The following is a 115343-nucleotide window of genomic DNA, read 5'->3' on the forward strand; positions in this document are numbered from 1 at the left end:
GCGAAAGACCGCCTGGAATAACAACATTATGGATTGGGCTACAAAAATTCGCTGAAATAAATATTGGATGGAGAATCAAAAATATCCCTGAAACTTAGCAAAAGATGTGTCCACACGGTAGAATGAAATATCGGGGATGACGCTACGATCAGGGCTATAAAATTAGGTTTGTGCAATGGGAAAACTGACCTATTAGCAGAAAAACAACCAATCTAAACCTGATCGAACGGATGCCATTTTTCATGGCAGGAGGCACAGCAGGACGAAATTAACCTATGGAATGCTGCAATTGCTTTCCTGAAAATAAGTAACTAATACAGCGTAATGTTGGTGAAGATGCTTAGATAAACATTCAAAGTTGTTTTTTTTGAAGCGCAGAGTCATTCGCATTTGTTAAGGCTGTTCCTGCTCTCCACTTTATCCCCAATGAAGGATCGGGTGGATGCCGCTCCGGTCAGGGCTAGAAACATGGGCAGGCTGCACGGAAAACCGACCTATAAGCAGAAAAATGACCAGGCTAAACCTGATCGAACGGATGCCATTTTTCATGGCAGGAGGTAGAGCAGGACGAAATTAACCTATGGAATATTGCAATTGCTTTCCTGAAAATAAGTAACTAATACAGCGTAATGTTGGTGAAGACGCTTAGATAAACATTCAAAGTTTTTTTTTTGAAGCGCAGAGTCATTCGCATTTGTTAAGGCTGTTCCTGCTCTCCGCTTTATCCCCAATGAAGGATCGGGGGGATGCCGCTCCGGTCAGGGCTAGAAACATGGGCAGGCTGCACGGAAAACCGACCTATAAGCAGAAAAATGACCAGGCTAAACCTGATCGAACGGATGCCATTTTTCATGGCAGGAGGCACAGCAGGACGAAATTAACCTATGGAATGCTGCAATTGCTTTTCTGAAAAATCATGAAAAGACATTTGTTATTATCTGATTCCCTGCAACATTCCGAATAATTCTCGGTCAGACAGTTTCTTTGGCTAAACTTTTGCAGCGAAAATGCAAATCACTATCTATTTTAAAAATTTTAATTGAAATGAGCGAGACCTTAGATCAACTATTAAATGCCCGGAAATTTGACGAAGCCAAAAGCTTAATGCAAAACGGCGAAAAACTCTCCAAAAACCTGCAGGACTATCAGAAATCATCCATTTTCGACAACCTCATCAAAGAGAAACAGTACGAAATCCTGAAGATGATGGTGAAAGATAAAACCATCGAAACCGACATTTATGAATTCGATAATTTTGATAAAAGCATCTTCCAGAGTATTGTTCGCAATCTCGGCAATGAAGAGGAAGATATCACTTTCTTCAGCGAATTTATTGGTCACTTTGATAACCTGAATGATGAAGTAGATGCAAAAACCTTATTGGGTTACCTTTTCGAAAATGGGGTTGATTCTGCTACAATCAAAGCTTGTATCGACGCCGGGTGCCGCACCAATTTTAAAAACAATGCAGAAGAAAACTATATCCATCAGATTGTAAAAAGCAATTTGCGCAGGTATAACCTGAATGAGGAACAAACCACCGATCTGCTTAAAGGATATATCGATATCCTGCTTAACGAGGGCATTGACATTAACGAAGGCAACATCATACAGGAAACGCCATTAATTATAGCAGTAAAGTTTAACAGGAAAAATCTGATTGAACATTTGCTCGAAAAGGGTGCAGATCCAAACCATACCGACCACGATGGTAATTCAGCTTTTTTCTATGCGGTAGCACATACCCAAAGTGAAAACATGTACGACACCCTGCGCAATTTTGATTCCCCTGCATTTGATCAGGTTAACAAAAAAGGGGAAACACTTTTGTTTGAATACGTTCGTATGATGTCTGACAGTGAAAGCAGCATCAATTTCCTTAAAAAACTGTTAAATGATGGTGCCGATTTGTATCAACCCAGTACCTGGTACAGTGCAGATAAAACCCCGTTAGATGTAATCGCTGAAAAACAGTCTGGTATTTTGGAAGCCGTTTTAGAAAGCGGACAGATAGATCTTAACAGAACCGACGACCAGGGAAATACCTTATTGCACAAAGTTTGCGCATATAATGTAAATTACGAAGCTGAACAAGCAAAACAGACTTACCGCAAAGTAAAACTCCTGATCGAAAATGGTGCTGATACTACGCTAACCAACGACAAGGATCAAACAGCTTTAATGCTGGCTTCGGATGATAACCTTAAAATAAAAACTGTTGAACTACTGATGAAACAATCTTAAATATGTCAATGTCATTTATTATTGCCTGCGAAAGCGGCAAACGGAAAATTGCCGAACTTTTATTGTCCAATAATGAAGTAGAAGTAGGTTATACAGATGAGAAAGGCCGTACTGCATTACATTATGCTGCACATCATGGGTATCTAGATCTGGTAAAAATTTTAATTGAACGCGGTGCGGATTTAGATTATGAGGACCATAACGGGGAGACACCTTTTTATTTTGCTTGCTTACAAAAGCAAAAACAGACAGCGCTTTATTTATTGGATAAAGGTGCAAGAATAGATATTAAAGACCTTAAAGGCAATAGCTTATTACATCTAACTGCACAAAACGGACAGATTGAAGTTTTGGAAAAGTTGCTTGATAAGGGTTTAGATGTTGACGTTGAAAACAACGAGGCAGAAACGCCCCTGCTGATCGCATCAGCATGGCGAAATAAAGAGATTGCCCAAAAATTACTGGATTTTGGCGCCAATATCAACACCACCAACAAAAACGGAGACTCACCGCTGATTTTCGCGGTAAAATCTAAAAACATGCCAATGGTATCACTTATTCTCGAAAAAGGAGGTCATATCAATCATATTAATCACGCGGGTGAATCGGCATTATTGCTGGCCTGTTACGACGCAAACCGGATGCTGACCAAAATGTTGGTAGAAAACGGAGCAGACGTTTTTGTATCTTCCAAGAATGGTTTATCTCCAATCTGGTATGCCTGTGCCAATAACCAAAAAGAAATAGTTGATTTATTTTTGGCCAATGGTGTAGACGTAAATTATGCCAAACCACTTTCTGGTAACGATGATTCCATGTATTCGTACCTGGAGTGGGTAGAAACCGCTAACAACATTTCCATTTCGGCCAGTTTTTCTTTTGATAATCATTACAACTACGGAGGCGAAAGCATGTTACATGTAGCCGCGAAGAGTGGCCATTTAAGTATGTTAAAGCTGCTCATAGAAAAAGGCGCGAATGTGAGTATTCAGGATGAAAGCGGAAACACCGCACTACATTATGCCGCAGCGAATGGTAAAAAAGATGTGGTTAAGTTTTTACTCGAAAAATCTGCCGATCCCTCTATTGTAAATGTGAAAGAACAAAAGGCAATAGATTATTCGAATATTAAAGGTTTTAATGAAATCACCGAACTCCTGTTGAAATATGGTCCTGCTACTAATTTAAAGGTTGAGGATACCAATGTAATAGCAGCAGAAACGAATATTGAAGTACCCAAAAGCGATATGGCAACTAAAAAGCAGGCCTTACTGGATTTAAAGGAGTTGCTGGATGCCGGAATTTTATCGCAGGGAGAATTTGATGCAGAGAAAGCTAAAATTTTAAAAGGTTAAGTTTGCTGAATAATCTGTTCTGAAAATGTTTTATGAATGTTTTATTTTCAGGTCGTCACCCTGATCCGATAGCAATCGGATTTATTTCAGGGTCTATTTTGCAGAAAAGATGCTGACCACACGGCAGCTATAAGGCACTTGAAAATACCAATCTTCTATTTGGAAATTAATTCGGCATGATGATCGTATACTTAATAATTACTCAAGAATAACTATTTATATTCCGAGAATAATCAAACTCAGGTTAAAAATCTAATATAGCTGATTGACTATAGTTGCCTTCATTTCAAGAAGCCTCTTTCATTAAATGGACTGCGCCTGGTAATAACGAAATTTTTGTATTGAAAATATTGTCGGATAAATTTTTAGTTCTAAATTTATTCGACAATATAATGCTCACACAAATGAAAAATGTCACTAAAATCAGATCACAATTATTTACCGTTGTTCTCCTTTCCATCTTTATCTATAGCTGTTCTCCCAAATTGTATATTGACGAAAATAAACGTTATCAGGCGGGTACATTATCTGAAACACAAATCGATTCGCTGCATACCTTTTTAAAACAAAACGAAAGACTTGCTTTAAAAGACACCATCATTATTAAATACGATTTCAACAAAGATGTTTGTTGGAACGACCTGAGTTACCAGAATGCAGAATTCCTGAATAATGTAAGATGGACCTTTCAAAAAAATATTCAGGAAAAAGCCGAGGCCAGGCCAAAAGTTGCTATTTACCAATACCGGGAAAAAGGAGAAAATTTCAGTCCTATTAAGTCAAAAGGTTTAGAAATAGAAACCGATTCTGGATTTCTACGAAAATTATTATTTAAAGAGATCACTTCCTGCGGAACCTCAGCAATTATCCTTCCTAACGGGAAATTTCTACTGGTAAAATCAGATCCGCAATTCTCTGCGCTGATTTTAAATGCTAAGGACATTGAGCAAAAATTACAGGAAAATCTGGTTAGGTAAGACACAGATATCTTTAAATAATTAAAAATATCCTTCAACAAACTGGTATTGCCAGAATCCACTTTGCGTTCGTCATCGGATAACTGTCAGATCTAGCGCATGTGGGGACAACAAAGTACTTAGCAAAGCGATCTTAAGACGTTCGCATCTGGATGATCCATGAGTGTCTTTTATATTCACTGGCGTTCAAGATCATTGAACATATGAGCAATTATCGCTATACTAAAACTTCTCTCCTTTTTCGATGTTATCTTTTTTCAGATAAGAACCCTTAATCAAAAACCGGTTAACATGAAAAAAAAGATTTTTTACGCATCAGTACTTTCTACTGCCTTCCTATTTGGCTGCCAATCCAATTCAAAATCGCAAAAGCAAGGGGAAGATACCACTATAACCACCAAAATCGGAGCAGTAGAGTTACCTGCTCCAGATACCAATGCAGCTAAAAATAAATTCAGCAAGGTAATTGGCTGGCCTGACGGGAAAACACCTGTTGCGCCTGAAGGCTTTGTGGTTACGAAATTTGCAGCCAACATTAAAAGTCCACGCAACACCTACATCACACCAAATGGCGATGTATTGGTAGCACTTTCCAACTCAGAGAGAAGTACTGTCGAAGCGGTGGCCAATAAGGTAACGGGCAAAGCAAAGTCAGAAGTACCGGGAAAAAGTGCAAATACCATTCTCCTTTACCGTGATAAAGATAATGATGGTAAACCAGAAACGGTGACTACCTATCTAACTGGCCTGAACCAACCTTTCGGCATGCTGATTATAGGCAATTCGTTCTATGTAGCCAATACAGATGGCATCTGGCAATACCCATATAAAACAGGAGATACCAAAATAACTGCAACAGGCAAAAAGATCCTGAGCCTTCCGGCAGGTGGTTATAACAACCACTGGACAAGAAACTTGATTGCCAATGCCGATAACAGCAAAATTTATGTAACTGTTGGATCGGGTAGTAACATAGGTGAAAATGGAATGGAAAATGAGGTCAGAAGAGCTAGCATACTAGAAATTAATCCCGATGGCAGCGGTGAAAAAATTTATGCCAGTGGTTTGCGGAATCCTGTTGGAATAGATTGGGCACCAACAACTAATATGTTGTGGACAGCCGTTAACGAGCGTGATGGTTTAGGTGACGATCTCGTTCCAGACTACATCACCAGCGTTAAAAAAGGTGCTTTTTACGGCTGGCCTTATTCCTATTATGGCCAAAATGAAGATCCCCGGTTAAAGGGACAAAACCCGGAAATGGTTAAAAAAGCCATAGCACCTGATGTTGCAGTTGGCGCACATACCGCATCCTTAGGATTAGCTTTTTATAAAGGCAAAAAATTTCCACAAAAATACCAGGGAGGTGCATTTATAGGCCAACATGGCTCATGGAACCGGTCAGCTATTTCCGGTTATAAGGTGGCTTTTGTACCTTTCAAAGATGGGAAACCTATTGGAAAACTGGAAGATTTTTTAACCGGTTTTATCGCTGACCAGGAAAAAGCAGAAGTTTATGGTCGTCCGGTTGGCATTACCCTAACACCTGACGGCGCCTTACTGGTGGCAGACGATGTTAGCGGTGTAATCTGGAAAGTAGCGGCGAGATAATTTAAATTAGCCACAGATTAGCGGAATATGCGTAAATTTATTCGCCGATCTGTGGCTTAATACCTAACTTTTCCCCATTTTGAAATCGAACTTTACCATACTGTTTACCCTACTTTTTTCTACTGGCTTAGCGCAAACCATCAAACCAGATTCGATCAAAAAACTCGAAGACGTTACCGTAAAAGGCTATTACAACCATCAAACTTTACTCAGATCAGTATCAGCTGTAAACCTGATCGATAGCAGCCTGATCAAAAATCAACCGAACAGTTCGATAGTGAGTATGCTAAATACGATACCCGGTGTACGTATGGAAGAACGTTCGCCAGGAAGTTATCGCTTATCACTGCGCGGCAGTTTACTCCGCTCTCCTTTTGGCATACGAAACATTAAAATTTATATTGATGATTTTCCATTAACAGATGCGGGTGGAAATACGTATTTGAATGCTCTAGATGCTTCTTCAATAGGCACAATGGAAATCTATAAGGGTCCGGAAGCCAATATCTTTGGCGCAAATACAGGTGGTGCTATTTTGATTAACACACCTATAATAAACCGCAAGGAAATTAATCTTTCAGTAACAGGCGGTTCTTATGGTCTCTTTCATCAAACAGCATCCATCAAACAGCAGTATAAAAAATACAGTTTCAGTTTTAGCGAAGGCTATCAGAGAAGTGATGGCTATCGACAAAACAGTGCAATGAACCGAAAATACTTTCAGACTGCACAACAATGGAATTACAGCAATCGCGGTATTTTAAAGGCTTTTGCTTTTTACAGCGACTTAAAATACCAAACACCGGGAGGATTAACAGCTGCTCAATTAGATCAGGATCCTAAACTGGCACGCCCGGCAACACCAACATTACCTGGAGCGATTTCTCAGCAAGCCGCTATTTACAATAAAACCATTTTCGGAGGAATATCCAATTCCTATCAGATTGGCCAGCGGTTGAAGCACGTTATTGCTTTATTTACAACTTATACCGACTTTAAAAATCCTTTTATTACCAACTACGAACAGCGTTATGAAAGTACACTTGGCTTAAGAACATTTTTAGAATATGGTCAGATCAAACAAGATTTAAAATTTAATGTTCAGGTGGGTTTAGAAAGTTCGGGGACCAAAAGCCAGATCAAAAACTTTAACAACAACAGCGGTGAAGCTACTACGATGCAGGATTCAGACCAATTAAAGGCGGGCCAGGATTTTGCCTATTTAAGGTTAAACTTCGATATCAATAATAAACTCCTGATTGAACTTGCTTCGAGTTTAAATTTTTACAGATACGATTACGAGAGTTATTTCCCCATTGTTGTGGCCTCAAAACAAAGAAAATTCGATGCCCGTTTTATGCCAAAGGCAGCAGCATCCTATCTCATCAGTTCTGATTTTTCGGCCAGGGCTTCGATCAGTAAAGGCTATTCTCCACCAACAATTGCAGAAGTCAGGGCGTCAGATAACAATATCAATAATAACCTGCAGGCAGAATTTGGCTGGAACTATGAATTGGGTTTACGTTATAAAACCAAAAACAACCGGTTTTATGCTACCGGTAACCTATTTAATTACCATTTGAAAGATGCGATTGTCAGAAGGCTAAACCAAAACGACACCGAATACTTCACCAATGCCGGAGGAACCAGTCAACAAGGAATTGAATTGGAAACTGCCATTTGGATCATTAAAAGCAATCCTTCCTTTTTAACAGCTTTACAATGGAGGGCTAATTATACCTATAGCCACTTCAGATTTGAAGATTTTACGAGTGGCACTAACATGTTTGACGGCAATAAACTTACAGGGGTTCCGGAAAACGTCTTGATTAATAGTTTAGAATTTAACTTTCCAAAAGCATTTTATCTTTTTATACAACATAATTATACTTCTTCCATTCCTTTGAATGATGCCAATACTATTTTCGCAAAAAGATATCATTTGGTTGAAGGCAAATTAGGTGTTAAAAATATAAGCATCAATAAAATTCATTTAGACCTGTTTGCAGGAGTAAACAATCTACTCAATGCACAATACAGTTTAGGCAACGATTTAAACGCAGCAAATGGAAGATACTTTAACCCGGCCACAAGCATTAATTTCTACACCGGCCTTTCTGTCAAATTGTAGTCAATAAATCGCATCATATAGATTGTCCACCTATATGATGCGATTCTTCTATCAGTTTAAAAGGCCGCTTTTTTTTCTCTTTCTTTAATCAAAATATCGCCAACCACTATTTCGATCGCATAGCGCTTTTTCCCGTCTGCACCATCATAAGTATTGGTTTGTAATCTGCCTTCAACTGTTAATGCAGTACCCTTTTTAACCTGCGCTTCGGCAAGCTCTGCTTTTGAATTCCAGAAAATTAAATTAAACCATTGAACTCTTTTTACTTCCTCTCCCGATGAATTTCTGTAGTTTTCGTTTATGGCCAGGTTAACCCTTGCTAATTTTTGACTGCCAAAATTTTTAACTTCTGCATCTGCTCCTGCAAACCCGCTCAATACTACTTTGTTAACTGCACTTTCCATAATTTCTAAATTTTAAGTTTCTAAATGTTTAACGAACAGTCATCACCTCGATAACCGACAGGACAAAATTGCAAACAGCATTAAAAATTAGTCGGGTGTTAAACATTTATAGCCGTTTATAAACGTTTATAAACGGATAATGTACCCTTAAGCACCATTATGGTATATTATTTTTTATTCATTTTTTTATTTCATATATTAGATCATCATCCCATAATAAAAAAAGCAATTATTATGGAACGTTTATGTTTAGACTGCGGAAGTCCGCTAAGAGGTAGGGCCGATAAAAAATACTGCGATGATTCTTGCCGCAGCAATTACAACAATCGCTTAAATAATGAGGATAGTCTCGTAATTAAAAGGGTAAATAACATACTCAAAAAGAACCGTGCTATTCTGGTTGCACTAAATCCAACTGGTAAAACCAAGGTTACCGGTAAAAAACTGGTTTCTGCAGGCTTTAATTTTGAATTTCATACTTCCAGGTACAAAACCCAAAACGGAAACACCTATATTTTTTGTTATGAATATGGTTATCTGATCTTAAATCAGGATGACTACCTCTTGGTAAAAAGAGAAGAAGGCTTGGGTTAATTTAGTTTTAAATGCTATAATTTCCGTTAAGGCTTAAAGCGAAAAAGGACAAATGTAAGGATTTTTTATTCGGGCGGAGATGTTTAGTTTTATCACTTATGATCAATTATAACAACAAGATTTTTAAACCTGTACAAAATACAGAAAATGGCGAAACATCAAATGACACCATTTTTAGATATAAACAAAATGGAAATATCCTGACTGCCGAATACGAAGGTGGAAAGATTATCTATGGTCAATTGATTGGCCTGGTGGATCATGAGGGAAAGATCGATATGCGCTATCACCAAGTAAACCAGAAAGGTGAATTAATGACCGGAATCTGTAACTCGATACCAGAGTTATTGCCCGATGGTAAAATCAGGCTTCATGAAACCTGGCAATGGACATCAGGAGATCAATCGAAAGGACAATCTGTTATTGAAGAGCAATAAGTTTCTTTTACATCGGAAAGTTAAATATGCCACCAGAAAATTCCCCAAACGGTATTTCATGTATACTACGAACTGCAACCGATTTAGTTTACAGTCAGATAGGTTTTCAAATAAGCAACCTGCAAATAGAAAATGAAAGTCAGGAATATGCCGCCTGTACTTTTGGATTGAATAAACTAAAAATCAAACACCGGCTTGCTAAAATCACGCCAACCAAAACGGGGCAATTTGTAACCATATGGAAACGGACTGAAGCAGGAATTACGGCTCCTTTTGCTGATCTGGATGAATTTGATCTGTTGATCATATCTGTTAATGATGCTGCCCGATCCGGACAGTTCATTTTCCCTAAAGCAACTTTAATACAGCATAAAATTATCACTGTAAATGGCACAGGAGGTAAAAGAGGAATCAGGGTTTATGCACCCTGGGATGTAGTCAGCAATAAGCAGGCAGCGAAAACCCAAGAGTGGCAAGCCGCTTGTTTTCTCCAGATAGACATTAATGGAAATACAGATCTTGCAAGAGCAGCGAAATTAATTGGCAATGCAATTAAATAATGGGATAATATAAGCGATTAAACTTAGCAAGTTTCGGGTGGTTTGCCTTTTCTATAAAAACTACTTTTGAAAGCCAATTAATCAACACCATGACAGCACAAGAAGAGATCAATTTCAACCGCATAGCTGAAGCCATAAGTTACATCAGGGAGAATTTCAAAAATCAGCCTGGTTTAGCAGAAATTGCAGAGGAAGTAAATTTAAGCCCTTTTCATTTCCAAAGATTATTTAGCGAATGGGCAGGCACAACCCCAAAACGTTTTCTGCAATATATCAGCATTGGCTACGCCAAAGAAATGCTGAAAGAAAACTTAAGCTTATTTGATACCGCCTTAGCAACCGGCTTGTCGGGAACCGGCAGACTGCACGATCTTTTTGTAAATATTGAAGGAATGACACCAGGCGAATATAAAAATGGTGGCGAAAAACTTAGTATCAATTATAGTTTTGCAGAAAGTCCGTTTGGGAACATTATTGTTGCCGGTACTTTAAAAGGAATTTGCCATATTGCTTTTTATGAAGATGAAAATATTGCTTTAACAAATCTGCAACGCCAATTCCCGGCAGCCCGATACCAACAGATATTGAATCAGGAACAGCAAAATGCTTTAGCTATTTTTGGTCAGGATTGGAGCAAATTACAACGGATCAAATTACATTTAAAAGGCTCAGCGTTCCAGTTAAAGGTTTGGGAAGCTTTACTAAAAATTCCAATGGGCAAATTAACAACTTATGGCAGGATTGCGAAACAATTGCAAAACCCAAACGCCTCAAGAGCGGTGGGCACGGCCATTGGCGATAACCCGGTAGCTTTTCTCATTCCATGCCATAGGGTAATACAATCAAGCGGTGCTTTGGGGGGTTACCACTGGGGCATAAACCGAAAAACAGCCATGATTGGTTGGGAAGCGGCCAATACCAATAACCAGCGATGATGATTAAACATAACGATATTTCGTCCGAAGAACTTAAAAAACATTTGAGAAATAAACACATTTGCTTCGGCGGAAATTCAAAGTTGAAAATATACGGTTTACTAAAATGTAGATCGGGAAAGCGAATGAAAAAAAAACAGTTTTTTTTTCAGTTCTAAAGAAGAAGCGTTGCAGCATGGCTATCGCCCATGTGGACATTGCTTAAAAACAGCATACAAACAATGGATTTATTCAACACTATAACAGATATCAACCAAAACCTGCTTCCTTATGATGGGACGGTAAATTATCATGGCAAAATATTCCAGCTATCATCAGCCGATCATTATGTTGAGGTGTTGATGAAAACAATTGATTGGAAAAACGACGAAGCCTTTATCATGGGCAAACACATCATCACCAAAAGAAAAGTAGCCTGGTACGGAGATGAAGCCTATTCTTATACCTACTCCAACAAATCAAAAACCGCCTTACCATGGACGAAGGAATTATTGGAATTGAAAAAAATATCGGAAGAACAAGCAGATACAACGTTTAATGCTTGTCTACTCAATTTATATCACAATGGTGATGAAGGCATGGCTTACCATAGTGACGACGAGAAGGCCCTGGCAAAAGATTCTGCCATTGCATCACTAAGTTTCGGTGCAGAGCGAAGATTTTTATTTAAACATAAACAAACCAAAGAAACCGTAACCCTATTTTTAGAAAATGGAAGTTTACTGGTGATGAAAGACGAAACACAAACCAATTGGTTGCACAGATTACCAACAAGTAAAAAGGTAAACCAGCCACGGATCAACCTTACATTCAGAACAATGGTGGTTTAGGAAAAAATCCGATTTCAATTCATGAACCAGGCTGTAGCTAAAAGCCAATCGAAGCAATGGCGCTATCTGCAAAAAAATCCAATAGCTATTTAAGATATTTATCATCGCAGAGGAAAAGTCTTTTACTCCAGTGATAAAAGCAATCAAAAGAAACAGGTAATATTTTAATAAAGTTACCGGCCAATATCATCTGGCCGGTAACGTCAAAAAACCTTAACGCTTAAACTCACTAATGTCTACAATACGGTCATCATCAGCATTTTTCTTTAAAAATGATGTTCCGTTTGCATTTGCCACCCAGGTATAATCTCTCTGGATATTGCCAACAAGGGTTTCAGGTTGGTTGATTAAAGCTGCCGGCAAAGGAAGATTAAAAGTTTCACCTGTTGCTGTATTTACCTGATATAAAGAATTAGCGGTTAAAAACACCAAAGTGGTTTTATCGCTCGAATACATAAAAAATTTCCCCTGGATACGTTCATCCTCTTTCTGACGTTTGATCGGGTAAACCCTTGAATTGATTGTCGTGATGAAAAAATCGTTATTAACCAACAAATTGCTCCTGGTTAATTCTTCTAACCCTTTTGTATACTTTTGATCTTCAGCGCCTTTAGACGGTTTGTTCAAGCTCACCACATCTGTTTTTCCGCCATTTACATAAATGATATAAAAAGGATCCATTTTGCCCTTACCATTGTCGCCCTGAACCAATACCGCTGTTTTCTGCGTGTTGATAAAAGAAGCAACCTTAAATTTCTTTGTTTCAGCATTTGGTGCGTCATCTATAACAATGGCTGTATCCTTAGATTTAATCTTAAAACGATCGTCGGTAGCCAGTTTGCCTGAATCTGTTTTTACAATGGTTAATATATCTTTTTTCGATTTTGGGAATACATTAAAATCATCACTTGCAGAAAATGCGCGTGCTTTAAAGGTTTTTTCCGAATTGCCTCCGCAGCCAAATAAAACAACGGAAAGTAAGAGTGCATAAAGCGTAATTTTCATGTTATAGCTATTTATATTTCGCGCTAATTTAAAACCTTTATTGCTTTTCTGTTATAAAATCGCCAGAAAATTAACAGTTAAAGTTAAAAGTTTGATTACAGGGTATTTTAATATATTTTACCCAATAAGCAAAAAATGTTTCTTTGATTAAAAAACATGGTCTTGAACAAGTTCAGATCAGCCCAGCGGATTTCGTAATTAGCGCAGATCTGTCCCTCAGCCTTACTCCCTGCTATAATCTGCGAAAATCTCTTAAATCTGCGGGATAAATCATAGCTATTTCCCGCGGATTTCGCAGATTTATCCCATCAACTCCATTATACTTTCCATCTTAGATAACTTTATGCTAATTTTGATCAAATAAGATCACTAAATGAAAGTTTTTGCCGAAACCGACCGTTTAATTTTACGCGAGCTCATACCTGAAGATGCCGAAGGTATGTTTGAAATGGATAGTGATCCGGAAGTGCAACGCTATCTGGGCAATAAGCCCGTAAAATCAATTACTCAAAGTTTGGCCAATATAGAATTCATCAGAAAACAATATATTGACAATGGTATCGGAAGATGGGCTGTTATCGAAAAAGCAACGGGTGATTTTGTAGGTTGGTCGGGCTTAAAACTTATTACTGAAACGACAAACAATCATATTAATTATTACGATCTGGGGTATCGGTTCAGCAAACGGTTTTGGGGAAAAGGTTATGCCACTGAAACGGCAAAGGCCGCGCGAGACTACGGTTTTAATGAGCTAAATCTGAATGAGATTATCGGTATTGCAGATATTAATAACCTGGGTTCTATCCACGTGCTGGAAAAGGTGGGATTAAAACGGATCTCCATTTTCGACCACGGTGGTGCAAAACACTACTGGATGAAGATTCGAAAATCAGTTTAACCCTTATCAAAAGCCAATTTTATCTTTATTGGTTTAGTTTTTGATATTAAAAAGTAAATGATTTAAACTTTTTATTATGAAAAACCTCATCTACTGCGGAATATTAATTTTATTTTTAAGTGCATGCAAAGAGAAATTAGATCCATCAAGCTTTACCAATAACAAATGGGAATTAACATCGCTGCCAGGATTAACGTTACCTTCAACGGCAAAAGCAACCTTGAATTTTGCGGATAGCCTTAAAATCAGTGGAAAATCGTTCTGCAATAGTTACGGCGGACAAGCGGCAATAACAGACAATAAAATAACCGTTAAGAATGTTTTTAGCACAAAAATGTTTTGTCAGGGAACCGATGCTGCCGAACGTGCCTACTTACATGCGCTAAACCAGGTTAATAGCGCTAAAATAACGGACAATAAGCTACATCTGTTAAATGGTGATAAAACGTTAATGGTTTTCACTAAAACAAATTAGAATCTTTAAAATCATAAAAGGCCGGACAAAGTATTTTTACTATTTTCGGCCTTTTGAGTTTAACGCAGGAATAATGCCATCGATAATACAAGATCTGAAGTTTTTTTTCTCTACCATAAGAAAAGCATTTAACTTATTTCAGCAGAATGATCCTTTACGTTTGGCGGGTGCTACTGCTTTTTTTACCAATTTCGCTTTACCTCCAATATTGATCATCCTGATCAGACTTTTCGGCATGTTTACCGATAGAAGGTTATTGGCCACACATCTTTTTGAACGTTTGTCAAATATTCTGGACAATGAGAGTATTCTACAGATCCGTACAACCTTAAGAAACATCCGGGGCATTGATCAAGCCTGGTATGTTACCTTATTTAGTTTTATATTTTTCCTCTTTGTAGCCACCACACTATTTAATGTCATTAAAAATTCATTAGAACAGATCTGGAATATTGGTCAGAAAGACAAAAAAGGAATTATTAATACTCTTAAATCAAGAGCCATATCTGTAACCATTATTTTATTTGCAGGAATATTATTTTTTATCGGCCTACTGGCCGATAGTGTGCAGGCCTATATCGGCGCATTTCTTAAAAACGGAGTGCCATCATTTGGATTAATATTAACCTCAATTATCAATCAGTTGGTTTTTGCAATCATCGTAACTACCTGGTTTACCATACTTTTCAGGTATCTAACTAATGGCCGTCCAACTTGGCGGGCAGCTATTTCTGGAGGCTTGTTAACCGGTTGCCTGTTTACGGCAGGAAAATATATTTTAAGGATTTTATTGCCGTTAAGCAATATCAGTAACATTTACGGATCAGCAGGATCAATTATCGTTATTATGCTGTTTGTATTCTACTCTTCACTGATATTCTATTTTGGCGCTTCATTTATAAAAGCATTAAGTGTTGGACGTGCCACTCCTATTGTTCCGAAAAACGGATCTTTTGCTTATGAGCTGACCGAAGTTGGATCAATAAAAGAACATTAATACCGCTATACTGCTAGATTTTGAATTACTTTATCAAGCAGGCTTTTTAATTGAACAATTTCTTCAAGGCTTATCCCCAGTTGCGCTCCAAGATGGGCCGGTAAAGCTGGTGCCTTTTCTTTCAAAGCCATTCCCTTTTCTGTAAGTGATATAATGATGCTCCTTTCGTCTTTTAATGATCTTGCACGTTCTACAAGTCCGGTTTCCTGCATCCGCTTTAATAAAGGGGTTAGCGTATTCGACTGCAGCATTAATTTTTCAGAAAGCAGGCTTAAGTTAACGGAATCATTTTCCCACAATACCATTAAAACAAGATACTGCGGATAGGTTATACCTAACTTATCTAACATTGGCTGATAACATCTGGTTACTAACCTCGAAGCAGCATAAAGAGGAAAACATAATTGATTTTCCAGTTTTAAAGACTTATCTATATCCATTACCTGTTTTCTTAAACAATAAAACACCTAGCTAAGTAAACCATTTTCCACGAGATTTACCATTCACTACAAAATCCCGTTACAATTATTTGAACCGGAAGAGGATAGAGAAATCTTTAACATTGCTTAAAGATTTCTCAACCAAAGGTTTTGGTACAGAACAATGCGTTCTGCTGGTTTCGTCATGATGTAATAATTAAATCACTTCCAGAAGGACATCAATGTTTCCACGTGTTGCATTTGAGTACGGACATATCGCATGTGCTTTTTCCGTTAGTTTTTGAGCATGTGCATTCTCAACTCCCGGAATATGTACTTGTAACGAAACGCCCAGTTTAAAGCCGCCATGCCCGTCGGGATGTAACGATACATTTGCTTTAACTGAAGATGGTTCTTCAGGTTTAACCTTATCCTGATGCATCACCAGGTTTAATGCACTATCAAAGCAAGCGGCATAACCTGCAGCAAAAAGCTGTTCAGGATTGGTATACCCATCACCAGTACCGCCCAGTTCTTTTGGCATTCTCACCTCAAGTTCTAAAACACCGTTTTCACTTGTTATTTTTCCATTACGTCCGCCAGTTACTGTGGCACTTGTTTCATATAACGTTTTCATTTCTTAATAATTTTTTAATCGCAAACGATTATGTCGTTTACGATACAAATATAGGCAACGATATCATAAAAGCAAATAAATCTTTAAAATCTGGAAGAGATCTCATTGAAAATGTGAAAACAAAACTCTTCGACATAAAAAAAGGCGTTCATTTTTTAATGAACACCTTTCTATTGAATTGATTTTTATTACAAAATTCTATAACCTAAACCAATTGTAAATAAATTCAGCTTAGTGCCCGGATAACCGGATTTATTAATTTTAGATAATCCAAGTTCGTAACGGGCATCAAAGCTCAGTTTTTTGAGATCTAACCCTGCTCCAAACTGCCAGGCCAAAGCCTGATTTTTAAAATCGGCACGAAAAACATTTCCTGCAGCCTGACTAAAACTTTGGTTTTCATCTAATATCAGTGAGAACATGGGTCCGGTGTTTAAACGAAGTCCTACACCCGCCGCACCAAACTTTGTGCCTACTAATAAAGGGACATCTAAACTGGTGAAGCGTACTTTGTTTACCTCTCCTGTCGACTCACTTACCAGCTCTGTTTTCTTCCCTGATAAATAAAGCTCAGGTTGGAAATAAACACCTGCTGCACCTACCCTGGCCCAAAGACCACCATAAAAACCAGTGCGGTTGTTACTGTTAAAAGTGTTCTCACTATCAAATTTCGAAAAATTTGCACCAGCTTTAACTCCCAGCTGGAATGACGGCAGTACCTGTGCGCTGGCAAATAAGCCAGCTAGCAAAAAGGCAATGGTTAAAGATAAAAATTTCATATCCGATTAAATTTAGCTGGTGGCATTGTTAATGGCTTCCTGTTCTTTTAAAGCATCAACATTGTTTTTATCACCAAAGTTTTGTGTTTTACCAGCAAAATAATCTAAAATTCCCGAAATAGTATCCAGGTTATCGGCTAAATTCTGATGAATTTCTGGTAAATCCTTTTCCAGACGGCCATCACCCAATTCGATATTATCAACTTCAATTTTAGCTATTTTCTGAATAAGTGCCTGCTTAGAATTTTGTAAATCTTCCAATTCACGCACAATCTTTTCCATTAATTCAAACTTCTTTAAAGTGTTCATAGGTTCTTATTTTAAGTTAAACTATTCTTTATAAACCCCTTTGTATAGTTTTTGTTTTATTTCTCCATTTTTTACCCGACAATTTGCAACTACGAAAAATAACTAATATTTTAGTTTAAAATTATACATTATGAAGCACCTGTCCACGCTATTAGGATTTATCATTTTGACTTTAACAATTTATGCACAAGATGCAAAAACTGTAGACAAAGAGAAACTCTTCGACCTCTATCAAACTCAACGTTATGCAGATGCTGCTCAATACCTGAGCGGTATTTATGGTGAAGATGTACAGGATGTTAAAATCCTTAGCCAAATGGGATATTGCTTTTTAATGGCAGGAAATAACGTTGAAGCAGAAAAATTTTATAGCAAGGCGTATGCCCTGCAACCAAAAAATCTTTCCATTTTGTTTAGCCTGGGCAGTATTAACACCAAAAGAGGTAATACTGAAAAAGCAAAGTTATATTATGGCGAAATTGTAAAGATCGACTCTAACAATTTTAGTGTGTACAAGTTATTGGCTAATCTTTACCGCATCCCTACCGATTCGCTTAAATTATTTTACCTGCTAAAAGCCAATAAAATTAATCCTGCTGAAGGAGATGTGGCTGTAGACCTTGCCGGCATTTATTCCACCAACCAAACTTATGAAAAAGCTTATCAGATCCTTGATATTGCCAGTAAAGCTGATAGCGACAATCTGATCCTGCAAAAGGAAAAGCTGCCTATCGCCAATCAGTTAAAAAGATATACTGAAGTGATTGCAGCTGGCGAAAAATTATTAAAGGACGGAGGTGATGCAGGTGTATTAAAGGATGTGGCCAAAGCCTACTATTACACCAAAAAATACCAGAAAGCAATTGACCTTTTTAAACTATTGGAGAAAGTTGCCATGCAGAACGAAGCCACATTATATTATACCGCACTAAGTTACCGGGCCTTAAAAAACTATCAGCAGGCTGCCAATTATACGAAGAAGACGATTGACGAAGCCATTTCGCCCAATACAGCGAGTTACTATTCTCTATTGGGCCTCGTTTACGAAGAAAACAATCAACTGAGCCTGGCGAATTCAGCTTACAAAAAAGGGCTGCAGTTTAATGCGACCCCTAATCTGTATTATAGACTGGCTGTATTTTATGATACCAAGCTAAAACAGTCTGCTAATGCCTTAAAATACTACAACCTCTACCTGAAAAGCAAACCCAGCGTTACAGATGATAAAGAAGAACTTAAATTTGTTAAAGATCGTGTCGCACAGCTAAACCTGGCCGATTAAACCAGATCTTCGAAAACCGGTTTTACATTGTCCCAAAATTCGTCCAGGGCAATTATTCTCGGTTTAAAAAACGAAATTAGAGTTGGCCAATGCGCCTGGTTAAAGATGCTCACGCCAGATATGCTGATGGAAATTTTAGATATCATTTTACCGAAATCATCAGATGAATCCTTAATCCAGTCCCATTCTTCACCTACTGTATTCTTAAATAAGAGCTTAAATTCTTCAAACTGTTCAAAAATAAGGTGCCTGATATCGGGATCAGAATGGGAAAGCTGAATACTGATGAAGGCTTTTTTTCCATCAACATCCATCTTAAAGAAGATGTTCTTCACGCCGGTTTTGTAGTTTATCCAGTTTACAGTCGAACCGCTTGCTGACGGAACAGGCTTCATATATTGCCCAAAACTGATCCAAAACTGTTGACGTAATCTCGCTGCTTCTTCTTTACTGTACATTTATTTTTTTAGCATCTGATAAAGGCCTTATCATCGTCAACCTAAATCGTCATTCCCGCGCAGGCGGGAATCTTAAAGCAAATGCATTAGGATTCCCAATCAAGTTGGGAATGACAACTTCCTGTAAAAAAATATTTACGATGTCTCCTTACAAAGCTGCAATATTAGCGATTAATATTTACTTTCAAAATGATAACTTCCGGAGCCAACAGTTTCTCTTTTTCCGGTAACAGGCATTACAACAGTGGCGGTGGTATTGCATGGAACCACTACATCCAGCTTAAAGGTCCCATCAGCTAGCGTCCAGGATGATTTTATAGTTCCATAAACAGTTTCAAGCTCTGCTGAGGCACTGGTCAATTTACCTCCGGGTCTCGGTTCAATCAAAATATCTTTATAGCCGGGATGTGTAGCGATTGGCTTAATACCCGCTATGTTTTTATACATCCAGTCACCAATGGCCCCGTAAGCATAATGATTAAAAGAATTCATATCTGCCGTTTGAAAAGAGCCATCCTGCTTAATACCATCCCAACGTTCCCAAATCGTAGTGGCTCCCATTTTTACAGGATATAGCCAGGAAGGATAGTTTTCCTGCAGCAGTAAATCATAAGCTACATTTTCATGCCCGAAACGGCTCAATACATGGCAAAGGTATGGAGTACCTAAAAAACCAGTGGTGAGGTGATTCCCGTAATCTTTTACGTTATCAACCAACCGCTGCGCAGCCTGTGCACGTAAGCCTTCAGGTAACATATCAAATTGCAAGGCTAAAACATAAGCTGTTTGCGTACTGGAAATCAATTTGCCGCCTGGCGTCATATTTTCTCTAATGTAAGCTGCTTTAATCTGATCTAACAGCGACTCGTACTTCTTCACATCTTCTGTTTTTCCCAATACCTTTGCTGCATTAATCAGCAACTGAGTTGAATGCGCATAAAATGTTTGGGCAATCATATATTTATCGGTTACCGCTGCACGGCCGTCGTTATCATCATTAGGACGATAGAACAACCAATCGCCAAAGTGGAAACCGGTATTCCAGAGGTTGTTTTTTGCGACTGATGAGATATAATCGACCCACTTCTTCATGCTATTGTACTGCGTTTCCAATATGCCCTGGTCTCCATACGACAGATACATATCCCAAGGAACAATGGTAACCACATCGGCCCATCCGGCAGACCCTGCATCATTCTGATTCAGCACATTTGGTATAACAAACGGAACACTACCGTTGGGAAGCTGATCTGCAGCAACATCCTTTAACCATTTGGTGAAAAACCCTGATACGTCCATGTTATAGGCTGCCGTTGAAGCAAATGCCTGGGCATCGCCGGTCCAGCCTAAACGTTCGTCTCTTTGTGGACAATCTGTTGGTACATCAACAAAGTTCCCCTTCTGCCCCCAGGCAATATTGTGTTGCAACTGATTTAGCAATGGATTCGAAGTGCTGAATTTCCCAGTGGTTTTCATGTCAGAATAAACCGCTACCGCAGTAAGGTCTTCTGGTTTCAGTTCGCCGGGATATCCATCTATTTTAGCATACCTAAAGCCCTGAAAGGAAAAATGTGGCTCGAATACCTGTTCAGTTTCACCCTTTAAAATGTAATTATTCTGTTGCCTGGCCGTTCTCAGGTTAGTGGTATAAAAATTTCCTTCTTTAGTCAATACTTCTGCATGGCTGATCGAAATTTTTGTACCGGCCGGCCCTTTAGCTTTCAGCATTACCCAACCTACCAAATTCTGACCAAAGTCTACAACCGTTTCTCCTTTTGGAGTTTTAAATATTTTTAGCGCTTTAAATTTTTCATGTTTAGTTACCTGGGGTCCGCTCATCCCAACCAGCTTTTCCGGACCAAAGGCCAATTCCTGTGCTGGTTTCCAGTTAGTGTCTTCTTTATAGCCAATATTATTCCATCCTTTGCGTTCCAACCGGGCATCATAGGTTTCCCCATCATAAATATTAGCGGCTAATATTGGTCCGTAACTTGTTTTCCAGGTACGATCAGTTACAACCGTTTCTTTGCTACCATCAGTATACGCTACCTCCAGCTGCATTAACAATGCCCTGGTATCGCCATAAAATTGTTTTTGATGATTAAACCCGATACGCCCTTTGTACCAGCCGTCGCCAAGCGAAACACCGATTACATTTTCACCTTTTTTTAACAACGGCGTTACATCATACACCTGATATTGAATGTGATCTTTATAACTGGTCCAGCCTGGTGCAAAATAAGCATTACCAACACGGCTACCATTAATATTTGCCTCATATAATCCCTTTGCTGTAAGGTAAGCCAGTGCAGATTTAACCTGTTTTTTCAGCCTGATTTCTTTTCTGAACAAAGGACTTGCCAATGAGGTATCTTTTCCGCTTACCGCTATCCATTTCGCCTGCCAATCTTCAGCCTGTAATCCTGTTTGGAAATATTGTACCGGCGACCATGGGGATGTGTTCCCATGATTATCTTTTACCCTAACCTGCCAGTAATATTTGGTTTTAGATGATAGCATTGGGCCATCATAGGCAATCAGCACAGACTGATCATTTGCTACCGCTGCTTTCCAAAAAACATTAGAAAGCGTTGCCGAAGTACCCATCCTGATCTCGTAACTACGCTGTCTGGTATTTTTGATATCAGAAATTATTTTCCAGCTAAATCTGGGTTTTGGATAATCGATGCTTAAAGGATTTACTAAATGCTCAATGGTTAAATCTTTTACCGAAAGTTTCTGGCTGAAGCTGTTTGTTGTAGATAAAAACAATAAAACAAGGGTAGTAAACGGGATAAATAAATTTCTGGTCATGTTGGTTAGTCGGTTATAATTTCAATAATGCGATAATCAGCAATATTCTTCAACTAACCATCCTGCACTGTTATGAAAAATAAACATTAGCAATATACCAATACCTGAAGAAAAGTGGATTTAAAAACACCTGAAACAATAGCGTCTACCGCTTCATTAACCGGGCAACATACTTCCCAATAATATCAAACTCTAAATTTACCATATCGCCAACATTAACTTCCTGTAAATTGGTATGTTCAAAAGTATAAGGGATGATAAATACCGAAAATTCGTCGTCAGCTGAATTTACAACAGTTAAGCTAATACCGTTTACACAGGCAGAACCTTTTTCTACAGTTACATTTCCGGCGCCGGCATCATATTTAAAACGGTATTCCCAGCTGCCATCCAGTTCTTCGCGTTTCACACAAACTGCGGTCTGGTCTACATGGCCTTGCACAATGTGACCATCTAAGCGGGCATTCATCTGCATGCAGCGTTCCAGATTAACCCTACTGCCCACCTTTAAACTGTGCAGATTGGTTTTGTTCAGCGTTTCATCTATAGCGGTAACGGTATGTGTTCCGTCATTTAAAGCCACTACCGTTAAACATATCCCGTTGTGGGCTACACTCTGATCAATTTTCAGCTCATGACTAATTGCCGAAGATATGGTAAAGTGAATATTGGTATGATCATTTTTAATGGCAGTAACTTCGCCAAGTGTTTCTATAATTCCTGTGAACATTTATTTCTATTTTGTTGGGACGTCATCTCGACTGAAGCATAGAACCGAACGTTCGGGAGAGAGATCTATCTCTTAATAGATTTCTCGGCTGCGTTATACTCCGCTCGAAATGACGAACTTGATTATTTATTACTGATAAAGATGCTGAAACAAATCCAATAGCTATCGGATCAGCATGATGGTCTCATCCGGACTTCTTTATGTTTTAATACCTTAATCTATTTTTTCTCCAGCCTGAAGCATTTTTTAAAGTTTCATTATTCAATACCAGCTCTTTCTCATCAAACAGTTTTGCGGCAATTATGGCAGCAATAAGCGCTTCACTTTCGTCCTGTTTCTTTAAATTTTCTATTTTAAAGTACTTAGCTACAAAATGGGTATCAAAATTACCTGTTTTAAAAGCCTCGTGCTGCATTACAAATTTACCAAAACCCAAAGTGGTTTCTATCCCCGTAATATCATATTCTTCAATCGCCCTTATCATTCGCGCTATGGCTTCTCCCCTGTCTTTTCCATAGGTAATCAATTTTGCAATCATCGGATCATAATAAATTGGTATTTCCATTCCCTGTTCAAAGCCATCATCAACCCTTACTCCATTGCCTTTTGGCGTGTGATAAGTTTGCAAAATGCCTATATCAGGCAAAAAATTATTGGCCGGATCTTCTGCATAAACCCTAAGTTCGATGGCATGGCCGCTTATTTTAAGGTCGTCCTGACTAAAACTCAATTTCTCTCCGGAAGCAATTTTGATCTGCTCTTTTACCAAATCTACCCCGGTGATCAGCTCGGTTACCGGATGTTCCACCTGCAGGCGGGTATTCATTTCAAGGAAAAAGAAATCGAGGTTTTCATCGAGAATAAATTCTACGGTACCTGCTCCGGTATAATTTACCGAACGGGCCACGTCTACCGCACATTTACCCATTTTTTGTCTGATTTCTTCAGTCAAAACAGATGAAGGGGCTTCTTCAACCACTTTCTGGTGACGGCGCTGCACAGAGCATTCGCGCTCAAAAAGATGAATAATATTGCCATGGCTATCGCCCAGAACCTGTATTTCGATGTGCCTTGGAGAGGTAACATAACGTTCGATAAAAACAGCGCCATCGCCAAATGCCGAGGTAGCCTCGCTTACGGCAAGCTGCATCTGTTCTTCAAAATCTTCTGCCCGCTCTACAATGCGCATACCCTTCCCCCCTCCTCCTGCAGCTGCCTTGATCAATATAGGGAAACCAACGTCGATAGCACGTTGCTTTGCCTCATCTACATCCTGAATGGCTTCTTCCGTTCCCGGAACCATCGGGATGTTATAGCGAAGTGCGGCGGCTTTAGCCGATAATTTGTTACCCATAGTTTCCATTGCCTGCGGCGAAGGGCCAACTAGAATGAGCCCCGCGTTGGCAACCATCTGTGCAAAACCGGCATTTTCTGATAAAAATCCATAACCCGGATGAATAGCTTCGGCACCGGTTAGTTTACAAGCATCAATAATTTTTTCACCTACCAGATAACTTTGGTTGGAGGGAGCCGGACCGATACACACCGCCTCATCGGCATAACGAACATGCAGTGCGTTCCGGTCTGCTTCAGAAAAAACAGCAACCGTTTTAATCCCCATTTCCTTTGCCGAACGCATAATACGCAAAGCAATTTCGCCACGATTAGCGATTAGCAGTTTGGAGATTGGGGTTTGGAGTTTGGAGTTATCGGGCATTTTGGTTTGTTGGATCATTTATTTAACATGCTACATTGTTTTCAGATGCTCCATCTAAATAATGGATAAACTTTAAAAAAGCTATTTTATCTACCTTTCTACCAAAACCGCCACCATTGACGTTTGGGTTTTAACTCTTCCCTCCCCGAATTAATACTTTCATCAACTTCCCCTATTTGAAACGTAATGGGTTTTGACGACGAATCAGTGTCTGTGCTAAAACTGAGTTCGTATCTTGTAATGCCACTATCGGCCACGATCTGCCTGGCAATTTCATTATCAGGAAGTATTTCCTTAAGTTGAAATACGCATGTTACTTTGTTATTTTGAGAAAAACCAGCAAAATTTTCCTTTATAAAATTAAGCACATAAAGTGTATGCTGATCAATTAAGGCCAGGTAACCTAAAAACGACAAAGCTGCTCCACTTTCTGTTTCATCACCGCTATAAACCTTACCAGCGGCATAATGTAGATTTTCGTTAGTAAATAATTTACCAATTGAGATACATAGTTGTGAAGCCATTGGAAGAGGGTCCTCGTTCGCCGATAAAAAGCGTTGACAGTAAATAAAAACATCTGAGACTTGATTCAGATCTTCATCTTTAAAACGATTACGCAAACTAGCTAGAACCTGTGTACGAACAGCATCATCCTCGGTCATTTTAACTACCTCAGCAGTATTAACAATATCTTCATACAAAGCCGTGTTAATATTTTCAGCTGACTTTCCGTGCTGTTCTTTTAAGATTCCTAAAAACCCATCTAAAGGTGATTGATTGTTTCCGCTCATTATATTATTTTTACACTTCGTTATTGGGAACAAAATATAAGTTTCTGCTTAAAGGTGCAAAATTATTTCAATTGCCTGATCAATCATTTCAGCAGTTAGATCAAGGTGGGTTACCAAACGGATCGTACTGGCACTGGTGGTATTGCAATGGAGTCCTTTTTCCTTTAAACGGTGTACAATCTTTTCTGCTGATCCCTTTTCTACTTCAAAAATAACAATATTGGTTTCTACCGGCATTACCGATTTTACATATTTTGCACTTGCCAATGCATTAGATAAAACCTGCGCATGTGCATGATCATCTTTTAAACGTGTTACATGATGATCGAGCGCATAGATACCTGCTGCGGCCAAAAAGCCTGCCTGGCGCATACCACCACCAAAAGCCTTTCTAATCTTTCGTGCTTTATGGATCATTTGTTTGCCCCCTAACAATACCGAACCGACCGGAGCACCGAGTCCTTTAGACAAACAAACTGAAATGCCATCAAAATATTTACCGTATTCAGCTGCCTGATCTCCTGTGGCCACTAATGCATTAAAAATACGCGCGCCATCTAAGTGCAGTTTTAATCCTTTTATGTTACAGAGGTGATGAATAGATGCAATCTGCGATAGCGTATAGCAGCTACCACCGCCTTTATTTACAGTATTTTCTAAAACAACCAAACTTGAATTAGGATAGTGGATATTATCTTCATTAATTTCTGGTTCTATCAGCTCTGGTGTTAAAATTCCACGTTCGCCATGCAATAGCCTTACCGACGCGGCGGAGTGGAAAGCAATGCCTCCAATTTCGTAGCGATAAACATGCGCCGTCTGATCACAGATCACCTCATCCATCGGCTGGGTAAAACATTTGATTGCAATCTGATTGGTCATCGTGCCGGAAGGGCAGAAAAGCCCGGCTTCCATATTAAAAATTGAAGCCAGCTTGTTCTCTAAAGCATGCACCGTTTCGTCTTCACCAAAAACATCATCGCCCACTTTTGCATTCATCATGGCGTCTAACATCCCGGCAGTTGGTTTGGTTACCGTATCACTCCTAAAATCTAAAAATCGCTTGTTCATTTCGCTATTTTGTTGTAAAATATTGTTGACGTTAAAAAAAAGACCATTGCCCTTTCTGGTATAATTTTAAGGTTTTTCGGTGATTACGCGCCGTATATAGTGTATTTTTTACACACTTCATTTTCAGCAACAATAAATTGTTAAAAAATTATTAAAAAAAAGGATACAAAATATAAGACTTTTTATACTTTTATCGTGCTAAAACCAAAAATAAATAAAATGATAGTAATTGCAGACGGCGGATCTACCAAAACAAATTGGTGTTTGATTAACGAGGCCGGCAGAAAAATTTACTTTAATACCGAAGGTTACAATCCATATTTTTCTAAAGGAGAGTACATTGTAAAGTCTTTGAATGAGACTCTTCCTGACCACTTGGAAAGAGAAAAATTGACAGCGGTTTATTACTACGGTGCCGGTTGTTCTACACCTGCAAATGTTAAGATTGTATCCGATGCCATGCAACAGGTTTTCACCAACGCAACCATCTTTGTAGGCCATGATTTACTCGCTTCATGTAGAGCACTCCTCGGAAACGAGCCTGGGTTTGCCGCTATTTTAGGCACAGGCACAAACTCATGCCTTTATGACGGGAATGAAATTACTATGAACATCGACTCTTTGGGTTATTTCTTAGGTGATGAAGGCAGCGGCTCTTACATCGGCAAACGCATTTTAAGCGATTACATGAAAGGCTATATGCCAAAAGGATTACGTGAGGCTTTTTATGACAATTATGCTTTAACCAACGAAGATATTTTTGATAATATTTACAATAAGCCGTTGCCAAACCGTTTCTGCGCAAGCTTTAGTAAATTCTTATACGATTTTAAAGATAATTATGAAGACTATACTTTCAGCACTATCGATTATGCATTTACGGCATTTTTTGAAGCTTTGGTGATCCACTATCCAAACTATAAAGACCACAAATTAAATTGTGTGGGTTCTGTAGGTTATAGTTTCCGCGATATTTTAAGTATTGTAGCCGACCGTTACGAAATGGGTGTAGGCAAAATTATCCGCTCGCCTATAGATGATCTGGTACACTACCACCTGGAGTTGGCGCCGAAGGCTTAGTTTGCAGTTGGGAGTTTTCAGTTTGGAGTTAACCGTTACTGAAAGCAGAGAAAACAATAAAAACCCCGGTTTGAAATTCAGACCGGGGTTTTTATTGATATAACAAATTTAATTATTTCTGCTTTTTTCAGCTCTCAGCTCCACGCCAAACGCTCTCCGCCCCTCGCCCTCCGCTAAAACGAAATCTCTTTACCAAAAAGCTTCGCGTATTTACGTTTATCAAAACGGTACAAAGTAGCTGCCCGATAAGAGACGCCTTTTTGTTTTTCATCAAGCTCTTTCAACACGCCAAAACTTATGATTTTCTTTCTAAAGTTCCTTTTATCGAGTTTTTTTCCCAGCACCAGCTCGTAAACATGTTGCAACTGTGTTAAGGTAAATTTCTCTGGCAGGAGTTCGAAGGCGATAGGCTGGTGTTTAATCCGCCGTTTTATTTTTTCTAAACCTTTATCATAAATTTTCTGGTGATCAAAAGCCAGTTTTGGCAGATCGGTAATCGGCAACCAATTGGCCCGCTTGGCGTAAGTGCTGATCGGGCGTAATTCCTTATCTCCACCTAAACGGATTAAAGCATAGTAGGCCAAAGTAATTACCCTACCTTGCGGGTGCCTGCCCGGATCGCCAAAAGCATAATACTGCTCCATATAAATACCCCGCAAACCGGTAAGCTCGTACAGAATCCGGGAAGCCGACTGATCTAAACTCTCATCAGGACCAACAATGTTACCGGGCAATGCCCACCAATCTTTAAATGGTTCTTCATTCCTTTCGATTAGCAGGATTTTTAATTCCTTACCATCAAATCCAAACAAAACGCAATCTATCGAGAATACAGAATCTAAATGAGGTAAAATTTGTTCCAAAGTAAAATTTAGTTATTTTAAACAGATAAAGGTATGACTTTCAATATTAAGTAAAAAAAATAAAATAAATTACTTAGTGTAAAAAATACACACTATATTCGTATTATAAAGATGAAGCCAAATATAAAAAATATAGCAGTATTAACATCTGGAGGCGATGCCCCTGGAATGAATGCAGCAATCAGAGCTGTTGTTCGTACCGGAATTTACCACGGCATTAACATGTTTGGGGTAATGCAAGGTTACCAAGGTTTAATAACCGACAACATAAAACCCATGGATGCCCGTTCTGTAAGTAATATTTTACACTTGGGTGGTACCATATTAAAAACTGCACGCTGTTTAGAATTCAAAACAGAAGAAGGTCAGCAGATTGCCTACAATAACTTAAAGAAAAATGACATTGATGGACTCGTGGTCATCGGAGGCGACGGAACGTTCACCGGTGCTAAACGTTTTTCAGAAACATTCGGCGTTAAGGTAATTGGTATACCGGGAACAATTGATAACGATTTAGTTGGATCCGACTTTACTTTAGGCTATGATACTGCTATTAATACCGTAATTGAAGCAATTGATAAAATCAGGGATACTGCCGATGCCCATGACCGTTTATTTTTTATAGAGGTAATGGGCCGCGATTCTGGATGTATCGCCTTAAGAAGTTCCATTGCCAGCGGTGCCGAAGCGGTATTGCTGCCAGAGAGAGAAACCAGTGTTAACGAATTGATTGATAAACTGGCTTTAGGTGCAGCAACTAAAAAATCTTCAAGCATTGTTATTGTGGCCGAAGGCCATAAACAAGGCGGTGCTTACGATATTGCTAAAAAAGTAAAAGAAACTTTTGACCATTATGACACCAAGGTAACCATTCTTGGTCATCTTCAGAGAGGTGGAAGTCCGAGCAGTTTCGACAGAATTTTGGGCAGTCGTTTAGGTTTTGCCGCGGTAAATGCGTTAATTGCAGGCGAAACGGAGCAAATGGTAGGTTTAAAAGGAAACGAGATAAAATTAACCAGCATCAGAGAGGCACTAACTGCTCATTCTTTTAAACTCGAACCCGATTTAATGGAAATGACAGAAGTACTTTCAATATAATATGGTAGCAGTTGTTTATAGCGGATCGAAAACGGCATTTTGGAAAATAACCCGAAATGGACAGGTAGTAGCACATTGTAATACTACCGGCCTAAATCCCTGCTTTGTTGATCCGAAAACAATTCTGCAGATTTTAAATAAAAAAGTTGTCCTGGTTAACCATGCAGAAAATATCAAGAAAATTTATTTTTTTGCAGCCGGAGCTTCATCATCAGATAGAAAACAGGTACTGGCCAAAACCCTGGCGTCATTTTTCAGATACAGCAAAATTGTAGTCGAAAATGATTTATTCGGTGCAGCCAAAGCCGCCTGTTACAATCAGCCAGGTATTGTTGGCATGCTGGGCAGCGGTGCGCATTGTGCCTATTTTGATGGAAAAAAACCACTGAACAACAATTTTGGATTAGGCTATATCCTGGGAGATGAAGGCTCATCAAATTATTTCGGAAAAATACTCCTCAAAGAATTTTTAAGCAAAAAAATGCCGCAGGATATAGAGACCAAATTTATATTGACGTATAATCTGGACCGCCCTCAGATATTGGAACGTATTTACAATAAGCCACAGGCTAATATATTTTTAACATCGTTTTTCGATTTCATTACCCATAACAGCAAACATGAGTATATCAGTAAGCTGATTGATGAGGGATTTGAAAAATACTTTGAAACCTATATTCTGCCTATATCGCTAAAACATAAAGATAGTGAACTGCATATTGTAGGAAAAGTGGCTGCCGAACTCGAAGACCAATTAAGGTTTGTTGCCGGTAAGTATGATCTAAAAATTAAAAGCATCATTAAAGAACCAATACAAAATTTATTAAAACATTACATTAATTAACAAACAATGAGCAAAATTGGAATAAACGGCTTTGGCCGTATTGGCAGACTGGTTTTCAGAGCCGCATTAAAAAGAGGATTGGATATCGTAGCGATCAATGATTTGATCGAGCCTGATTATATGGCATACATGTTAAAATATGATACTACGCATGGGAAATTTGATGGCACTATTGATGTTGTTGATGGCAACTTAGTGGTTAATGGCAAAACCATCCGCGTAACTGCAGAAAGAAATCCTGCTGATTTAAAATGGGATACTGTAGGTGTTGAAGTGGTAATCGAATCAACAGGTTTGTTCTTAACCCGTGTTGATGCCGAAAAACACATCGCTGCAGGTGCTAAAAAAGTAGTTTTCTCTGCGCCTGCCAAAGATAGCGATATCCCGACTTATGTGATGGGTGTTAACCACGATAAATTAACCGCAGATCAAACTATTGTTTCTAACGCATCTTGTACCACCAACTGTTTAGCACCAATTGCTAAAGTTTTAAACGATAACTTTGGTATTGTTGAAGGTTTAATGAGTACCATCCACGCGGTAACTGCAACTCAAAAAACTGTTGATGGTCCTTCTGCTAAAGACTGGAGAGGTGGCCGTGGCGGTTTTTCTAACATCATCCCTTCTTCTACCGGTGCGGCTAAAGCAGTAGGTATGGTGTTACCTGAATTAAAAGGTAAATTAACCGGTATGTCTTTCCGTGTTCCTGTTGCCGACGTTTCGGTAGTAGATTTAACTGCACGTTTAGAAAAACCGGCTACTTACGAGCAGATTAAAGCCGCCATGAAAGCAGCTTCTGAAGGCGAATTAAAAGGCGTTTTAGCCTATACTGAAGATGAAGTTGTTTCTTCTGACTTCATTGGTGATGATCATGCTTCTATTTTTGATGCTAAAGCTGGTATTTCATTAAATGATAACTTCGTTAAAGTGGTATCTTGGTACGATAACGAATGGGGATACTCTTCTGCATTAGCCAAATTTGTAGAATATTACGCAAGTTTGTAACTAAAAAATTGCTTCAAGCAATTTCAAACCATATTAAGGGCAACATTATTCAATTAATGTTGCCTTTTTATTTTGAAAACAATTTTCATCAGTAAAAATCTTCCCTAAAAACAAACAAAAGATTTATTTTATCAAAATCCGACTTCAAATATCTAGATAGCAATCATTTGAAGATGAAAAACGGGGTAAAAATTCAAAAAAAATTATTTCTAAGCTATAATCGAAACCGATTAAGACAAAAAGATAGCTAAATCTGATATATTTAACATTTTGTTAACACAGTTTTACCTTATCTTTGCAATACCATCATTTTAAATCCTAAAATCATCACTAAAAAAGAACAGGAAATAAAAATGACAAAAAAAATACTTAAAAATTTCTTAGTGTATTTTTTACACTATCATTTTTTTTACTATATTTGTATCATAATAAACGAGACGATGTTTATTATCAAGAAAAAAGATAAATCACTTTCTGATAAACCCTGTGGTTTAGAAAGAGAGTTAAAGACAAAGCCTGGCTCATAACAGGTTTATATTTGGTTAGAAAAAAGAGATACGTCTGGATGGAGTATCTCTTTTCTTTTATATAGCGTTTTTATTTAGAGGAGGATCAAACTACCTAAAATAACCTTTCGCAATCATGATTAATCAATTTGCAACATTCCTGATTTGACTAAGCTAAATTCCCGGATAAAATTTCTTTGTTTTATATTTGTTAAACCCCCAACCATCTAAATTTTTAACACAGCCTCCATTTCATGAGTAAGTTCAACAGGCCCTCAACTGCTAAAACCGAATACGAATCCCAGCGCCTGAACAAGCTTAGGCGTTATGACATTATCGATTCACCTCCTGAACTTCTTTTCGATCTGATTGCAGAGATAGCGAAAACCACCTTTAAAGCTACCGGATCATTTGTTTCGTTCATCGATGATAAGCAAGTTTATTTCAAAGCCAATACCAGTTTGATACCAGTTTCGGTAATGGAGAAAAAAGATAGCTTATGTACCCTGGCTTCGCAATCGGATGAAATTACCCTGATCGGAGATACTAAAACTTGTATTGCATTAAAAAACAATGCATACGTTAAAATGGATAATGGCATCCGATTTTATGCCGCCGCACCAATTACCACTATGGAAGGCTTTATAATTGGAACTGTCAGCGTAATCGACAATAAAGCCAGGCATGACATCGACAAAGACCAGCTAAGCGTATTAAAATGGTTAGCCAGGATTACCCTTGAAAAACTGGAATCGCGATTAATCCACCGCATTTCGGTACGGGCTTACGACGACCGCTTGCACCGGCTTGCGCACGACATGAAAAACCCGGCCACCTCACTGATTGCATATGGCCAGCTGTTGGAGAAAGGTTTGCTTTCGAAGGAAAAACTTGCGTCTGTAGGCAACAAAATTGAGCAAACCGGCCGCAATATCGAGCAAACGATGAATAACCTGCTGAATGAAGCCAAAAATGAGAATGCTGCCATAGATCTTAAATTCGAAACGGTTAAAGTAATGGACCTGATCAACGCTGCAGCTGCAACTTTTGACTTTACACTAAAGCAAAAACGACAAACGCTTAAAATAACCTGCCACACTGAAGGCCATATCCAGGTAGACCAAGAACGGATCAATGATGCTTTCAATAACCTGCTGAGCAATGCGATTAAATATTCGCATAAAGGTGCAAGTATAGAGATAATCTGCACCGCAGCCGCCAGTAACATTATATTTGAATTTAAAGACAACGGTTTGGGGCTGACCAAACAAGATATCTCCAGGTTGTTTACCAAGTTTGCCAAATTATCATCAGTGCCAACCGCAAAAGAACGCTCTCATGGCATTGGGCTATACATTGTTAAAACATTAGTGCAACTGCATGGCGGTAAAGTATGGGCAAGTAGTGCGGGCAAAAATTTAGGCAGCTCATTTTTTATTTCCTTGCCAAAATAAGAAGGTCTACCAATTAAGGATTAAAGCAAATCGTTTATCACTTATTTCAGAAGACTTTGAAATGAGTTACTTCATAAAGCATCAAGGATTTTATCAATACTGATGATTAACTGATGATCAGAGCAAAACTTCGATTCATAAAGGTAAAAGAATTTCAACGCTAAGTATTTTATGATTTAGGAGAAGGATTTTCGCTATAAAATAAGCAACTGAAAGTACCTGCCACATCACATCCAAAGCCAAAAGAAAAAAGGGATGTAACCTCCGGCTACATCCCTTATCTAAATTAACGCTCTCAACTTATGAAGTTGTATAAGGCTCTCACCCCTTATGCCTACAATATTACGACAGAAAAATTAAGATTTGATGAAGATTTTTAAATTAATTGTAAATAAATCGGTTTTTCTATCTTTTAATCGATTAAAAATAAACATTTACGCTTTAATAAGCCGGTGACACCATCTTCACTGAATTGAAATACTTCGTCGGGCTAAATCAACCGCCTAACCAGCTTACTCCGGATTCTGCTTAGCGTTTCGAGGCGCATCCCCAGGTAAGTAGCCAGATAACGTAAAGGGACCATAGATATATCAAAAGGATTCAGCTCTTTAAACTTTTCATAACGCCTTTCAGCAGATGGAATACGTGCCAGCATCGATCGCTCAGAAGCTGCATGGTACTGGATTTCGAGTATTTTTCGCCATATGATGTTTGTTTCCTGATAGTCAGCATAAAGCTCATTTATTAATAAGTACGGAATGGCAACCAATTCTGAATTCGCCAATGCCTGTAGATATTCTATAGAAGGTTTCGGGGAAGTACCTGGATACTGGATTGCACCAACAAATTCATTACCCGCACTAATCCAAGTGGTAATTTCTTTACGCTCATCTTTGATAAAACCCCTTACCAATCCTGATACCACAAAAAAAATGGAATTATTATTATCAATAGGAGACAAAATATGTTTATTCTTCATAATGAGAATAGGCTCCACATTTTCCTCTATTTTTTGGATAAATCCAGAAGTTATGGGATGCAACTGACTGAAATAGTTTAACACAGCGTTTACCAAAAACGCCTTCCGGGATTCGAGCATACACAATAGGGTTAGACTTTAGACCCTTAATTATAGCAATTTCGAATGAAATATAAAAATTTAATAGATTATTGGCACAATCGTTCAGCTACCGGTATTACAATGCAGACTTCCTGATGGTTTGAAGTGCCAGTTGATTTATCCAGGTAAAAATTCTAAGTTTAGTTTTATCAAATTGCGGAAAAGATCGCCAGGCTTCGCAAAATGTCTGCTCTAAAATTAATTTAGCTTTTTCTTCGTTATTCACATATCGTATAATATTTCCATAAATAGCTGCCGAATATTTCTGATAAAGCGCTTTGAATGCAACACCATCATAAGCCTGTAGCGTAGTAAAAAATAAATTATCATCCGATAATTCGGCTTTACTGCCAATGCTTAATTCTTGATAGATATCCCTTTGATATAATGGCTGCATGATTATTTTGATATTTACTAATAACACGAAGCGGTTATGTTTGTTTATTCAAGGCTGTAAAATCAAACAACCGAATGGAGTAAAAAGAATGATGTCCCGAAATACCAGGCCGTTTTGCAGCGATGTTAGTTAAGGTTTTAAAGTGGTGCCTGGGTTAGACGACAATTAAGCACTGAAAACACATTCTGTATTTTTTTATAGATCTGACTGGATATGGCATACCTAAATCTGATGCCCGAGATATTTCGGCCTATACCAAAGCATAAATTGCAAAACCAAAAAGACATGTAAATACTAGTCATCAATTCCTGGCAGCTTAGGAAGGTATTTGTCTTTGATCATTATTTTAAAATAATGCTTGCAAGAAACCATGCTTATTGTATCTTTGCAACCGCTCTGGAAGCTTCCACTCCAGGGTTTAAGAAAGCTTTCCAGCAATGGGAAGCTTTTCTTATTTAAATTAATGACCATTTTCTGGATAATCAATAAACAAAATACAATCATAATTTCTTAGCACATCAAACCTTGATAACGCTCGCCATTTGCAAAGCCTTAAGTTTCGACCATGATAAAGGAGCCTGCTGTTATGGTGATAATAAATCCCACCAAAGCCCTATGCTCATTTAAGGGTTTGGCGGGTTACATCATCACATTTTATTTGCTTTTAAAAATCGCGACAGCTAAAGGTGGTAAATCTATAATGATCGAATATTTCTGTCCATTATAGTCTTTTAAATCCGGGACAATATCCCCCCTATTGTTGATACCACCGCCATAGTAAACAATGTCATCCGTGTTAAAAATCTCTTTCCATTTGGTTTTAAACGGCACTCCAATTCTATAATTTTGGCGAACTACCGGGGTCAGGTTTATAGCAATAACTAAAGTATCTTTAGCCTTTGGTCCTTTGCGCATGTACACAAATACAGATTCGTTTGCATTGTCGGCATCAATCCATTGAAAACCTTCATAACTAAAATTGAAATGATACAAGGCAGGTTCTTTGCGATAAAGAAAATTTAAAGCTTTGACTATTTCCTGCATACCTTTATGTGGCGCATATTGTAATAAATGCCAATCTAGTGATTGTGTAAAGTTCCACTCGTTGGTTTGGGCAAACTCGTTGCCCATAAATAACAGTTTTGTCCCTGGGTGCGTAAACATGTACCCATAAAGCGCCCTTAAATTGGCAAATTTCTGCCAATCGTCGCCGGGCATTTTATAAAGCATCGGCGATTTACCATGTACTACCTCATCATGAGAGAAAGGTAACATGAAATTTTCGGTAAAAGCATAAGTCATGCTAAAACTTAGCTGATTATGGTGGTGTTTTCTACCCAAAGTATCTACTTTGAAATACTTTAAAGTATCGTTCATCCAACCCATCATCCATTTCATACCGAAACCTAATCCACCGGTATGCACCGGATGGGTAACACCAGGATAGGTACTGCTTTCTTCCGCAATGGTTTGTACGCCATCAAAACTTCCATATACAGCAACATTTAAATCCTGCAAAAACTGTATTGCTCCCAGATTTTCACTTCCGCCATACTCATTGGTTCCAGATTCTCCTTCCTCCCGCGAAAAAGTAAAATACAGCATCGAAGCAACAGCATCTACCCTTAATCCATCAGCATGATATTGATCGAGCCAGAATATAGCATTACTAATCAGAAAAGACCTTACTTCATTCCTATCGTAATTAAAAATATATGATTTCCAATCCGGATGAAATCCTTTACGCATATCAGCATGCTCATAAAGATGAGTCCCATCAAATTCATACAAACCGTGCCGATCGCCCGGAAAATGCGAGGGCACCCAATCCAATATTACCGCAATATTGGCTTTATGCAGTGCATCGATAAGATACATTAAATCCTGTGGCGAGCCATAGCGAGAACTTGCCGCAAAATACCCGGTGATCTGGTAGCCCCAGCTCGGAAAAAATGGAAATTCCATTACGGGCATTAGTTCTACGTGAGTAAAACCCATTTCCTTTACATACGGCACTAACCTGCCGGCCACTTCCCTGCAGGTTAAAACGCGTTCTGGATTGGCCGGATCACGCTCCCAGGAGCCTAAATGTACTTCATATACAGATATCGGTTGGTCTAAAGCATTTAGCTTTGCTCTTTTACTCAGCCAGGCTTTGTCTTTCCAGGTGTAATCAGTATCCCAAACAATCGAAGCGGTTTGAGGCGGATGCTCCCACCTCCGTGCATAAGGATCGCCTTTTAAATGTTCAGCATTATCAAAGCCCTTTACAAAATATTTATAAACTTCACCTTTGGCTATGCCTGGAATAAAGCCCTCCCAAATACCGGATTTATCCCATCGTTTATTCAAGCCATGCGAGGTGTTATTCCAATTGTTGAAGTTGCCCACCACACTTACAGCAATGGCGTTAGGTGCCCATACCGAAAAATAAACGCCCGGTGTACCATCAATTGTAACGAGGTGCGAACCCATTTTCTCGTAGAGCCTAAAATGCTTCCCAACCAGAAAAAGATCAATATCGTAATCGGTAAATAAACTGTGTACCCAAACCGCTTTTGTATGATTGGTTTTGGCTAAAGCTGCTTTTTTTGCAGTGACTTTTTTGGCTGATGGCATAGCTGTTTCTTGGCTAGATAAATTAGCCCCAAATGCTAAACAACATTTGGGGCTAAAAGATTTACAGACTTAAAATCTGTATTTCGGAGAAATTTTTATTGCTTTTGAAATGCAATATTTGCTGGTCGTCGGTATAAAAATCGTTGATTTCCTTATTATCAATAATAATTTTTTTCACCTGGAATTTCACACCAATAACATTACAAACATAAAACTCATAATTCGGCGTATACAATCCTTCAATACGTTGGTTTATCTTTAATGCCTGCATGTCGCCTTTAACGGTAAATTTCTTTTCGAGGTAAATATCCTGTTCGTAAGCAAAGGTATCACCGTGGTCTTCGTATAGGTATGAATTTACCTCGTAATCACTAGGATAGATATTTAAAACCACTTCTGTAATCGATTTTTCATCCACATACTGCATTACCGGATATTCTGGCAAAACAGAACCTGCACGCACAAACATAGGCATACTGTCTATCTTGGCGTCAACGGTATATTCATTGCCGCCTTCTAAAGTTTCATTCGACCAGAAATTATACCAGGTGCCTTTAGGCAGGTAGACTTTTCGAGAAATGGCTCCCTGCTCTAATACCGGACAAATCAAAAGTTTATCACCATAGCAAAATTCATCCTGACGGAAGCTGTTGCTGATGTTTTCCTGCTCAAGCATAACCAAGGGCCTTAAAATTGGAAAACCATAACGGTGATGTTCCCAGAATACCGAATATAAATAAGGCATTAAACGGTACCTCAACTCGATAAACTTGCGGTTAATGTTTTCAAAAAACTCACCAAAGCTCCAGGGTTCCCGCTCGGCCGTATCACCAGCAGAATGCGCACGCATAAATGGTGAAAAAGTACCCAACTGAATCCAGCGGGTAAACAACTCGCCATCAGGCTCACCGCTAAACCCACCAATGTCAGTTCCACAGAATGGCACACCAGAAACGGATAAACGCTGGCACTGAATATTTCCGATCTTCAAGTGCTCCCAGGTGGCTATATTATCGCCAGTCCACACACTTGCATAACGCTGCATCCCCGAATAACCAGCTCTTGTAATGGTAAAAGGACGTTTGTTGCGCATCAGTTTTTTAAGTCCTTCATAGGTGGAGCGCACCATCTGCATACCGTAAACGTTGTGTGCTTTGCGGTGGGAGCCGCGATAACCGTCATAATTGTGGCGTACATCGTTGGGGAAGGTACCTGAACCAAATACCGCAGGCTCGTTCATATCATTCCAGAAACCGGCAACGCCCATATCTACCAGTTCTTTGTACAAATTGCCCCACCAGGTACGTACCTTAGGGTTGGTAAAATCAGGGAACTGGCAGCGGCCGGGCCAAACATGCCCTTCCATATAATAATCGTCGCTGCGGCGACAGAAAAATCGTTTCTCTTTCCCCTCCTTAAATACCCAGTAATCGTCATCTACCTTAATACCGGGATCGATCATCACCACGGTTTTAAAACCATCATCAGAAAGCTCTTTGATCATTCGCTGCGGATCCGGAAAATACTTTTTATTCCAGGTGAAACAGCGATAACCATCCATATAGTCGATATCCAGGTAGATGGCATCGCAAGGAATTCTACGTTCCCTGAACTGTCTGGCTATTTCTTTAACCTTAGTTTCCGGATAATAGCTCCAGCGGCATTGCTGATAGCCTAATGTCCATTTTGGCGGCATTGGATGCGTACCCGTTAAAGTTGCATAGCGCTTAACCACATCCATAATATGCGGCCCATGGATATAGTAGTACTGTAATTCGCCACCATCGGCCCAAAAACTGGTTTTATTTACATCTTCTGAACCGAAATCGAAGTATGATTTAAAGGTGTTATCGAAAAAAATGCCGTAAGCGGCCTGGTTATGCAGCCCAATGTAGAATGGTATGGTACGGTACAGCGGATCCTGGTTCCAGCCGTAAGAATAGGCATCGGTATTCCAGTTTTCGAAGCGACGGCCCCGTAGGTTGAAATTACCAGATTTATCACCCAAACCAAAGAAATTTTCCTCCGGGTGACATTTTTTGGTTGCATAGATATAATAACCACCAAAATCTACATTTTCTTCCCAATGCATCGAGTTGACTTCATCAACCATCATCACATTGGTAATATTATCGTGGAAAGAAATATGGAAATTGGCCTTCTCTATTTTGCAGGTTACAGAATGGGTAGAAATCGTATAATGATCATCATGTTCCTGCATTTTGAATACCGAAACCTTTTGATCTACTTCTGGTACGGCATAAGAAAAATCATCTAAAAAAACACCATGTGGTGCCAGGCGCACCCTGATAATTTCATCACTCACCACACGCACTTCTACCCTTGCATCGCCGTCTGAGAAATAAAAACGATTACCTTCTTTCTTAACTTTTTTTACTTCACCAAGGTATTGTTTAACAATTGGCTTTACAGATATATCTACCGGATTGTTCAGGTGCTGTATTTCCTGCTCCTTATCAATCAAATTATTTGTTTCGTTGCTTTTATCGTTGTGAGCTTCCATCCTTATGTATCTATAATCAAAAACAATTCCTAAACCCTAATTTGTTTAAGAAAGTACTATAATACAAATATTTTATTAAAAGGGATCAAGCTTTTTTTCAAGGCCTGTTGATTAAAGTGTATAATTTACACTAAGTCATTACTTCTTCTCCGTCCATGAAGCGTAAACAATTAAATTTTAGACGAACCAGAATGTAGTTTAACCGTTATAAAGCCTTATCTGTCTCATCTTACTTTGAAATATTTTCAAATAATCCTGTTTATACTCTTGTGTTAAAAAACTCTTTTCAATCAAGTCCTTAACATGATCCACTTGCTTTGAGAATTCTTTATAGATGTTGTTTCTAACCTTATCCGCAATCCCTAAACTAACCGTAAACTGGTCAAAGTCAGCTCTTTTTATTTTCCGCTTTCTTCCTCCTAAGGTTAAGGCTAAATCCTCCTGATCTTTTGGGTAAATCAAATTAACGTTCAGTAAATCATAAGCTGGCGAAAACAGAATCCCCCTATGAGTATGCAGCAGGGAAAAGTTTTTAAGATGCATATCATTATTTCCTGTTAAAAATGAAAATAGCACCAATCGAAAAAATTTAATTACATCCAGTCCTGAGTTTGAAGCATAATGTTTAATGACCTTTCCTACACGCTCATAAGAACTTTTATATTTTTGTTCGGTTAATAATTCAGAAAGCTGGCACAAATCTTCTACATGAACTTTCGTACCCTTAACACGGTCAAACCTTTTGGTGATATAAGCAAGCTCATTTGTTGAAGTTTTAATTAACGCATGTTGAGCAGTTTCAATTTTAAAAAGCCTGGCCAGGTGCATTGTCAGGTCTTCTACTTCTGGCATAAATTTAAAATCTGTTGATTGTGGTTTCAATATAAAATCGCCCCACAACCCAACTAAAGTTAACCTTTTGTTAGCCTTCTCTCCTGTTAAACTCAATGATATTTTAGGCTGAACCCCTGTAACTGCCAATCTTTCATTTACAGTAAATTGCGCCAATTGTCTTAACTTTTCCTTATCCAATTCTAATTTTGGCACTTCTGCTGTTCCAAAAAACTTTTTTGAGCATGCCACATGATATTCCCCTGTTTCAAGTGCTTGATAGCAAAACAAACAATTAGCCATTTTCTTCTTCCTCCATTGGATACACGGAAACCGCTCCAATTGTATCTCTACATAAATTTATCAATAACTCGAAGCGATCATTCGGGTTAAGTTTCCAATATTTTTCACCAATATCCAACAACCAGCCTTCTGGTATCAGCCCATCAAAAAAAGGGAATAATACTTTATTACGGTATTGATGCTCAGCAAGAGGTAATGTCAGACTAATTGCAAAAGCATTTTCGCTTTTCAAATACTCCATATCGTATTGAAATGCGTATCCATCATCTGTTTCTGAAAGATGTCCGGCCAACTGACCTTGGTAATATATTTTTGCTTTTCTAATCATTTTCATCAGTACGGTTAACAATACCAACTTCCTTCCCAAACAAGGCTAAAACATCATTTACCTTATCTAATCGAAGGGTTTTCTTACCCTGCTCTAAATCTCGAACGAAATTTAATCCGACACCTGCATTTAAAGCTAAATCTTCCTGAGTTAAACCCAATTCTTTCCGTTTCGCTTTTATAAAAGTCCTTATTGTTTTCATATTATATGCTATCGGATATAAAAATAATAATTTTAGTTAAAAATATATGCGATCGGATATAAAAAGAAACAAATAAACTAAAACTATATGGGATCGTATATAAAAATCAGATAAAAGGCAAAATTATATCCTATTGCATATAATTTTAAATGTATGAGAGCGATCTGATAAATTCAAATTCATTTTAACAAAAAAGCCCGCTGAGTTGGTATACAGCGGGCTTAAAAAACAATAAGTTAATTATGGATTAAAAGTTAGTCCAACATAGTAAATTGCACCAGCCATAGGGTTACCATAAGAAGTGATATAATATTTATTTAATACGTTAGAACCGCCCAATTTCACCACTGATTGTACCGAAGGAATTCTTAAACTCACCTGTGCATCTAAAGAACTGTAAGCAGGCACCTGTCCTGAAGCAAAAGAAGAATTCCAGTAAAACTGATCTTGCCAGCGGTAAGAAACGTTAAAGCCAAAATTTTTAATAATCTCTTTATTACCCAAGCCCAGATTATAACGGATTTTAGGCGTATTAAAATCATTAATATAATTTACCGGTAAATCTCCAATCTGGTTATAGGAAACGTTACCACTCATGTTCCATTTGCCTACCAGATAATCAAGCCCCAAGGCAGCACCATAAGAAGTTACTTCACCTTCTGCATTCACCGGAACACCGAATTTTACAAAACTTCCGTTTACGTTTTGGTAAACATCAACAGCAGTGATAAAATCTTTATAAATACTATAATAACCATAAGCATCAATTAATAAGTTAGGCAATATCAAACCTTTATAACCTAACTCATAGGATTGAACACTTTCAGGACGTACCCCTTTAGCATCAAAGTTGTATTGTTGCAAAAGTGCCGGGTTTGGCGTTCCTGTAGACGCAGCCGATGCTAAAAATGCGCGATAACTTACATCGGTAAAAGGTTTATTGCTATCAAGATGGTATTTACCGAACATAATTTCTGGCAAACCACCAATTAAACGTTGCGAACCTCCGCCAACAGATAAATCGATATATTGATTCTGCGTAGTTGGGTTACGGTAGCCGGTTTGATATGAAACCCGAATGTTGTTATCTTTCGCAACCGTAAACACTCCGGTGATCCTTGGTGTAAAACGGCCTTCAAAGTTCTGGCTTTTATCATAACGGCCGGCAAAAGTAAGTTTAACTTTATCATTAAAGAATTTTTTACCGATCTGTCCAAATGCACCGTATTCTTTAATGTCTATTGAATTAATTAAGTCATTAAAAATAGTTCCGGCTGAATTTAAATCATAAAGACGGTAAGAGGCACCCACTTGAAATTCTACTACTTTATCAAAAAGATTGGTGAAGTTGTACATGCCCTCGTAATGATACAGATTTGATTTATCGTCGAATTTTGCACCATAAATACCTTTCGATGGATCAGAAGCACTGATAGTGGTATTCATAATCTGATCTTTTGCCTGGTTAAACTGAGGTGAACCTGGCTCGAAACGGCCCTGGTTAGCAGCATTTCTGGCTAAAGCATGCGCAGCAGCATCGCCCTGCCCGGCAGCCCTGGCACCAACATAATTGCCAATATATTGTGGAAACCAGGTTGTAGATGGTTTCGAAAGTTCATTGATGTAACTACCCAGAATAGATGAAATATAGGAATCTCCCGAACGCTCCTGAGTAGTGTACGCTTTAACAAAAAAATCTTCACCTTTTATTTCGAGTTTATATTGGCCAATATTAAAATTGCGTAATGAGTAACGATCAGAACCGGTATATACCGAAGTTCCTGTACCCCAATTAGCCTGTGCCACAGCCTGCACGGTATTACTGATATTGTAATATAATGCACCAGAAGCTTTTAATGATTTGGTATTATAATCAACCAGATTTTCCTCATTATAACCTGTTCTGGATACATTTTGATCAGGAATCAAATTCGCTTTTAAGCCCACATAAAACGGTAAATAATTTTGTACTGCGGGACGTAGCGCAGCCGGCAAACTTGCAAGAAACCCCGCCTGTTGGGCCGCATTTGGAATAGCCGCTCCGAAAGCCCCGTCCATAGCTGTTTTAATGTTTGGGATTAAACCGCCTGAACCAACATTAATCCCGGAAATTGTTGCATTCTGAACGCTTAGCGCCACATTACGCATATTCTGGCTTACCTCATCTCCATACACATTTATTCCGTCGTAATTGGTATCGCTGTTGCGGTCGCCAGCCTTTGCTGTTCTGGCAATGCGGTCAAAATTTGAATAGTTGTTTCCAAACCAATCTTTGGCCTGCAGGAATGAAAATGCTGCTTTTACCCCAAATTTATTGTTCCATGATTTAGCCATACGTACATCCAACTGGTTAAATGGTTGTACCGTACTGTTGTTATCATTTACATGGTTAACCCCTGTTTTGTATTGAAAACTGGCGCCTGGATGTTTAAAAGGATCTTTTGAAGTCATTAGCAATGTACCACTGATCCCACCCGCGCCATAAAGTGCAGATGAAGCACCTGGCAAAAGTTCCACATTATCTACATCAAGCTCGGTAATACCTACAATATTACCTACAGAAAAATTTAGTCCCGGGGCCTGATTATCCATTCCATCAATGTACTGGTTAAAACGTGTATTGCCGTTAGAATTGAAACCCCGTGTATTGATCGATTTAAAAGTTAAACTCTGCATGCTGCTTTCTACCCCTTTCATATTGTTCAGCGCATCGTAAAAGGATGGAGCAGCAATTTCTCTAATCGCGGCAGCACTCATCCGCTCGATGGAAACCGGGGACTCTAAAATGCGCTCGGGCGTGCGCGAAGCAGAAACCACCACATCACCACCCAATACCACTACAGTTTCCATTTCGAGATTAATACCTGATGTGCTTCCGTTAATTTGCTGTTCTACGGTGCCATAGCCCACATAAGATGCCACCAAAGTAAAAGGTACTTTTGCCAATGTACCAAAGCTGAAAGTTCCATTGGCTGTAGAAGCCGTACCTCCAGACTGACCTTTAATGGTTAAACTAACTCCAGCCAATCCTTCTTTGGTTTGCTTGTCTCTTACGGTTCCGCTCACCGTAATATTTTGTGCACGTGCTGCCATATCACCAGCAAACACAAATAATAACACATAAAAGATCTTGGTAAAAATTCTGCTCATAAGCGATTGACAATTTGGTTATTTGTATTATTAGTTATATAAACTTAATTTCTTTTTTTGAATTAAACAAATGATGGATGCATAATAGTTTCAAAACAAATTATAATTTTGATTGATATACAGTTTGTTGTATTTTGCGCTAGACATTAACCGTCATTTTGCCCTATCTTAGCGAAAGACTTGTTAGCTAACCATTATGAATAAAATTAAGGCCCTGTTCTGCATCGTCATCCCGATTGCTTTAGCTTTTTTATTTAATACGAAATTAGGCAATACGCCTCCATTATTAAAATTTTTAAATCCTTTTATGGGTTTTTGGCAAAATGCAGAGAACAATCATTTTATGTTTAACCATAAAGCGAAGATCAAAGGGGCAATCGATAAAATTGAAATCGTTTTTGACGACCGTATGATCCCGCATATTTTTGCTCAGAATGATCATGATCTATATTTAGCACAAGGTTATGTTACCGCTATGCACCGCCTTTGGCAAATGGATTTTCAGACGCGTTTTGCGGCTGGAAGAATTAGCGAAGTGGTGGGCGATAAAGCCATCGAGGTAGACCGGTATCAACGCCGGATGGGAATGGTTTATGGTGCTGAAAATTCTTTAAAAGGGATGATGGCCGATCCTAAGGCAAAAGAAATGATTTTGGCCTATACCGAAGGGATTAATGCCTACATCAAAACCCTTTCTAAAGCTAATTATCCGTTAGAATATAAAATTCTGGATTTTAAACCCGAAAACTGGACACCTGTAAAATGTGCACTACTGTTAAAACAGATGTCGGCAGTATTGGCCATGGGCTCAGATGAATTTTACATGACCAATATCCTGAAAAAATTTGGTCCGGAGGTGACTAAAAACCTTTTTCCGGATTATCCTTTCCGCGAAGATCCGATTATTCCTGTCGGTACAAAATGGAATTTTTCCCCATTACCCATACCTAAAACACCGGAAAGCTTCACGCAGGCGCAGACCGGCGACGTTAGAACAACCGAAAAAGTTGAAGGTATCGGAAGTAATAACTGGGCATTGTCTGGTAGTAAAACTGCATCAGGATATCCAATCTTAGCCAACGATCCGCATTTAGATTTAACACTTCCATCTATCTGGTACCAGATTCAGCTACATGCGCCCGGCGTAAATACCTATGGTGTTTCTTTACCTGGTGCCCCTGGCGTAATCATTGGCTTTAACCAAAAAATAGCCTGGGGAGTAACCAACGTTGCTGCTGACGTACTCGATTTTTATCAAATCAAATTTAAAGATTCGGCACATAACGAATATTGGTATAACAATAAATGGAATGCTACGCACAAGCGACTGGAAACCATTAAGATACGTGGCAGCAAAGATGAAGTAGATACGGTTTATTATACCCATCATGGCCCGGTAGTGTATTTCCAGAAACCAAAATACGGCAGGGCAGAAAACGTACCTGTTGGAGATGCACTTCGGTGGATTGCACATGATAAATCGAATGAACTCATGACGTTTTATTACCTTAACCGGGGTAAAAACTATAACGATTACCGCAAGGCTTTAACTTATTATACTGCGCCTGCACAGAACTTCGTTTTCGCCAGTGTTGATAACGATATCGCCATTACGCCCAATGGCAAGTTTCCTTTAAAATGGAAAGATCAGGGCAAATTTATACTGGATGGAACCGATCCTGCTTACGATTGGCAAGGCTGGATCCCGAATGCACAGAACCCAACGGTTAAAAATCCGCCACGCGGTTTTGTGAGTTCGGCCAATCAGTCTTCTACCGATACCACTTATCCATACTACATTAACTGGGAATTTGCCCCCTATGAGCGGGGTAAACGCATTAACGATCGTTTATCAGTGATGAACAAAGCTACTTCAGACAGTATCCGGTTGATGCAAACAGACAACTATAGTATCCTGGCACAAAATCTGGTTCCGGCTTTATTGCCATTACTGAACAATGAACAGCTAAATGCCACACAAAAGGAAGCTTTAGCTTATCTGCGCAAATGGAACAAACGTTATGATGCACACGAAATCGCAGCCAGTGTGTTCGAAATTTGGACCAAACGCTTATTGTATAATATCTGGGCAGATGAATTTGAAATCAAAGGTGTTCCGATGCGTTATCCCTCTAGAGACCGTACGGTGGAGATGATCCTGAAAGAACCCAATGCAACCTGGTACGATAACATCAACACCAATAAAAAGGAAACACTATCCGACCTGGTTAATGAAGCTTTTAGATTTAGTTGCGATAGCCTGGAAAGGCGCTTCGGACCAATAAGCAAAGATTGGAACTGGGCAAATGTAAAACAGACCAATGTACCACATCTGGCCAAAATACCGGGATTCGGCTCAAAGGTTTTACAGATTGGCGGTGCCAAAAGCACCATTAATGCTTTGAGCGAAACCAACGGACCTTCCTGGCGGATGGTGATTGAACTGGGTAAAACGCCGAAAGGGCATGGTGTTTATCCTGGTGGCCAGTCGGGTAATCCCGGAAGCAAATTTTATGATAACATGATCGATACCTGGGCAAATGGCAAATTATATGATCTGTTTTACATGCAAAATCCTGATGATAAATCGGGCACAGTTATTTCTCGTTTAAAAATATCTAAATAGTTTAAAATGGTTTTCATCGTTATATTAATCATCTGTTTCCTTTTACAAATGGTTGCCCCCTGGTGGGTCATCATCGTCATTTCTTTTGCCACCTGTGGTATTATTGGCAAAACAGGAAAAATAGCCTTTTGGCAATCTTTTTTTGCTATTTTTTTGCTTTGGATCGGATATGCTTTATTTAAAAGCCTGCCTAACGATAATGTACTCGCCGGCCGTGTAGCGGTAATGACCGGTATAAAAATATGGTGGGCATTGCTATTGATTACAGGATTTTTAAGTGGTTTAGTGGCCGGAATTAGTGGTTATTGCGGCTATCAGTTTCGCATGGCGATGCTGGCAAAAAAAACTGACGAGAAAATAGCATAATGCTTTGTACTTTTGCCTTGTGAATTTAACCGCTAACGAAATATTTTCTGTAAAAGACAGAAATGCATTTAATGCCATGGCCTTAAATATTTTTAAGCTACAGGCCCAAAATTGCAATATTTATCGCGAGTATATCTTCCACTTGGGTATGAATGCAGATGAGGTAACTGCAATTGAAAAGATTCCTTTTTTACCCATCAGCTTTTTTAAAAGCCATGCTGTTCTAAGCAGTAATGATCCTGTAGAAATTACCTTCAGCAGCTCAGGTACAACGGGTATGATCCAAAGCAGTCATCACGTAACCGATGTTAAGTTATATGAACAGAGTTACCTGCAGGCTTTTGCGCAGTTTTATGGGGATGTATCTGAATATTGCTTTCTGGCATTGTTACCATCTTATCAACAAAGATCGGGCTCTTCGTTGATTTACATGGTAAACGATCTGATCGAAAAGAGTGGTGACCCGCAAAGTGGTTACTTTTTAGATAACCATGAAGATTTGTTGCAGACGTTGCTCAATCTGAAAGCCAAAAAACAAAAAACAGTTTTAATTGGTGTAACCTATGCCCTGCTTGATTTTATAGAACAATACGACATCAGTTTTCCAGAGCTGATTGTAATGGAAACCGGCGGGATGAAAGGGAAACGTAAGGAAATGGTACGCGAGGAACTTCATGAGCAGTTAACCAAAGGATTTGGTGTAAAAACCATCCATAGCGAATACGGGATGACCGAACTGCTCTCTCAAGCCTATTCGTTAGGTGAAGGTATTTTCAATTGCCCGGGCTGGATGAAGGTTTTGATCCGCGACACCAATGACCCTTTAAGTTTAGTCAAAACCGGCAGGACGGGCGGCATTAATGTGATCGACCTGGCCAATATCAATTCGTGTTCATTTATTGCCACACAGGATCTGGGCAGAATCAATCCTGATCAAAGTTTTGAAGTATTAGGCCGGTTCGATCATGCCGATATCAGGGGATGTAATCTTTTGGTACAGTAATTCTTAATTTATTTTATCCGAGCAACCCGCGCACAAACCTGTAGCAATCAGATTAAGACGATCTACCTTAAATCCGGCCGGAACTTTCAATGCGGGAATTTTAACGGTATCTAAACAATAAATTTTATGGCAGTTATCGCAGTTAAAATGTACATGCTCATCATGATGCTCATGGGCACTGCAACCATCAGAACAGATGGCATAATTGGCGGTTCCCTGCTGATCCAAAACCTTATGGATAATCCCCTTCTCTTCAAAAGCCTGCAAAACGCGGTACAAGGTAACGCGGTCTGCATCCTTTCCCATCACCTGCTCTAAATAAGGTTGAGAGGTTGCAGAATCCCTTCCACTCAAAATTTCCAGCACCTGCAAGCGCGGAGCAGTTCTTTTAAGTCCATTCTTAACCAAAAGTTTTTCGAAACGTGCAGTATTATCTTCCATAGCAATACAAAAATAAGCAATTAATCAATGAGTTTGGCATTTTTGATGGTTATTGGCGGCTTGTAACTCGCATCCTTTTCTTCTAATTTTAAAATTCCCTGTACGTGAATAGGTTTCTCACTGTATGGCAGCGCATTTGCCATCTCAACCATAATCATTATGGGAATACCATTTTGGCCGCAAAAATAACACTGATTGATGGGCAAGGTGGCCAAAAGAAATTTCTGCTGCTTCTGTCCGCTTTTTATAGGGATCAGGTAACCAATTAAATCAAATTCCCTGTTTTCAAAACGCCTGATCGTTTCTGTAAAAAGAGGTAAGAGTTCGTTCTTATCAGTCAGTTCAAACTTTACCGAGGCAATTACATCCCAGTTTAAAGATCGCAACTGATCTTTTGGGCTATGTTTTTGCGTCTGTGCTCTAGCCCCATAAACTGAAAACAGAAGGAAAATAACGCATAAATATTTCATTTTTTTACTGCATCTAAAAGAAAAAAGACAGATCGGCTATCGCCAGAATCATTGATTATAAATTTTCCCCGAAGTGTAATGGGTTCTTCCGTCCATTTAATAGCTTTTAAAGTCTTCACTTCTATCATTGACGGGATATCGCCCGTACCACAATACGGGCAGGAAGCAATAGGTACCATAGAAAACATAAATTCGTTAAAGCTGTTGCCTACTTTGGTAGGAATAATATATCCCGGAAGCTCAATTATCTTATTATGTATGGCCTTTAGTGCAGGTGGAAAAACAGCCTGCCAAACCAAGGGCTTTACCTGTTTATCGTATTTTAAACCAACAAGGTTCCAGGTTGCGGTGCGTGTTTCGGTATGAACAGCTACCTGGGCAACGGTTTTAACGGAGATTAAGATCAAAAATACCAGCATACATTTCTTCATGATTGAATGAGCTTATAACAGTTTCGCATTTAAAAGAAAAAATTCGCTCCTATCATCACCAGAATCGTTAATGAGGAAGATTCCCCTAAGCTTAATGGGTTTTTCGGTAATAGGGATAGCTTTTAACATCTTTACCTGTACCATCGATGGAATATCGCCCGTACCACAATATGGGCAGGAGGCAATGGGCACAATAGACAGCATAAATTCACTGAATTTCGACCCCACCTTTGTTGGGATGATGTAGCCGGGCAGTTCAATTACCTTATTGTTTAGCGCCTTTAATGACGGCGGAAAAACACTCCCCCATTTTCGTGGCGCAATCTCGGCATCGTATCTTAGCCCAATTAAATTCCAGGTTGGCGTGCGCATGTCGGTATGTACCTTCACCTGCGCAGCCAATTCCCGGAAACCTAAACATAAAAAAACTAAAAAAACCAATTTCTTCATTACTTAACGGTCTTTTGTTAATGTTGCAGCAATATCAACTCTGTAAATCTGCATGGCCGGAATAAGCGAAGCCAAAGCGCCAATAAACAGCCCGATCCAGATCAGATATATTTCTTGCGGAAAGGCCGTAAGCCCTGTTAATTTCGCCTGCGAGGTTTCCTGATAAATTCCGATTAACTCCAGGGTGGCATGTCCGATGAACAACCCCAAAAAGGTGCCGATAAAGGTCACCAAAACCCCTTCAAACATGACCAGAAAAAATAGCTTAAATTTTGACGCACCTAAACAACGCATAATCGCAAGATCGTATTTCCGTTCTTTCATCGCATTGTAAAGGCTGATAAAAATGCTCATTGTGGCGACACTCATAATAAAAATGGCAAACCATTTTAGGGTGTCAATTCCTACCCCTATTAGCGAAAACAATCTGGCACTCTCCATTGCCGGAGAGGCTGCCTGCATATTGGTACTCTGGTTAACCATCCTTGGGAAAAATATAACCGACATGGGTGATTTATACTGGATCAATAATGCGGTAATCTGTTTATCGTTAATTTCTTTGGTCTCTTCTGTTGTAGCAGGGTTATGGTTTTCGGGATGCTTCTCTTCATGCATTTTGTACACACTGCCAATGTTGGTAAGGATCAGATTATCGGTTACATTTCCCTGCGGTTTTAAGATTCCCTTAACCTGATAAGCATGTTGTTTATGAACATCTCCGCTGCCGGTTAAACCATGCGCACCAAAAAAAGAATCGCCAATTTTGAGGCCAGATGTTAACGCCACATGGCTACCAAGTGTTACTTCTAAATCTTTATGCCAAAAACTTCCTTTTTGGATAGATAAACCATAAAGATTAGAAAACGTACTGTCGGTACCCACAATCCGGTAGCCATTATAATTATCGCCCAACGCCAGTGGCACAGCCCTTTTAACCATGGGGTTGTGCATTAATTGGTAAGCATCTTTGGCGGGAATATTCCCTGTTGGATAATCGATATGGTAAACGCTGCTTAATATTAACTGCAACGGACTTCCCTTTGCTCCTACAACCAGATCGATATCCTTTGCATTTTTCTCCAGTTTATTATTAATTTGTGTAGAAGCCAGGAAGAGGACAGACAAGATACCTACACCAAAGGCCACTAAAATAATATTCAGCATGGTGGTTAGCTTATTCCTGACGAGGTTTTTGCTGCTAATTTTAAAGATATTCATCGGAGTAGATAGGTTTTAGTAAGGTGATCCCGAACTCTTGCATCGTGCGTAGCAATGATTAGTGCAGCTCCATTATCCTTAGCCTGTGTAGTCAACATCTTGATTACCTGAAAAGCATTTTCATCATCTAAACTAGAAGTAGGCTCATCTGCGATCAGTAAATCGGGTTTATTTACCAAGGCACGCGCTACCGAAACCCTTTGCAACTGGCCTTGACTTAATTGATCAGGATATTTTTTTACCAGCCCGTCAATACCCAGATCAGCTAAAAGCGAACGGTTCCGTTCATGGTCTATTGGCAAACCGGCCATTACCGCTGCAAGTTCAAGATTATCAAGTACATCAAGAGAACGGATCAGATGAGGTCTTTGAAAAATGATGCCGATATGCCTACCCCTGAACTTGTCACGCTCAAGTGCAGACAAAGAATACAAATCTGTCCCGTTAATTAAAACTTCACCCTGGCTCGGCTTTAAAAGACCTGAAATGATATAAAGAAGCGTACTTTTGCCACTACCTGATGCACCCAATAAAAGCCATTGCTCCATATCGCCGATTTCCCAGCACGGAAACTTCAACCTCCTCCCCTGATCATAAACATGCGCCAACGAACTAAGCTTAATCATGACATACTGCTTTTTGCACTTTTTTAATCACCAGATTTTTTATCGCATAACGCCGGTAAAGCTCTATCCCATCGGTTGTGCCATGTTTGCAGGCTGGACTTAACATCGAAATAAACAATAAAGCGGGAATAAAGAAGATTTTATATTTCATCGGTATCATTAATTATTGGTGACCCATTGGACAGGTTTTGAGCATTCGTAAATTGATATAATGAGCAGCGGCAATGATAAAACCACCGATTGGAATCAAGATAGGTTCTAATAATTCGATGCCTGAAAAATGCCCGAAGGCTATACAGGCAAAGCCAGTAACAAGTACCAGAATTGGCGTGATACGACGGTGCTGTTTGCGATATGCAATACTTAAACTCCATACACCAATAACCAATGAAACTGCAATCATGGTAATCTCAACTGCTTCATTGACTAAAAAACCCAGCCCCCACAAAGGTAAAACGGTTATTAAAAAGGGTAGTGCAGCGCAGTGTATTGCACAAAGTGTGGAGGCCGTAATGCCTATCCGGTCGAGGTTGATTTTGTATATCCGTTGTTTCATTCCAATAAATTTTACGTTTCAAATATAAAAGCAATTTAGTTGCATTTAAAATATTCAGTCTTATATTTGCAACATAATTGCATTAAAATGATAAAGAAATTACCCGTAACCGTATTGAGCGGTTTTTTAGGTAGTGGTAAAACCACGCTTCTTAACGCGATATTGAGAAATAAGCAAGATTTAAAAGTAGCCGTCATTGTAAACGACATGAGTGAGGTAAATGTTGATGCTGCTTTGGTTAAAAATCAGCATTCCTTATCTAAAACAGATGAGAAACTGGTAGAAATGAGCAATGGTTGCATCTGCTGTACCCTGCGTGAAGACCTCATGATTGAAGTGGAAAGATTGGCGAAAGAAAACCGCTTCGATTACCTGCTGATTGAGAGTACCGGAATATCCGAACCCATTCCGGTAGCGCAAACCTTTTCATTTATAGATGAAGCTTCGGGCATTGATCTGAGCAGGTTTAGCCGGTTAGATACCATGGTAACTGTTGTAGATGCTTATAATTTTTATCAGGATTTTGGCTCGGCAGACAAACTTGCCGACCGGAACATGGTTGATGACGTGGCAGACCGTCGTACCATTGTTAACCTGCTCACCGATCAGATTGAATTTGCCAATGTAATTTTATTGAACAAAACCGATCTGGTAAGCGAAACCGATCTTAAAGTATTGGAAGCATTAATTGCCAAACTTAATCCTGCAGCTAAGATTTATCAGACAGTTTTTGGAGAAATAGATCCGGGTTTGATCTTAAATACAGGCTTATTTGATTTCGAATCGGCATCAGACGGGGCTGGGTGGAAAAAAGAACTGGAAGAAGTTCATCTGCCCGAAACAGAAGAATATGGAATAAGTTCGACCGTATTCCGCTCCAAAAAACCTTTTCACCCTGAAAGATTATGGCATTACCTTAATAAAGAATTCCCACAGAATATTATCCGTTCAAAAGGGATTTTCCACTTAGCTGCCATGCCCGAACAGGCCATTAATTTCTCGCAGGCAGGCGGCTCTTTGCGTATCGATTTGGCGGGGGTTTGGTGGGCAAGTATGCAGCAGCAAGAACGAGAACAATACGCAGACTATCGGGAAAATAGAACTGAAATTGATATGGAGTGGGATAGTGATTTCGGAGATCGCAAAAATGAGCTGGTCTTTATCGGACAGGAAATGAACAATGAAGAATTAAAAAAATCACTGGAATATTGTCTTTTAACAGATACAGAAATTAAAAATTATAAAACAGAAAATGGCTTTAGTAACCCTTTCGAGCGTATTTTGACTTAAAAGATTAAAATAAGTCGATAAAGTAGTTAAAATGGTAGTTTTTCGATGAGATGCGTATGTTTTTTTTGCATAAATTTGATTTACCCTATCAAACCCATGCTTATTATGAAATCCTCAGAAGAATTAACTTTGATTAATACCCGCCTGTCTTGTCCAAAATGTAAAAATTTCGAAACCTATCGTGTGCCAAGAGGTTTTATCTTTAAAACCCTTATGCCATGGGTTGCTGTTAAGCGATACAAATGCTATAAGTGTTTTAATAAGTTTTATGTATTTAATTAACATCTTACCTTAAAGTTGCCTCAAGAAATCAGGAAAGAACATCCAAGTCTTTCGAAAGGCATGCCCATTATAATGTTTGCGCATTACAATAATTTCGTTAAGCTTAACACTGGCCAAGCTTAGCAGTGAGCCGTTTTGCAAATTAACATCAAAAGTTTGATGAAGGGAGGTTTTTAAGAAAGTTAAATAATGTCTTTGATAGAAAAAATTAATCAAAATTTTGTTAATTTTGATTTACGGGATAATCTTAAATAAAGCATGCCAGGTCTGAGTGTAATATCAAAACGGTTGAAAAAGCTATCTGAGGTTCCAGATAAAAAAGAAACCATTTTTCTGGGTGATATCAGTAAGGAATTCCGACAGGATTTACAACAGTTCATTTTTGGAGAAACCCTGACCATCAAAGATGGGAGAGCCGTAATTGGGAAAAACCTTTACAAAAATTGGCTTCTTAAAATAAAAACCAAGGGGTTTGATTATGATATTAAATTTCTTTGATGGATATTCTAGCGAAGTTAAAAAAGATCGATCGCCTAAAAAAAAAACTAGACAATTTTAACATAAGTGAAGATTGGGATCATGATTTTATCGAAAAGGTCAAGATCGATTTCACCTACAATTCAAACAAAATCGAAGGTAATGCGCTTACTTATGGGCAGACCTTACAATTACTAAAAGAATTTGTTGCTCCTAAAAATACTTCTACCGGCGATTGTTTGGACATCTTAAATCATCAACAGGTGTTAGATGAAGTTTTTGAGCAGTACCAAGCAACCGAAATTACAGAAGCAAATATCAGACGTCTTCACAAGGTTTTGATGCAAAGTCCTGATCAATGGGCTGATTCCATCCATTATGATCCGGGGAAATATAAAATTCTCGAGAATGTAACTATACGCCCTTCAGGTAAAGTCCATTATTATAACCAGCCGGAAGAAGTATCCTCAGCCCTTGCTGATTTGATAAAAGAGACGAATAAACGTTTGTCTCTTTTAATTACCGGTAGGAATAATGATCACATTTTAAAAATTGTAACAGATTTTCATTTTATTTTCTTAAACAACATTCATCCCTTTCGCGATGGAAATGGTAGAATCGCCAGGATCATGATGAACATTATCCTGCTTAAATCTAAATACCCACCAATTTTCATAAAATCTATAAACAAGGTGGAGTATATGAATAGTTTTGAGACAGAAGGAAATCATTCGGGATCGATGCTAAACTTCATGGCCGACCGATTGATTGAAAGCCTCAAAATCAAAGAAAAACCTTTAAAAACCAGTTAGTTAAATTTATTGATCAATTTGCCTTACCTGGAGTAACTGTGTCAAAAATTTAGCGTATTTATTTTTCAGACTGGTAGATCTTTAAATACTCTATACTAATTCGTAACAATATGATTTAACGGAAAGGATTTTAGGAGATTAACATCCCTTTTTTTATTTTAAATTTAAGCCCAATGAACAAATCTTTTATGATCAGTTTCATTGGGCCTAAACACTAACCTGCAATTAAAAGGAAATAGTTTTTCTTTCCCTTTTGTACCACAATAAATTGATCATTAATCAGGTTTGCGGTATTAAAAACCTGCATCACATCAGCTACTTTTTCTTTGTTTACAGAAACACCCCCACCTTGTATCAGCTTTTTGGTTTCGCCTTTAGAAGGGAAAACAGGCGTTTTTTCTGCAAGCAAAGTAGCCGCATCAATCCCGTCGGCCAATTCAGATTTCGAGATGGTGAATTGTGGAATACCTTCAAACATTTCCAATACCTGATTTTCGGTCAAAGTTTTTAAGAATTCCAAAGATCCGTTGCCAAATAAAAATTCAGATGTTTTAATAGCCGTTTCTAAAGCTTCAACTGAGTGAGTTTTGACCGTAATATCCTCTGCTAAAGCTTTTTGAAGGATACGCAGATGCGGTGCCGCATCATGCTCCCTTTCCAGGGCTTCGATTTCTTCTTTATTTTTGAGCGTAAAAATGCGGATCCATTTTTTCACATCATCATCTGAGGCATTTAACCAAAATTGATAGAATTTATATGGAGAAGTTTTCTCGGGATCAAGCCAAACTGCACCGCTTTCAGTTTTACCGAATTTGGTTCCATCAGCTTTTTTTATCAACTGTGTAGTAATGGCATAAGCGGTTCCGGCATCCTTTCTTCTGATCAGCTCGGTACCGGTAACAATATTTCCCCATTGATCGGATCCGCCCATCTGCACCAAACAGTTTTCGTTTTTCCATAAATGATAGAAATCATAACCTTGGATTAATTGATAACAGAATTCGGTAAAAGACAAACCCGAATCACCTTCCAAACGTCTTTTAACACTATCTTTTGCCATCATGTAGTTTACGGTGATGTGTTTACCTACATCCCTAATAAAGGTAAATAGGTTCATATCCTTAAACCAATCGGCATTATTAACCATTACGGCACCATTTCCACCTTCTTCAAATTTTAAGAATTTAGCCAGTTGCTTTTTCATTCCCTTCAGGTTGTGTTCAATCATTTCAGGGGTCTGAAGATTACGTTCATCAGACTTGCCTGATGGATCGCCCACCATCCCGGTAGCACCACCAACCAAAGCAAAGGGCTTGTGACCGGCATTTTGAAAATGGATCAGTGTCATGATCTGCGTTAAATGACCCACGTGCAACGAATCTGCAGTAGGGTCAAAACCGATATAACCGGAAGTCATACCTTCATTTAACTTTTCTTCAGTATCCGGCATAATATCATGCAGCATGCCACGCCATCTTAACTCTTCAACAAAATTCGTCATTGTACAAACACTTTAATAATGTGCGTGCAAAGATAAAATTTTAGCTTGCTTTAAAGCAAATTAGTTGGTTTTGTAAAACGAGTTATCGCAAATGATTTTTACCACCGGCCTTACTAACCAATATTTTATCATCGGCTCTTTACAACCATAAGAGAAAACATTACCTTGCGGGATGAACTTTTTATCACATTATTATTTTGACCGGACAAATAGTGATGCCAATGTGGTAATGGGAACGGTTCTGCCAGATTTAATCAAAAATGCCGTGAAAGAGGCCAATTTATATCCTCAAAAGAATGAATTTATTTTTAAAGGCAATCCTGACGAAGAAAGTCTGCTTCTGGGCTGGAAAAAGCATTTAGCTGTCGACCTGCTTTTTCATTCTTCTAATTTCTTCTTAGAAAAAACCACTGAACTTAAACAACTCATTAAACCTATTGTAGAAAATACAACTGTTCGTCCATCATTTCTAGCCCATATTGGACTGGAGCTATTGTTAGATCATTTATTGGTTGAACAAAACTTAATCCAGGTAAATCATTTTTATGAAAACTTGAGTGCGGTAAAAAAAGAATCATTAAGTGATTTCCTGGAACATTGTAACTTTAAAAATCCGGAGTTATTCTTTAATTTTTTGGAAAAGTTTATCAGCAGCAAGTACCTGCTGAGTTACCAGAAACTCGAAAACATCAGTTATGCCCTGAACCGGATCTGTATGCGTTTATGGCCCAAAACATTGGAAGAAAAACAATTACAGCAGCTTACCTTTGAACTAGGTATTTTCAAAACTGCCTTGAAAAACGATTATATGGATATTTTTGAGGAGATAGAGAAAAAACTATGATTTAACTCTTATATTATACTCAAGTGCTACATAATCGCTGTAAGTCTCATTAGTGTAGCAAATATTAAAATTGCTTTTTACATAAAGCAATAATTAAAAAAAATGCTTTTTTAATTTAACAATATCACGGTTAACTAATTTTCCAGATACCAAGTCAAATCTTCAAAAAAACTCCAACGCCTTTTTTTACCATTCGATCTATAAAACCACTTTATCCTTTTTCTATATTTGTGATATGTCGCTAACTGCAATAAAAGAAGAAATGGATGCCCTGGTGGCCGAATTAAACCAGCACAATTATAACTATTATGTGCTGGCGATGCCTACCATTGGTGATTATGAGTTTGATAAAAAATTAAAGCACCTTGCTGAGCTTGAACAGGCCAATCCTGATTTCGCCGATCCGAATTCGCCAACCCAGCGCGTAGGTGGCGATATCACCAAAAATTTTGTCACGGTAAAACATAAATACCCCATGCTATCGCTGGGGAATACTTACAATGAACAGGATCTCCGCGACTTTGACGAACGCATCCGTAAAGCCATTGGCGACAATTTTCAATATGTATGTGAGTTAAAGTTTGATGGCCTATCCATCAGTCTTACTTATGAAAATGACAAACTTTTACGTGCCGTTACTCGCGGCGATGGCACCAAAGGTGATGATGTAACCAACAATGTAAAAACCATCCATACCATTCCGCATCAGATCAAATCTGCAGTAGCACCTGATCATTTCGAAATACGTGGGGAGATTTTTATGCACAAAGCGGCTTTTTTACGCTTAAATGCTTATCGGGAAGAACTTGGTGAAATCCCTTACGCAAACCCACGGAACTTTGCTTCTGGCACTATTAAAATGCAGGATAGCAAAGAAGTGGCCAAACGGCCTTTAGATGGTTTTATATACTTCCTGTATACAGACAAAAATGAATTTAAAACCCATTGGGAAAGCTTAAATGCCGTAAAAGAATGGGGCTTTCATGTTTGCGAGCATACCAAACTGGTTTCAGGTATCGACGCTGTTTTAGCATTCATCCATCACTGGGAAAACGAACGTTTTAAATTAAGTTACGATATTGACGGTATCGTAATTAAGGTAAACAGTTATGCACAACAGCAGGAATTGGGTTTTACCTCTAAATCACCGCGTTGGGCCATTTCATATAAATATAAGGCGGCAGAGGTTGAAACGGTTCTGGAGAAAGTCACCTATCAGGTGGGCAGGACGGGAGCAGTTACACCAGTTGCCAATTTAAAACCTGTTTTATTGGCCGGAACTACCGTTAAACGTGCTACTTTACACAATGCCAATGAGATAGACCGCTTAGATTTACATGAAGGTGATACAGTTTATGTTGAAAAGGGTGGCGAAATTATCCCTAAAATTATTAAAGTAAATCTGGAGAAACGGTTGCCTGGATCGAAAAAGGTCCATTATCTTGATCATTGCCCTGAATGCGGAACGGAACTGATCAGAAAAGAAGGGGAAGCGGTGCATTATTGCCCTAATGATGAAGGCTGTCCGCCGCAGATTGTTGGAAAAATCCAGCACTTTATTTCGCGAAAGGCCATGAATATTGATGGGCTTGGTGATGAGACCATCGAGACTTTTTATAAGCATGGACTTATAAAACACATTAGCGATTTATACACCCTACATGAAAAGGCAGATCAGCTTAAAACCTTAGACCGTTTTGGGGAGCGTTCAATCGAAAATATGCTCAAGGGCATTGAAAAATCTAAAGAAATGCCTTTCGAAAAAGTGCTTTTTGGCTTGGGCATCCGCTACGTTGGTGAAACCGTTGCAAAAAAAACTGCTGCCGGAGTAAGAAATATCGACAATCTGGCAAAGGCTACCGTAGAGGAATTGATCGCTATTGATGAAATCGGACAGCGCATTGCGGAGAGTATTGTTGAATATTTCGGAAAATCTGAGCATTTAAGGCAGGTAGAATTATTAAAATCAGCCGGATTGCAGTTTGAAATTGAAGAAAAGGTAATTACATTGGATAGTGACCGACTTATTGGAAAAACATTCGTAATTTCGGGCGTTTTTGAAAACTTTAGCCGCGATGAGCTCAAAGATATGATTGAAGCCAATGGAGGCAAGATGCTAAGCAGTATTTCGGGTAAATTAAATTACCTTGTAGCAGGTGACAATATGGGACCATCGAAACTGGAAAAAGCGAACAAACTAAACATTCCGATCATTAGCGATGCTGAGCTATTGGAAATGATAAAATAAAAATTAACTACAAAGGCACTAAGACAAAAAAGTTTTAGTTTTTGTTGGCAAGTATAAATAAAACATCCCTACAATTATTAATTTTTTAGGATCCTGCTTCATCGGGATTTATTATTAAAAAAAATAGGGATGAATGAAAAACTGATTGCAAGGCGATTGTAAATGCGGCTTACCGCGTACATGTAGAATTAGGACCAGGTTCGTTAGAATCTGCATATGAAAAGTGCTTGATTTATGAAGTGCAGGAATGTATATTTTATCGCAATTAAAAGTTCCCGTGATATACCGGGGAATTAAACTTAATTGTAACTACAGAATTGGCATATTGGTAGAGCAAAAAGTTGTGGTGAAATTAAATCAGTTAATTTTTTAAATGAAGTACATCTGGCACAAATCATTACCTATTAAAATTAGCAGATTGCAAACTTGGTTTACTGATCAATTTTAATGTAGCAAAAATAAAAGACGGAATTAGGCGGGTAATAAATGGCTATTTATTACCTAAAAATAAAAGCCTTGCTGCCCTTTGTGGCTTCGCGGTAAAAACAAAAAGTAAATAATATAATGAACAAATTTCAGGGTACTGGTGTAGCGTTGGTTACGCCTTTCAACACAGATGGATCAGTTGATTATAATGGCTTAAAAAACCTGATTAATCATTTGGTAGAAGGAGGGATAGATTACCTCGTTTCTTTAGGTACAACCGGCGAAACCGCTACAATGACCAAGGACGAGAAGAAGAAGGTGTGGGCCTATACTGCTGAAATTAACAATAACAGGTTACCATTGGTTGCCGGTATTGGAGGGAATAATACTTTAGCTGTAGCTGATGACATTAAATCTTTCGATGCTACAGGTTATAGTGCAATTCTATCTGTTAGTCCTTATTACAACAAACCCACACAGGAGGGAATTTATCAGCACTATAAATATTTGGCTGAAATTTCGCCATTGGATTTAATCCTCTATAATGTTCCCGGTCGTACGATGAGCAATATGAGTCCGGAAACGACTTGCAGGTTGGCTCACGATTTCAAAAACATCATCGCGACGAAAGAAGCATCAGGAAGCTTTGATCAGTTCAACCAGATTATGAGGGATAAACCTGAAGATTTTTTATTAATTTCTGGCGATGACCCGATTACCTTGCCTATGATTGCTTTGGGCGCTTCGGGAGTAATTTCCGTAATTGCAAATGCGGTTCCAAAACCTTTTACAGACATGGTTAATTTATGTTTGCAAGGCAATTTTAACGCGGCTAATCCTTCCCACTTAAATTTGGTAGAGTTTACGCGTTTAGCCTTTGCAGAAGGAAATCCGGCAGGAATTAAAGCTGCTTTAAAGCATTTAAATATCTGTGGGGATACGGTGAGGTTACCACTGGTAAAAGCTTCATCATCTTTAGAACAATTAATTATTGCAGAACTTGATAACATAATTCAAACGGCTTAATCGCGTGCTTGAATAAATAAAAAGGCTTCCAGATTCAAAATTTGGGAGCCTTTTTTGGTTTGGTAGGAGTTATTTAAACAACATCGGCGCAAATGCTGATAAATAATCCCGCCAGTTCGACCACGTATGACCACCCTCACTTTCTTGATAATCATATTTGAAGTTCATTCCATCAAGCTTTTTTCTAAAATCACTCACATTTTTATATAAGAAATCTGTTTTACCTATCGCAATCCAGTATAAGTTGTACCCATTTTTCTTTTGCGCTTCCAGTTTCAAGTCCAGATCTTTGTAAACAGGGTTTACTGCACTTGCAGGGGGCAATATCGCCGGAGAAAACAAACCGACATAACCAAAGGTTTTAGGATAATTGGCTGAGATAAACAGGGAATGAAATCCACCCATTGATAAACCAGCAATGGCACGGTCATGCTGCGTTTTACCGGTACGATAGTTTTTCTCTGTAAAATCTATAATTTCCCGAAAATAGGATTCCATGTCACCATTAAAAACATCAGGTGTCATCATAACTGGCTTATAGAGTCCTTTTGAAGATTCTCCCGGTGCCGCCGTGTTACTGGTGTGGCCATTAGTCATCACCACGATCATCGGCCTGGCTTTGCCTGCGGCGATAAGATTATCCAGGATCTGAGAAGCTCTACCGAGTTGCATCCAGGCTTCTTCATCCCCTCCAACACCATGTAACAGATATAAAACAGGATAATTCCCTTTCGATTCTTCATAACCTGGCGGCGTGTAAACAGTAATTCTGCGACTGGTTTTAAGCCCATCGGATTGATACCAGCGTTTTGCCACCGTTCCATGCGGTACATCTTTAACCATATATAAATCTGCCTTGCCATTTCCCACTAAAAATACGTTTACAACAGAGGATACATCTCTGATCAGGTAAACATTGCTTGGATCCCGGATTTTCAAACCATCCACAATAAAACTGTAACTGTAAAGTTCCGAGCTTAAAACTGCCGAAGTATATGACCAAATACTATCTGTTCCCAATTTCATTTCCTGCGTGGGTGGAGTATTTGGCTTCGAAACCAAAAAATCACCCTGTATCTCTACCTTCCTGGCGTTTGGAGCTTTAAGCCTGAAAGTAAAAGTACCATCAGGATTCATTTGCGGCGAAATCACTTCTTTCTGACGGCCAAAATTTAAATTTTCCTGTGCATACATTAACTGCGCACAACCAAGTAGTATAAGTAGAATTAGTTTTTTCATGGTAAGAATAGGGTAATCGTGATGATTTGATTTTATCTAATAAAACAATGGCCTCTTCGTATAAAGAGGCCATCTGGTATCATATTTATTTAAAGTCGCTTAAGCTTTATTTTTGGTTTCCTGAACTTCCAGACGGATGGCCTGGGCTAAGTTTTTCAGATCCTGCATACCTTTACGTACACGGGTTCCTGCCGCACTGTTGCCTTTGTTATAAAATTTGTCTGCATCAGCTTCCAAAGCTGCCACTAAACTTTTTACTTCTTCGAATTTTTTCATTTTTGATTACTCCTATGGTTCTTTAAAGTTTTAGATTTAATTATCTAATTTAAAGGGTTTAACGAAATAAAAAAATTTTGAAACAATAAAAAAACAGCCTCCTAAACCGTTTTTTTCCACACGCTTAGATTTATAAACATACAATTTAAAAAACCGACTAAACAAACAACTGATACACAGCTATTTAAAATAAAAACTTACCAAAAAAAGCCCTTTAAACAGGTTTAAAGGGCTTTGTAAAATTTTCATTGATCTTAAGCCGTAGCGAAAAGATTCTCTTTATAATATCCGTTTTCTAACTTTTCCGCAACTTCGCTAAAAGCGTCTAAAGTACGTTGTACATCTTCCAGCGTGTGTACAGCCGTTGGAATTAAACGCAATTCAATCATACCTTTAGGAATGACCGGATATACTACGATTGAGCAGAAGATACCATAATTCTCACGCAGATCGAATGTAAGTGCTGTAGCATCAGAAAGTTCGCCTTTCAGGAAAACCGGTGTAACTACCGAATCAGTAACACCCAAATCGAAACCACGCTCACGCAATCCTTTCTGAAGCGCTGTGGCAATTTCCCAAAGTTTATCTTTTAACTCCGGACGGCTTTTCAATAGCTCTAAACGTTTCAATAATCCAATTACCATTGGCATTGGCAAAGCTTTGGCAAAAGTTTGTGAACGCATATTGTATCTCAGGAAATTCGTAATTTCTTCGGTAGATGCAACGAAAGCACCAATACCGGCCATTGATTTGGCGAAAGTACCGAAATATACATCGACTCCGTCAATACAATCCTGGGCTTCATGTGTACCCGCTCCTGTTTTACCCATGGTACCAAAACCGTGTGCATCATCAACCAGTATACGGAATTCGAATTCTTTTTTAAGATCTACAATTTCCTTTAATTTACCCTGTGCACCGCTCATACCAAAAACACCTTCGGTAATTAACAAAATACCGCCGCCAGATTCTTGCGTTAATTTGGTAGCACGCTCTAATTGTTTACGGGCGCTCTCGATATCGTTGTGTTTGTAAACAAAACGTTTGCCCATGTGCAAGCGCAAACCATCAATAATACAGGCGTGCGATTCGGCATCATAAACGATTACATCGTTACGATCAACCAGGGTATCAATAATCGATACCATCCCCTGGTAACCATAATTTAATAAAAATGCATCAGGCTTGCCAACAAAAGCGGCCAGCTCCTGCTCCAACTGCTCGTGAAACTTAGAATTGCCACTCATCATGCGGGCCCCCATAGGATAAGCCATACCATATTGAGCTGCAGCTTCTTCATCTGCCTTTCTTACTTCCGGGTGATTGGCTAAGCCTAAGTAGTTGTTTAAACTCCAAACCAAATGCTCTTTTCCTTTAAATTGCATATGTGGTGCAATTTCTCCCTCTAATTTTGGAAACGAGAAATACCCATGAGACCATTTCTGGTGTTGACCGATTGGGCCCATGTGTTTCGCTATTTTATCAAATATATCCAATGTATTACCTGTTTTTTTATTATTAAATTTTGCGAATTTAAGCTTTATTCAGCTTAAAATCAACCTCATGATCTTTTTAAGTATCAGCTAAGCCTTCTAGTGCTCCAATTGCATGCCAAAAAAGCCCCGATGTTACAACGGGGCTTTAAATGATATCTGGTTGGTTTTAATCAACGTTATCGTGCAGAAAAGAATTATTAGGTCTGATCTCTGTACCGCCGTCCTGATCGTTGCTTAAAGTAAACCTGCTTACCTGCGATTCAGAGGAATGCTGCACTTGTTGCAACTGCATTTGCTTGCGTTTATAAGCGGGTTCGTTTTCCAGCTCCTGTAAACCATTGGTGGTGCGCAATTTCATGCTCAGATCTTTTAAACGCAAAATACGTTCTTTAGATTTTTTCAATTGCTCTTCCATTGATTCGTCACTTTTATCGTCATCTAAGCCAACCACCGGCATCTCGATTTCAGGTTCAGGCTGCGGCATAGGAGCTGCCTTGGCAACTGGTGTTTCGAATACAAAATTGGTTTCAGCCAATTTAACTTCGAACTCAAATCCGGTTTCTTTAGCTTCTTCTACCTGGGGCTCCTCTTCAATTAAAGTATGGCGAACCACATTATTTTCGGGCTCCTGAACTTTTTGAGGTTCAGATTTACTGAACATCCCACCAAAAAGATCTGCCTGCGAAACTTCTTCCTTGGTTTTTAGAACAGGCTCATAAGATGGTGCTGCTTTAGGTTGAATGAAAGAATTTACTGGTTCAACCGGACGAACGAGCGGTGCTTCTTCTGGTGTTAACAGTGATATTTTCTTTTTATTTTTTTCTTCTTTTACACGTTCTTCTGATGTTTGGAAACCTGTTGCAATAATGGTTACAGAAAGTTTATCGCCTAAAGATTCGTCTGTACAGTTACCCCATATTAAATCGGCTGATAAACCAGCTTTCTCCTGGATATAATCGGTGATGATTGAAACCTCATCCATGGTTACTTCACGTAAACCCGAACTGATATTCAATAGAATATAACGGGCTCCTTCGATTTCATTATCTTTTAATAATGGGGAAGCCAGAGCACCTTCTACGGCCTGTAATGCACGGTCATCGCCCTCTGCGGCGAAACTACCCATAATGGCCACACCGCTATCTTTCATTACGGTACGAACATCCTTAAAATCCACGTTGATATAACCTGGAACCGTAATAATTTCTGCAATGCCTTTTGCAGCCGTTGTTAAAATATCATCGGCCTGACCAAAGGCAGAACCCAAGGTTAAGTTTCCGAAGATTTCGCGCAGGCGGTCATTAGAGATCACCAGGTAAGAATCCACATATTTTTTCAACTCTTCCATTCCCTCGTCGGCCTGTAGTCTACGTCTTTTTCCCTCGAAAGAAAATGGTGTAGTAATGATGGCTACAGTTAAAATGTCAAGTTCTTTAGCTGCTTTCGCAATGATTGGTGAAGCGCCTGTTCCGGTACCGCCGCCCATTCCGGCTGTGATAAAAAGCATTTTGGTGGTATTACCCAACATGGCCTTAATATCATCTATATTTTCTATAGCGGAGTTTTTACCAACTTCAGGAATGGAACCAGCCCCCATTCCTTCAGTTAAACTAGCGCCCAATTGAACCTTGTTAGGTATAGGACTAGATTCCAAAGCCTGGGCATCGGTATTACAAATAATAAAATCTACACCAGTAATACCAGACAGGTACATATGGTTCACTGCGTTTCCGCCACCACCTCCAACACCAATAACCTTGATGATTGAAGATTTATCTTTTAACATTTCGAACTGCATATATTTATGAATCAGTTGTTTAAAAATTTTAAATTCTGTTCATTACTCCATGTAATATTAACATTTTTTCAACAGACGTTTTCCACAAGTGTTAAGAATGTGGAAAACTCTTGTTTTGTTGAAAAATAATTAGCTTTTCAGGTAATCTTCATCACTTACATTCATATCATCCTGAATGAATGTTCTTGTTTTTGCCAGTAATTTATCGAACAAACCTGGTCCACGTTTCTCTTTCTCTTTGGCCGTTTTTGGTTTTTCTACAAAAACACCAGGCTGTTTCATTTCTTCAATCAACTCTTCTGCTTTCTGAATCCCTTTAATTAGCAAACCCACACTGGTTGCATACATTGGGCTTTTCAGATCATCGTAAATGGCTTTAGGCATATCTTCGTATTTAGACAAATGCTCGTTCGGATAACCGATACGGCAGTCTAAACCGGTTACATACTCAACCGCCTGAGATAAGTGCTTTAATAAAGCACCACCACCGGTAATCACAATACCACCGATCAGTTTTTTCTCATATCCGGAAGATTTGATCTCGTAATACACGTGTTCAATAATTTCTTCCATGCGTGCCTGAATAACATAGGCCAGATTTTTGACCGAGATTTCTTTTGGTTCGCGGCCACGTAAACCAGGAACGCAAATAATTTCGTTTTCTTTGTTCTCTTCAGCCAATGCCGAACCGAAACGCGTTTTCAACAACTCAGCCTGGTTACGCATTACAGAGCAACCCTCTCTGATATCTTCGGTAACACTATTGCCACCAAATGGGATCACAGCGGTATGACGAATAATACCTTCGTGGAAAATAGCAATATCTGTAGTACCACCACCAATATCAACCAATGCAATACCCGCTTCTTTTTCTTCCTCGCTCAACACCGATTCAGATGAAGCCAATGGCTCAAGAATTAAATCCTGAGTTTGCAAGCCTGCATTATTTACACATTTGATGATATTTTTCACCGCCGTAACCTGACCAGAAATGATATGGAAATTCGCTTCAAGGCGAACTCCTGCCATACCGATCGGATCTTTGATTCCCGGCTCATTATCGATGGTAAATTCCTGCGGCAATACATGGATGATCTCCTCACCCGGAGGCATCACCAGCTTGAACATATCGTCAATCAACTTATCGATATCCTTTTTACCGATTTCGTTGTTTAATTCTCTTCTTGTTAAAATACCTCTATGCTGTAAGCTCTTAATGTGCTGACCAGCGATCCCCACATTTACCACCTGTATTTCTACATTGGATTGTCCGCTTGCCACTTCAACAGCCTGAGCAATACCCTGCACTGTTTTTTGGATGTTAGAAACCACTCCGCGCGTTACCCCGGCTGATTCTGCCTTTCCTATTCCTAAGATTTCTATTTTACCGTGCTGCGTTCTACGGCCAACGATAACACAAATTTTTGTAGTACCGATATCCAATCCTACTACGATGGGCGACTGACTGGTAAATTTTGCCTTGTCCATATTTGTTAATTTTGCTGAGTTTTATACTGTTTTTCCAGGGCTCTGATTTCTTTCTCTCTTGCTTCTCTTTCTTTTTTCAATTGCGCCTCAGATTTTGCCGGCTTTGGCTGTGTTGTTACCGATTGCTTCGGTTTTTCTTTTTTATCCACAGGTTTCGTTTCCTTTGGTTTTGTGGCTGACGTAACCGCCGGCTTTTTTACTTCTGTTTTAACTGATGTTATTTTTTGGGGTTCTAATTTTTTAGGCTCAGTTTTTTTAACTTCAACCTTTCGAATTTCAGTTTTTTTTGGTTCTTCTTTTTTCTGTTGACCGGACCCGGGGCGATCATCCATTGCCGCAACAATTGTACTTCTGATTAAGGAGTCGGTTACACTTCGTTGTATCCTCAAACTATCTGCTGCAGAAATTGTTTTAGCTTTTTTTCCTAATTCTGTAGAATCTCTTCTTTCGCAAACAATTTGGTTGGTATACTTAATATTGATGGTTTTATAAGTATCCCATCCTACCTGTGGCATCGCTTTTTTGTAAAACAACAACAGGTTTTTCATTTTCTTTTCAAGCGAATCGGCATTACCTAAAATAATGCGCTGATTACCGACCCTTGGTATCAGTTCGATATCGTTTTTCTGATCAACTACCACCTGCTCAATCTGTGCCTCCCAGAGTGTATCTTTTTTAATAAACTGTGCAGTTTTATATAAATCTCTTGCGAGTTGTGTGTGTAAAGTATCTACCCTACTACTAAAAACTTCTAAAATATGCCCTGTTGCCACCAGTACATTAGCTGTGAAATTTGACGAAATAGGCATTTTCAGTCCATCATTATCAATGTAGAAATCTTGTCCGTTTTCATTCAATATGCGAAGGATAGGCTGACGCTGTTTTACTTCAATATGCAGTACCCCGTCCATATCCACATATACTTTAGCAAAGCCGATGTAAGGGTTAGACTGCAGTTTTTTCTCGATTTTATGGATATTGATATTTTCGAGGTTACGACCCAAAAGCACACCTTGATCTTCTTTTAGAATTGCGTCGATCTCTTCGCGTTCTATAAAATTATCTGCCCCGGGAATCAGGATCTTAACATCTGTACATTTAACCGTCCGTTTCTTTACATTGATAAAACTCAAAAGCACCACCACCCCTGCCAGGCTGATGAGCCAGGCAAAGCCGGTAAAAATTGCGCTCCAGTTTATCCGTTTAAGCATTGTTCAAAGCATTTTTAAGGGGTTCGATAATCGTGTCGATATCTCCCGCGCCAACTGTTAATATTAATTCAGGCTTCGTATCTTTAACATACTGAACCACTAAATCTTTTTCCTCTATTTTTTTTTCTGTCAGCGTGATTTTATCCAACAAAAACTGAGCATTTATGCCCTCAATCGGCAGTTCTCTTGCCGGATAGATCTCCAAAAGCATGAGTTCGTCTACCGTGCTTAAAACTTTTGCAAATTCATCTGCAAAATCTCTTGTCCGTGTGAACAAGTGCGGCTGGAAAATTACTGTTAACTTTTTGCCTGGATATAACTGTCTTACCGCATCAAAACAAGCCCTAAGTTCTTCAGGATGATGCGCATAATCATCAATATAAATCTGATTGCCATTATTTACAATGTATTCAAAGCGACGTTTAACGCCTTTGAAATTAGCAACAGCTAGTTTTACCTTCTCAGTATCAATACCCAATTGTAAAGCAATGGCAATGGCAACCGTTGTGTTTTCTACATTGTGCTTCCCTGGCAACAGCAGGCTGATATCTCTTATGCTATGGGTATGATCTGTATAATCGAAAACAAATTTCGACCCCTCCACTTTTAAATTTTCAGCTTTTGCCGTTGCCGTTGAACTTAAGCCGTAACTGATGCTTTTCTCCAGCGGCAATCCTTCGTGCGCATAAAGTGTACCTTCGGCTTTGAGCTGGCCAGCAAATAAATGGAAAGATTCTTCCAAATGACTTTTATCTCCGTAAATATCCAAATGATCGGCATCCATCGAAGTAACCACCGCTACATCAGGATGCAGGGTAAGAAACGATCGATCGTACTCATCAGCCTCTACCACCACCACATTATTTTTTCCGAAGAGCACATTACTGTTGTAGTTGCTGGTTATACCACCTAAAAAAGCAGTACAATCATAACCGGTATCTTTTAAAATATGGGCAACAATAGATGATGTAGTAGTTTTACCATGTGTGCCTGCAATAGCAATACAGAACATTCCTTTACTGATAATCCCTAAAACTTCCGAACGTTTTTTAAGCGCAAAACCTTTTGCTATAAAGTGGTTTAAAATGGTCGAATTTTTCGGAATTGCCGGCGTATAAACTACAAGGGTATCATGCTGATAATCCAAAAATTCATTAGGCAATGCAGCGGTTTCATCAAGATAGGTTATCGAAATCCCTTCTTGCGTTAAAGTTTCGGTCAGTTTTGTTTTAGTTTTATCATAACCAGAAACCACCTGTCCGCGTTTAGCAAAATAACGGGCAAGCGCACTCATGCCGATACCACCGATACCTACAAAGAAAACCCTATTTATTTTACTTAATTCCATGTTTTAAGATTTGAGATGGGAGATGGGAGATTTGAGATCTGATTACTCGGCATAACGCCTACTCTCAAATCCAAATTCTCATCTCTCACATCTAGTTTCTCATATCTCTTATTTAATCAATTTCAATACTTCACCGGCAATAATTTCATCCGCCTTTGGCAATGCCATTTTAGCCAGATTCTGGGCCAGTGTTTCGCACTGTTCTTTATTTGTTAAAAGTGCTAATGCTTCTTTTACCAGCATATCTTCTGCAGCGCGATCATTAATTAATATGGCAGCTCCGTTTTTAACCAGCGCCATCGCATTTTTTGTTTGATGGTCTTCGGCTACATTTGGCGAAGGCACCAGAATCACCGGTTTTTTAATCAAACAAAGTTCTGCAATGGTTCCTGCTCCAGCCCGGCTGATAATGATATCGGCGGCGGCATAAGCCAGATCCATTTTATTTAAAAACTCCAGAATCCGAACGTTTGGATGATAATCCATGCCCAATCGTTCTATAATCCCTTTGTAGTAATATTTACCGGTTTGCCAGATTACCTGTACATCCTGCGCAATAATTTCAGCTAAGTGTTTTTCAATTGCCTTATTTAGTGTTCCTGCACCCAAACTTCCACCGGTAACCATAATGGTCTTTTTCAATGGATCCAGCTTTAATAATTCGGCTCCTGCATGGTGCTTGCCTTTAATATCAACTACTTCCTGACGTACAGGATTTCCTGTTTTTAAAATCCGGTCAGCTGGAAAAAACTGTTCCATACCATCAAAAGCGACACAGATTTTCGAAGCCTTTTTACCTAACCACTTATTGGTGATCCCTGCGTAAGAATTCTGTTCCTGTATGAGGTAAGGAATTCCTTTTAACGAGGATGCATACAACAGTGGTCCGGAAGCATAACCACCAACACCAACTACCGCATCAGGTTTAAAATCGCTAATAATCTGTATGGCTTTACGCACACTACCGATTACCTTTAGCGGAAGTGCCAGATTTTTAACAATCGAGCCACGTTGCATACCGCTAATATTCAATCCTATAATTTTATATCCGGCAGCAGGAACTTTTTCCATCTCCATGCGGCCCTGGGCGCCCACAAATAAGATTTCACAGGTTGGAACCATGCGTTTTAGCGCATTGGCTATGGCTACGGCGGGAAAAATGTGCCCGCCGGTGCCACCACCTGATATGATAATTTTTGGGGAATTATTCATTTTAATTGTTTTAATGTTAACTATCTCACTACAAAAGTCACAATAGTGAACAAAAGTTGTTGTTGTTTAATATTAATATTGCCTATTCAGGTAACAGTCTGAATAAATCGTTTACATATGTTTTTTGCCCTTCACTATATAAATTAACTGTATTGAAATTATAAATTATTCCCTTAGGAGAACCTAACAGCTTCATATAAGTAATAATTTGAGCCTCATGAATCGGCATTAATTTATCAACAGACTTTAATTCAACCGTAAGTACATTTTCAATAAATAAATCACATCTCAAATTTGCATCTATAGCCATTCCTTTATAATTTACTGGTACAATCATCTCAGTCATGAAGGAAATCCCTCTTAGTGCTAGTTCATACTTCATGCATTTATGATACGCGCTCTCTAACAATCCAGCTCCGAGAGCCTTATGCACTTCAATGGCAGCCCCATTGACCTGATAAGTTAAATCAGTGAGATATGCTTTACTAGGTATCATTATAACTATTGTGTTCTTTTGTGTCTTTGTGGTTGCTTTTATTTATCCAAATGCAGGTATTTCTCCAACGATCACTTTATTTTTCACTTTATCTTTATCTTCTTTTGTTGTGACACGGGCATTTTCCTCTACATCACGGCTTACGCTCAGAATAATACCAAAAGCCACGCTGGTAAAAATCATGGAGGTACCCCCCATACTGACCAGTGGCAACGGAACTCCGGTTACCGGACCTAAACCAACGGCTACGGCCATATTTGCAAAGGCCTGAATGGTCAGACTGAAACTCAATCCGGCAGCCAGTAGTGCACCGAAAGCCTTGGGTGCCCGGGTTACGATCTTGATACATCGGTATAAAAGCACCAGGTATAGTATCATGATAACAATTCCTCCCACAGTTCCCCATTCTTCAATAATAATGGCGAAAATAAAATCGGAATACGGGTGTGGCAGGAAGTTGCGTTGTGTACTATTACCTGGTCCTTTACCAAAAACACCACCAGTAGCCAGGGCAATTTTTGCCTGATCTGCCTGGAAAGTTTTATCTGAATGCTGCATTTCAGGATGCATAAACGTATTTATACGCGACATGTAGGTTTTTCTCCTTGGTCCTAAAAAGAAAACAAACAACAACAGGACAAAACCTCCTGCACAAACAATTGCGATCTGTTTAATGCTGATCCTACCGATAATTAACAGCAATATACTTACCCCAAACAGCATTAATGCTGTAGACAAATTGGCCAGTGCGATTAAAACAAATACCACACAAACCGAGCCCATAATGGGTATAAATGACTCTTTAACATTCTTAATATTTTCTTGCTTTTTGGTTAACATCCGGGCTAAAAAGGTAATTAACGCCAGCTTGGCCAAATCGGAAGTTTGAAAGGTCAGTCCAATCACCGGTATTTTAACCCACCTGGAAGCATCGTTTAAGTTCGTACCAAATATTAAGGTGTAAAACAACAAAGGAATGGTTACAATCATCAACACTTTCGAGATACCGGCATAATAGCGGTAATCGAGCAGGTGGGCGATATAAATCATACCTATACCCAGCAGCACAAAAATAAGGTGCTTGGTAAGCAACAATTTTTCCACAGCTTCTCCTTTTTTATAAGCCAAAGTGCCCGTTGCGCTGTATACTGCCATAACAGATATAAGCGAAAGCAGGATGATGATCAACCAGATCCATCTATCTCCTTTTGTTTTATTAAGTAGTGCCTGCAACATATATTGAGTCTCTTTTTATAATTCCCTAACTGCCGCCTTAAACTGGTTACCGCGGTCTTCATAATTTTTAAACAAATCAAAACTTGCACATGCAGGTGATAGCAATACGGCATCGCCACGTTTAGCCAGGTGGAAAGCAATTTGTGTTGCTTCTTCTGCCGAAAAAGTATTTACAATTATTTCTACATCATCCTCAAAAGCATCATGAATGCGTTTATTGTCTTTTCCCAGACATACAATAGCTTTTACTTTACTTTTAACCAGATCCTTAAGCATGCCATAATCGTTACCTTTATCAACACCACCCATGATCAGCACGACATCGCTCGTCATACTTTCTAAAGCATACCAGGTAGAGTTCACATTGGTAGCTTTACTATCGTTAATGAAATCAATCCCCGAAATTTTGGCCACATGCTCTAACCTGTGCCCAATATTTTTGAAATTACCCATACTCTCGCGGATGGACTCATTTCTTAATTCTAAAACTTTAGCCACAATACCAGAGGCCATAGAATTGTAAATGTTATGCTTGCCCTGTAAGGCTAAATCTAAAATAGACATGGTTAGTTGGTTATTAGGTTCTGTAAGGATATGTAGCATATTTTCCTCTAGATAAGCACCTTTTTCCACCGGTTTAACAATCGAAAAAGGGTAAGTTTTAGCAAGAGGTTTGGTTATAGCCATGGCTTTCAGGCTTTCTTCGTCGTCTGCACAGTAGATAAAAATATCATCTGCAGTCTGGTTTTGAATGATGCGCATTTTTGATGCTGCGTAATTCTCCAGTTTATAATCGTACCGGTCTAAATGATCGGGTGTAATATTCAATAGAACTGCGATATCTGCCTTAAACTGAAACATATCATCAAGCATAAAACTAGAGATTTCCAGCACATAATATTCATAATCTTCTGTGGCTACCTGGGCAGCAAAACTCTGCCCGATATTACCGGCCAAACCTACATTTAAACCCGCATTTTTTAAGATATGATAGGTTAATAAGCTTGTGGTTGATTTACCATTGGAACCTGTGATGCAAATGGTTTTAGCATTGGTGTATCGTTTGGCAAATTCAATTTCAGAAATTACCGGAATACCTTGAGCAACCAGTTTTTTAACGATGGGTGCTGTCGGCGGGATACCGGGACTTTTAATCACCTCAGTTGCATTCAAAATCAATTCTTCGGTATGCTTTTCAGATTCGTAGGATACGCCAAGCTCTTCTAATGCAGCTTTGTATTGATCACTTATGACATCAAAATCTGAAACAAATACCTCGAAACCTTTGGTTTGCGCCAGCTTTGCTGCACCTACCCCACTTTCACCGGCACCGAGAATAACCACACGGCCCTGCCCGGTCATCGCTGACTTCGTATTGCTTGATGTGATGTTATTCGTGTTCATTGTTTATATTTTAGTATTAGTAATTAGTATCAGGTATCAAGACACTACTATTACACTTTTATTTATTTTTTTATTTTACCGATCTACTTAAACCTTACACCCTCCACCTTTAAACCTTCCACCTTGAATTACCTTAATTTCAATGTTACAATGGTCATAATCGCCAGCATAATTCCGATAATCCAGAAGCGGGTTACAATCTTGGCTTCGTGATATCCTTTTTTCTGGTAGTGGTGATGCAAGGGCGACATCAGGAAAATCCTACGGCCTTCTCCAAATTTCTTCTTGGTGTATTTAAAGTATGAAACCTGCATAATTACGGATACCAGTTCTACCAGGAATATCCCGCATAAAATCGGGATCAGGAGTTCCTTGCGGATCATCAGTGCAAATGCGGCAATGATTCCTCCAATGGCCAGGCTTCCGGTATCGCCCATAAAAATCTGGGCAGGATAAGAATTATACCAAAGGAAGCCAACGCACGCACCAACAAATGCGCCTGCAAAAATCATCAGCTCTGCCGAGTTCGGGATGTACATGATGTTCAGGTAATCGGCCATGATCGTGTTTCCCGATACATAAGCCAAAATCCCGAGGGTAATCCCAATTACAGCAGAAGTACCAGTGGCAAGCCCATCAATACCATCGGTAATGTTGGCTCCATTTGAAACCGCCGTAATGATAAACACCGTAAAAATGAGGAATATGATAAACGCATATTTCTGATAATCGCCGCCTAAAAACTTTAATACCTTGGCATAATCGAACTCATTATTCTTATAAAAAGGCATATTGGTTTTAGTCGATTTTACATCTTGCGTATAGTAAAAGGTTTCACCTTTCTGGCGCAGTACCATCGGAACCGTAGAAGTATTTTTAACATTATCCTGAACGGTTTCTCTCACCACAATATTAGGGTGGAAATACATGGTGGTGCCTACAATTAAACCCAATCCCACCTGACCAACCACTTTAAAACGACCGGCTAAACCTTCCTTATTTTTCTTGAACACCTTGATATAATCATCCAAAAAACCAATTGCACCCATCCAGATCGTGGTGATGACCATCAGAACGACGTAGATATTCGTAATATTCGCGAAAAGTAATGTCGGTATCAGAATACCCAGCAAAATGATGATACCCCCCATAGTTGGCGTTCCCTGTTTCTGCATCTGACCTTCTAAACCTAAATTCCGAACGGTTTCGCCTACCTGTTTTTTATGCAAAAAGTCAATTAACCTACGCCCATATACCGTAGTAATGATCAGTGACAAAATGATAGAAATGGAAGCACGGAAAGTAATGTACTGGAACAACCTTAACCCAGGTATATCGTAATGCTTATGCAGGTATTCGAATAATAAATATAACATTAGCTGATTGGTTTTAATTGTTCAAGTAAAATTTCTTTATCATCAAAATGGTTCCTTACACCATTAATTTCCTGATATTTCTCATGTCCTTTACCCGCAACAAGAATAATATCTCCTGGCTGCGCTAAATGACAAGCCGTTCTTATGGCTTCCCTTCTATCTAAAATGGATAATGTTTTACGTTTATTTGATGGCGAAACCCCAGCTTCCATATCATTAATAATGGTTTGGGGATCTTCCGTACGCGGATTATCGGAGGTGAGGATCACCTTATCGCTCCAATCGCAGGCCACCTGAGCCATTATTGGCCGTTTGGTTTTATCACGATCTCCACCACACCCAATCACCGTAATGACCTGCTCGGTTCCTTTGCGTATATTGCCAATGGTACTCAATACATTTTGAACGGCATCCGGGGTGTGCGCATAGTCTACAATACCGATAATTTTATCAGCAGAAGTTATATAATCAAACCGTCCTTCTGCACCTGATAAACGGCTCAACATCGTCAGCACCCTTAATTTATCCTGCTCCAACAAAACCGCAGTCCCATAAACAGCCAATAGGTTATAGGCATTAAAAGAACCCACCAATTTGAAGTAAACATCCTCGTTATCGATATCCAAATGCAAACCACTAAACTGGTTTTCAATAATTTTCGCCTTAAAATCTGCCAGTTGCTTTAACGCATAAGTCTTTTTATGTGCTTTGGTATTCTGCAGCATCACCATACCGTTTTTGTCATCGATATTTGTCAATGCAAATGCCGTTTTAGGCAGCATATCAAAAAATGCTTTCTTGGCTTTCAGATAAGCATCAAAAGTTTTATGAAAATCTAGATGATCATGCGTCAGATTTGAAAATACTCCTCCGGAGAAAGTTAGTCCTTCTATCCGGTGCTGGGCTACGGCATGCGAACTCACTTCCATGAAACAATAATCGCAGCCTGCGTTTACCATATCCCTTAAAAGTTGATTTAAGGCAATTGGGTTTGGCGTAGTATGCGTAGCTGGAACTACAGTATCATTGATATAATTCTCAACGGTTGATAAAAGCCCGGTTTTATAACCCAGATCTTTAAATAATTTAAAAAGAATGGTCGCAATAGTCGTTTTTCCATTCGTTCCGGTAATGCCAATCAGTTTTAGATCTGCTGATGGATTTCCAAAATAATTACCGGCCATAATCCCTAAGGCAACCGATGTATTTTCAACCTTGATATAAGTAACTGTAAAATCGTGGATTTCTGGCAGATTTTCACAGATAATTACACCTGCGCCCTGCTGAACGGTCTGCTCAATAAACTGGTGCCCATCAGCCAGGGTACCTACCACAGCAAAAAAGATATCGTCTTTACCTACCTTACGCGAATCGAAATTCAGCGCATTGATCTGCCTATCGGTTTTACCAACCAATTCTTTAATCGTTACGCCGTAAAGTAAATCTTGTAATTGCATTTTTTCTATCTTTTTAGTATCAAGTATCCAGAACCAAGTATTAGGAACTTAAGTTATACAACCCTACACCTTAAACCTTCCACCTTAAACCTTCCACCTTAATTCAACTCTATCTGCACACCTAATCCTTTGCCCACTTTTGTACCGGCAGCTATAGACTGACTAACCACTTTGCCCGCCCCGAAAACCCTTGTTTTTAAACCGGCATTTCCCAAAAGATACAAAGCATCTTTCAGCCCCATCCCTGTTACGTTTGGCATTACACCTTTACGCTCGTTGTTTTCCTGGAAAATTGTCCCTGCGCTGGTATCGATAATATTGTAATACTCTGATTTTGAAGCAAAAAGCGGTTTAAAACCGAAAGCCTTATACACTTTTTGAGTCGCTTTACTCTGCCCGGCCTTTGTGGGCGGTGTTCCGGTATTTCCCACCAGGCGTGTAGGTACATCATTGTACATCTGCATATCACTGGCATAAATACGATCAGCAATTTCCCTAAATACCGGACCCGAAACCGTAGCACCATAATAAGCACCCTTTGGATCATTGATCACGACGATCAATGAATACTTCGGCTTATCAGCCGGAAAATACCCTACAAAAGAAGCCTGATATTGCTTATTAGCTTTATATCCCTTATTCGCATCAGCCACCTGCGCAGTACCCGTTTTACCGGCAATCGGATACAATGGATTATAAACCACCTGTTTTCCGCTACCTTCTGTTACCACCCCTTCAAGCATTTTTTTAATTTTGCTCAAGGTAACGTCCGAACAGATTTTATCATTAATTACCCTTGCTTTGAACTGCTCGATCGGATTGCCCAACCTTCTGATTTCTTTTACAAAAATCGGTTGCACCATCTTGCCATTATTGGCCACCGCATTATAGAGGGTCAACATTTTTAATGGGGTTAACTGCATTTCATAACCATAAGCCATCTGGGGAAGGGTCATGTTTTTGTTCCAGCTTTTGTTTGTTTTAGGATTTTTAACCACAGGCCTGGCTTCACCAGGAATCTGCAGATCCATTTTTTGATTTAGGTGCCAATCATACAAATGATCGGTAAATTTTATCGGATCGCTACCATAATGCATGTTGATCAGCTTTGCAATTGCAGCATTGGACGATGTTTCAAATGCTTTTTTTGCGGTAACTGTTTCAATTTTAGGGTGCGAATCTGTAATCAGTTTTCCCGGAATCTGGTAATAACCGGTTCCGATCATCGTATTGGTATCAATTAGTTTATCTTCTAAAAGCGCCATGTAAGAAGCAAGCTTAAAAGTAGATCCCGGATCTTGATTACCGGCAATGGCATAATTAAACTTCTCTTTATATACTCCTTCTTCTACTTTAGAGAAATTGGCCACCGCCCTGATTTCGCCAGTTGCCACCTCCATTAAAATCACTGTACCGTGATCGGCCTGCGACTTAATCAGCTGCTTTTCTAATGCACTCTGAGCAAGGTCCTGCATATTCACGTCAATAGTCGAGATAATATCAGCTCCGTCCTTTGGCGCAACCTCCGCTTCTTCATTTACCGGAATATAAACCCCTCCTGCAATGCGCTGCATCAATCTTTTTCCGGTCTCGCCATTGATATATTCTTTATACGCACCTTCTAAACCTACCCCGTTTGCCACATTTTCGTTTTTATAACCGATGGTACGGGCAGCTAGCGCCTGAAAAGGAAGAATCCGTTTATTCTGCTGCACGGCAATTAAGCCACCACTATATTTACCAATATTATAAAGCGGAAAAGTTCTGATGGTTTTGAGATCAGCATAACCTACCTTACGGTGAATCAATAAGTAACGTGCGCTATCCTGCCTGCCTTTACGCAGGTAACGGGCATATTCCTTAGCTGTTTTATCCTGAAAAATCTGCGATAGTTTATATCCCAGCGAATCTACTTTTTCATTAAATACCTTATCATCAGCAATGCCGCCGGCAAACATATCCATACGCAGCTCGTATTCTGGTATCGAGGTAGCCAGCAAACTGCCATCGTTAGAATAAATATTCCCACGTGTGGCTTCTACATTTACATAGCGTGTAGAAAGACTATCGGCCATAGCCTTCCATTTTTTTCCCTGTACAAACTGCACCTGACCGAGGCGTAAAAACACCGCGAAAGCAAAAAGCACAATTAAGCCAAATGCCAGATATACACGAAGCAAGATGTTTGCTCTAATATTCATCGCTTTTAACAATTATTTTTTTTGGTGGTTCAATCAGTTCTTTTATCCCAAGGGTATCTACTTTTTTAGCAACCTCTGTTAATTTACTTTTAAACATCAGGTCGGCTTTAAGTGATTTATACTCCCATCTTAATTCTTTTACTTCTTTATTTAATTTATCAATACGACGTACATTGTTTACCGCAAAATGGCTGTTGGCGATATAAATCATCCCCAAAAAAGCCAGAAAGCACAAATATGGCAAAGCATCGGTTGCCGCCTCTTTACTTACCAATCCATCATTAAAAAGCTTGCTGATAAAAGAATTGCTATCCATTTTCTCATCAGCAGTTTTTGGCTTCTTGGGCGCAGCTTTTAATTCCGGCTCAGGTCCAGCTTCCTCTTCTTCTATCTCCTCTCTAAACCTGTTCATATTTTTTCTGCAATTCTAAGTTTCGCACTGCGGGCACGATTGTTTTGTGCAATCTCCTCATCCGTGGCTACAATCGCTTTACGCGTAATTACATTAAAAGGCTTTTGCTGATTTCCGAAGAAATCTTTTTCTACCTCACCCTGAAATTTTCCTTTCGCCATGAAGTTTTTAACCGGCCGGTCTTCCAATGAATGATAAGACATCACCACCAAATGGCCACCTGGCTTTAACACCTCAGCCGCTTGCTGTAAAAAATCTTCAAGCACCTGGATTTCTGCATTCACTTCTATCCTAAGCGCCTGAAAAACCTGCGCCAGGTATTTATTTTCTTTACCCTTTGGGATATAAGACGATATCGCCAATTTCAAACTATTGATATCAGTGAAAGGCCGTTCCAAACGCGAGGTCACGATAGCACGCGCTAAAGATTTTGCATTTTTAACCTCGCCGTAAATTCCAAATATCTTGTGAAGCTTATCTTCAGAATAGGTATTCAGGATTTCAGCTGCCGTTAACTCCCGGTGCTGATCCATTCGCATATCCAAATCGGCGTTATGGCGGATGGAAAAACCACGCTCAGGCACATCAAACTGATGGGAAGAAACCCCTAAATCAGCCAGAATACCATCAACCTGCCGGAAACCTTTCAAACGCAGATTATTCTTTAAAAAACCAAAGTTCTGGTCGATAAAAATAAATCGATCATCTGCCGGAATATTAGCCTGCGCATCCGGATCCTGATCAAAAGCAATCAGCCTGCCTTTCGGGCCAAGATGTTTTAAAATCTCTTTCGAATGACCGCCACCACCAAAGGTTACATCAACATAAACCCCATCAGGTTTAATATTTAAACCATCAATACAAGGCCGCAACATCACAGGCACATGGTAATTATTCTCCATCAGCTCCTCCTTTCTTATCGCCCATCACCTTTTGAGCAAGACTGGCGAAATTAGCCGGCACATCATCAAAAATATCTTCGTATGATTTTTTGTCCCAAACCTCAATACGATCTAACTGACAAGCCAACACCAGATCACTACCGATACCCGCATAATCAACCAGCGATTTAGGTAAAAGCACCCGGCCGGCCGCATCAAGCGAAAGTTCGGTTGCCCCACGCGTAAAAGCCCTTACGAAAGCCCGGTTTTCCTGATCATAAATATTAAGCTTAGAAAGATCGGCCACAACAGCGTCCCAAACCTTCCTTGGATAGATAACCAGATTTTTTTCAAAACCACGGTTAATGATCAACCCTTCCTTCTCAGATTCAGGCAATTGTTTCTTAAGCGCAGCAGGCACCATAAGGCGGCCCTTTGCGTCAAGTTTACAATCGAATTCTCCTAAAAGTTGGGTCATAGTGGTATCTACACTTTTTATCTAGTGTAAAAGTAAATAGTTCTACCACTTTTTACCACTTTTTACCACAAAAAAGTTTTCCACATCTTTTTTGTTACATTGATGGCTACCAAATATAGTGACAAGAAGCACTCATACGCAATTAAAAACACATTAATAACTGATAATAAGCAGATTAAAAACAAACGATACAAAAGTGTCACGTTCGCCCATTTTTTACATTGAAATTTAAATAATACTAAAAATGAGCATCTTAATAACTTATTGATAACAAAAATCACCTCTATTTCAATACCAAATTTAAGTGGCGCTCCTCCTATTAATACGGCTTGTTAATACGGCTTGCATTTTCTTCATTTAAACAAAAAGGCCTTGCAGAGATCATCTGCAAGGCCCTTTAACATGGTTGTTATTTGTTATTCATTAATGGCTTTAACGCCTGGCAATTCCTTACCTTCCATATACTCAAGCAGGGCACCACCACCAGTAGAAACATAACTCACTTCATCTTCCATACCGAATTTGGCAATCGCAGCAGCTGAATCGCCACCACCAATCAAAGAAAAAGCGCCATTATCTTTGGTTGCAGCCACTACCGCATCGGCAACGGCTTTAGTACCCACCTGGAAGCTTTCCATTTCGAAAACACCCATTGGTCCATTCCATAATAAGGTTTTAGAATTCTTGATTACATCCTGAAATAGTTCAGCCGTTTTAGGACCAATATCCAAGCCCATCCAATCGGCCGGGATATGACCTGCTGCAACATCTTGTTTAGCGGCATCGTTGGCAAATTTGTCTGCAATAACGGTATCAATTGGTAAAATCAGGTTTACGCCTTTAGCTTTCGCTTTTTCGATCAGTTCTAAAGAAAGTTCCTGTTTATCAGCCTCTAACAACGAAGTACCAATTTCTCCACCTTGTGCTTTTGCAAATGTATAGGCCATACCGCCACCAATAATCAGGTTATCAACTTTTTCCAACAATTTCTCGATCAAAAGAATTTTATCAGATACTTTAGCACCACCCATAATTGCTGTGAAAGGTCTTTCGGCATGGTTCAGAATTTTCTCTGCATTTTCTACTTCCGAAGCCATCAAATAACCAAAGTATTTAGCATCTGGGAAAAACTGCGCGATAATTGAAGTTGAAGCATGTGCACGGTGTGCAGTACCGAATGCATCGTTAACATAAACATCGCCTAATTTTGATAATTTCTCTGCAAAGGCTACATCACCTTTTTCTTCTTCTTTGTAAAAACGAAGGTTTTCTAACAATAACACTTCACCCGATTTTAAATCAGCCGCCTGTTTTACTGCACTTTCGCCAATACAATCGTCGGCAAACTTAACGTCAACACCAATAAGAGCAGATAAATCAGATAAAATGTGTTTTAAAGAATATTTATCGGTAGGACCGTCTTTTGGGCGACCTAAATGAGACATCAAAATAACCGCGCCGCCATCTTTTAAAATTTTGCTGATGGTAGGCAATGCAGCCCTGATCCTTTTATCATCGGTAATTTTAAATTCATCGTCTAAAGGCACGTTAAAATCAACCCTTATTAATGCTTTTTTATCTTTAAAGTCAAATTGGTCAATGGTGTTCATGATTAATTATTTTTGATTTAAGTTTAATTTCATTTCGTAATGGAAACCGATGCCAGGAATATCAAACTCCGGCGATTCGGTAGTGAAGCCGATTTTTTTATAAAAAGCTGCTGCTGTTGAGCGGGCATTGCACCATAAATAGTCGGTTTTATATTCTTTCAGATATTCGATAGCAAAGGTAACCAATGCCGCCCCGTATCCCCTGCCTTCTGCATTTGGATGTGTGGCCATTCCCCTTAACTGATAGCCTTCACCTTCTTCCGGAAAAAAATCATTGCGCATAAATGTAGCAACAGATTTAATTTCGCCATCCTTCAAGAATCCCAGATGAAAGGTATCATAGGCCAGGTCGCCTTCAAAAACGCAAGCTTCGAGTGGTTTGCCGTTCCTTAAAACCAGGCTTCTTAAAGGTAGAACTTCTTCAGGAAGGATAAATTTGACCATCTTTTTTAATTATCATCAGCGACACCCAACCCGGGGTATTGCCCTTACTTTCACCGGAAACGTTTGCAAAGTTAAGAAAGCAATTGAAACGCTCTAATAATAATGCCAGAAACTACTATAATTTTGGTATAAACCCATTTCATCAAGGATTTCGAACAAACATCATAAATACATATTGCAGCAAACAGACGTACGATTTACTTGTTGATTAATAAAGTCGGCATTGATAAAGTAACTTCTGCCGGTTGATGCTATAACTAATCATTTATACAAGTGAGAGAAGAAAATATCAAAACAGCAGCCAGGGTATTACTTGGCGCGGGTTTAATAACTGCCGGAATCGGCCATCTAACTTTTGCCCGCAAGCCTTTCCAGGCACAGGTACCAGATTGGGTACCGCTAAAAAAAGACGATACCGTTGTATATTCGGGTTTCGTCGAAATTGCGCTGGGCACCGCACTGGTATTGGCTCCTGAAAAGCATCAGGCGTTGATTGGCAAAATTGCCGCAGGCTTATTTGTTGGCGTTTTCCCAGGGAATATAGCTCAGTACAAACATAAGCGCAGCGCATTCGGGCTTAATACAGACAGTAAGCGCCTGTTACGCTTATTTTTTCAGCCTATGCTTGTTTATTGGGCGTTAAAATCAACTCAAAGGCCATCGATTAATTTACAGAAAGCGCACTGATTTTTTTCACCACATCGATTAAACGACTGCTATAACCGTATTCATTATCATACCAACCCACCACTTTAACCAGATCACCAACAATTGAGGTTAATAGCGAATCGAATATGCAAGAATGAGGATTATCAATAATATCGATAGAAACAATGGGATCTTCTGTGAACTGAAGAAGACCTTTCAATTCATTTTCGGCAGCATATTTAAAAGCTGAATTAATTTCTTCGATGGTGGCTTTTTTCTTTAACAGACAGGTAAAATCGGTTAAAGATCCGTTTAAAACCGGAACCCTGATTCCTGCGCCACCCAAACGGCCATCTAATTCGGGAAAAATATGGGTGATGGCTTTTGCTGCGCCCGTTGTAGTAGGGATGATGGAAGATGAGGCTGCCCTTGCCCTACGCAAATCTTTGTGGTTGGCATCATGCAGATTCTGATCGCCGGTCATGGAGTGGATGGTCGTAATATAACCCTCTTCTACGCCCCAGTTATCGTTCAAAATTTTAATCATCGGGGCAATATTATTGGTTGTACAGCTTGCGTTCGACAATATTGTACTGGTTAAATCAATGTGATCGTCATTTACGCCCAATACTACCATCGGAATATCATCGGCAGCCGGGGCAGAAATCAGTACCTGTTTCGCACCTGAAGCAATATGTTTTTCGGCTGACGATCTGGTCAGGTTTCTGCCTGTACAGTCAATAACCAGATCAACACGCAATGCCGCCCATGGCAATTCATCAGCCGATGCAATTGCAAAAACCGGAATCGACAGGTCATCAATCGCCAGCACATCGGGCTTAGCAGAAACATGGCCTGCAAAAATACCATGAACACTATCATATTTAAACAAATGTGCCATTGTTCTGGCATCTGCCAGATCGTTAATGGCCACTACCTCAAAACCTTCGGCCATTGCCAAGCGTAAAAATGTTCTTCCTATTCTACCAAAACCATTTATTGCCAGCCTCATGATTATAAAAAATTAGAGCGCAAAATTAGTATTAATTTGCCATTATGAAAGTGGGTATGTCAGAAGATGGAGATGGGATGATAATAATAAGCAGCCAGGCAGCAACTACTTACATTCTGTTTAGGCAGAACCCGAAATTAACGACTTTTTCTTTTTTTGCAGGATTAAGGTAAGTAACGTATTAAACATTACACAAAGACCAATGATGAGAAAAATGAGCATAAAATTCCCAAAATGCTGGAGCACAATCGTAGATGCAATAATGGCAAGGTTAAATGCAGCAGTAGAAAGTACGATCCAGCTGGGCTTAAGTCCCAATCGCTCTAAACGATGATGGATATGGTTGCGGTCTCCTTTAAAAGGCGAACGCCCCTTTAGAATACGAATGGTAAATACCCTTAAAGAGTCGAAGATCGGTACAATGAGTATAGCTACTGCTATTGCAGGTGCCGAATAAAAGGCCGGTTTACTTCCCGGCGTAAATTTATTGAACTCGATAAACTTAATGGCCAGTGCAGCAGAAATAAGCCCGATAATAAGTGCGCCGGTATCGCCCATAAATATTTTGGCAGGAAACCAATTGTACTTTAAAAAGCCTGCAATAGCACCAGCAAGGGCAAAGGCAATAAATGCATAGGCAACCTCCCCCATCGATGAAAACAAAACGCCGAATATCAGACTTGTTAATATGCCAATTCCGCCCGCCAAACCATCTATGCCATCAATCAGATTAAAGGCATTATTTAGGAAAATAATCAACGCAATCGAAAAAAGACTTCCCCACAGCGGCACCATATCGCCTATGCCCAATACCCCGTACAAGCTTGTTAAACGAAAAGCACCAAAAAATACCAGAATAAAGGCTACTACAATTTGTAGCGTAAATTTTGTATTGGTGTTGGTGCCGTAAACATCGTCTTTTAGCCCAAGCGCCGAGAGGATGATACAGCTTGCGATTAAAAAATTGGCCTCTTTAAAATTGATTATGGCTGAAAAAAGCAGGATGCTCACCGTAAAGCTACCTACAATAGCCAGGCCACCTAAACGGGATATATTCCGTTTATGGCTTTTACGGTAAAGATCGTTTTTATCAAAAAGACCATATTTCAGCGAAGTATAAATTATACTTGGAATACTGATAACCACAATGGAAAAGGCCAGAATAAATATGGCTGTATAGAAGTAGTGTGGGTTTGTATTCAGAATATTCTTAAGCAAAACGTTATGACTTGGTAAACAAATATAAACAATGTACCCATAAAAATCAGTGTTGACAGATCTTTAACTTGACATAAATCAACGATATGGAAGAGGTCCTCAATAAAGATTAAAACTGGCTGATTTTGCTCAACTTTTTCCTCATCACAGCGAAAAGCGGATAAGGAATTTTATTTCTTTTAAGGGCCTTATAATCATTAACAAAGGCAGCTAACCTGCTCCTTAAAGAATGGTTACTTATACCACCTGTACGCATGTTTACCATTAAGATTGGCAAATATACCGCCAAGATTTTATGGGTAAAAAAGTATCTTAAGATTAATTCATAATCTGCGGCGGTACCTAAATCCAGGGCATAATCTCCATTTACCCCAAACAACGATCTTTTCAGATAAAGAGTGGGGTGAGCGGGCATCCAGCCTTTTTTAAGATCTGCATAGGTATTCTGTTTTGATTTCCACGTTCTGATAATGCTATTTGCGGTAGGATGGATGTAATTGAGGTCGCCATAAAGTCCATCTATCTCTGGCCGGTCGATAAAGGTTTTGGCTACAGCTGCCAGTACATGGGCATCAGCAAACAGATCATCGGCATTTAAAATCCCAACCACCTCTCCTGTTGCATTCCGGATTCCTTTATTTATGGCATCATATAAACCCTTATCTTTTTCTGAAACGAAGTAATCAATGACAGATCGGTTTTCCTGGATAATCTGCAATGTCCCGTCTGTCGAGCCTCCATCAATTACAATATATTCTATATCAGTATAGGTTTGTTCCTTTACAGAATTAAAACATTCCTGCAAATAGGTTTCTGCATTGTAAACAACTGTAATAAGGGATATTTTCATGATTAACCAGGATTTGCAGTGCTTTCAGGATCAAAAATCTAAACCCCGGTAAATATAAAAATTAAGGGACAATACGCAGAGATAATCTGTAGGAAAGCACTAAATAAAACAGCCTAAAGTTTACTCTTTTTTTCTGATCAGGAATATACCGAAAAGACTGGCAGCTGCACCAAAAAGCCAGGTTTGGTCGTCGAGGTCGCATTCCACCATCGTAAATATTCCCTCTCGTCCGTTAACAGTTGTTCCACCAACGCATAACAGCCCTACTGCATTTATAGTACCGAAACACACACTACAGGGTACAGTTGAGGCAGATGTCCAACTGCAATAATTACTAGAAAGTGATGCTGAAGAAGAACTACTATAAAGTTTAAGTCCTGCCAATTCAGTATAGCTAGTATAAACTTTATTATCAGGCAATAAACAGCCAGAAGCTGAACCCTGAGCAAAAGCAATTAAAGAGATTAACATAGTTACCAAAAAGATGCACAGTAATTTCATGTATCAGCAATAGGATACACGAATTTACTTTACTTACTAACTACAAACTACGTTCTTTTTGTTCAATTCTTAAAGTTGATATGGCAATAATTAGAAATTAATTTCTTAGCAGTATATCAGTTATTGCTAGACAATACTCAATATAATGAGTTGGGATTATTAAACATCCATCAGTTTAGATTTTTTTATTACGAAAAAGCCGTAAAAGCCACAAACAGCTAAAAGATAATACAAAGAGCTATCTAATGGCAAATTTTCGGCAGCACATTTTTGTTTAATTATGGTAACAGATCCACCTGTTGAAGCAACTGAGCCATCATTATTATAGGCAATGCAATTTTCTCTTGAGCCAGAAGTAGAGTGATCATAATAATACGTTCCACAAGCCAAACCTGAACTATCAGACCAGTTGCTCATGGAAGTTGGTGTGCCATTGAAAGACCTTACAGTATGAGAATATGGCGCATAATAAACATAACCAAGATCATTTGGATAAAATGTGGTATCACCATTAATAGCGCAACCTGTTATGTCAGCATAAGATTTAAAGCTACAGAACGAAAGAAATAAAATAATACAAATCGAATAATAAAACTTCATAAAAAACATATTTAGTATTTTTTATACTACAATATTTTGCAAATATTGTAAATTAAGAAGTCATAAACGCTATCTTAAAAGGGCAGGTTTTAAAAAAAGACATTAAACAAATAAATGAATAGGATTTAAATTAGAATAATTACACGAAAAAGATAGTTTAGATATGTTTAAAAGCATATTTTAGAAAATAAAAGGATTATAGCCTATAATTAAATTATTGACAATCATCACGAACAAAATGAACAGATCACGGAGATGCATACAACCTATTGATACTTTTATCCAATCAATAGGTCGCATTATTTGATAATTTAATTCAGTTGATAGGGATCAAAAAAATTGAATAAGTGAAAAAAAGATTTTTCATATCAATTTTCACTATAACTTTGAGTGCAATATAAATTAGCAATACATTTATTATAAATTTCGGATGCGTTTTTCTTTTCACTTAGCTCTTACATCTTTATCTTTTTTTTGGTGCATTACTAATACTTCTGCTTCAATACTGTTTTTTCAGTGCCTCCACCTCCTAAAGGCTGTTTAGTTGGATCAAGAATGCACACCCATTATTTACGTAATGTATATGTATACGATCCGAACAACTCCAATAATGTAAATGAATACCGTTACATCTTCGTATCTGAATATTCGGTTCCAAAATCATGTGTCAGTGGGAGATTTTTTTTTTCCGGACCTAGTCCAAATGGTTCCGGAATGGTCCAAATTGGTTGCGATTTAGATAAAACAGATTATGCTTCTAAAGTCCATAACCCATCTTAGGAAAATTTTACTGTGAATTGCCCTTTAGATGAAAGTATTTGGCTATTGTTATTATCATCAACAACATTTGTTATTTTATATTTTAGAAAACTAATAAAGCTGTTTTCACCAATTTAACATGATTTTATCAAAAGTATTGACCTCAGATAATTTTTATGAGATTATTATAAATTAAATAGATTATTTGCCTAAAACAATCTACGCCGAACGGTAAAATATCCAATCATTCCGATACTAAGCAAAAGTGCTGAAGTTTCATCATCAAGCGGACAATTAAGCGTACTGTAATCACTTTTAATACCTGGGTAATAGTCATTAGAACCTATAAAATAATAAACCTTACAAGGAATTTGTACTGCTGAAGGGCATTTTGTATCTACAGGTGTATAACCAGAATAATAGCCATAGTTATCTGCACCAGGATGAGAAAGACTTGAACCTGTATAGATATAACCATTATATAAACAGCCTGTTTGGCCAAAAGACCTGTTTATTCCGATTAAACAAATACATAAAAATGTTAAATAAAACTTTGACATACGGAATCAATAAAAAACAAAATTACCCCATATATGTAGTATAAAGAATACATAAAACATATTTATGTTGATTTTTATCAATTGAAAAAACCTAATGGATTTCAGGTTATAAATTGCTATAGCTTGCAAAAAATCAGATCAGACTAAACCATTGCCTGTGAGACACTATAAATGCAATTTTGAATCGGCTGAACGGAAAACATAACTTCTCACTTAAGAAAAAAAAAAGTTAATTTCTGTTGACTTCTCAATTTATTTCTTTTTTAAAACATCTTTAAGCCATATTTTTGCGTACGTGTCCAATCTTTTATTTACATTCTGAGCAAAACTATGACCCTAAGAAAAGCTATCTTAAAATTTCTTTGCATTCTATCTATCAGCATCACACTTGCAAGTTGTGCTGCCAGGAAAGAGCATAGTTTGTTTAACGCTCCCAGCGACATCGTTACCGACACCATTAAGCAGGTGTATGTAGTAAATGACCATGGCATTAGTGATGCCTATTATAAAATAAAAGTGAATGACCAATTGGCTGTCAGGAACCTGCAAAACAAGGAATTTGGCGCAACTGCGGCTGCCAACGGCAGTTCAATTGGTAACCAAACAGCAAGTGGGCCTATTGGTAATACGCTATCGTATCTGGTAGATGTAGATGGGACAGTAAATCTTCCCGCTATCGGAAAAGTGGAAGTATCGGGCCTTAGCAGAAGGGAAGCTGCCATTAAAATACAAGATTTATATGCCAAAAAATTGCTCCGCGATCCTATTATAGAACTCAGTGTCGTAAACTTAAAGGTTACTTTATTGGGCGAATTTAGCAAACAAGGAAATTTCTTACTGGAACGAGAAAACGCAACTTTAATCGATATTATTGGCGAAGCCGGCGGGATAAGCAAAACAGCAGACCCCAAAACCCTTAAGATTATCCGTGGTGATAGAAGCCGCCCGGAAATTATTTATGTCAATTTAAACGACATTAACAGCTTAGCCAGCAAAAAACTGGTGCTTCAGAACAATGATATTATTGTACTGCAACAAACCAAAAGTTCGGCATTAAGCGAAAAGCTAACAAGTGTGAACAATATTGTACAACCTTTGCTTGTAGTAGTTAACCTGGCTGTCTTAATCTTTACCCTAACCCGCTAATGAATCAAGCTACACCAACCGAAAACAGAAAGTTAGCCAGTCAGACCATCAACTACTGGAAAATCGTATTGATTTTTTTAAGCAGGTGGTATTGGGTAGCCGGAACGGTATTGATCAGTTTTGTACTGGCTTGGTTATACGTGCGGAGCATCACTCCTATCTATATCACTTCTGCTGCGCTAAAGTTAGATGACGACCAACAGCAACAAATAAGCTCACTTCCCGGCTCACCGGTAAATTATAATCCTTTTAATCAAAACAAGATCCAGACAGAAGGCATTATCATGCGTTCGGAAGATGTGATTTTAAACGCATTGAAGAATCTGGATTATAAAATCAGTTACTTTTTGGAAGGCAGGATACGTGAAACCGAACTTTACCCCAAACAACCTTTTCAGATTGATATTCTTAGCCAGGATTCTGTTAATTTTAGCAGGGCTACCTATTTTGTTAAACCTGTAAACCACTCAACCTTTGAGCTATCCAGTAGCGATGATAACAAAAAAAGTGTAACAAAATACCTTTACGGGCAGGCGATAAATGCCGGTAATATGATATTTACCATTAAAACCGAAATCCCTGCCAACGCGAAGTACAGTTTCAAATTTAACGGAGTCAGAGATTTATATGGCAGGGCTGCAGGTGGATTAAATGTGTTTGAACAGGAGAAAAATACCAACATTATGGGTGTCACCCATACCGATAGCAATCCGGTTTTTTCTGCTAATATACTCAACGAGATTATTAAACAATATGTTAAGAATGATGCTACGCTAAAAAAAAGATCGGCCAAACAAACCATAGATTATCTGGATAGCCAGATTGAATTTTTAGATGCACAGGTGCATCAGGCGGGGAATAAGCTCTCTAGTTTTCAAAGTGACAATAAACTCATCGATCCCAATACGGATAAGCAATTGGGAAGTGCTAAACTGAGCAATTTACAAAACCAGGTTGCAGAATTGCAACTGCAGGAATTGGGCATCCAGCAGTTAGAAAACCAGGTTAAAAACAATAGGGACCGGATACAACTTAACTTAAATTTAGAAGGTACAAACAATACACTGCTAACAGGTTTAATTACACAGCTCAACGGCCTCATCATCAACAGGGAAAATAAATTACAGAATTTTAATGCTGATGCCCAGCCCGTTCAGGATATTAACCGCCAGATCAGTGAAGTAAAACAGGCCATTGCAACCAATATCCGTTTGTTACATGAGCGAAATCAAAAAACCATTAACTACCTCAAGGGGCAAATTGGACAAGCCAGTAATGCTTTAACCAGCATTCCTGCCAAACAGAATGATTTTGCCAAGCTGCAAAGTAATTTCGACATCAACCAACGCATGTTTTCGATGCTGTTTGAAAGAAAACTGTCTGCGCAGATTAGCGCCGCAGCCGTGGTTTCAGGTGCTACCATCATCAGCGTTGCACAGCCTTCGTTTTTTCCTATTTCTCCTGTGCCAAAGAAAATTTATTCTTCCTATCTCTTTATGGGCTTATTTACCGGTCTTGGTTTAATCCTATTGGTTAGAATATTAAATCCTTACCTGTATGACATTGAAACAATAGAAGGCTTAACAACAACACCTATTATAGGGATAATTTTAAAATATCCTAAAAAAGTGCAACCAGGGGAAAGTGTTTTATCGATTGAACGCCCTAAATCTATATTTGCCGAATCGGTCAGGTCTGTAAGGACAAACTTGAGTTTTATGGCCAGCGATCAGGATACCAAGGTAATTTGCATTACTTCTGAAGTTTCAGGAGAAGGAAAATCATTTGTGAGCTTAAATCTGGCTGGTACCTTATCAATTATCGATAAAAAGGTGATTTTAATTGCAGCAGATTTGCGGAAATCGAAACTTCACCATGCCTTTGGTTCCGACAACCATATAGGTTTAAGTAATTATCTGTCCAGACAGGCTGATTTATCAGATATTATATTTAAGGATGAACGGCACAATATTGATTATATTACTTCTGGCCCGGTACCTCCAAATCCATCAGAACTGCTCCACCATAAATCGATGACAACACTGATCGCCACACTTAGGGAAAGTTACGAGTATATTATTATTGATACTGCTCCGGTTGGTCTGGTTTCAGATTCTATACCACTCATCAGAAAGGCTGATATCAATCTTTTCATTATCCGTTCAGGCGTTTCCAAATTCAGGGCAGCCACCATTCCCGATCGCTTATCAAAAGAATACGGCCTCAGTAATATTGCCATTATCCTAAATTCATTTGGGGATGAAAAATTACATGCCAATATTTATACCACCAACTATGCGCATAGCAATAGCGGAACATATTATTATTCCAACTATACAGGATACGGAAAAAGCGGCTATTATAATGATGAGAAAAAATGGTGGGAATTTTGGAAGAAAAAAGAGTAGATAGCGAATGTTGTAGATCATTTTACAGCTACAAAAGCACAAAACAAAAAGATTCAGGATAAGGTTAAGCCAAATGATAGATCAAAATTACAGATGGTATCCGGTTTATACACATTCAAGAGCAGAAAAAAAGGCTAATGAAGAACTGAACAGAAAAGGAATCCAAACTTATTTACCACTTAAAAAGGCAGTTAAACAATGGAGCGACCGTAAAAAAATCGTTGAAGAGCCCTTGATTAAATCTTATCTATTTGCGTATATTTCGGCTAAAGAATATGCAGAAGTTTTGATGACCAATGGTGTAGCCAGGTTTATTTATTTCTCAAACCGGATCGCTTCCATTCCCGATCAACAAATTTATGACCTTAAGCTCTTGCTCGCTACAGATGCCGATCTGGAACTTATAGATTATGATGTTAAACCAGGGGAGAGCGTATTAATTAAGGCGGGACCTTTTAAGGGAATTAAGGCAGAATTGGTGTCTGTACATAATAAGCAACGTATTATTTTACGTTTACAAGATATGGGCTATTCGATCAATATTAACACATCAATAGCTTTTATAGAGCCGATTTAGTGACGGAAAATGTAAAAGGGAAGATAACAAACAATGCCTTAGTGGCACATAAATGCTGATGCACAATGCTTCAGCTTATTGAACAATAAAAAATTGATCGGTCATTTTTAAAAAAATAATGTGACTGAGGAGGCGAAGCTGTATCCGGTGCAGAATAAAACAGCCTAAATTTCAGATAAAGAATGTGTCGTATAGCAGGCATCATCAATAGTAAAAAACCGTTCGCAAAAGTTAGTCAGCAGGTAAAAGCCATGTGCGATAGCATGCAACACGGCGGACCTGATGACCAGGGCATTTATTCCATTGAAAACATGCCTTTGTGTTTAGGTAACCGCAGATTGGCTATTTTAGATCTGAGTGCTGCCGGGCATCAGCCAATGTTAAGCCATAAAGAGGACCTGGTGATTACCTACAACGGCGAAATTTATAATTATCTAGAGATTAGGACCGAATTAATCAATTTAGGTTATATATTTAAAACACAAACAGATACAGAAGTAATTCTTTACGCGTACCAGCACTGGGGAGAAGCAGCATTCGGAAAATTTGATGGTATTTTTGCATTTTGTATTTTCAATAAAAGAGAACAATGTGTTTACCTGGTTCGTGATCAAAATGGAATAAAGCCACTTTACTACCATTTCGATCACGAAACTTTAACTTTTGCCTCAGAAGTTAAGGCTTTCAGGCATGCTGATATCTTTCATGAAAATGATCATTGGCGGATTTATTATCTAGCCTTCGGGCATATTCCAGAACCTTACACCACCTTTAAAAAGGTATACAGTTTAGGTAAAGGCTGTTTTCTGAAATATAATATCAGAAGCACGGAACATTTTATTCAATCGTACCATGAGTTTGAAAACAAAGTTTATATCACCAGTGAAAACCTGGCTATAGCAAGAATCCGCGAACAGCTTGGTTATTCGATCAAACAACAAATGATTGCTGATGTAGATATAGGTGTATTATTCAGTGGCGGTATTGATTCGAGTATCATTACCATAGTGGCCAATCAACATAACCGCAGCCACTTATCAAGCATTTCGGCTAATTTTAACGAAATAGATTTTTCTGAAAAAAAACAACGGAACAACCTGCTTCAGAAAATAAATATTCAAAGCATTGAACAGCTGATTACCTATCGCGATTTCGTACAAAATTTCGAAACTGTTTTAGCCAACATGGACCAACCTACAAATGACGGGATTAATACCTGGTTTGTGTGCAAAACAGCAAAAGCGCATGGAATAAAAGTAGTGCTTTCCGGTTTAGGTGCCGATGAACTTTTCGGGGGCTATCCTTCATTTGACCGGATATATAAAATACAAAATCTGAATGGGCTGAGTAAAAGTGTTTTACGAAGTATGCGTTTCTCTAATCATATCAAGTTGAAAAGGTTATACTACCTCAGTTTAACTTCTCCCATTGGCGAATATCTGTGTTTGAGAGGGGTTTATTCTCCCGATGTAATTGCCGAATTACTAGATATTGATATGAGAACAGTTATCGATTGTCTGGAAGATATCCCCCTTCACCATGGTATCAAAAAAATCAGTAATGAAACCCGGGCAAGCTGGTTTGAGTTTAACATGTACATGCAAAATCAGCTATTAAAGGATACCGATTTCATGAGCATGAGCCATGGCGTTGAAGTAAGGGTTCCATTTCTGGACCGTAATTTTGTTGACCTGGTTCTCTCCATCTCAACAGAAGTTAAATTTAATTACGAACAGAAAAAAAAACTCCTGGTAGAGGCCTATAAAGAGGATCTTCCGGTAGAAACATGGAAAAGATCTAAGATGGGATTTACCTTTCCCTTTCAGGAATGGATGAGAAAAAACCGCGAGATTGCGGATCCGTCCCGATATGCAAACAAACGGGCGAAATCGCTCATACAACTTTTTGGAAAAAACAAATTGCACTGGAGTTCAGCCTTGGCCTTATATAGAATCTATCATGCCAATTAAGGTGTTATTTTTAACGCTTAAAACTTTTAGTCTTACCGGTGGCATCGAGAAGGTTTGCAGAAGCTTGTGCCGTGTGTTGTACGATTTGAGTGAGGAAGACCTTCTGCAGTCGACAGTCTATTCCATGTATGACAAAAATACCGACCGCGATTCCAGGTACCTGAGCAAAAAGCAATTCGAGGGTTTTAATGGCAACAGAGAACGATTTGTAATACAATCTTTTTTAAGTGGGTTAAAAGCAGATGTAATTTTGCTAAGTCATATCCATTTGATCAATATTGTCTATTTCATCAAAAAAATACATCCTCATAAAAGAATCTATTTATTGGCCCATGGGATAGAGATTTGGAAAAAGCTTTCAGATGCCAAGCTTAAGATGTTAAATCAGTTGGATAAAATTATTTGTGTAAGCCATTTCACGGCAAATAAGATTATGGAAATGCATCACATTCCGGTATCCCAACTTGAGATATTAAATAATTGCCTCGATCCTTTTTACCATCTGCCCAGCCATTTCGATAAACCACAGATTTTATTGGACCGCTATCATTTAAATCATGATAATACCGTGTTATTCTCCCTATCCCGGTTGTCTTCTTCAGAGAAGTACAAAGGATACGACCATACCATCGAACTGCTGCCTCAACTATTGGAGAAATACCCGAACCTGGTTTACCTTTTGGGTGGCAAATGGGATACTGTAGAAAAGAAACGTTTAGATGATTTAATTGCTGTAAACCACCTGCAGAAACACATCAGGCTGATTGGTTTTATTGATGAGGCTGAACTTACCGAACACTTTTTACTGTCTGACATTTTTATCCTCCCGAGTAAAAAAGAAGGATTTGGAATTGTATTTATCGAAGCCATGGCCAGTGGCCTTAGGGTAATTGCGGGGAATAAAGATGGCAGTGCAGATGCGCTTAAAAATGGGTCGCTTGGTTTATTAGTTGATCCTGATGATCAGGAAGGCATACTAAATGGTATATCTCGGTTGCTAAAACATGACCAGACCAATAAAGAGAAAAAAAATCTTCAGGAAGAATGTATGCAAGCATTTGGATATAAACAGTACTTAAACTCCATCCGAAACCTGCTGCTTGATGAACAAATCAGTTCCAATCAGATTTAATTTGACTAATGGTGTTGGTTAGCGTTTAGAGAACCAGGTAAAGAAACAAAGGCATGAAAACAACAAAAAAGACATCATCACGGTGATATTATGGTTAAAGAAGAGCACGAGTGGACCATTGAGGCAGATTCCTCTTTATTTGATCTAAAGCTAACTGAAGTTTGGGCCTACCGCGACCTGTTGGTGCTATTGGTCAGAAGAGATTTTGTTTCATTTTACAAACAGACCATTTTAGGCCCGCTTTGGTTTTTTATTCAACCTTTGTTTACCACCATCATTTTTACCTTTATTTTTGGCAATCTGGCGGGTATCTCAACGGATAGTTTACCGAAGCCTTTATTTTATATGGCTGGCATCACCGCCTGGAATTATTTTGCAGATTGTTTGACCAAAACCTCATCAGTTTTTAAGGATAATGCAGCCATTTTTGGAAAGGTATATTTCCCAAGATTAATTATGCCACTTAGTATTGTGGTCAGCAATTTGGTAAGGTTTGGGGTACAGATGGCCTTATTTCTGATTTTAATGGCCTATTATTATATTTCTGGTGCTCATTTTGGAATCAGCTGGGCCATCTGTCTCTTCCCTATCATTGTCATATTAATGGCTTTACTGGGTTTAGGCGCCGGAATGATCATCTCTGCCATGACCACCAAATACAGGGATCTGGCTTTTCTGATCACTTTTGGTGTACAGTTGTTGATGTACGCTACGACGGTGATTTACCCCCTCTCGGAAGCGATCAAAAAATATCCGGCATATGCCTGGATCATTGAATATAACCCGATGACGCCGATTATCGAAACATTCCGCTATGGTTTTCTGGGTGAAGGAAGTTTTAGCTGGTTTAGCTTAGGCTACGCCACAATGGTAACCATAGTTTTGTTGTTGTTTGGCACTTTGGTATTTAATAAGGTAGAACGGAATTTTGTAGATACGGTATAAGTTACTGCATATGTGTGTTGCCCACCCCATATAATCTGAATATATTTAAATGTCAGACATTGCCATTAAAGTAGAAAATTTAAGTAAAGCCTATCAACTTGGGCAAATCGGAACCGGCACCATCAGTCGCGATCTGGAACGATGGTATGCACGCATCAGGGGAAAAGAAGATCCTTTCTTGCGTATTGGTGAAAGCAATGATCAAAATACCAAAAGTGAAAGCGATGTAGTATGGAGCTTAAAAGATATCAATTTTGAAATCGAACAAGGAGATGCGGTTGGAATTATCGGCAGAAATGGGGCCGGCAAAAGCACTTTGCTTAAAATACTCAGTAAGGTGACCGCGCCTACTACCGGTAAGATATCTGGCCGTGGCCGCATAGCCAGTTTGTTAGAAGTAGGCACAGGCTTCCATCCCGAGTTGAGCGGCCGGGAAAACATCTTTTTAAATGGCGCCATTTTGGGCATGCGCAAAAAAGAAATCCAGCGCAAACTGGATGAAATTGTAGATTTTGCCGGGATAGAAAGATATCTGGATACGCCGGTAAAAAGATACAGCTCAGGCATGTATGTTCGTTTAGCATTTGCTGTTGCTGCACATCTGGAAAGTGAGATACTGATTGTAGATGAGGTACTTGCCGTGGGAGATGCCGAGTTTCAGAAAAAATGTTTGGGCAAAATGGGCGAAGTGAGTAAGGGGGAAGGAAGGACTGTGCTTTTTGTGAGCCATAATATGGATTCGATAAACAGGCTTTGTAAGAATGCACTTCTATTATCAAAAGGTGAAAATGTAGGCATTGGAAAAACCTCAGATATCATAAAAAAATATAATGATAGTGATGCAATTAGAAACGAGTGTTATTTTAAGAATCAGTATATCAAATATTTAAAAATTGATCAGATTGAGGATAATGTTATTTTAGAATGTAAATATGAAAATTGTGCTGAGTTTTTCTTCCCCTGCTTAGGTTTCGTTGTAAATGACGCTAATAATCATAAAATTTTTGGTACCAACCCTAAATTACAGCCACCTCAACAAGCCATCATAAAATCAGACAAAGGAATATTACGGGTATTAATTACAAACCCAAAACTGCTAAATGGGACTTATAATATTTCGATTTGGTTTGGAGATGGAACTACGGATTATTTTTTTGAAGAAAACATACTATCTTTTGAAATCTTGAATATGGTCAGGTACGCAGAAGATACAAGCGCTTCTGATAACGGCCCAATTGCGCCGGAAGTAAAGTGGCATCAAATACTCCATTAAATTTTAATAATCATGTATTTTTCTTGTATAGTTACTTGTTACAACCGTGAAAAGGAAATAGCCAGGTCTATACAAAGTATTCTTGATCAAACCTTCCAAAATTTTGAAATCTTACTTATCGATGATTGTTCTACTGATCATAGTGTAAAAATTGTAGAAAGTTTTAATAGTTCGAAAATTAGGATAATCCATCACGAGTTTAATAAAGGTCAAAACGCGGCACTAAATACCGGAGTGAATAACGCTAGCTATGATTTTCTGGCTTTTTTGGACAGTGATGATACTTGGTTGCCAAATTATTTGCAGGAAATGCAACAAACATATCTTAAACATCCAGATGCTGCGTTTGCTTATTGTAGCCTTGTAAATGGACCTATTTGGACTTTGGAGGGGGCAGATAAATATCCAGATATATTAAATCAAGGCTTCTTATCCTCAATGATCAGTATTACAGCCAGGAAAAGTGTTGTTAAGGGTATAAATGGATTTGATTTGAGATACAAAATTTGCCAGGATGATGATTTTTGCTTTCGACTGGCCAAGAATCATTCATTTAAAGTCATCAAAAAACAACTGGCGCATGTACATGGAGCAACAAACTCAATGACCAAAAATCAAACTGAAGTTGCAAAAGGATGGGATTTCTTATTTGATGATTATAAAAAAGATATTTTAGTTTTTTGTGGCGCAAGAACTTATGCCCGCCATATGCTGAATGTTTCTATGCAATATTTTAATTGCAATGAAATGATAGCGGGGTTTAAATGTTACGTTAAAGGTGTCTATTTTTTTTTAAGGCCGTCAAATAATTTATTTCCTTTTACAGTCAAGGAGTTTTTCGTTATTAACAAGAAATTGTTCTCAATATTTTTAAGAAAAATTAAACGCATATTTATAAAGTAAAATGATTGAAAAAGTATTTTTTCAAGAAATTCAACTCGCTATTATTATAAGAGCCAACTACAAAAAGCAAGGCATCTCCTTTTTTACACCAGGTGATTTTTCTCAACAATTAGGCTATATGAACAGGCCGGAGGGATATATTATTGATCCACATGTTCACAATTTGGTCGAAAGAAAAGTTACCTTAACTCAAGAGGTTCTATACATTAAATCAGGAAAAGTTAGAGTAGATTTTTATAATGATGAGCAAGATTATTTAGAAAGCCGGATTGTAGAAACCGGCGATGTAATCTTATTAGCCTCAGGGGGACATGGTTTCGAAATGCTGGAGAATACCGAAATGATCGAAATTAAACAAGGCCCCTATTGTGGTGATGAGGATAAAGTTAGATTTGATCATCCACCTGAAAAAATAAACCTTACTTCAAATAAAAATGAACCAGAATTTTAACCTATATAGTCAATATTATGATCTTTTATACCAGGATAAAGATTATGGGGCAGAAGCTGATTATCTTCATCAATTAATCAATCGATATCGTCCTAAAAGTACAAGTATTTTAGAATTAGGATCTGGAACAGGCAAACATGCTAATTTGCTGGCTGAGAAAAACTATAATATACTTGGTCTAGAGCGGAGTGCTGAAATGGTTGAAATTGCTAATAGGACAAAGACTAAAAATGTTGATTTTAAAATAGCAGATATTACTGAATTTCAGACAAATCAATCTTTTGATGTAGCTGTATCACTTTTCCATGTGATCAGCTATCTTACCGATAACCAAAGTTTAATTAATACATTTAAGAATGTTCATCGGCATTTAAATGAAAACGGGCTTTTTATTTTTGATGTCTGGCACAGTTCAGCAGTAAATTTTCAGGTACCAGAAAAACGCACCAAAACGCTTCAGAACGAAGTGATTCAGGTTACCAGGCATGCAAATCCTATTATTGATACCGAACAGAATATAGTAGAGGTAAATTATACCATAAAGGTGAAGGACTTAGAAGATGGCACAACGTTTCATATTGAAGAATCGCATCCTATGCGCCATTTTTCTAAACCAGAAATCGAATTATTGGCTTATGCCACCGGATTTGAAGTAATTCATAAAGAGGAGTTTTTGACCAAAGCCATTCCTTCTGCAGAAACCTGGGGCGTATGTTACATTTTAAAAAAATTATCATGAATCCAATCCCTGTTAATACGCCCCTACTTAACGGCAATGAGTTAAAATATCTAACCGAATGTATTGAAACCGGCTGGATTAGTAGTGAAGGACCTTTTATCAGTAAATTCGAAGATAAACTTAGCGCTTACATCGGCCGTGATTATGGCGTGGCCGTGAGCAATGGTTCTGCCGCACTGGATATTGCGATTAAAGCTTTAAACATTGGTCCTGGCGACGAGGTTATAATGCCCACTTTCACAATTATCTCTCCAGCGCAATCTGTTGTTACTGCCGGTGCGCTACCTATATTGGTAGATAGTGACCCCTTAACCTGGAATATGGATGTTACACAGATTGAGGCTAAAATAACTTCCAGAACCAAAGCCATTTTAGTGGTCCATATTTATGGACTACCAGTAGATATGGATCCGGTAATTGAAATAGCTAAAAAACATAAACTTAAAATAATCGAAGATGCAGCAGAAATGCATGGCCAAACCTACAAGGGTAAAATGTGCGGCAGTTTCGGCGACATCAGCATTTTTAGTTTTTACCCGAATAAACACATTACTACGGGAGAAGGTGGCATGCTGCTATGTAACGATAAAGAACTAGCCGAAAGGTGCAAAAGACTTCGCAACCTTTGCTTTGAGCCAAACGGCCCTCGTTTCGTACATCATGAAATTGGCTGGAACTACCGGATGACCAACCTACAAGCAGCATTAGGTTTGGCCCAACTCGAACAGATAGACAGTTTTATCGAAAAGAAAAGAGGAATAGGCATAACTTATCAGAAAGGCCTTTCAGTTTTAAAAGATAAAGGTTACCAGTTACCTACGGAAAAAACTGACTTTAGCGGGAATATTTATTGGGTTTTTGGCCTGGTGGCACCAAGCGAAACTGAAAAGAAAAACATGGTTGCATATTTAGCCCAACACCAAATTGGTACAAGACCATTTTTCTGGTGTATGCATGAGCAACCCGTGTTTCAGAAAATGGGGTTATTTAAAGATGAGAGATATCCAGTGGCGGAGAAATTGGCTAGAAATGGTTTCTATTTGCCTAGTGGATTAGGATTAACCCAAAATGAGCTAGATTGTATTGTAAATATCATCAATGAAAAAACCATTTAAAATAGGCATTTGGATTAATGAAGACGATTTACCCGAAATTGGTGGAGGCTTCTCCTATACAGACCGACTTATAAAGGGCATTAATCTTAAAGAATTCGATGAAAGGCTTAAGATAGTTTTTATTGGCTTCAATTTAAAAGGAAAATTTAATAAAGAGGCAATAAGCATTCCTTTCAACGAAAGCTATTTTCAGAAAAAAAAAGTCAACTTTTATCACAAGTTCTTTTCCTTGAATTTGGAGCGAAAAGACATCAGTAAGAATTATCTAAATGCCATATCACTCTTAAAAAGCAATGATATTCAATTGATTTTTTATACCAATCCATATATTGCACTCAACAATTTCCCTTATATATGTATCAATTGGGACTTAGGTCATAAAAGCACATTTTCTTTTCCTGAACTTACAATGAATGGCGAATTTATAAAGAGAGATACTTACTTTAATAAAGTATTGAACGAAGCGTTAATTGTTTGTTGTGAATCTGATAAGGGCAAAGAAGAGCTTACTACGTACTTCAACATCAACCCCGATAGGATCAGAATACTTCCAATGTTTCCAGGCAGAATTGTGGATCCCGAAATAGAAATGCTAAAGCCAGAATGGATAACTTCAGATACTTTATTTTTTCTCTATCCAGCACAATTCTGGTCACATAAAAATCATTACAACCTTATAAATGGATTTAAGTTGTTTTGCGCAATATCTAAATATACAAAATACAAGTTAGTGCTTACAGGCAGTGATAAAGGGAACTTGAATTACATTAAAAATTTTATAACCGAAAGTGGTCTAGAGCACAATATTATTATCCCCGGCTTTATCAAAAATGAAGAGCTAAAATGGCTATATAAAAATGCTGAAGGATTGGTTTTTCCTTCATTTTTAGGACCAACAAATATGCCTCTTTTAGAAGCTCTAAGTTTAGGTTGTCCGATTGCTTGTTCAAACTTAACAGGCCATGCAGAGCTTTTGGGATCGACTGCTTTATATTTCGACCCAACGAATGAATTTGAAATCTTCAATGCCATGCTTTCTATGACTAAAGGAAAAAAGAAACCTAGCCCAGGGAAATCCAACATTGATCAAGAATTACAAATTCTTGAATCGATATTTATTGACAGTATCCCTATTAGAAAAACTTGGGGACAATTTGATAAAATAAAATAATGGTTATGAATGAACATAAGATATACTGTTCTATCATCATTCCTACACTAAATTCACAATTAACCTTAAGGGATTGCCTTAAAAGCGTTTTTGATCAAAGCTTTAAAGATTTCGAAGTTATCATTGTTGATGGAAATTCTTCAGATCAAACGATAAGTATAATAAACTCGTATCGAAATAAAAAAATAATAATCCATAAAGCAAAAAGCACCGGAATTTATAACGCTATGAACGAAGGTATAGCCATAGCAAATGGCAAATGGTTATATTTTCTTGGGAGCGACGACAAATTATGCAATAATAATGTTCTACAGATTATTTATAATGTTACATCTGAAACCAATATAAAGATGGTCTATGGAAATGTTATTGGATCTGCATCAAAGAAGACTATAAAATCTCCCAATAAGCTATCATTAATTCGTACTGGATTTCATCATCAGGCTTTTTTTTATAAAGGAGAATTATTTTCTAAAAAACATGGGTATCGTAGTATTTTTAAAGTTTCGGCTGATTATTATTTCACATTAACTGAACTATTAAAGAGAAAAACGAGCTACATTTATGTTGATGCTATGATTTGTGAATATGGAGAAAAAGGATTTAGTGCAACAAATGTTGATTATTTCTTTTTCTCAAAACATTATTCTATTATTAAAGATGCGACAAAAGAATTTCCAAACGTGGATTTTAATCCTGAAATAATGACATCAATAAATTGTTGCTTATATCTAGCAAAAAAAAAAGAGCATACTTTTAGTGCGTGGAGGGAGTTTATTATATGTTTAAATGCTGCAAAAATCTCCTTTAAAGAAAAACAAAGTCTAACATTGAGGATGGCAAAAAATACGATTAAATTTTGGTGACATCTTTAGGGGTTTCAGTTATTATATGTTGCTATAATAGTAGTTCGCGAATTGGCCCTACATTAAAACACTTAGCTTTGCAGGAATTTGATAGGGTCATAGACTGGGAAATTATACTTGTCGATAATACTTCTGCTGATGGTACTGCTGAGAAAGCCCGGTTATTCTGGAAAAGCTTTAATAATAATTATATTAATAAGCTAAAGGTAGTTTACGAATCAACTCAGGGACTCAGCTACGCCCGGGAAAAGGGTATTTTAGAAGCCAATTATGATTTCCTGCTATTCTGCGATGATGATAATTGGCTATGTCCAACCTATATACAAACAGTTTTCGACTTAATGTCAACCCATGATTCCATAGCTGCATTAGGAGGTTGTGGGACAGCCTTTTTTGAAATAGTTCCTCCAGAGTTTGTGCGATTAAACCCAGGACCATATGCCGTAGGTCCACAATCAGAAAATGACGGTTATTTATCTCCTCTGCATACGCTTTATGGAGCAGGAACATCTTATAGAAAATCGGCATTAGCCAAACTAAGATCGAACGGATTTAATTTTTATCTGTCTGGTCGCTTGGGAAACAAATTGCTAAATGGAGAAGACCGGGAATTGAATTTCGCGCTCACGCTGCTCGGTTTTAAATCGTATTATTGCTCAAAGCTAACTTTTACTCATTTTATCAATGCCGAGAGAAGCACTACCAAATATTATTTTGAAAACTTAAAAGGGAATTCTTATAGCTTTTATATTTTGCATGCTTATTATCTAACAGTTTTGCAAAAGTTTCAGGGCAGAGGCAGAATTAAAATCAGCTTTATTTGGAATTTCCTTTCCTATAATATCATCAGTTTGAAAAATCTGTTCTCTCAGAATTACTTGCCAACGAGCAAAAAGATACAATTTTGGTTTTTAACAAATAAGCATTGGATAAAAAACCTGCGTACCTATCTTTCTGTCAGAGAAACTCTATCAAATCAAATCAAGTCTTAGTGAAAATTTACTTTCTTATACCTGAACATCCTGATCTGTATGATGACGGCAGCATTACGCTTGCAGAAGGATTAAGGGAAATGGGTATAGAATTTTATGCCAACCGGAATTACTGGAAAATAAATAACTACGGCGAATACTTATTTAATTTTCATCATGCATTAGATAAAAATGAATTCGATGTGATCATCTTATCAGATGCCTGGACCCAATATATACATTATAAAACATTTAAACACTATAGAATAGAATTACCCAAGTGGTTATTTTGTTCGACAAGAAGCTACAAGACCGTTTATATTGACAAAATGGACGGTTATAAAACATTTGGTTATTCTGATGAGGCTAGAAAATTTGATTATATTTTGCGATGCCAAAAAAACAACAAGACATTTAATCATAGCAATATACATCCCTGGGCCTTAGGCTATCAAAAAAGAATTATTCAAGAAAGGTTGGGTATACCTATTCAAGAAAAAAAATTAGAAATTGCGGTGAACTTTTATTTTAGTCACCAGTTTTCCCATCAAATAAGAGCATTTGCGGAGAAAAACATCCTAAAAAAATTCAAGTCAATCCCACTAAATAGATTTCAAAACAAAAAAGAAGAGCCACAAAATGGCTTTAGTAGTATGATGTGGCATCAAACACTAGAAAAACACAATCCTGAATATTATCACCATATCGAAAGAACCTTAATCAATGCGGCATTTTGTGGAGAAATGATTGCTGGTTTGCCAGATGATCCTTCAGTATATCTTATTGGGGGCAATAAGGCAAAATTGAAAAAAATACTATATGAAACGTTATCCTTTTTACTGGCTAAAAAGAAAAGAATAATCCAGTGGGATAGCTGGAGATTTTGGGAAACCTTAGTCTTAGGATCTGTTCCTATGCACGTAGATCTAGAAAAATATGGCGTAGAACTACCGGTAATGCCAAATAATTGGGAGCATTACATCGGCATTGATCTCGACCATATTAAAAGGGATGTGGAAAGGATATTAGATGACCAGGAAATTATTTATAGAATAGCTGCTAATGGGAAGCCATGGGCCGAAGAAAATTATTCTCCTTTAGCATCTGCGAGAAGGTTTATTAACTTATTATCAACTTAATGTACCCACTTAAAAACTACCTAGCATTTGCCAATAACTTTTGGTCGTATCATAGCTTTTTTGTTTTACGTTATGCACGCACCAGACCTTTAAACGGCAAAGGATTAATAACAAGATTTTTGAGAAAAATGTTTCCCCTGCTCATTCTTAAATCAAATAAATTTTATGGTTTAAAACTAGTTATCAATCCTGCCAATTTTTCTCATGTTAGGATTACTGATGAATTCTTTTTTGAAAATGTTTATAATTTGGAACTATTACCATTTAGACCCGACTGCATAGTAGATTGTGGCGCACATATTGGAATGTTTACACTCTTAAGCAAAGGTAAATATTCGGATATTCCTATTTACATATTTGAGCCGAACGCTGAAAATATTTCGTATATTAAAAAACAAATCAGCCTAAACAATCTTTCATTAACAACTCTTGAAGAATCTGCTGTATCTAACTATTCCGGAACTGCACTATTTGAAGCTTCTGAACTGTCGTTTGGCGGCCATTTATCTAATGATGCAAATAGCCATACTAAAACAGAGGTAAACGTAATTAATTTAAAAAAATACCTACAAAAAATTAATGCTCAAAAACTATTAATTAAAATCGACATTGAAGGAGAAGAAGAAAATGTCATCCCTCACATTATAACCAGTTTACCTCAACAAACCGCCATATATTTTGAGTATCATTATGGTTTAGAAAAATTCAATAAAATCAAATCAATTTTTGAGGAAAACGGCTTTGTAGTTAAGGTTAATAGAGTTGTAGACCATAAATATGTAGACGCTTTATCCATTCGTAATTAATTGAAAAACTACCCCAAAATATTATTTATTGCAGACGAGATTCCACAATCGATCAACGCTAGCTCTATTCAATTTTATAGGCTATTTAAAAATTACCCTTCAGACAGATTGATTGTTTTCGGCAAGAAACCGGATCCCAAGGCCAAAACGTTAAACTGCCCATATTATGAACTAAAATATGTATTTCTAGAGCGTTTACGTTTGTCAAGGTTTACATCCTTATTATCAGACCTGCAAGCCATGGAATTTCTGGCGCCTATGTTGCCCCAAAGTTTGGTAGAAGTGGCCAATGCCTTCAAGCCAGACTTAGTAGTAAGTCTAATGCAACACCTAACCTATTACTATCCAGCCTATCGATTTGCAAAAAAGGAAAAACTCCCTTTCATCTTATTTTGCCACGATGACGTAGAAGAGTTTTCAAGGATACATGGAGGATTTAAAAGAAAGTTGTTACAACTTAATGGTCAAATCTATAGATCGGCATCCAAACGGATTTGCATTAGTCCGGAAATGGCTATCCAATGGAAGGCCAAATACGGTGCCGATGGTGATTTCCTATATCCTGTCGCGTCTAGCACGTTGACGGCCAAAGAGATCGATCTTGATAGCCTGATGCCCAAAAAAGAGCTCAAAATAGGCTATGCAGGTTCATTGGCTTACGGATATAAAGAGGGCATTGATGAAATAAAACCGATACTTCAGAAAACGGGTACCGTGCTAAAAATATATAGGGATGAAAATAATTTGCTACCGGCGTCAGAAAATTTGGAATATGCCGGTTTCTCTAGAACCGCAGAAGAAACTTTTGAAAGAATAAAAAATGAATGTGATGCAGTTATCCTTCCCTACTCTTCAGAGCAACGTTTCAAAGCACTTTACAGCACGCACTTTCCGAGCAAAATTGCAGAGTATGTTTTGTTAGGGATGCCCGTTATCATAACAGGTCCTGATTATGCCAATGGTCTAAAATGGGCGAAAACAAAAAAAGGTATTTTTTTTGGCAACTCGTCTTCTTTACCTGATATTTTAACAGATCTAAAGCAGAATGTATCCAAGCTAAAAAAAACACTGGTAGCTTTGAGAGACATCAAAGATTTTAACCATAATCAGATCAAAAGCAAATTTCTGAAGCTCATTGATGAAGCCAGAAAAACGGATTAGCATGATGACTGCTCAAGGGATTTCATCATATTATCGTTAACAGCTAGCTATTTTATTTTAAATTAACAACTTCATTTTAGCTATCTACACTTTATTGATTAGGTAGATATTCTACTCTATCTACTTACTTTGTAGAGGTATAAAGATAATTTTATCAAAAAATCGCTCACAAAAACCAGATGGTCGTTGCTATTTCCTTAATTATTCCAACCCTCAATAGAAGGCAAGCGTTACATCGAACGATAGAGAGCATCTCGGTTCAAGAATACCAACCAGATGAGATTTTGATTATAGATGCCTCGACTCATTTTGTGAATGAAAGTTATACTTTTAAACAGCTTTTCCCTAATTTAAAAAGCAACATCTTGCACCTACCCGCCCGGCAAAAAGGGTCTGCCAAGCAACGCAATTACGGAGTGGAAATAGCAAAAAACGAGATCATCGGATTTGCTGATGACGATATCCTTCTAGAGAAAAAATGTATTGAAAATTTATATCGAGGTTTAACGGAAAATGAAAGTTGTGGAGGGATAAATGCCATTATTAGCAACCAGTCGTTCAGTCCATTGGGAATGATCAGTAAAATGGTATATTGGACAATGGGGATCAATACCAACGAAACTTTATACGGAAAATGCGTAGGTCCGGTGATTACGTTTTTGCCAGCATATCTACAGGAGGTTGATGTGATAAAGGTCGATTGGCTAAATACCACCTGCACATTATATCGCAAAGAGGCATTGCCAAATCCGGTGTTCGACGAGCATTTTACAGGCTATTCATTAATGGAAGATTTAGCGCTTTCGCTAAGGGTTGGCCAAAACTGGACCTTGCTTAATTCGCCACGCGCAGTAATTTATCATGATAGTCAACCTGGTGAAGAAAAAAATAACCTCCTTATTATGGGAGAAATGGATTTAGTAAATAGATACTACATTATGAAATACATTTTGCATCATAGTTCGTTTAAACATAAATTACAGTTGTTATTGCAGCAAGTTTTCAGTGGGATAGCCACAAAGCAGATTTTTAAGCTGACATATTGGAAAGCAAAAATGAATGCACTCCAAAAAATACGATCGCTTTAACTTGAAAGTACTCATTGGTATTACCACAAAAAACAGAGCACAAATCTTGCAAAAGGCAATCGATTCTGCACTGTCACAAGACTATCAAAACAAGGAGGTATGGGTTTTTAACGATGCGTCGACAGATGATACCTGTTTGCTGCAAAGCCAATATCCACAGGTTAATTGGGTTACCTCCGCAGAATCAAAAGGCTTGATGTATGCCAGGAACCTATTTATGAATCAAACAGGGTTCGAACTTTTTTGTAGCCTAGACGATGACGCCTGGTTTCTCAAACCGGATTCCTTGTCGAGAGCCGTCCAATTTTTTGAAAATGATATCCGGATCGCAGCAATTGGTTTTGATATGCTTGACCAGCAAAGCAGCTTACTATCAGTTGCCGAAAAAAACATTTCGATAACGAATAGCTATATAGGCTGCGGTCATGTAATACGCTGCAGCGTTGCGCGCCAGGTGGGCTTGTATACCTTGGCCCCCGGCTACTATGGAAGCGAAGAAAAGGATCTTTGCTTAAGGCTCATTGACAGCAATTATCTCGTTTTAAAATATAATGGTGAATATGTATGGCATGACAAGACCAATATTGAACGCGACTTGCAACTGCAGCACAGGTCGGGTGTATGCAACGACCTAGTTTTTGCGTACAGAAGAACACCGTTACTTTATCTTATGCCGGCCATTTTTTCAAAAATCATCAAACAGTTCCTATTTGCTTTTAATTATAAGAAAACCAGTCTTGGTTCCAGTACAGCAAAAGGAATATTTGACTTTCTTGTTTGGCTCATGACTCAAAAAACGCTTAGAAAGGCTGTATCAGTCAAGGGATTCAAAAAATACCAAGCTTATAAAAATCATGGAAAGATATATTTGGGAAGCACTTTTATTTAAAAAAAGCATCGGATTGAAAAGCAGAGTTAAAATACTACTTTACAAAGCATTAGGACTTAAATTAGGTAAAAGAAACCGATTTGAAAATGGTAGAATTCGAAGAGCCACGCAAATTGAATTAGGAGCACATAATGCCTTTACTTCAGGTTACATGCTTTGGCCCGAAGATGCACCTTTCAAAGGCAAAAGAATCAAGATTGGCAATTACAATTATTTCAACAGGAACGTGATGATCGATGCCTGCGGTAGCATTGAAATTGGAGACAATAATATGTTTGGTCCAGATATTTACATTACCGATTCAAACCATAGCTACAACGGCCAAGTATCTCCAAAGGAACTGCCGATGCAAAAAGGCAAAGTAATAATTGGAAACAATTGTTGGCTTGGCGCCAAAGTGGTTATATTAAAAAATGTGACACTTGGCGATAACTGCGTTGTGGGTGCAGGTGCCATAGTGACTAAAAGCTTTCCATCAGGCAGTGTGATTGCTGGCGTTCCGGCCAAGATTATAAAAGGATAATGCCAATTAAAGTAAGCGTAATTCATCCCGGAACACAACATGCGCCTAATTTGGCCAAAGTACTTGGCAAATTAAACCTCTTGCTGTATTTTGTCACAGCCGTAGGTTGGACATCCGAAAGTCTTTTCATACGCCTGTTAAAGAAATGCAATACACCTTTATATAAAAAACTGCTTAACAGAACCTTCAAAATAGAAAAGCGCAAACTGGTAACCTATCCTTTTGCCGAGCTACGCTTACATTTGATGCCCAAGCAAAAGGATATTCGTGAAGCGGAACAATATATTTATAAAAGGAATGCGTTCTTTCAAAATGCAGTTAACAAAGCCATTATTAAACGATCTGACGTATTAATCGGTTTTGACACTTCTTCGTGGATTATTGCCAAAAGGGCTAAAGAGAAAAATAAAAAATTTATACTAGATCAAACTATCGGACATCCATCATCCAAACACAATATCTTTACAGAACTAAACAATAAATATCCGAAATGGGGTTTAAATAACGACCTTTCTCCTAAGTCTGAAGATTTGCTCCAACTGGAAGCTGCCGAACATGCCATAGCTGATGCAATTGTTGTACCTAGTCACTTCGTTAAAGACACACTCGTATTAAATGGCGTTTCACCAGATAAAATATACCTCAATCCTTTTGGTGTCGATCATGATTTATTTGCTGACTTCAATCAAAGAGATTACAAAGCTCAAACTTTAAAATTTTTATTTGTTGGTTCCATCAATGTCCGTAAAGGTATACCTGATTTATTGCAGGCATGGGAGGAGTTGAAGCTAAAAAATGCCGAGTTGATCCTAGTAGGAACTAATCAAATACCTGCCCTTGCAGAGGCTGAATTTATAGACCCAACCATTAGGTTTCTGGGCCGGATAGAGAAAAATAAACTTCCAGAAATTTATAATGATGCCCATGTATTTGTTTTTCCAAGCTATTTTGAAGGCTTGGCACAGGTTCAACTCGAGGCGTTAAGTTGTGGCCTACCGGTTATCGGCTCCACAAATTCAGGGGCGAAAGATTTTATTATTGATGGTAAGAATGGTTTCGTGATCGAGCCAGGAGACCTAAATGCTTTAAAAAAAGCAATCGATTTCTTTATACAGAACCGTGATAAATTAGCAGAAATGTCGAAAAATGCAACAGAAAGTGCAAAAGAATTTAGCTGGGAGAATTATGGAAAACAATGGAAAACGATTATCGAAAAAGTAATGCTACTTTAATTTGAACACAATAATCTTAAATTCGCACCCGATACAATATCTCGCGCCACTCTATAAATATTGGTCTGAAAATGCAGGTAATCTCGAGGTCTGGTATTGTTCCGACGAAAGTCTATCAAGCAACCATGATCCAGGATTTAACAAAAAAATCAAATGGGATATTAATCTCTTAGAAGGATATTCGTATAGGTTTTTTAGAAACTATTCGCCAATAGCTTCTATCCATAAAGGCTTTTTTGGATTAATAAACTTTGGTGTAATAAAGGCTCTTTCCAAAGAACCCAAAAGTTTAATCGTGGTCCATGGATGGGGCTACCTCACTCATGTACTTACCCTATTTTTCGCCTGGTTTTATGGTCATAAAGTTGCCTTAAGAGGGGAAACACCCAATATACAGGAGGATTTGAAGCCCAGGTTTCCAACCCTACTTAAACACGCCTACCTGCGTTTTCTGTTTTTCTTTGTCGGAACATTTCTATATATAGGCAAAGAGAACAAAAAGTTTTATATACGACTGGGTCAAAAACAAAAAAAATTTGTTTTTGCACCTTATTGCGTCGATAATGCCAGATTTCAGCGTGAAGCAGGTTTGCTGCTTAAAGATGAAGCCAAAACATTATTCGGCATTGCTCCTGAGAATTTTACTATACTTTTTTGCGGAAAATACATTTATAAAAAGAGACCGCTTGATTTGCTTAAAGCTTTCAAATTGGCCAATATTGCGAACGCTACTTTAGTTATGGTCGGCGAGGGAGAATTAAGGTTAGAAATGGAGGCTTACATCCGCGCCAATCATTTGCAAGAACAAGTAATATTAACTGGTTTCATCAATCAATCAGACCTCTATAAATATTACCGTGCCGCAGACGTATTTGTGATGTGTTCAGGCCTGGGAGAAACTTGGGGGCTTTCGGTAAATGAAGCTATGAATTTCGGATTGCCGTTAATCATATCTGATATTACAGGCTGTTCATCAGATCTTGTTAAATCAAATGGATATGTGTACCCGTGTGGTGATGTCAGTAAGCTTGCTTCCTTAATTTTGAGGATAGCAAATAATAACATCGAAAAAAACACAAAAATGTCTAAAGAATCTTTAAAAATTATAAAAAACTATAGTTTTGAAGTCGTTGTTGCTAATAATAAAACAATGACTAGTCAATGCTGAAAATTTGTGATAAGATTTTTAACAATACAAATATCTTAATCACTCTAATAAATCCATTATTAAAGATTATTGATGCATAATAATCCAACTAAACTCATCCTCCTACTGCATTTCCCTGTACTGGTTTCTTATATATTGATTAATAGCCCGATCATATCGTATTTTATTGCCTGGTTTGGTTCGCTTTTTATTTTTTATACTACCATATTATCTCCGGCAGCCATTATTAAAACCGATCTGCCTATCCATAAACAGATTATGCGGCCCATATTCCTGCTGCAACTCATTTTTGCTGGATTTATGTGTGTCACGTCTGTATTTTATTTTATGGATCATTTGGGCTATAGGTATTTAACCGCCATCAATTATGGCGCACAATTTAAAGAAAACGAACAAACCATGTTGATTGCCAGCTGCCAGCGCATGAGTTTATTGGCACATGCTGCATTGGTTACGGGTATGCTGTTGGTTCAAAAACACAACATCAAGCTTAAAAGTGCTAAGTCTTTTGAAAGTGACGAATTTCTCATCTGGTTAGGCATCATTGTATTTAGCATTGGCTCACTAACACAACGTTTCCCTGGCCTCAACCAAATTGCCATCCCACTCACTATCGTTGGTATATCATGCGCAGCAGTATTATTTGTTAAAGGCGTTAACTCCAAAAATATAAGATACCTGGGCATTGGTGCCAGCATATTCGTTATCAACTTTTTACACGCTTCTTTATCCGGCTATAAAGAACCCATTATCATCAACGTGATTGTGATAGCCTGCGTTTTTTTCCCTTATTATAAAAAACTGATACTTTATGTAACTATTCCAGTTGCATATGTTCTCGTTTATTTTTTACCAACATACAACAATACGGTTCGGCAGAGCTGGAGCGGTGAGGTAAGTGCAGAAGAAGCACAGCATCAAGCATTTGAAAATTTGAATGCAAAAAATGAGGAACAGATTGAAGAAACAAACTGGAGCTTTATGACGAAGCGCTTAAGCGAAATAGAAATGTTTACCCAATTTGTAGATTATGTGCCTGAGCACCATCCATATTATGACTGGGAAATAATTGAAAATTCTTTGGAGGGATTAATTCCCAGAGTTTTCTGGGCTGGAAAACCCAATATGGAAACGGTTTCCATGCAGAGGGTTTATGATGCAGGAGTGGCAAATCAAATGTCATCCGTCTCCGCGAAAACACGTCCCGTTGTAGATGCCTATTTAAGCTTCGGCATACCTGGAGTCTTCTTTTTTATGCTGCTTTATGGCATGCTGGTGCAACACTTATCAGACAAAGCCGAGGAAATATTCGGTGGTTACGAACTGGGATGTGTCATTATGTTTAACAGCATTTTCCAGGGGCTATGGCGTGGAAATAATTTCGAATTTATGTTCAATAACATCTTTTGGGGTTATGTAATCATGTGGTTTCTTTTTGCTTTGCTGAGAACAATAAAAGTATTAAAGCCGGTATTTGATCAGCTGGATGAATTAGTTTAGCGATAAGGATTAGATGGTTGCCAGATCAAAGAGTTAGAAAATTGAAAGTGATACACATTACAGCTTCCTATAAACCGGCCTA

108 protein-coding genes and 2 pseudogenes (1 of these 110 running past the window's edge) are annotated in these 115343 nt (G+C 38.4%); 55 read left to right on the plus strand and 55 right to left on the minus strand.

Annotation, left to right across the window (positions count from 1 at the left end):
- The first annotated feature begins 1044 nt into the window (after nt 1-1044).
- From QZ738_RS18575 to QZ738_RS18595, 5 genes are all read left to right on the plus strand, one after another.
- A complete protein-coding gene (locus QZ738_RS18575) occupies nt 1045-2244 on the plus strand; it encodes an ankyrin repeat domain-containing protein (RefSeq protein ID WP_293789361.1) in 1200 nt (399 codons plus the stop codon).
- An 8-nt stretch (nt 2245-2252) separates the two neighbouring features.
- Nucleotides 2253-3599, plus strand: coding sequence for an ankyrin repeat domain-containing protein (locus tag QZ738_RS18580; RefSeq protein WP_293789363.1), 1347 nt, complete (start codon nt 2253-2255; stop codon nt 3597-3599).
- 404 nt (nt 3600-4003) lie between these two features.
- On the plus strand, nt 4004-4576 hold the full coding sequence (locus QZ738_RS18585) for a hypothetical protein (protein ID WP_293789365.1): 573 nt from the start codon (nt 4004-4006) through the stop codon (nt 4574-4576).
- Nucleotides 4577-4867: 291 nt separating this feature from the next.
- Nucleotides 4868-6187: a sorbosone dehydrogenase family protein gene (locus tag QZ738_RS18590; RefSeq protein ID WP_293789367.1), complete on the plus strand. Its 1320-nt coding sequence runs from the start codon at nt 4868-4870 to the stop codon at nt 6185-6187.
- A gap of 79 nt (nt 6188-6266) precedes the next feature.
- Entirely contained in the window at nt 6267-8318 is a 2052-nt protein-coding gene (locus QZ738_RS18595) for a TonB-dependent receptor (RefSeq protein ID WP_293789369.1), read from the plus strand.
- Between the two features lie 56 nt (nt 8319-8374).
- Here the strand turns inward: QZ738_RS18595 and QZ738_RS18600 are convergent, their stop codons facing one another.
- On the minus strand, nt 8375-8722 hold the full coding sequence (locus QZ738_RS18600) for a single-stranded DNA-binding protein (protein WP_293789371.1): 348 nt from the start codon (nt 8720-8722) through the stop codon (nt 8375-8377).
- 234 nt (nt 8723-8956) lie between these two features.
- Here QZ738_RS18600 and QZ738_RS18605 point away from each other — a divergent pair, with 234 nt between their 5' ends.
- The 6 genes and pseudogenes from QZ738_RS18605 to QZ738_RS18630 all read left to right on the plus strand — a co-directional run bounded on the left by QZ738_RS18605 (nt 8957) and on the right by QZ738_RS18630 (nt 12078).
- A complete protein-coding gene (locus QZ738_RS18605) occupies nt 8957-9316 on the plus strand; it encodes a hypothetical protein (protein ID WP_293789373.1) in 360 nt (119 codons plus the stop codon).
- A 98-nt stretch (nt 9317-9414) separates the two neighbouring features.
- Nucleotides 9415-9753 carry a n-acetylglutamate synthase gene (locus QZ738_RS18610; protein ID WP_293789375.1) on the plus strand — a complete coding sequence of 113 codons (339 nt, stop codon included), beginning with the start codon at nt 9415-9417 and terminating at the stop codon, nt 9751-9753.
- A gap of 26 nt (nt 9754-9779) precedes the next feature.
- Nucleotides 9780-10313, plus strand: a complete 534-nt coding sequence (locus tag QZ738_RS18615) for a MepB family protein (protein WP_293789377.1) — start codon at nt 9780-9782, stop codon at nt 10311-10313.
- A gap of 89 nt (nt 10314-10402) precedes the next feature.
- Entirely contained in the window at nt 10403-11248 is an 846-nt protein-coding gene (locus QZ738_RS18620) for a methylated-DNA--[protein]-cysteine S-methyltransferase (RefSeq protein WP_293789379.1), read from the plus strand.
- 162 nt (nt 11249-11410) lie between these two features.
- Nucleotides 11411-11491 (plus strand): annotated as a pseudogene (locus tag QZ738_RS18625) (metal-binding protein); the annotation flags it as partial.
- Nucleotides 11470-12078, plus strand: coding sequence for an alpha-ketoglutarate-dependent dioxygenase AlkB (locus tag QZ738_RS18630; RefSeq protein WP_293789381.1), 609 nt, complete (start codon nt 11470-11472; stop codon nt 12076-12078). The pseudogene QZ738_RS18625 and the gene QZ738_RS18630, both read left to right, overlap by 22 nt.
- A gap of 213 nt (nt 12079-12291) precedes the next feature.
- Here the strand turns inward: QZ738_RS18630 and QZ738_RS18635 are convergent, their stop codons facing one another.
- Complete coding sequence (locus tag QZ738_RS18635; protein ID WP_293789383.1) at nt 12292-13083, minus strand: hypothetical protein; 792 nt, start codon at nt 13081-13083, stop codon at nt 12292-12294.
- A 373-nt stretch (nt 13084-13456) separates the two neighbouring features.
- Here QZ738_RS18635 and QZ738_RS18640 point away from each other — a divergent pair, with 373 nt between their 5' ends.
- From QZ738_RS18640 to QZ738_RS18650, 3 genes are all read left to right on the plus strand, one after another.
- A complete protein-coding gene (locus tag QZ738_RS18640; protein WP_293789385.1) occupies nt 13457-13981 on the plus strand; it encodes a GNAT family N-acetyltransferase in 525 nt (174 codons plus the stop codon).
- Nucleotides 13982-14057: 76 nt separating this feature from the next.
- A complete protein-coding gene (locus QZ738_RS18645; RefSeq protein WP_293789387.1) occupies nt 14058-14456 on the plus strand; it encodes an META domain-containing protein in 399 nt (132 codons plus the stop codon).
- A 73-nt stretch (nt 14457-14529) separates the two neighbouring features.
- A complete protein-coding gene (locus QZ738_RS18650) occupies nt 14530-15453 on the plus strand; it encodes a YihY/virulence factor BrkB family protein (protein WP_293789389.1) in 924 nt (307 codons plus the stop codon).
- Between the two features lie 5 nt (nt 15454-15458).
- On the opposite strand, the gene QZ738_RS18655 is transcribed toward QZ738_RS18650, so the two are convergent.
- From QZ738_RS18655 to QZ738_RS18670, 4 genes are all read right to left on the minus strand, one after another.
- Nucleotides 15459-15893 (minus strand): MarR family winged helix-turn-helix transcriptional regulator, encoded by a 435-nt coding sequence (locus QZ738_RS18655; RefSeq protein WP_293789391.1) that lies wholly within the window; start codon nt 15891-15893, stop codon nt 15459-15461.
- 196 nt (nt 15894-16089) lie between these two features.
- Complete coding sequence (locus QZ738_RS18660) at nt 16090-16509, minus strand: organic hydroperoxide resistance protein (protein WP_293789393.1); 420 nt, start codon at nt 16507-16509, stop codon at nt 16090-16092.
- A 188-nt stretch (nt 16510-16697) separates the two neighbouring features.
- The gene (locus QZ738_RS18665) at nt 16698-17288 is read right to left on the minus strand and encodes a porin family protein (RefSeq protein ID WP_293789395.1); all 591 of its coding nucleotides are present in this window, start codon (nt 17286-17288) and stop codon (nt 16698-16700) included.
- Nucleotides 17289-17300: 12 nt separating this feature from the next.
- Nucleotides 17301-17597 (minus strand): hypothetical protein, encoded by a 297-nt coding sequence (locus tag QZ738_RS18670; RefSeq protein ID WP_293789397.1) that lies wholly within the window; start codon nt 17595-17597, stop codon nt 17301-17303.
- A 130-nt stretch (nt 17598-17727) separates the two neighbouring features.
- On the opposite strand from QZ738_RS18670, the gene QZ738_RS18675 reads away from it, so the two are divergent.
- Nucleotides 17728-18879 carry a tetratricopeptide repeat protein gene (locus QZ738_RS18675; protein ID WP_293789399.1) on the plus strand — a complete coding sequence of 384 codons (1152 nt, stop codon included), beginning with the start codon at nt 17728-17730 and terminating at the stop codon, nt 18877-18879.
- Here QZ738_RS18675 and QZ738_RS18680 read toward each other — a convergent pair.
- The 6 genes from QZ738_RS18680 to QZ738_RS18705 form a co-directional block, all read right to left on the minus strand.
- Nucleotides 18876-19337: a DUF4268 domain-containing protein gene (locus tag QZ738_RS18680; RefSeq protein WP_293789401.1), complete on the minus strand. Its 462-nt coding sequence runs from the start codon at nt 19335-19337 to the stop codon at nt 18876-18878. The genes QZ738_RS18675 and QZ738_RS18680 overlap by 4 nt on opposite strands.
- Before the next feature lie 171 nt (nt 19338-19508).
- A complete protein-coding gene (locus tag QZ738_RS18685) occupies nt 19509-22151 on the minus strand; it encodes a glycoside hydrolase family 78 protein (protein WP_293789403.1) in 2643 nt (880 codons plus the stop codon).
- Between the two features lie 145 nt (nt 22152-22296).
- Complete coding sequence (locus QZ738_RS18690; RefSeq protein WP_293789405.1) at nt 22297-22881, minus strand: riboflavin synthase; 585 nt, start codon at nt 22879-22881, stop codon at nt 22297-22299.
- A 205-nt stretch (nt 22882-23086) separates the two neighbouring features.
- A complete protein-coding gene (gene accC, locus QZ738_RS18695; protein WP_293789407.1) occupies nt 23087-24616 on the minus strand; it encodes an acetyl-CoA carboxylase biotin carboxylase subunit in 1530 nt (509 codons plus the stop codon).
- Nucleotides 24617-24696: 80 nt separating this feature from the next.
- Entirely contained in the window at nt 24697-25389 is a 693-nt protein-coding gene (locus tag QZ738_RS18700; protein ID WP_293789409.1) for a hypothetical protein, read from the minus strand.
- Nucleotides 25390-25437: 48 nt separating this feature from the next.
- Nucleotides 25438-26460: a low specificity L-threonine aldolase gene (locus QZ738_RS18705; RefSeq protein WP_293789410.1), complete on the minus strand. Its 1023-nt coding sequence runs from the start codon at nt 26458-26460 to the stop codon at nt 25438-25440.
- Between the two features lie 219 nt (nt 26461-26679).
- On the opposite strand from QZ738_RS18705, the gene QZ738_RS18710 reads away from it, so the two are divergent.
- Complete coding sequence (locus QZ738_RS18710; RefSeq protein WP_293789412.1) at nt 26680-27540, plus strand: N-acetylglucosamine kinase; 861 nt, start codon at nt 26680-26682, stop codon at nt 27538-27540.
- 173 nt (nt 27541-27713) lie between these two features.
- Here the strand turns inward: QZ738_RS18710 and QZ738_RS18715 are convergent, their stop codons facing one another.
- Nucleotides 27714-28403 carry an NUDIX domain-containing protein gene (locus QZ738_RS18715; RefSeq protein ID WP_293789414.1) on the minus strand — a complete coding sequence of 230 codons (690 nt, stop codon included), beginning with the start codon at nt 28401-28403 and terminating at the stop codon, nt 27714-27716.
- A gap of 111 nt (nt 28404-28514) precedes the next feature.
- Here QZ738_RS18715 and pfkA point away from each other — a divergent pair, with 111 nt between their 5' ends.
- The 4 genes from pfkA to QZ738_RS18735 all read left to right on the plus strand — a co-directional run bounded on the left by pfkA (nt 28515) and on the right by QZ738_RS18735 (nt 33310).
- Nucleotides 28515-29501 (plus strand): 6-phosphofructokinase, encoded by a 987-nt coding sequence (gene pfkA, locus QZ738_RS18720; protein WP_293789416.1) that lies wholly within the window; start codon nt 28515-28517, stop codon nt 29499-29501.
- Nucleotide 29502: 1 nt separating this feature from the next.
- Nucleotides 29503-30345: a hypothetical protein gene (locus tag QZ738_RS18725; protein ID WP_293789418.1), complete on the plus strand. Its 843-nt coding sequence runs from the start codon at nt 29503-29505 to the stop codon at nt 30343-30345.
- A 6-nt stretch (nt 30346-30351) separates the two neighbouring features.
- Entirely contained in the window at nt 30352-31350 is a 999-nt protein-coding gene (gene gap / locus QZ738_RS18730; protein WP_293789420.1) for a type I glyceraldehyde-3-phosphate dehydrogenase, read from the plus strand.
- A 760-nt stretch (nt 31351-32110) separates the two neighbouring features.
- Complete coding sequence (locus tag QZ738_RS18735; protein WP_293789422.1) at nt 32111-33310, plus strand: GAF domain-containing sensor histidine kinase; 1200 nt, start codon at nt 32111-32113, stop codon at nt 33308-33310.
- 490 nt (nt 33311-33800) lie between these two features.
- On the opposite strand, the gene QZ738_RS18740 is transcribed toward QZ738_RS18735, so the two are convergent.
- The 8 genes from QZ738_RS18740 to QZ738_RS18775 all read right to left on the minus strand — a co-directional run bounded on the left by QZ738_RS18740 (nt 33801) and on the right by QZ738_RS18775 (nt 44784).
- On the minus strand, nt 33801-34409 hold the full coding sequence (locus QZ738_RS18740; RefSeq protein WP_293789424.1) for a Crp/Fnr family transcriptional regulator: 609 nt from the start codon (nt 34407-34409) through the stop codon (nt 33801-33803).
- A gap of 97 nt (nt 34410-34506) precedes the next feature.
- Nucleotides 34507-34827, minus strand: coding sequence for a sigma factor (locus QZ738_RS18745; protein ID WP_293789426.1), 321 nt, complete (start codon nt 34825-34827; stop codon nt 34507-34509).
- Between the two features lie 654 nt (nt 34828-35481).
- Nucleotides 35482-37446, minus strand: coding sequence for a 1,4-alpha-glucan branching protein GlgB (glgB, locus tag QZ738_RS18750; protein WP_293789427.1), 1965 nt, complete (start codon nt 37444-37446; stop codon nt 35482-35484).
- 61 nt (nt 37447-37507) lie between these two features.
- Entirely contained in the window at nt 37508-39970 is a 2463-nt protein-coding gene (locus QZ738_RS18755) for a glycoside hydrolase family 31 protein (protein WP_293789428.1), read from the minus strand.
- Between the two features lie 198 nt (nt 39971-40168).
- Nucleotides 40169-41104 carry a HipA domain-containing protein gene (locus tag QZ738_RS18760; protein WP_293789429.1) on the minus strand — a complete coding sequence of 312 codons (936 nt, stop codon included), beginning with the start codon at nt 41102-41104 and terminating at the stop codon, nt 40169-40171.
- Nucleotides 41097-41432, minus strand: coding sequence for a HipA N-terminal domain-containing protein (locus tag QZ738_RS18765; protein WP_293789430.1), 336 nt, complete (start codon nt 41430-41432; stop codon nt 41097-41099). Before QZ738_RS18765 ends, QZ738_RS18760 begins: the two co-directional genes overlap by 8 nt.
- Nucleotides 41425-41634: a helix-turn-helix transcriptional regulator gene (locus QZ738_RS18770; protein ID WP_293789432.1), complete on the minus strand. Its 210-nt coding sequence runs from the start codon at nt 41632-41634 to the stop codon at nt 41425-41427. The genes QZ738_RS18765 and QZ738_RS18770 overlap by 8 nt, the downstream gene beginning before the upstream one ends.
- Nucleotides 41635-41874: 240 nt before the next feature.
- Nucleotides 41875-44784: a TonB-dependent receptor gene (locus QZ738_RS18775; RefSeq protein ID WP_293789434.1), complete on the minus strand. Its 2910-nt coding sequence runs from the start codon at nt 44782-44784 to the stop codon at nt 41875-41877.
- 196 nt (nt 44785-44980) lie between these two features.
- On the opposite strand from QZ738_RS18775, the gene QZ738_RS18780 reads away from it, so the two are divergent.
- From QZ738_RS18780 to QZ738_RS18790, 3 genes are read left to right on the plus strand one after another with little or no spacing between them, the layout of a single operon-like run.
- On the plus strand, nt 44981-47410 hold the full coding sequence (locus QZ738_RS18780) for a penicillin acylase family protein (RefSeq protein WP_293789436.1): 2430 nt from the start codon (nt 44981-44983) through the stop codon (nt 47408-47410).
- Nucleotides 47411-47416: 6 nt separating this feature from the next.
- A complete protein-coding gene (locus QZ738_RS18785) occupies nt 47417-47776 on the plus strand; it encodes a hypothetical protein (RefSeq protein ID WP_293789437.1) in 360 nt (119 codons plus the stop codon).
- Between the two features lie 19 nt (nt 47777-47795).
- Entirely contained in the window at nt 47796-48779 is a 984-nt protein-coding gene (locus QZ738_RS18790) for an acyl transferase (protein WP_293789439.1), read from the plus strand.
- Nucleotides 48780-48782: 3 nt separating this feature from the next.
- On the opposite strand, the gene QZ738_RS18795 is transcribed toward QZ738_RS18790, so the two are convergent.
- The 8 genes from QZ738_RS18795 to QZ738_RS18830 are packed head-to-tail and all read right to left on the minus strand — an operon-like array spanning nt 48783 to nt 52971.
- Entirely contained in the window at nt 48783-49220 is a 438-nt protein-coding gene (locus tag QZ738_RS18795) for a Fur family transcriptional regulator (RefSeq protein ID WP_293789441.1), read from the minus strand.
- 20 nt (nt 49221-49240) lie between these two features.
- Entirely contained in the window at nt 49241-49690 is a 450-nt protein-coding gene (locus QZ738_RS18800; RefSeq protein WP_293789443.1) for a hypothetical protein, read from the minus strand.
- Nucleotides 49687-50121 (minus strand): hypothetical protein, encoded by a 435-nt coding sequence (locus tag QZ738_RS18805; protein ID WP_293789445.1) that lies wholly within the window; start codon nt 50119-50121, stop codon nt 49687-49689. Before QZ738_RS18805 ends, QZ738_RS18800 begins: the two co-directional genes overlap by 4 nt.
- A gap of 12 nt (nt 50122-50133) precedes the next feature.
- Entirely contained in the window at nt 50134-50571 is a 438-nt protein-coding gene (locus tag QZ738_RS18810; RefSeq protein WP_293789447.1) for a hypothetical protein, read from the minus strand.
- 3 nt (nt 50572-50574) lie between these two features.
- Nucleotides 50575-51789, minus strand: a complete 1215-nt coding sequence (locus QZ738_RS18815) for an FtsX-like permease family protein (protein WP_293789448.1) — start codon at nt 51787-51789, stop codon at nt 50575-50577.
- Nucleotides 51786-52415, minus strand: a complete 630-nt coding sequence (locus QZ738_RS18820) for an ABC transporter ATP-binding protein (protein WP_293789450.1) — start codon at nt 52413-52415, stop codon at nt 51786-51788. Before QZ738_RS18820 ends, QZ738_RS18815 begins: the two co-directional genes overlap by 4 nt.
- Nucleotides 52408-52566 carry a hypothetical protein gene (locus tag QZ738_RS18825; RefSeq protein WP_293789451.1) on the minus strand — a complete coding sequence of 53 codons (159 nt, stop codon included), beginning with the start codon at nt 52564-52566 and terminating at the stop codon, nt 52408-52410. Before QZ738_RS18825 ends, QZ738_RS18820 begins: the two co-directional genes overlap by 8 nt.
- A 12-nt stretch (nt 52567-52578) precedes the next feature.
- Nucleotides 52579-52971: a MerC domain-containing protein gene (locus QZ738_RS18830; protein ID WP_293789453.1), complete on the minus strand. Its 393-nt coding sequence runs from the start codon at nt 52969-52971 to the stop codon at nt 52579-52581.
- An 87-nt stretch (nt 52972-53058) separates the two neighbouring features.
- Between QZ738_RS18830 and QZ738_RS18835 the strand changes: the two genes are divergently transcribed.
- The 3 genes from QZ738_RS18835 to QZ738_RS18845 all read left to right on the plus strand — a co-directional run bounded on the left by QZ738_RS18835 (nt 53059) and on the right by QZ738_RS18845 (nt 55832).
- Nucleotides 53059-54261, plus strand: coding sequence for a GTP-binding protein (locus QZ738_RS18835; RefSeq protein WP_293789455.1), 1203 nt, complete (start codon nt 53059-53061; stop codon nt 54259-54261).
- Between the two features lie 570 nt (nt 54262-54831).
- Nucleotides 54832-55041, plus strand: a complete 210-nt coding sequence (locus QZ738_RS18840) for a hypothetical protein (RefSeq protein ID WP_293789456.1) — start codon at nt 54832-54834, stop codon at nt 55039-55041.
- A complete protein-coding gene (locus QZ738_RS18845; protein WP_293789458.1) occupies nt 55041-55832 on the plus strand; it encodes a Fic family protein in 792 nt (263 codons plus the stop codon). Before QZ738_RS18840 ends, QZ738_RS18845 begins: the two co-directional genes overlap by 1 nt.
- Nucleotides 55833-56046: 214 nt before the next feature.
- Here the strand turns inward: QZ738_RS18845 and tyrS are convergent, their stop codons facing one another.
- Complete coding sequence (tyrS, locus tag QZ738_RS18850) at nt 56047-57333, minus strand: tyrosine--tRNA ligase (protein WP_293789460.1); 1287 nt, start codon at nt 57331-57333, stop codon at nt 56047-56049.
- A 172-nt stretch (nt 57334-57505) separates the two neighbouring features.
- Here tyrS and QZ738_RS18855 point away from each other — a divergent pair, with 172 nt between their 5' ends.
- From QZ738_RS18855 to dapA, 4 genes and pseudogenes are all read left to right on the plus strand, one after another.
- Nucleotides 57506-58177: an ACP phosphodiesterase gene (locus QZ738_RS18855; protein ID WP_293789461.1), complete on the plus strand. Its 672-nt coding sequence runs from the start codon at nt 57506-57508 to the stop codon at nt 58175-58177.
- Between the two features lie 235 nt (nt 58178-58412).
- Nucleotides 58413-60425 (plus strand): NAD-dependent DNA ligase LigA, encoded by a 2013-nt coding sequence (ligA, locus tag QZ738_RS18860; RefSeq protein ID WP_293789463.1) that lies wholly within the window; start codon nt 58413-58415, stop codon nt 60423-60425.
- Nucleotides 60426-60580: 155 nt separating this feature from the next.
- Nucleotides 60581-60798, plus strand: a pseudogene (locus QZ738_RS21395) (GxxExxY protein).
- A gap of 191 nt (nt 60799-60989) precedes the next feature.
- Nucleotides 60990-61877, plus strand: a complete 888-nt coding sequence (gene dapA, locus QZ738_RS18865) for a 4-hydroxy-tetrahydrodipicolinate synthase (RefSeq protein WP_293789465.1) — start codon at nt 60990-60992, stop codon at nt 61875-61877.
- A 69-nt stretch (nt 61878-61946) separates the two neighbouring features.
- On the opposite strand, the gene QZ738_RS18870 is transcribed toward dapA, so the two are convergent.
- The 19 genes from QZ738_RS18870 to QZ738_RS18960 all read right to left on the minus strand — a co-directional run bounded on the left by QZ738_RS18870 (nt 61947) and on the right by QZ738_RS18960 (nt 83940).
- On the minus strand, nt 61947-63116 hold the full coding sequence (locus QZ738_RS18870) for an esterase (RefSeq protein ID WP_293789467.1): 1170 nt from the start codon (nt 63114-63116) through the stop codon (nt 61947-61949).
- Between the two features lie 99 nt (nt 63117-63215).
- Nucleotides 63216-63392: a histone H1 gene (locus tag QZ738_RS18875; RefSeq protein WP_090982499.1), complete on the minus strand. Its 177-nt coding sequence runs from the start codon at nt 63390-63392 to the stop codon at nt 63216-63218.
- Between the two features lie 254 nt (nt 63393-63646).
- Nucleotides 63647-64888, minus strand: coding sequence for an aminotransferase class I/II-fold pyridoxal phosphate-dependent enzyme (locus QZ738_RS18880; protein WP_293789469.1), 1242 nt, complete (start codon nt 64886-64888; stop codon nt 63647-63649).
- 166 nt (nt 64889-65054) lie between these two features.
- On the minus strand, nt 65055-66686 hold the full coding sequence (gene ftsZ, locus QZ738_RS18885) for a cell division protein FtsZ (RefSeq protein WP_293789471.1): 1632 nt from the start codon (nt 66684-66686) through the stop codon (nt 65055-65057).
- A 129-nt stretch (nt 66687-66815) separates the two neighbouring features.
- Nucleotides 66816-68174, minus strand: a complete 1359-nt coding sequence (gene ftsA, locus QZ738_RS18890; protein WP_086545007.1) for a cell division protein FtsA — start codon at nt 68172-68174, stop codon at nt 66816-66818.
- A 5-nt stretch (nt 68175-68179) separates the two neighbouring features.
- The gene (locus QZ738_RS18895) at nt 68180-69385 is read right to left on the minus strand and encodes a cell division protein FtsQ (RefSeq protein ID WP_293789474.1); all 1206 of its coding nucleotides are present in this window, start codon (nt 69383-69385) and stop codon (nt 68180-68182) included.
- Complete coding sequence (gene murC / locus QZ738_RS18900; RefSeq protein WP_293789476.1) at nt 69378-70733, minus strand: UDP-N-acetylmuramate--L-alanine ligase; 1356 nt, start codon at nt 70731-70733, stop codon at nt 69378-69380. Before murC ends, QZ738_RS18895 begins: the two co-directional genes overlap by 8 nt.
- A 108-nt stretch (nt 70734-70841) precedes the next feature.
- Complete coding sequence (murG, locus tag QZ738_RS18905; protein ID WP_293789477.1) at nt 70842-71945, minus strand: undecaprenyldiphospho-muramoylpentapeptide beta-N-acetylglucosaminyltransferase; 1104 nt, start codon at nt 71943-71945, stop codon at nt 70842-70844.
- Nucleotides 71946-72027: 82 nt separating this feature from the next.
- Nucleotides 72028-72441 carry a GxxExxY protein gene (locus QZ738_RS18910; RefSeq protein ID WP_293789479.1) on the minus strand — a complete coding sequence of 138 codons (414 nt, stop codon included), beginning with the start codon at nt 72439-72441 and terminating at the stop codon, nt 72028-72030.
- Nucleotides 72442-72483: 42 nt separating this feature from the next.
- The gene (locus QZ738_RS18915) at nt 72484-73677 is read right to left on the minus strand and encodes an FtsW/RodA/SpoVE family cell cycle protein (RefSeq protein ID WP_293789481.1); all 1194 of its coding nucleotides are present in this window, start codon (nt 73675-73677) and stop codon (nt 72484-72486) included.
- A 15-nt stretch (nt 73678-73692) separates the two neighbouring features.
- A complete protein-coding gene (murD, locus tag QZ738_RS18920; protein WP_293789483.1) occupies nt 73693-75081 on the minus strand; it encodes a UDP-N-acetylmuramoyl-L-alanine--D-glutamate ligase in 1389 nt (462 codons plus the stop codon).
- Nucleotides 75082-75209: 128 nt separating this feature from the next.
- Nucleotides 75210-76457, minus strand: coding sequence for a phospho-N-acetylmuramoyl-pentapeptide-transferase (mraY, locus tag QZ738_RS18925; RefSeq protein WP_293789485.1), 1248 nt, complete (start codon nt 76455-76457; stop codon nt 75210-75212).
- Nucleotides 76457-77914, minus strand: a complete 1458-nt coding sequence (locus QZ738_RS18930; RefSeq protein ID WP_293789487.1) for a UDP-N-acetylmuramoyl-L-alanyl-D-glutamate--2,6-diaminopimelate ligase — start codon at nt 77912-77914, stop codon at nt 76457-76459. The genes mraY and QZ738_RS18930 overlap by 1 nt, the downstream gene beginning before the upstream one ends.
- A 98-nt stretch (nt 77915-78012) precedes the next feature.
- Entirely contained in the window at nt 78013-80115 is a 2103-nt protein-coding gene (locus QZ738_RS18935) for a penicillin-binding protein (RefSeq protein ID WP_293789488.1), read from the minus strand.
- Entirely contained in the window at nt 80105-80527 is a 423-nt protein-coding gene (locus QZ738_RS18940; protein WP_293789490.1) for an FtsL-like putative cell division protein, read from the minus strand. The genes QZ738_RS18935 and QZ738_RS18940 overlap by 11 nt, the downstream gene beginning before the upstream one ends.
- Nucleotides 80524-81429, minus strand: a complete 906-nt coding sequence (rsmH, locus tag QZ738_RS18945; protein WP_293789492.1) for a 16S rRNA (cytosine(1402)-N(4))-methyltransferase RsmH — start codon at nt 81427-81429, stop codon at nt 80524-80526. The genes QZ738_RS18940 and rsmH overlap by 4 nt, the downstream gene beginning before the upstream one ends.
- Nucleotides 81419-81886, minus strand: coding sequence for a division/cell wall cluster transcriptional repressor MraZ (mraZ, locus tag QZ738_RS18950; protein ID WP_090982477.1), 468 nt, complete (start codon nt 81884-81886; stop codon nt 81419-81421). Before mraZ ends, rsmH begins: the two co-directional genes overlap by 11 nt.
- Nucleotides 81887-82302: 416 nt before the next feature.
- Nucleotides 82303-83496, minus strand: coding sequence for a phosphoglycerate kinase (gene pgk / locus QZ738_RS18955; RefSeq protein WP_293789495.1), 1194 nt, complete (start codon nt 83494-83496; stop codon nt 82303-82305).
- A gap of 6 nt (nt 83497-83502) precedes the next feature.
- The gene (locus tag QZ738_RS18960; RefSeq protein ID WP_293789497.1) at nt 83503-83940 is read right to left on the minus strand and encodes a GNAT family N-acetyltransferase; all 438 of its coding nucleotides are present in this window, start codon (nt 83938-83940) and stop codon (nt 83503-83505) included.
- A gap of 273 nt (nt 83941-84213) precedes the next feature.
- On the opposite strand from QZ738_RS18960, the gene QZ738_RS18965 reads away from it, so the two are divergent.
- Nucleotides 84214-84627, plus strand: coding sequence for a hypothetical protein (locus tag QZ738_RS18965; protein WP_293789498.1), 414 nt, complete (start codon nt 84214-84216; stop codon nt 84625-84627).
- On the opposite strand, the gene gap (QZ738_RS18970) is transcribed toward QZ738_RS18965, so the two are convergent.
- The 6 genes from gap (QZ738_RS18970) to QZ738_RS18995 form a co-directional block, all read right to left on the minus strand.
- A complete protein-coding gene (gene gap / locus QZ738_RS18970; protein ID WP_293789499.1) occupies nt 84605-85600 on the minus strand; it encodes a type I glyceraldehyde-3-phosphate dehydrogenase in 996 nt (331 codons plus the stop codon). The genes QZ738_RS18965 and gap (QZ738_RS18970) overlap by 23 nt on opposite strands.
- 120 nt (nt 85601-85720) lie before the next feature.
- Nucleotides 85721-86818, minus strand: a complete 1098-nt coding sequence (locus tag QZ738_RS18975) for an MraY family glycosyltransferase (protein ID WP_293789501.1) — start codon at nt 86816-86818, stop codon at nt 85721-85723.
- 109 nt (nt 86819-86927) lie between these two features.
- A complete protein-coding gene (locus QZ738_RS18980) occupies nt 86928-87668 on the minus strand; it encodes a glycosyltransferase family 2 protein (protein ID WP_293789503.1) in 741 nt (246 codons plus the stop codon).
- A 120-nt stretch (nt 87669-87788) separates the two neighbouring features.
- The gene (locus QZ738_RS18985; protein WP_293789505.1) at nt 87789-88169 is read right to left on the minus strand and encodes a hypothetical protein; all 381 of its coding nucleotides are present in this window, start codon (nt 88167-88169) and stop codon (nt 87789-87791) included.
- Between the two features lie 159 nt (nt 88170-88328).
- Complete coding sequence (locus QZ738_RS18990; protein ID WP_293789507.1) at nt 88329-88769, minus strand: hypothetical protein; 441 nt, start codon at nt 88767-88769, stop codon at nt 88329-88331.
- A 968-nt stretch (nt 88770-89737) separates the two neighbouring features.
- A complete protein-coding gene (locus tag QZ738_RS18995; protein ID WP_293789508.1) occupies nt 89738-90088 on the minus strand; it encodes a hypothetical protein in 351 nt (116 codons plus the stop codon).
- 330 nt (nt 90089-90418) lie between these two features.
- Between QZ738_RS18995 and QZ738_RS19000 the strand changes: the two genes are divergently transcribed.
- The 24 genes from QZ738_RS19000 to QZ738_RS19115 form a co-directional block, all read left to right on the plus strand.
- Complete coding sequence (locus QZ738_RS19000; RefSeq protein ID WP_293789510.1) at nt 90419-91234, plus strand: polysaccharide biosynthesis/export family protein; 816 nt, start codon at nt 90419-90421, stop codon at nt 91232-91234.
- Nucleotides 91234-93642: a tyrosine-protein kinase family protein gene (locus QZ738_RS19005; protein ID WP_293789512.1), complete on the plus strand. Its 2409-nt coding sequence runs from the start codon at nt 91234-91236 to the stop codon at nt 93640-93642. The genes QZ738_RS19000 and QZ738_RS19005 overlap by 1 nt, the downstream gene beginning before the upstream one ends.
- Before the next feature lie 73 nt (nt 93643-93715).
- Nucleotides 93716-94219 carry a UpxY family transcription antiterminator gene (locus QZ738_RS19010; protein ID WP_293789513.1) on the plus strand — a complete coding sequence of 168 codons (504 nt, stop codon included), beginning with the start codon at nt 93716-93718 and terminating at the stop codon, nt 94217-94219.
- Nucleotides 94220-94401: 182 nt separating this feature from the next.
- Entirely contained in the window at nt 94402-96189 is a 1788-nt protein-coding gene (asnB, locus tag QZ738_RS19015) for an asparagine synthase (glutamine-hydrolyzing) (RefSeq protein ID WP_293789515.1), read from the plus strand.
- The gene (locus QZ738_RS19020; RefSeq protein WP_293789517.1) at nt 96179-97321 is read left to right on the plus strand and encodes a glycosyltransferase family 4 protein; all 1143 of its coding nucleotides are present in this window, start codon (nt 96179-96181) and stop codon (nt 97319-97321) included. The genes asnB and QZ738_RS19020 overlap by 11 nt, the downstream gene beginning before the upstream one ends.
- 90 nt (nt 97322-97411) lie before the next feature.
- Nucleotides 97412-98266 carry an ABC transporter permease gene (locus tag QZ738_RS19025; RefSeq protein WP_293789518.1) on the plus strand — a complete coding sequence of 285 codons (855 nt, stop codon included), beginning with the start codon at nt 97412-97414 and terminating at the stop codon, nt 98264-98266.
- A gap of 49 nt (nt 98267-98315) precedes the next feature.
- On the plus strand, nt 98316-99539 hold the full coding sequence (locus tag QZ738_RS19030; RefSeq protein ID WP_293789520.1) for an ABC transporter ATP-binding protein: 1224 nt from the start codon (nt 98316-98318) through the stop codon (nt 99537-99539).
- Nucleotides 99540-99551: 12 nt separating this feature from the next.
- Nucleotides 99552-100442 (plus strand): glycosyltransferase family 2 protein, encoded by an 891-nt coding sequence (locus QZ738_RS19035; protein WP_293789521.1) that lies wholly within the window; start codon nt 99552-99554, stop codon nt 100440-100442.
- A 1-nt stretch (nt 100443) separates the two neighbouring features.
- Complete coding sequence (locus QZ738_RS19040; RefSeq protein ID WP_293789523.1) at nt 100444-100893, plus strand: hypothetical protein; 450 nt, start codon at nt 100444-100446, stop codon at nt 100891-100893.
- Nucleotides 100877-101632, plus strand: a complete 756-nt coding sequence (locus tag QZ738_RS19045) for a class I SAM-dependent methyltransferase (RefSeq protein ID WP_293789525.1) — start codon at nt 100877-100879, stop codon at nt 101630-101632. The genes QZ738_RS19040 and QZ738_RS19045 overlap by 17 nt, the downstream gene beginning before the upstream one ends.
- Nucleotides 101629-102747 (plus strand): DegT/DnrJ/EryC1/StrS aminotransferase family protein, encoded by a 1119-nt coding sequence (locus QZ738_RS19050; protein ID WP_293789527.1) that lies wholly within the window; start codon nt 101629-101631, stop codon nt 102745-102747. The genes QZ738_RS19045 and QZ738_RS19050 overlap by 4 nt, the downstream gene beginning before the upstream one ends.
- Nucleotides 102731-103918 (plus strand): glycosyltransferase, encoded by a 1188-nt coding sequence (locus QZ738_RS19055; RefSeq protein ID WP_293789528.1) that lies wholly within the window; start codon nt 102731-102733, stop codon nt 103916-103918. The genes QZ738_RS19050 and QZ738_RS19055 overlap by 17 nt, the downstream gene beginning before the upstream one ends.
- Nucleotides 103919-103923: 5 nt before the next feature.
- Nucleotides 103924-104784: a glycosyltransferase gene (locus tag QZ738_RS19060; RefSeq protein WP_293789530.1), complete on the plus strand. Its 861-nt coding sequence runs from the start codon at nt 103924-103926 to the stop codon at nt 104782-104784.
- Nucleotides 104781-105776, plus strand: a complete 996-nt coding sequence (locus QZ738_RS19065; protein ID WP_293789532.1) for a glycosyltransferase family A protein — start codon at nt 104781-104783, stop codon at nt 105774-105776. The genes QZ738_RS19060 and QZ738_RS19065 overlap by 4 nt, the downstream gene beginning before the upstream one ends.
- A complete protein-coding gene (locus QZ738_RS19070) occupies nt 105776-106894 on the plus strand; it encodes a hypothetical protein (protein ID WP_293789534.1) in 1119 nt (372 codons plus the stop codon). Before QZ738_RS19065 ends, QZ738_RS19070 begins: the two co-directional genes overlap by 1 nt.
- Entirely contained in the window at nt 106894-107700 is an 807-nt protein-coding gene (locus QZ738_RS19075) for an FkbM family methyltransferase (protein ID WP_293789536.1), read from the plus strand. The genes QZ738_RS19070 and QZ738_RS19075 overlap by 1 nt, the downstream gene beginning before the upstream one ends.
- Complete coding sequence (locus QZ738_RS19080; RefSeq protein WP_293789538.1) at nt 107701-108861, plus strand: glycosyltransferase; 1161 nt, start codon at nt 107701-107703, stop codon at nt 108859-108861. It begins immediately after the preceding gene.
- Between the two features lie 179 nt (nt 108862-109040).
- Entirely contained in the window at nt 109041-109949 is a 909-nt protein-coding gene (locus QZ738_RS19085; protein WP_293789540.1) for a glycosyltransferase, read from the plus strand.
- A 1-nt stretch (nt 109950) separates the two neighbouring features.
- Nucleotides 109951-110838 (plus strand): glycosyltransferase, encoded by an 888-nt coding sequence (locus tag QZ738_RS19090; protein ID WP_293789541.1) that lies wholly within the window; start codon nt 109951-109953, stop codon nt 110836-110838.
- Nucleotides 110804-111361, plus strand: a complete 558-nt coding sequence (locus QZ738_RS19095) for an acyltransferase (RefSeq protein ID WP_293789543.1) — start codon at nt 110804-110806, stop codon at nt 111359-111361. The genes QZ738_RS19090 and QZ738_RS19095 overlap by 35 nt, the downstream gene beginning before the upstream one ends.
- A complete protein-coding gene (locus QZ738_RS19100) occupies nt 111361-112593 on the plus strand; it encodes a glycosyltransferase (protein ID WP_293789544.1) in 1233 nt (410 codons plus the stop codon). The genes QZ738_RS19095 and QZ738_RS19100 overlap by 1 nt, the downstream gene beginning before the upstream one ends.
- A 1-nt stretch (nt 112594) precedes the next feature.
- Entirely contained in the window at nt 112595-113761 is a 1167-nt protein-coding gene (locus QZ738_RS19105) for a glycosyltransferase family 4 protein (protein ID WP_293789546.1), read from the plus strand.
- Between the two features lie 69 nt (nt 113762-113830).
- Nucleotides 113831-115261, plus strand: coding sequence for an exosortase Y-associated Wzy-like protein (locus QZ738_RS19110; protein WP_367268611.1), 1431 nt, complete (start codon nt 113831-113833; stop codon nt 115259-115261).
- A gap of 47 nt (nt 115262-115308) precedes the next feature.
- Nucleotides 115309-115343 carry the 5' portion of an XrtY-associated glycosyltransferase XYAG1 gene (locus QZ738_RS19115; RefSeq protein ID WP_293789549.1) on the plus strand. Its footprint extends 1144 nt past the window's final position, so the window shows 35 of its 1179 coding nt (coding positions 1-35); it begins with the start codon at nt 115309-115311; its stop codon lies off the right edge, out of view.

The organism is uncultured Pedobacter sp., from assembly GCF_913776295.1.
In the GTDB taxonomy this organism is placed as follows: Bacteria; Bacteroidota; Bacteroidia; order Sphingobacteriales; family Sphingobacteriaceae; genus Pedobacter.

Coding starts and splice junctions, on each gene's coding strand:
- QZ738_RS18875 (WP_090982499.1), bottom strand. CDS start 63,392: ATGAAAAAATTCGAAGAAGTAAAAAGTTTAGTGGCAGCTTTGGAAGCT.
- QZ738_RS18825 (WP_293789451.1), bottom strand. CDS start 52,566: ATGAAATATAAAATCTTCTTTATTCCCGCTTTATTGTTTATTTCGATG.
- QZ738_RS18620 (WP_293789379.1), top strand. CDS start 10,403: ATGACAGCACAAGAAGAGATCAATTTCAACCGCATAGCTGAAGCCATA.
- QZ738_RS18915 (WP_293789481.1), bottom strand. CDS start 73,677: ATGTTGCAGGCACTACTTAATAAAACAAAAGGAGATAGATGGATCTGG.
- QZ738_RS18615 (WP_293789377.1), top strand. CDS start 9,780: ATGCCACCAGAAAATTCCCCAAACGGTATTTCATGTATACTACGAACT.
- QZ738_RS18895 (WP_293789474.1), bottom strand. CDS start 69,385: ATGCTTAAACGGATAAACTGGAGCGCAATTTTTACCGGCTTTGCCTGG.
- QZ738_RS18575 (WP_293789361.1), top strand. CDS start 1,045: ATGAGCGAGACCTTAGATCAACTATTAAATGCCCGGAAATTTGACGAA.
- QZ738_RS18935 (WP_293789488.1), bottom strand. CDS start 80,115: ATGAATATTAGAGCAAACATCTTGCTTCGTGTATATCTGGCATTTGGC.
- QZ738_RS19030 (WP_293789520.1), top strand. CDS start 98,316: ATGTCAGACATTGCCATTAAAGTAGAAAATTTAAGTAAAGCCTATCAA.
- QZ738_RS18855 (WP_293789461.1), top strand. CDS start 57,506: ATGAACTTTTTATCACATTATTATTTTGACCGGACAAATAGTGATGCC.
- QZ738_RS18995 (WP_293789508.1), bottom strand. CDS start 90,088: ATGTCAAAGTTTTATTTAACATTTTTATGTATTTGTTTAATCGGAATA.
- QZ738_RS18645 (WP_293789387.1), top strand. CDS start 14,058: ATGAAAAACCTCATCTACTGCGGAATATTAATTTTATTTTTAAGTGCA.
- QZ738_RS18600 (WP_293789371.1), bottom strand. CDS start 8,722: ATGGAAAGTGCAGTTAACAAAGTAGTATTGAGCGGGTTTGCAGGAGCA.
- QZ738_RS18665 (WP_293789395.1), bottom strand. CDS start 17,288: ATGAAATTTTTATCTTTAACCATTGCCTTTTTGCTAGCTGGCTTATTT.
- QZ738_RS19020 (WP_293789517.1), top strand. CDS start 96,179: ATGCCAATTAAGGTGTTATTTTTAACGCTTAAAACTTTTAGTCTTACC.
- QZ738_RS18675 (WP_293789399.1), top strand. CDS start 17,728: ATGAAGCACCTGTCCACGCTATTAGGATTTATCATTTTGACTTTAACA.
- QZ738_RS18605 (WP_293789373.1), top strand. CDS start 8,957: ATGGAACGTTTATGTTTAGACTGCGGAAGTCCGCTAAGAGGTAGGGCC.
- QZ738_RS19035 (WP_293789521.1), top strand. CDS start 99,552: ATGTATTTTTCTTGTATAGTTACTTGTTACAACCGTGAAAAGGAAATA.
- QZ738_RS18830 (WP_293789453.1), bottom strand. CDS start 52,971: ATGAAACAACGGATATACAAAATCAACCTCGACCGGATAGGCATTACG.
- QZ738_RS18870 (WP_293789467.1), bottom strand. CDS start 63,116: ATGAAAAAACTAATTCTACTTATACTACTTGGTTGTGCGCAGTTAATG.
- QZ738_RS19050 (WP_293789527.1), top strand. CDS start 101,629: ATGAATCCAATCCCTGTTAATACGCCCCTACTTAACGGCAATGAGTTA.
- QZ738_RS19095 (WP_293789543.1), top strand. CDS start 110,804: ATGGAAAGATATATTTGGGAAGCACTTTTATTTAAAAAAAGCATCGGA.
- QZ738_RS18640 (WP_293789385.1), top strand. CDS start 13,457: ATGAAAGTTTTTGCCGAAACCGACCGTTTAATTTTACGCGAGCTCATA.
- QZ738_RS18635 (WP_293789383.1), bottom strand. CDS start 13,083: ATGAAAATTACGCTTTATGCACTCTTACTTTCCGTTGTTTTATTTGGC.
- murC (WP_293789476.1), bottom strand. CDS start 70,733: ATGGAATTAAGTAAAATAAATAGGGTTTTCTTTGTAGGTATCGGTGGT.
- QZ738_RS18810 (WP_293789447.1), bottom strand. CDS start 50,571: ATGAAGAAATTGGTTTTTTTAGTTTTTTTATGTTTAGGTTTCCGGGAA.
- QZ738_RS19085 (WP_293789540.1), top strand. CDS start 109,041: ATGGTCGTTGCTATTTCCTTAATTATTCCAACCCTCAATAGAAGGCAA.
- QZ738_RS18820 (WP_293789450.1), bottom strand. CDS start 52,415: ATGATTAAGCTTAGTTCGTTGGCGCATGTTTATGATCAGGGGAGGAGG.
- QZ738_RS19100 (WP_293789544.1), top strand. CDS start 111,361: ATGCCAATTAAAGTAAGCGTAATTCATCCCGGAACACAACATGCGCCT.
- glgB (WP_293789427.1), bottom strand. CDS start 37,446: ATGCCATCAGCCAAAAAAGTCACTGCAAAAAAAGCAGCTTTAGCCAAA.
- QZ738_RS18705 (WP_293789410.1), bottom strand. CDS start 26,460: ATGAACAAGCGATTTTTAGATTTTAGGAGTGATACGGTAACCAAACCA.
- asnB (WP_293789515.1), top strand. CDS start 94,402: ATGTGTCGTATAGCAGGCATCATCAATAGTAAAAAACCGTTCGCAAAA.
- QZ738_RS18685 (WP_293789403.1), bottom strand. CDS start 22,151: ATGACCAGAAATTTATTTATCCCGTTTACTACCCTTGTTTTATTGTTT.
- QZ738_RS18745 (WP_293789426.1), bottom strand. CDS start 34,827: ATGCAGCCATTATATCAAAGGGATATCTATCAAGAATTAAGCATTGGC.
- QZ738_RS19060 (WP_293789530.1), top strand. CDS start 103,924: ATGAATGAACATAAGATATACTGTTCTATCATCATTCCTACACTAAAT.
- QZ738_RS18990 (WP_293789507.1), bottom strand. CDS start 88,769: ATGAAGTTTTATTATTCGATTTGTATTATTTTATTTCTTTCGTTCTGT.
- QZ738_RS18740 (WP_293789424.1), bottom strand. CDS start 34,409: ATGCTCGAATCCCGGAAGGCGTTTTTGGTAAACGCTGTGTTAAACTAT.
- mraZ (WP_090982477.1), bottom strand. CDS start 81,886: ATGACCCAACTTTTAGGAGAATTCGATTGTAAACTTGACGCAAAGGGC.
- QZ738_RS19045 (WP_293789525.1), top strand. CDS start 100,877: ATGAACCAGAATTTTAACCTATATAGTCAATATTATGATCTTTTATAC.
- QZ738_RS18800 (WP_293789443.1), bottom strand. CDS start 49,690: ATGAAATATTTATGCGTTATTTTCCTTCTGTTTTCAGTTTATGGGGCT.
- gap (WP_293789420.1), top strand. CDS start 30,352: ATGAGCAAAATTGGAATAAACGGCTTTGGCCGTATTGGCAGACTGGTT.
- mraY (WP_293789485.1), bottom strand. CDS start 76,457: ATGTTATATTTATTATTCGAATACCTGCATAAGCATTACGATATACCT.
- QZ738_RS18845 (WP_293789458.1), top strand. CDS start 55,041: ATGGATATTCTAGCGAAGTTAAAAAAGATCGATCGCCTAAAAAAAAAA.
- rsmH (WP_293789492.1), bottom strand. CDS start 81,429: ATGGAGAATAATTACCATGTGCCTGTGATGTTGCGGCCTTGTATTGAT.
- QZ738_RS18785 (WP_293789437.1), top strand. CDS start 47,417: ATGGTTTTCATCGTTATATTAATCATCTGTTTCCTTTTACAAATGGTT.
- murG (WP_293789477.1), bottom strand. CDS start 71,945: ATGAATAATTCCCCAAAAATTATCATATCAGGTGGTGGCACCGGCGGG.
- QZ738_RS18775 (WP_293789434.1), bottom strand. CDS start 44,784: ATGAGCAGAATTTTTACCAAGATCTTTTATGTGTTATTATTTGTGTTT.
- QZ738_RS18650 (WP_293789389.1), top strand. CDS start 14,530: ATGCCATCGATAATACAAGATCTGAAGTTTTTTTTCTCTACCATAAGA.
- QZ738_RS19040 (WP_293789523.1), top strand. CDS start 100,444: ATGATTGAAAAAGTATTTTTTCAAGAAATTCAACTCGCTATTATTATA.
- QZ738_RS18835 (WP_293789455.1), top strand. CDS start 53,059: ATGATAAAGAAATTACCCGTAACCGTATTGAGCGGTTTTTTAGGTAGT.
- QZ738_RS18980 (WP_293789503.1), bottom strand. CDS start 87,668: ATGAAAATATCCCTTATTACAGTTGTTTACAATGCAGAAACCTATTTG.
- QZ738_RS18930 (WP_293789487.1), bottom strand. CDS start 77,914: ATGCAATTACAAGATTTACTTTACGGCGTAACGATTAAAGAATTGGTT.
- QZ738_RS18780 (WP_293789436.1), top strand. CDS start 44,981: ATGAATAAAATTAAGGCCCTGTTCTGCATCGTCATCCCGATTGCTTTA.
- QZ738_RS18910 (WP_293789479.1), bottom strand. CDS start 72,441: ATGATACCTAGTAAAGCATATCTCACTGATTTAACTTATCAGGTCAAT.
- pfkA (WP_293789416.1), top strand. CDS start 28,515: ATGAAGCCAAATATAAAAAATATAGCAGTATTAACATCTGGAGGCGAT.
- QZ738_RS18805 (WP_293789445.1), bottom strand. CDS start 50,121: ATGAAGAAATGTATGCTGGTATTTTTGATCTTAATCTCCGTTAAAACC.
- ftsZ (WP_293789471.1), bottom strand. CDS start 66,686: ATGCAGTTCGAAATGTTAAAAGATAAATCTTCAATCATCAAGGTTATT.
- QZ738_RS18725 (WP_293789418.1), top strand. CDS start 29,503: ATGGTAGCAGTTGTTTATAGCGGATCGAAAACGGCATTTTGGAAAATA.
- QZ738_RS18590 (WP_293789367.1), top strand. CDS start 4,868: ATGAAAAAAAAGATTTTTTACGCATCAGTACTTTCTACTGCCTTCCTA.
- ligA (WP_293789463.1), top strand. CDS start 58,413: ATGTCGCTAACTGCAATAAAAGAAGAAATGGATGCCCTGGTGGCCGAA.
- pgk (WP_293789495.1), bottom strand. CDS start 83,496: ATGAACACCATTGACCAATTTGACTTTAAAGATAAAAAAGCATTAATA.
- QZ738_RS18770 (WP_293789432.1), bottom strand. CDS start 41,634: ATGAAAACAATAAGGACTTTTATAAAAGCGAAACGGAAAGAATTGGGT.
- QZ738_RS18655 (WP_293789391.1), bottom strand. CDS start 15,893: ATGGATATAGATAAGTCTTTAAAACTGGAAAATCAATTATGTTTTCCT.
- accC (WP_293789407.1), bottom strand. CDS start 24,616: ATGATCCAACAAACCAAAATGCCCGATAACTCCAAACTCCAAACCCCA.
- QZ738_RS18735 (WP_293789422.1), top strand. CDS start 32,111: ATGAGTAAGTTCAACAGGCCCTCAACTGCTAAAACCGAATACGAATCC.
- QZ738_RS18795 (WP_293789441.1), bottom strand. CDS start 49,220: ATGGAAGATAATACTGCACGTTTCGAAAAACTTTTGGTTAAGAATGGA.
- QZ738_RS19010 (WP_293789513.1), top strand. CDS start 93,716: ATGATAGATCAAAATTACAGATGGTATCCGGTTTATACACATTCAAGA.
- gap (WP_293789499.1), bottom strand. CDS start 85,600: ATGAGGCTGGCAATAAATGGTTTTGGTAGAATAGGAAGAACATTTTTA.
- QZ738_RS18940 (WP_293789490.1), bottom strand. CDS start 80,527: ATGAACAGGTTTAGAGAGGAGATAGAAGAAGAGGAAGCTGGACCTGAG.
- QZ738_RS18960 (WP_293789497.1), bottom strand. CDS start 83,940: ATGGTCAAATTTATCCTTCCTGAAGAAGTTCTACCTTTAAGAAGCCTG.
- tyrS (WP_293789460.1), bottom strand. CDS start 57,333: ATGACGAATTTTGTTGAAGAGTTAAGATGGCGTGGCATGCTGCATGAT.
- QZ738_RS18700 (WP_293789409.1), bottom strand. CDS start 25,389: ATGAGCGGAAACAATCAATCACCTTTAGATGGGTTTTTAGGAATCTTA.
- murD (WP_293789483.1), bottom strand. CDS start 75,081: ATGAACACGAATAACATCACATCAAGCAATACGAAGTCAGCGATGACC.
- QZ738_RS19075 (WP_293789536.1), top strand. CDS start 106,894: ATGTACCCACTTAAAAACTACCTAGCATTTGCCAATAACTTTTGGTCG.
- QZ738_RS18815 (WP_293789448.1), bottom strand. CDS start 51,789: ATGAATATCTTTAAAATTAGCAGCAAAAACCTCGTCAGGAATAAGCTA.
- QZ738_RS18680 (WP_293789401.1), bottom strand. CDS start 19,337: ATGTACAGTAAAGAAGAAGCAGCGAGATTACGTCAACAGTTTTGGATC.
- QZ738_RS18580 (WP_293789363.1), top strand. CDS start 2,253: ATGTCATTTATTATTGCCTGCGAAAGCGGCAAACGGAAAATTGCCGAA.
- QZ738_RS18710 (WP_293789412.1), top strand. CDS start 26,680: ATGATAGTAATTGCAGACGGCGGATCTACCAAAACAAATTGGTGTTTG.
- QZ738_RS18630 (WP_293789381.1), top strand. CDS start 11,470: ATGGATTTATTCAACACTATAACAGATATCAACCAAAACCTGCTTCCT.
- QZ738_RS19055 (WP_293789528.1), top strand. CDS start 102,731: ATGAAAAAACCATTTAAAATAGGCATTTGGATTAATGAAGACGATTTA.
- dapA (WP_293789465.1), top strand. CDS start 60,990: ATGAACAAATTTCAGGGTACTGGTGTAGCGTTGGTTACGCCTTTCAAC.
- QZ738_RS18760 (WP_293789429.1), bottom strand. CDS start 41,104: ATGGCTAATTGTTTGTTTTGCTATCAAGCACTTGAAACAGGGGAATAT.
- QZ738_RS19025 (WP_293789518.1), top strand. CDS start 97,412: ATGGTTAAAGAAGAGCACGAGTGGACCATTGAGGCAGATTCCTCTTTA.
- QZ738_RS18755 (WP_293789428.1), bottom strand. CDS start 39,970: ATGGAAGCTCACAACGATAAAAGCAACGAAACAAATAATTTGATTGAT.
- QZ738_RS18690 (WP_293789405.1), bottom strand. CDS start 22,881: ATGTTCACAGGAATTATAGAAACACTTGGCGAAGTTACTGCCATTAAA.
- QZ738_RS19005 (WP_293789512.1), top strand. CDS start 91,234: ATGAATCAAGCTACACCAACCGAAAACAGAAAGTTAGCCAGTCAGACC.
- QZ738_RS18985 (WP_293789505.1), bottom strand. CDS start 88,169: ATGAAATTACTGTGCATCTTTTTGGTAACTATGTTAATCTCTTTAATT.
- QZ738_RS18670 (WP_293789397.1), bottom strand. CDS start 17,597: ATGAACACTTTAAAGAAGTTTGAATTAATGGAAAAGATTGTGCGTGAA.
- QZ738_RS18610 (WP_293789375.1), top strand. CDS start 9,415: ATGATCAATTATAACAACAAGATTTTTAAACCTGTACAAAATACAGAA.
- ftsA (WP_086545007.1), bottom strand. CDS start 68,174: ATGGACAAGGCAAAATTTACCAGTCAGTCGCCCATCGTAGTAGGATTG.
- QZ738_RS19000 (WP_293789510.1), top strand. CDS start 90,419: ATGACCCTAAGAAAAGCTATCTTAAAATTTCTTTGCATTCTATCTATC.
- QZ738_RS18765 (WP_293789430.1), bottom strand. CDS start 41,432: ATGATTAGAAAAGCAAAAATATATTACCAAGGTCAGTTGGCCGGACAT.
- QZ738_RS18660 (WP_293789393.1), bottom strand. CDS start 16,509: ATGAAAACGTTATATGAAACAAGTGCCACAGTAACTGGCGGACGTAAT.
- QZ738_RS18585 (WP_293789365.1), top strand. CDS start 4,004: ATGAAAAATGTCACTAAAATCAGATCACAATTATTTACCGTTGTTCTC.